Annotated in this window: 98 protein-coding genes and 1 tRNA gene (2 of these 99 running past the window's edge); 52 read left to right on the top strand and 47 right to left on the bottom strand. The window is 65.0% G+C overall.

The window, feature by feature from the left end; genetic code table 11:
• On the top strand, positions 1-1,719 hold the 3' portion of the coding sequence (locus tag V6Z91_RS03485) for an EAL domain-containing protein (RefSeq protein WP_338766715.1). It extends 729 nt beyond the left edge of the window; the window shows 1,719 of its 2,448 coding nt (coding positions 730-2,448); its start codon lies beyond the left edge, outside the window; it ends in the stop codon at positions 1,717-1,719.
• Positions 1,720-1,728: 9 nt separating this feature from the next.
• On the opposite strand, the gene V6Z91_RS03480 is transcribed toward V6Z91_RS03485, so the two are convergent.
• Positions 1,729-2,709, bottom strand: coding sequence for an endonuclease/exonuclease/phosphatase family protein (locus V6Z91_RS03480; RefSeq protein WP_338766713.1), 981 nt, complete (start codon positions 2,707-2,709; stop codon positions 1,729-1,731).
• Positions 2,710-2,746: 37 nt separating this feature from the next.
• Between V6Z91_RS03480 and ybaK the strand changes: the two genes are divergently transcribed.
• From ybaK to V6Z91_RS03445, 7 genes are all read left to right on the top strand, one after another.
• Positions 2,747-3,238, top strand: a complete 492-nt coding sequence (ybaK, locus tag V6Z91_RS03475) for a Cys-tRNA(Pro) deacylase (RefSeq protein WP_338766711.1) — start codon at positions 2,747-2,749, stop codon at positions 3,236-3,238.
• 68 nt (positions 3,239-3,306) lie between these two features.
• On the top strand, positions 3,307-3,936 hold the full coding sequence (plsY, locus tag V6Z91_RS03470) for a glycerol-3-phosphate 1-O-acyltransferase PlsY (protein WP_338766708.1): 630 nt from the start codon (positions 3,307-3,309) through the stop codon (positions 3,934-3,936).
• A gap of 72 nt (positions 3,937-4,008) precedes the next feature.
• Positions 4,009-4,662 carry a DsbA family oxidoreductase gene (locus V6Z91_RS03465; protein ID WP_338766706.1) on the top strand — a complete coding sequence of 218 codons (654 nt, stop codon included), beginning with the start codon at positions 4,009-4,011 and terminating at the stop codon, positions 4,660-4,662.
• 166 nt (positions 4,663-4,828) lie between these two features.
• Complete coding sequence (locus V6Z91_RS03460; protein WP_338766703.1) at positions 4,829-5,119, top strand: DUF427 domain-containing protein; 291 nt, start codon at positions 4,829-4,831, stop codon at positions 5,117-5,119.
• Between the two features lie 22 nt (positions 5,120-5,141).
• Complete coding sequence (locus V6Z91_RS03455; protein ID WP_338766701.1) at positions 5,142-6,368, top strand: metal-dependent hydrolase; 1,227 nt, start codon at positions 5,142-5,144, stop codon at positions 6,366-6,368.
• Positions 6,369-6,375: 7 nt separating this feature from the next.
• Positions 6,376-7,269 (top strand): ion transporter, encoded by an 894-nt coding sequence (locus tag V6Z91_RS03450; RefSeq protein ID WP_338766699.1) that lies wholly within the window; start codon positions 6,376-6,378, stop codon positions 7,267-7,269.
• Between the two features lie 121 nt (positions 7,270-7,390).
• Positions 7,391-7,576 carry a hypothetical protein gene (locus tag V6Z91_RS03445; RefSeq protein WP_338766696.1) on the top strand — a complete coding sequence of 62 codons (186 nt, stop codon included), beginning with the start codon at positions 7,391-7,393 and terminating at the stop codon, positions 7,574-7,576.
• Positions 7,577-7,603: 27 nt separating this feature from the next.
• Here V6Z91_RS03445 and tsaD read toward each other — a convergent pair whose 3' ends face one another.
• Positions 7,604-8,635 carry a tRNA (adenosine(37)-N6)-threonylcarbamoyltransferase complex transferase subunit TsaD gene (gene tsaD, locus V6Z91_RS03440; protein ID WP_338766694.1) on the bottom strand — a complete coding sequence of 344 codons (1,032 nt, stop codon included), beginning with the start codon at positions 8,633-8,635 and terminating at the stop codon, positions 7,604-7,606.
• A 444-nt stretch (positions 8,636-9,079) separates the two neighbouring features.
• Here tsaD and nirD point away from each other — a divergent pair, with 444 nt between their 5' ends.
• Positions 9,080-9,490: a nitrite reductase small subunit NirD gene (gene nirD / locus V6Z91_RS03435; RefSeq protein WP_338766692.1), complete on the top strand. Its 411-nt coding sequence runs from the start codon at positions 9,080-9,082 to the stop codon at positions 9,488-9,490.
• A gap of 2 nt (positions 9,491-9,492) precedes the next feature.
• Here the strand turns inward: nirD and V6Z91_RS03430 are convergent, their stop codons facing one another.
• On the bottom strand, positions 9,493-10,551 hold the full coding sequence (locus tag V6Z91_RS03430; RefSeq protein ID WP_338771708.1) for a 3-deoxy-7-phosphoheptulonate synthase: 1,059 nt from the start codon (positions 10,549-10,551) through the stop codon (positions 9,493-9,495).
• A 96-nt stretch (positions 10,552-10,647) separates the two neighbouring features.
• On the opposite strand from V6Z91_RS03430, the gene ybiB reads away from it, so the two are divergent.
• The 10 genes from ybiB (at position 10,648) to dcm (ending at position 22,384) form a co-directional block, all read left to right on the top strand.
• Positions 10,648-11,634 (top strand): DNA-binding protein YbiB, encoded by a 987-nt coding sequence (gene ybiB / locus V6Z91_RS03425; RefSeq protein ID WP_338766689.1) that lies wholly within the window; start codon positions 10,648-10,650, stop codon positions 11,632-11,634.
• Positions 11,635-11,669: 35 nt separating this feature from the next.
• Positions 11,670-12,878, top strand: coding sequence for an NAD(P)/FAD-dependent oxidoreductase (locus V6Z91_RS03420; protein WP_338766686.1), 1,209 nt, complete (start codon positions 11,670-11,672; stop codon positions 12,876-12,878).
• A gap of 147 nt (positions 12,879-13,025) precedes the next feature.
• Complete coding sequence (gene rpsU, locus V6Z91_RS03415) at positions 13,026-13,238, top strand: 30S ribosomal protein S21 (protein WP_005665410.1); 213 nt, start codon at positions 13,026-13,028, stop codon at positions 13,236-13,238.
• Between the two features lie 123 nt (positions 13,239-13,361).
• On the top strand, positions 13,362-13,811 hold the full coding sequence (locus V6Z91_RS03410) for a GatB/YqeY domain-containing protein (protein WP_338766683.1): 450 nt from the start codon (positions 13,362-13,364) through the stop codon (positions 13,809-13,811).
• 108 nt (positions 13,812-13,919) lie between these two features.
• Positions 13,920-15,716 carry a DNA primase gene (gene dnaG / locus V6Z91_RS03405; protein WP_338766680.1) on the top strand — a complete coding sequence of 599 codons (1,797 nt, stop codon included), beginning with the start codon at positions 13,920-13,922 and terminating at the stop codon, positions 15,714-15,716.
• A gap of 522 nt (positions 15,717-16,238) precedes the next feature.
• On the top strand, positions 16,239-18,500 hold the full coding sequence (gene rpoD / locus V6Z91_RS03400; protein WP_338766677.1) for an RNA polymerase sigma factor RpoD: 2,262 nt from the start codon (positions 16,239-16,241) through the stop codon (positions 18,498-18,500).
• 194 nt (positions 18,501-18,694) lie between these two features.
• Positions 18,695-18,773: transfer RNA gene (locus V6Z91_RS03395), tRNA-Ile, on the top strand.
• A gap of 197 nt (positions 18,774-18,970) precedes the next feature.
• Complete coding sequence (locus V6Z91_RS03390; protein WP_338766676.1) at positions 18,971-20,080, top strand: hypothetical protein; 1,110 nt, start codon at positions 18,971-18,973, stop codon at positions 20,078-20,080.
• Positions 20,080-21,024, top strand: a complete 945-nt coding sequence (locus V6Z91_RS03385; protein ID WP_338766675.1) for a hypothetical protein — start codon at positions 20,080-20,082, stop codon at positions 21,022-21,024. The genes V6Z91_RS03390 and V6Z91_RS03385 overlap by 1 nt, the downstream gene beginning before the upstream one ends.
• 34 nt (positions 21,025-21,058) lie before the next feature.
• Positions 21,059-22,384 carry a DNA (cytosine-5-)-methyltransferase gene (gene dcm / locus V6Z91_RS03380; RefSeq protein WP_338766673.1) on the top strand — a complete coding sequence of 442 codons (1,326 nt, stop codon included), beginning with the start codon at positions 21,059-21,061 and terminating at the stop codon, positions 22,382-22,384.
• A 441-nt stretch (positions 22,385-22,825) separates the two neighbouring features.
• On the opposite strand, the gene V6Z91_RS03375 is transcribed toward dcm, so the two are convergent.
• The gene (locus V6Z91_RS03375; protein WP_338766671.1) at positions 22,826-23,293 is read right to left on the bottom strand and encodes a transposase; all 468 of its coding nucleotides are present in this window, start codon (positions 23,291-23,293) and stop codon (positions 22,826-22,828) included.
• A 38-nt stretch (positions 23,294-23,331) separates the two neighbouring features.
• Here V6Z91_RS03375 and V6Z91_RS03370 point away from each other — a divergent pair, with 38 nt between their 5' ends.
• Positions 23,332-23,892 carry a DUF1287 domain-containing protein gene (locus tag V6Z91_RS03370; RefSeq protein ID WP_338766669.1) on the top strand — a complete coding sequence of 187 codons (561 nt, stop codon included), beginning with the start codon at positions 23,332-23,334 and terminating at the stop codon, positions 23,890-23,892.
• Here V6Z91_RS03370 and V6Z91_RS03365 read toward each other — a convergent pair.
• Positions 23,889-24,713, bottom strand: coding sequence for a helix-turn-helix transcriptional regulator (locus V6Z91_RS03365; RefSeq protein WP_338766667.1), 825 nt, complete (start codon positions 24,711-24,713; stop codon positions 23,889-23,891). The two genes, V6Z91_RS03370 and V6Z91_RS03365, sit on opposite strands and share 4 nt — an antisense overlap.
• Before the next feature lie 138 nt (positions 24,714-24,851).
• Between V6Z91_RS03365 and V6Z91_RS03360 the strand changes: the two genes are divergently transcribed.
• Complete coding sequence (locus V6Z91_RS03360) at positions 24,852-25,616, top strand: isocitrate lyase/phosphoenolpyruvate mutase family protein (protein ID WP_338766664.1); 765 nt, start codon at positions 24,852-24,854, stop codon at positions 25,614-25,616.
• 66 nt (positions 25,617-25,682) lie between these two features.
• Here V6Z91_RS03360 and V6Z91_RS03355 read toward each other — a convergent pair whose 3' ends face one another.
• Both V6Z91_RS03355 and V6Z91_RS03350 read right to left on the bottom strand, forming a co-directional pair.
• Positions 25,683-27,350, bottom strand: coding sequence for a cation acetate symporter (locus tag V6Z91_RS03355; RefSeq protein ID WP_338766661.1), 1,668 nt, complete (start codon positions 27,348-27,350; stop codon positions 25,683-25,685).
• Positions 27,350-27,703 (bottom strand): DUF485 domain-containing protein, encoded by a 354-nt coding sequence (locus V6Z91_RS03350; RefSeq protein ID WP_338766659.1) that lies wholly within the window; start codon positions 27,701-27,703, stop codon positions 27,350-27,352. The genes V6Z91_RS03355 and V6Z91_RS03350 overlap by 1 nt, the downstream gene beginning before the upstream one ends.
• 241 nt (positions 27,704-27,944) lie before the next feature.
• Between V6Z91_RS03350 and V6Z91_RS03345 the strand changes: the two genes are divergently transcribed.
• The 3 genes from V6Z91_RS03345 (at position 27,945) to guaD (ending at position 31,455) form a co-directional block, all read left to right on the top strand.
• Complete coding sequence (locus V6Z91_RS03345) at positions 27,945-29,174, top strand: TerD family protein (protein WP_338766657.1); 1,230 nt, start codon at positions 27,945-27,947, stop codon at positions 29,172-29,174.
• A gap of 19 nt (positions 29,175-29,193) precedes the next feature.
• The gene (locus V6Z91_RS03340; protein WP_338771706.1) at positions 29,194-29,688 is read left to right on the top strand and encodes a M23 family metallopeptidase; all 495 of its coding nucleotides are present in this window, start codon (positions 29,194-29,196) and stop codon (positions 29,686-29,688) included.
• 348 nt (positions 29,689-30,036) lie between these two features.
• Positions 30,037-31,455, top strand: coding sequence for a guanine deaminase (gene guaD, locus V6Z91_RS03335; protein WP_338766655.1), 1,419 nt, complete (start codon positions 30,037-30,039; stop codon positions 31,453-31,455).
• A gap of 234 nt (positions 31,456-31,689) precedes the next feature.
• Here the strand turns inward: guaD and V6Z91_RS03330 are convergent, their stop codons facing one another.
• Positions 31,690-32,097 carry a DUF1801 domain-containing protein gene (locus V6Z91_RS03330; RefSeq protein WP_338766653.1) on the bottom strand — a complete coding sequence of 136 codons (408 nt, stop codon included), beginning with the start codon at positions 32,095-32,097 and terminating at the stop codon, positions 31,690-31,692.
• Positions 32,098-32,518: 421 nt separating this feature from the next.
• On the opposite strand from V6Z91_RS03330, the gene V6Z91_RS03325 reads away from it, so the two are divergent.
• Together V6Z91_RS03325 and V6Z91_RS03320 are read left to right on the top strand one after the other, a co-directional pair.
• Positions 32,519-33,877 (top strand): nucleobase:cation symporter-2 family protein, encoded by a 1,359-nt coding sequence (locus V6Z91_RS03325; protein WP_338766651.1) that lies wholly within the window; start codon positions 32,519-32,521, stop codon positions 33,875-33,877.
• Positions 33,878-34,022: 145 nt separating this feature from the next.
• Positions 34,023-35,396 (top strand): 8-oxoguanine deaminase, encoded by a 1,374-nt coding sequence (locus V6Z91_RS03320; RefSeq protein ID WP_338766649.1) that lies wholly within the window; start codon positions 34,023-34,025, stop codon positions 35,394-35,396.
• Between the two features lie 102 nt (positions 35,397-35,498).
• Here the strand turns inward: V6Z91_RS03320 and V6Z91_RS03315 are convergent, their stop codons facing one another.
• Together V6Z91_RS03315 and V6Z91_RS03310 are read right to left on the bottom strand one after the other, a co-directional pair.
• Positions 35,499-36,203 (bottom strand): GntR family transcriptional regulator, encoded by a 705-nt coding sequence (locus tag V6Z91_RS03315; RefSeq protein WP_338766647.1) that lies wholly within the window; start codon positions 36,201-36,203, stop codon positions 35,499-35,501.
• A gap of 156 nt (positions 36,204-36,359) precedes the next feature.
• Positions 36,360-36,839 carry a DUF3016 domain-containing protein gene (locus V6Z91_RS03310; protein ID WP_338766644.1) on the bottom strand — a complete coding sequence of 160 codons (480 nt, stop codon included), beginning with the start codon at positions 36,837-36,839 and terminating at the stop codon, positions 36,360-36,362.
• Positions 36,840-37,184: 345 nt separating this feature from the next.
• On the opposite strand from V6Z91_RS03310, the gene V6Z91_RS03305 reads away from it, so the two are divergent.
• Positions 37,185-38,102 carry a LysR family transcriptional regulator gene (locus tag V6Z91_RS03305; RefSeq protein ID WP_338766641.1) on the top strand — a complete coding sequence of 306 codons (918 nt, stop codon included), beginning with the start codon at positions 37,185-37,187 and terminating at the stop codon, positions 38,100-38,102.
• 13 nt (positions 38,103-38,115) lie between these two features.
• Here V6Z91_RS03305 and V6Z91_RS03300 read toward each other — a convergent pair whose 3' ends face one another.
• A complete protein-coding gene (locus V6Z91_RS03300) occupies positions 38,116-38,499 on the bottom strand; it encodes a cytochrome c (protein WP_338766639.1) in 384 nt (127 codons plus the stop codon).
• A complete protein-coding gene (locus V6Z91_RS03295; RefSeq protein ID WP_338766637.1) occupies positions 38,496-40,115 on the bottom strand; it encodes a flavin monoamine oxidase family protein in 1,620 nt (539 codons plus the stop codon). Before V6Z91_RS03295 ends, V6Z91_RS03300 begins: the two co-directional genes overlap by 4 nt.
• A gap of 187 nt (positions 40,116-40,302) precedes the next feature.
• Between V6Z91_RS03295 and V6Z91_RS03290 the strand changes: the two genes are divergently transcribed.
• Positions 40,303-41,034, top strand: a complete 732-nt coding sequence (locus V6Z91_RS03290; protein ID WP_338766635.1) for a class I SAM-dependent methyltransferase — start codon at positions 40,303-40,305, stop codon at positions 41,032-41,034.
• Positions 41,035-41,095: 61 nt separating this feature from the next.
• Here V6Z91_RS03290 and V6Z91_RS03285 read toward each other — a convergent pair whose 3' ends face one another.
• On the bottom strand, positions 41,096-41,977 hold the full coding sequence (locus tag V6Z91_RS03285) for an NAD(P)-binding domain-containing protein (protein WP_338766632.1): 882 nt from the start codon (positions 41,975-41,977) through the stop codon (positions 41,096-41,098).
• Positions 41,978-42,088: 111 nt separating this feature from the next.
• Between V6Z91_RS03285 and V6Z91_RS03280 the strand changes: the two genes are divergently transcribed.
• A complete protein-coding gene (locus V6Z91_RS03280; RefSeq protein ID WP_338766629.1) occupies positions 42,089-42,460 on the top strand; it encodes a helix-turn-helix domain-containing protein in 372 nt (123 codons plus the stop codon).
• Here V6Z91_RS03280 and V6Z91_RS03275 read toward each other — a convergent pair.
• The gene (locus V6Z91_RS03275; RefSeq protein WP_338766627.1) at positions 42,420-42,794 is read right to left on the bottom strand and encodes a YbaN family protein; all 375 of its coding nucleotides are present in this window, start codon (positions 42,792-42,794) and stop codon (positions 42,420-42,422) included. The genes V6Z91_RS03280 and V6Z91_RS03275 overlap by 41 nt on opposite strands.
• 231 nt (positions 42,795-43,025) lie before the next feature.
• On the opposite strand from V6Z91_RS03275, the gene paoA reads away from it, so the two are divergent.
• The 5 genes from paoA (at position 43,026) to V6Z91_RS03250 (ending at position 49,592) form a co-directional block, all read left to right on the top strand.
• Entirely contained in the window at positions 43,026-43,679 is a 654-nt protein-coding gene (gene paoA, locus V6Z91_RS03270; protein WP_338766625.1) for an aldehyde dehydrogenase iron-sulfur subunit PaoA, read from the top strand.
• A gap of 1 nt (position 43,680) precedes the next feature.
• On the top strand, positions 43,681-44,634 hold the full coding sequence (locus V6Z91_RS03265) for a xanthine dehydrogenase family protein subunit M (RefSeq protein ID WP_338766623.1): 954 nt from the start codon (positions 43,681-43,683) through the stop codon (positions 44,632-44,634).
• A 4-nt stretch (positions 44,635-44,638) separates the two neighbouring features.
• A complete protein-coding gene (gene paoC, locus V6Z91_RS03260) occupies positions 44,639-46,837 on the top strand; it encodes an aldehyde oxidoreductase molybdenum-binding subunit PaoC (protein WP_338766621.1) in 2,199 nt (732 codons plus the stop codon).
• A gap of 555 nt (positions 46,838-47,392) precedes the next feature.
• Positions 47,393-48,982 carry an EAL domain-containing protein gene (locus V6Z91_RS03255; RefSeq protein ID WP_338766619.1) on the top strand — a complete coding sequence of 530 codons (1,590 nt, stop codon included), beginning with the start codon at positions 47,393-47,395 and terminating at the stop codon, positions 48,980-48,982.
• A 181-nt stretch (positions 48,983-49,163) separates the two neighbouring features.
• Positions 49,164-49,592, top strand: a complete 429-nt coding sequence (locus V6Z91_RS03250) for a DUF4019 domain-containing protein (RefSeq protein ID WP_338766617.1) — start codon at positions 49,164-49,166, stop codon at positions 49,590-49,592.
• A 142-nt stretch (positions 49,593-49,734) separates the two neighbouring features.
• Here V6Z91_RS03250 and V6Z91_RS03245 read toward each other — a convergent pair whose 3' ends face one another.
• Positions 49,735-50,664, bottom strand: a complete 930-nt coding sequence (locus V6Z91_RS03245; protein WP_338766615.1) for a cysteine synthase family protein — start codon at positions 50,662-50,664, stop codon at positions 49,735-49,737.
• Between the two features lie 192 nt (positions 50,665-50,856).
• Between V6Z91_RS03245 and lpxO the strand changes: the two genes are divergently transcribed.
• Positions 50,857-51,756 carry a lipid A hydroxylase LpxO gene (lpxO, locus tag V6Z91_RS03240; RefSeq protein WP_338766613.1) on the top strand — a complete coding sequence of 300 codons (900 nt, stop codon included), beginning with the start codon at positions 50,857-50,859 and terminating at the stop codon, positions 51,754-51,756.
• 95 nt (positions 51,757-51,851) lie between these two features.
• Here the strand turns inward: lpxO and V6Z91_RS03235 are convergent, their stop codons facing one another.
• The 6 genes from V6Z91_RS03235 to V6Z91_RS03210 form a co-directional block, all read right to left on the bottom strand.
• Positions 51,852-54,140 (bottom strand): xanthine dehydrogenase family protein molybdopterin-binding subunit, encoded by a 2,289-nt coding sequence (locus V6Z91_RS03235; RefSeq protein WP_338766611.1) that lies wholly within the window; start codon positions 54,138-54,140, stop codon positions 51,852-51,854.
• Positions 54,137-55,195 (bottom strand): xanthine dehydrogenase family protein subunit M, encoded by a 1,059-nt coding sequence (locus tag V6Z91_RS03230; protein ID WP_338766609.1) that lies wholly within the window; start codon positions 55,193-55,195, stop codon positions 54,137-54,139. The genes V6Z91_RS03235 and V6Z91_RS03230 overlap by 4 nt, the downstream gene beginning before the upstream one ends.
• Positions 55,192-55,719 (bottom strand): 2Fe-2S iron-sulfur cluster-binding protein, encoded by a 528-nt coding sequence (locus tag V6Z91_RS03225; RefSeq protein ID WP_338766607.1) that lies wholly within the window; start codon positions 55,717-55,719, stop codon positions 55,192-55,194. Before V6Z91_RS03225 ends, V6Z91_RS03230 begins: the two co-directional genes overlap by 4 nt.
• A gap of 342 nt (positions 55,720-56,061) precedes the next feature.
• Positions 56,062-56,757, bottom strand: a complete 696-nt coding sequence (locus V6Z91_RS03220) for a PEP-CTERM sorting domain-containing protein (protein ID WP_338766604.1) — start codon at positions 56,755-56,757, stop codon at positions 56,062-56,064.
• 182 nt (positions 56,758-56,939) lie between these two features.
• On the bottom strand, positions 56,940-57,119 hold the full coding sequence (locus V6Z91_RS03215) for an oxidoreductase-like domain-containing protein (RefSeq protein WP_338766602.1): 180 nt from the start codon (positions 57,117-57,119) through the stop codon (positions 56,940-56,942).
• Between the two features lie 20 nt (positions 57,120-57,139).
• Complete coding sequence (locus V6Z91_RS03210; RefSeq protein ID WP_338766600.1) at positions 57,140-60,214, bottom strand: two-component regulator propeller domain-containing protein; 3,075 nt, start codon at positions 60,212-60,214, stop codon at positions 57,140-57,142.
• A gap of 225 nt (positions 60,215-60,439) precedes the next feature.
• On the opposite strand from V6Z91_RS03210, the gene V6Z91_RS03205 reads away from it, so the two are divergent.
• Positions 60,440-61,921: a DEAD/DEAH box helicase gene (locus tag V6Z91_RS03205; RefSeq protein WP_338766598.1), complete on the top strand. Its 1,482-nt coding sequence runs from the start codon at positions 60,440-60,442 to the stop codon at positions 61,919-61,921.
• A gap of 68 nt (positions 61,922-61,989) precedes the next feature.
• On the opposite strand, the gene V6Z91_RS03200 is transcribed toward V6Z91_RS03205, so the two are convergent.
• The 11 genes from V6Z91_RS03200 to V6Z91_RS03150 form a co-directional block, all read right to left on the bottom strand.
• Complete coding sequence (locus tag V6Z91_RS03200; protein ID WP_338766595.1) at positions 61,990-63,897, bottom strand: hypothetical protein; 1,908 nt, start codon at positions 63,895-63,897, stop codon at positions 61,990-61,992.
• A 52-nt stretch (positions 63,898-63,949) separates the two neighbouring features.
• The gene (locus tag V6Z91_RS03195; RefSeq protein ID WP_338766593.1) at positions 63,950-65,869 is read right to left on the bottom strand and encodes a hypothetical protein; all 1,920 of its coding nucleotides are present in this window, start codon (positions 65,867-65,869) and stop codon (positions 63,950-63,952) included.
• Positions 65,866-66,216 (bottom strand): SMR family transporter, encoded by a 351-nt coding sequence (locus V6Z91_RS03190; protein ID WP_338766591.1) that lies wholly within the window; start codon positions 66,214-66,216, stop codon positions 65,866-65,868. The genes V6Z91_RS03195 and V6Z91_RS03190 overlap by 4 nt, the downstream gene beginning before the upstream one ends.
• Before the next feature lie 9 nt (positions 66,217-66,225).
• Positions 66,226-67,671 carry a UbiA family prenyltransferase gene (locus V6Z91_RS03185; RefSeq protein WP_338766590.1) on the bottom strand — a complete coding sequence of 482 codons (1,446 nt, stop codon included), beginning with the start codon at positions 67,669-67,671 and terminating at the stop codon, positions 66,226-66,228.
• Between the two features lie 77 nt (positions 67,672-67,748).
• Positions 67,749-70,868: a glycosyltransferase gene (locus tag V6Z91_RS03180; RefSeq protein WP_338766587.1), complete on the bottom strand. Its 3,120-nt coding sequence runs from the start codon at positions 70,866-70,868 to the stop codon at positions 67,749-67,751.
• Between the two features lie 5 nt (positions 70,869-70,873).
• The gene (locus V6Z91_RS03175) at positions 70,874-72,562 is read right to left on the bottom strand and encodes an FkbM family methyltransferase (protein WP_338766585.1); all 1,689 of its coding nucleotides are present in this window, start codon (positions 72,560-72,562) and stop codon (positions 70,874-70,876) included.
• A complete protein-coding gene (locus tag V6Z91_RS03170; protein WP_338766582.1) occupies positions 72,559-73,617 on the bottom strand; it encodes an FkbM family methyltransferase in 1,059 nt (352 codons plus the stop codon). The genes V6Z91_RS03175 and V6Z91_RS03170 overlap by 4 nt, the downstream gene beginning before the upstream one ends.
• Before the next feature lie 11 nt (positions 73,618-73,628).
• The gene (locus V6Z91_RS03165; protein ID WP_338766580.1) at positions 73,629-74,906 is read right to left on the bottom strand and encodes an ABC transporter ATP-binding protein; all 1,278 of its coding nucleotides are present in this window, start codon (positions 74,904-74,906) and stop codon (positions 73,629-73,631) included.
• A complete protein-coding gene (locus V6Z91_RS03160; RefSeq protein ID WP_338766578.1) occupies positions 74,903-75,703 on the bottom strand; it encodes an ABC transporter permease in 801 nt (266 codons plus the stop codon). The genes V6Z91_RS03165 and V6Z91_RS03160 overlap by 4 nt, the downstream gene beginning before the upstream one ends.
• 228 nt (positions 75,704-75,931) lie before the next feature.
• Entirely contained in the window at positions 75,932-76,660 is a 729-nt protein-coding gene (locus V6Z91_RS03155; RefSeq protein ID WP_338766575.1) for a Crp/Fnr family transcriptional regulator, read from the bottom strand.
• Between the two features lie 188 nt (positions 76,661-76,848).
• Positions 76,849-78,075 carry a tetratricopeptide repeat protein gene (locus V6Z91_RS03150; RefSeq protein WP_338766573.1) on the bottom strand — a complete coding sequence of 409 codons (1,227 nt, stop codon included), beginning with the start codon at positions 78,073-78,075 and terminating at the stop codon, positions 76,849-76,851.
• A 548-nt stretch (positions 78,076-78,623) separates the two neighbouring features.
• Between V6Z91_RS03150 and V6Z91_RS03145 the strand changes: the two genes are divergently transcribed.
• The 4 genes from V6Z91_RS03145 (at position 78,624) to V6Z91_RS03130 (ending at position 84,204) form a co-directional block, all read left to right on the top strand.
• The gene (locus V6Z91_RS03145) at positions 78,624-80,564 is read left to right on the top strand and encodes a type I secretion system permease/ATPase (RefSeq protein WP_338766570.1); all 1,941 of its coding nucleotides are present in this window, start codon (positions 78,624-78,626) and stop codon (positions 80,562-80,564) included.
• Positions 80,561-81,922 carry an HlyD family type I secretion periplasmic adaptor subunit gene (locus V6Z91_RS03140; protein ID WP_338766568.1) on the top strand — a complete coding sequence of 454 codons (1,362 nt, stop codon included), beginning with the start codon at positions 80,561-80,563 and terminating at the stop codon, positions 81,920-81,922. The genes V6Z91_RS03145 and V6Z91_RS03140 overlap by 4 nt, the downstream gene beginning before the upstream one ends.
• A 1-nt stretch (position 81,923) precedes the next feature.
• Positions 81,924-83,273, top strand: a complete 1,350-nt coding sequence (locus V6Z91_RS03135; protein WP_338766566.1) for a TolC family outer membrane protein — start codon at positions 81,924-81,926, stop codon at positions 83,271-83,273.
• A gap of 400 nt (positions 83,274-83,673) precedes the next feature.
• Positions 83,674-84,204 (top strand): hypothetical protein, encoded by a 531-nt coding sequence (locus tag V6Z91_RS03130; RefSeq protein WP_338766564.1) that lies wholly within the window; start codon positions 83,674-83,676, stop codon positions 84,202-84,204.
• A gap of 519 nt (positions 84,205-84,723) precedes the next feature.
• Here the strand turns inward: V6Z91_RS03130 and V6Z91_RS03125 are convergent.
• Both V6Z91_RS03125 and V6Z91_RS03120 read right to left on the bottom strand, forming a co-directional pair.
• The gene (locus V6Z91_RS03125) at positions 84,724-85,635 is read right to left on the bottom strand and encodes a sulfurtransferase (protein ID WP_338766561.1); all 912 of its coding nucleotides are present in this window, start codon (positions 85,633-85,635) and stop codon (positions 84,724-84,726) included.
• Positions 85,636-85,720: 85 nt separating this feature from the next.
• The gene (locus V6Z91_RS03120; protein WP_338766559.1) at positions 85,721-86,293 is read right to left on the bottom strand and encodes a PEP-CTERM sorting domain-containing protein; all 573 of its coding nucleotides are present in this window, start codon (positions 86,291-86,293) and stop codon (positions 85,721-85,723) included.
• 276 nt (positions 86,294-86,569) lie between these two features.
• Between V6Z91_RS03120 and gmd the strand changes: the two genes are divergently transcribed.
• A complete protein-coding gene (gene gmd / locus V6Z91_RS03115) occupies positions 86,570-87,625 on the top strand; it encodes a GDP-mannose 4,6-dehydratase (protein WP_338766557.1) in 1,056 nt (351 codons plus the stop codon).
• A gap of 47 nt (positions 87,626-87,672) precedes the next feature.
• Positions 87,673-91,221 (top strand): DNA polymerase III subunit alpha, encoded by a 3,549-nt coding sequence (gene dnaE, locus V6Z91_RS03110; protein ID WP_338766555.1) that lies wholly within the window; start codon positions 87,673-87,675, stop codon positions 91,219-91,221.
• Between the two features lie 134 nt (positions 91,222-91,355).
• Here dnaE and V6Z91_RS03105 read toward each other — a convergent pair whose 3' ends face one another.
• The 3 genes from V6Z91_RS03105 to V6Z91_RS03095 form a co-directional block, all read right to left on the bottom strand.
• Complete coding sequence (locus V6Z91_RS03105; protein WP_338766553.1) at positions 91,356-92,414, bottom strand: glycosyltransferase family 4 protein; 1,059 nt, start codon at positions 92,412-92,414, stop codon at positions 91,356-91,358.
• 162 nt (positions 92,415-92,576) lie between these two features.
• Complete coding sequence (locus tag V6Z91_RS03100; protein WP_338766552.1) at positions 92,577-92,807, bottom strand: DUF6139 family protein; 231 nt, start codon at positions 92,805-92,807, stop codon at positions 92,577-92,579.
• Positions 92,808-92,898: 91 nt separating this feature from the next.
• Positions 92,899-93,807 carry a glycosyltransferase family 2 protein gene (locus V6Z91_RS03095; RefSeq protein ID WP_338766549.1) on the bottom strand — a complete coding sequence of 303 codons (909 nt, stop codon included), beginning with the start codon at positions 93,805-93,807 and terminating at the stop codon, positions 92,899-92,901.
• A gap of 28 nt (positions 93,808-93,835) precedes the next feature.
• Between V6Z91_RS03095 and V6Z91_RS03090 the strand changes: the two genes are divergently transcribed.
• The 4 genes from V6Z91_RS03090 (at position 93,836) to V6Z91_RS03075 (ending at position 98,567) form a co-directional block, all read left to right on the top strand.
• A complete protein-coding gene (locus V6Z91_RS03090) occupies positions 93,836-95,110 on the top strand; it encodes an O-antigen ligase family protein (RefSeq protein ID WP_338766546.1) in 1,275 nt (424 codons plus the stop codon).
• Positions 95,103-96,173, top strand: a complete 1,071-nt coding sequence (waaF, locus tag V6Z91_RS03085) for a lipopolysaccharide heptosyltransferase II (RefSeq protein WP_338766543.1) — start codon at positions 95,103-95,105, stop codon at positions 96,171-96,173. Before V6Z91_RS03090 ends, waaF begins: the two co-directional genes overlap by 8 nt.
• An 18-nt stretch (positions 96,174-96,191) precedes the next feature.
• Positions 96,192-97,721, top strand: a complete 1,530-nt coding sequence (locus V6Z91_RS03080) for a sensor domain-containing diguanylate cyclase (protein WP_338766540.1) — start codon at positions 96,192-96,194, stop codon at positions 97,719-97,721.
• A gap of 312 nt (positions 97,722-98,033) precedes the next feature.
• Positions 98,034-98,567: an FxDxF family PEP-CTERM protein gene (locus V6Z91_RS03075; RefSeq protein WP_338766537.1), complete on the top strand. Its 534-nt coding sequence runs from the start codon at positions 98,034-98,036 to the stop codon at positions 98,565-98,567.
• Between the two features lie 81 nt (positions 98,568-98,648).
• Here V6Z91_RS03075 and rng read toward each other — a convergent pair whose 3' ends face one another.
• From rng to V6Z91_RS03030, 9 genes are all read right to left on the bottom strand, one after another.
• Complete coding sequence (gene rng / locus V6Z91_RS03070) at positions 98,649-100,112, bottom strand: ribonuclease G (RefSeq protein WP_338766534.1); 1,464 nt, start codon at positions 100,110-100,112, stop codon at positions 98,649-98,651.
• Positions 100,109-100,729, bottom strand: coding sequence for a Maf family protein (locus V6Z91_RS03065; RefSeq protein ID WP_338766531.1), 621 nt, complete (start codon positions 100,727-100,729; stop codon positions 100,109-100,111). Before V6Z91_RS03065 ends, rng begins: the two co-directional genes overlap by 4 nt.
• A 53-nt stretch (positions 100,730-100,782) precedes the next feature.
• Positions 100,783-101,253, bottom strand: coding sequence for a 23S rRNA (pseudouridine(1915)-N(3))-methyltransferase RlmH (gene rlmH / locus V6Z91_RS03060; RefSeq protein ID WP_338766529.1), 471 nt, complete (start codon positions 101,251-101,253; stop codon positions 100,783-100,785).
• Positions 101,254-101,266: 13 nt separating this feature from the next.
• Positions 101,267-101,974: a ribosome silencing factor gene (gene rsfS / locus V6Z91_RS03055; protein WP_338766527.1), complete on the bottom strand. Its 708-nt coding sequence runs from the start codon at positions 101,972-101,974 to the stop codon at positions 101,267-101,269.
• Positions 101,975-101,980: 6 nt separating this feature from the next.
• The gene (gene nadD, locus V6Z91_RS03050; RefSeq protein ID WP_338766525.1) at positions 101,981-102,637 is read right to left on the bottom strand and encodes a nicotinate (nicotinamide) nucleotide adenylyltransferase; all 657 of its coding nucleotides are present in this window, start codon (positions 102,635-102,637) and stop codon (positions 101,981-101,983) included.
• An 11-nt stretch (positions 102,638-102,648) separates the two neighbouring features.
• On the bottom strand, positions 102,649-103,557 hold the full coding sequence (gene hemF / locus V6Z91_RS03045; protein WP_338766522.1) for an oxygen-dependent coproporphyrinogen oxidase: 909 nt from the start codon (positions 103,555-103,557) through the stop codon (positions 102,649-102,651).
• Between the two features lie 44 nt (positions 103,558-103,601).
• Complete coding sequence (gene purD / locus V6Z91_RS03040) at positions 103,602-104,870, bottom strand: phosphoribosylamine--glycine ligase (protein WP_338766519.1); 1,269 nt, start codon at positions 104,868-104,870, stop codon at positions 103,602-103,604.
• A 155-nt stretch (positions 104,871-105,025) separates the two neighbouring features.
• Positions 105,026-105,751 (bottom strand): YebC/PmpR family DNA-binding transcriptional regulator, encoded by a 726-nt coding sequence (locus tag V6Z91_RS03035; protein WP_338766517.1) that lies wholly within the window; start codon positions 105,749-105,751, stop codon positions 105,026-105,028.
• Between the two features lie 94 nt (positions 105,752-105,845).
• Positions 105,846-106,679, bottom strand: a complete 834-nt coding sequence (locus tag V6Z91_RS03030; protein WP_338766515.1) for a DUF4214 domain-containing protein — start codon at positions 106,677-106,679, stop codon at positions 105,846-105,848.
• A gap of 154 nt (positions 106,680-106,833) precedes the next feature.
• On the opposite strand from V6Z91_RS03030, the gene V6Z91_RS03025 reads away from it, so the two are divergent.
• Genes V6Z91_RS03025 through V6Z91_RS03005 form a run of 5 tightly spaced genes read left to right on the top strand, consistent with a single transcriptional unit; the run spans position 106,834 to position 110,742 of the window.
• Complete coding sequence (locus tag V6Z91_RS03025) at positions 106,834-107,751, top strand: DMT family transporter (protein WP_338766513.1); 918 nt, start codon at positions 106,834-106,836, stop codon at positions 107,749-107,751.
• 1 nt (position 107,752) lies between these two features.
• Complete coding sequence (locus tag V6Z91_RS03020) at positions 107,753-108,154, top strand: methylglyoxal synthase (RefSeq protein ID WP_338766511.1); 402 nt, start codon at positions 107,753-107,755, stop codon at positions 108,152-108,154.
• Entirely contained in the window at positions 108,151-109,143 is a 993-nt protein-coding gene (locus V6Z91_RS03015; RefSeq protein ID WP_338766509.1) for a quinone oxidoreductase, read from the top strand. The genes V6Z91_RS03020 and V6Z91_RS03015 overlap by 4 nt, the downstream gene beginning before the upstream one ends.
• Position 109,144: 1 nt before the next feature.
• Positions 109,145-109,267 (top strand): hypothetical protein, encoded by a 123-nt coding sequence (locus V6Z91_RS03010; RefSeq protein WP_338766507.1) that lies wholly within the window; start codon positions 109,145-109,147, stop codon positions 109,265-109,267.
• Complete coding sequence (locus V6Z91_RS03005; RefSeq protein ID WP_338766505.1) at positions 109,264-110,742, top strand: S41 family peptidase; 1,479 nt, start codon at positions 109,264-109,266, stop codon at positions 110,740-110,742. Before V6Z91_RS03010 ends, V6Z91_RS03005 begins: the two co-directional genes overlap by 4 nt.
• A 132-nt stretch (positions 110,743-110,874) precedes the next feature.
• On the opposite strand, the gene V6Z91_RS03000 is transcribed toward V6Z91_RS03005, so the two are convergent.
• Positions 110,875-111,525, bottom strand: coding sequence for a DUF4136 domain-containing protein (locus V6Z91_RS03000; RefSeq protein WP_338766504.1), 651 nt, complete (start codon positions 111,523-111,525; stop codon positions 110,875-110,877).
• Positions 111,526-111,707: 182 nt separating this feature from the next.
• On the opposite strand from V6Z91_RS03000, the gene pepN reads away from it, so the two are divergent.
• Positions 111,708-113,279: the 5' portion of an aminopeptidase N gene (gene pepN / locus V6Z91_RS02995; protein ID WP_338766502.1), read on the top strand. Its footprint extends 1,062 nt past the window's final position; the window shows 1,572 of its 2,634 coding nt (coding positions 1-1,572); it begins with the start codon at positions 111,708-111,710; the stop codon falls past the right edge of the window.

Genomic DNA, 113,279 nt, shown 5'->3' with positions numbered 1-113,279 from the left:
ACGTCCGTCACGCTGAACCATGAGCACCTGTTCTACGTGGTGGTGCGCGACATCTCGGCGCGCAAGAACGCCGAGCGCACGCTGTACCTGGCGGCCCAGGTGTTCGAGAACAGCCGCGATGCAATCCTGCTGGCGGACAGCTCCCGCCACGTCATTTCGATCAACCGCGCCTATTCGGAAATCACCGGCTACGGCAGCGACGACATGCTGGGCAAGCCATTGTCGGTGTACCGCTCCGGCATCGAGGACGAAAGCTTCTTCCGCGAGGTGTGGGACCAGATCGAGGCCACCGACCACTGGCAGGGCGAGATCTGGTCGCGCCGCAAGAGCGGCGAACTGTTCCCCGCCTGGCTGGCATTGACGGCGATCCGCGACAGCAACGACGCCATCAGCAACTACATGGCGATCCTGTCCGACATCACGGAACGCAAGCGCTCGGAGGAGCACACGCGCCACCTGGCCGAGCACGATTTCCTGACCGACCTGCCGAACCGCGTGCTGTTGCTGGACCGGCTGTCGCTGGCGCTCTCGGCCGCGCGCCGCAAGGGCAGCATGCTGGCGATCCTGTTCCTGGACCTGGACCGCTTCAAGCAGGTCAACGACACGCTGGGCCACCAGGTGGGCGATCAGTTGCTCAAGGAAGTGGCCGCGCGGCTGCTGCGCTGTGTGCGCAAGGTCGATACCGTCAGCCGCCAGGGCGGCGACGAATTCGTCATCATCCTGGCCGATATCGGCGGCATCGACCACGCGGCCCATGTGGCGGCCACCATCCGCCAGGCCGTCGGCCAGCCGTACGTGATCGCCGACCATGAGTTGCACGTGTCCACCTCGATCGGCGTGTCGATTTTCCCCAGCGATGGCGACGACATCGACACGCTGGTCAAGAATGCCGATATCGCCATGTACCACGCCAAGCAGGGCGGCCGCAACAACTTCCAGTTCTTCAGCGCCGAGATGAACGAGCGCATCGTGGAGCGCGCATCGTTCGAGCAGGGCCTGCGCCGCGCGCTGGCCGAAGGGCAGTTCGAACTGGCGTTCGAACCGGAGCTGGACATCGCCACCGGCGCGCTGGTGGCGGCCGAGGCGCTGATCCGCTGGCGGCACCCGGAGCTGGGCCTGCTGTTGCCGGAACGCTTCATCGGCGTGGCGGAGGAGGCCGGCCTGATGGTTCCGATCGGCGACTGGGTGCTGCGCGAAGCGTGCCGCCAGGCGCGGCGCTGGCGCGACGCCGGCCACCCCATGGCGGTGGCGGTCAACCTGTCGCTCGCCCAGTTCGTGCAGCGCGACCTGGTCGACAACGTGCGCGCCGCGCTGGCGGAATCGGACCTGGAACCGCGCTGGCTGGAACTCGAATTGACCGAGGCAATCATCATGAAGGGCGGTGGTGCCACCGCCGCCACCCTCGATGGCCTGCGGGCGCTGGGCGTGCGGTTGTCGCTGGACGACTTCGGTACCGGCTGGTCGCGCCTGGGGCAGTTGAAGGATTACCCGATCGACAAGCTCAAGATCGCCCAGGCATTCCTGCTCGGCGGCAGCGATGAAACGGCGATCCGCACGATCATCGCCGTGGCGCGCAGCATGCGCATGACGGTGATCGCCGAAGGGGTGGAAACGGCCGGGCAGCTGGCCTTCCTGCGCGGCGAAGGCTGCGACATGTACCAGGGCCGGCAGGCCGAGGCGGCGGTACGCGACGGCGGCCTCGACCGCCTGCTGCACTGAGGCTGCCGATCAGAACAGGCGCATGCGCACCAGCACCTGCCCGTGGTCGGAAGCTTCCGGCCGCTCCAGCCGCAGGTGGTCGTTGAAATAACTCACGTCGATCACCTCGCCGATCGCGCGCGGCGAGTTGCGGTTGAATTCCTCCGACACGAGCACGTGGTCGATCGTCGAATAATGCCCCTCGTGGATGCTGGTGTAGCCCACGTGGCGCAGGTGGTCCTGGCGCAGCTGGATCTGGTTGCTGTCATACAGCCGACCGCGGCGTTCCTCGGTGATGCCGTTGGCGCCGTTCGCGATACTGCGGGTGCTGCCCGTGCCGAGCACGATCGTGGTGGTAACGGCGTCCGCCGTGTCGTTGAAGTCGCCGAGCACCACGCAGGGCCGGCGCGCCTCGCGCATCATCTTCGACAGCAGCACGCGCAGCGCCACGGCCTCGGTGCCGCGCCACACGAGCGAGCGCAGGCTCGCCATCGCGTAATGCAGGGGGTCCTCTCCGCTGTCGCCGGCGCGGTAATCGGGGCGGCGCGATTTCAGGTGCACCACCACCACGTCCACGATGCGTTCGCCGGGCAGCACCACCTTCACGTGCAGCGGCGCGCGGGCGAAACGGTCGGAATCGGGGTTGCCGGAATCGCAGGGCACGTCTTCGGGGAAGTGGGCGTAGACGGCCGGGGCACCGGCAAGCGGCAGCCGCGACACGATGGCGACGTTCGGCGTAAGGCGCGTGGCGCGCGGGTCGGGGTCGAAGCCGGCGTGCAGCGCTTCGCGGTACTTGCGCGTGCGCGACAGCACATCGCGCAATGCCGCCTGCGAGAAGATTTCCTGGAAGCCGATCACGTCGGCATCGAGTTGGTCGAGTTGCTGCGCAATCCAGTTCGCCTTGGCATCATAGGCCTCGGGCGTGAGGGGCTCGAGGTTGTCGTACAATTTCGCGCCGGGCGGGGCGAGGTTGCAGACGTTGAAGGTGGCAAAGCGAATTTCTTCCTGCATAATGAGAAACTCCTTTTCACAACGATCGTAACACGGCATGGCCAAGAAAGAGCACATTTCAGAGACCCCGGCCACCGCGCTGCTCAAGCGGCACAAGGTGCAGTTCACCGAACATCCATATGAATACGAGGAACATGGCGGCACGTCGGTTTCCTCGCGCGAACTGGGCGTCGACGAGCACCACGTGGTCAAGACCCTCGTGATGCAGGACGAAGCCGCCAAACCATTGATTGTGCTGATGCACGGGGATCGCAAGGTCTCCACGAAAAATTTGGCCCGCAACATCGGCTGCAAGTCGGTCGAGCCGTGCAAGCCCGAGGTGGCGCAGCGCCACTCGGGCTACATGGTGGGCGGCACCTCGCCGTTCGGCACGAAGAAGCCGATGCCGGTGTACGTGGAGGAATCGATCCTGGGCCTGGAAACGATTTATATCAATGGCGGCCGCCGCGGCTTCCTGGTCGGCATCGCGCCGCGCGTGCTGACCGACGTGCTGGGCGCCAGGCCTGTCAACTGCGCACTGGCCGACTGAGGGGCGCTTGCGGTATAGTCGGCGCCCGCTGAACCGAATGTCAAAATAAACTAGGAATACTTGGGGAAATGACTACCATCCTGCTGGCGATTGCCGCCTACCTGATCGGCTCGATTTCTTTTGCCGTTGTCGTGAGCAAGGCCTATGGCCTGTCGGACCCGCGCACCTACGGCTCAGGCAACCCGGGTGCCACCAACGTGCTGCGCAGCGGAAACAAGGGGGCCGCCGTCTGGACACTGATCGGCGATGCCTTCAAGGGCTGGCTGGCGGTCTGGCTGACGATCCATTTCCAGAAGCAGCTCGGCATCGGCGATGGCACCATCGCCATCGTGGCGCTGGCCGTCTTCGTCGGCCACCTGTGGCCGGTGTTTTTCCGCTTCGAGGGCGGCAAGGGCGTGGCCACCGCGGCGGGCGTGCTGCTGGCGCTGGACATCTGGCTCGGCCTGGCCACGCTGGCGACCTGGCTGATCGTTGCCTATGCGTTTCGCTACTCGTCGCTGGCGGCCCTGGTCGCCTCCGTGTTCGCGCCGTTCTACTATGGCCTGCTGTTCGGGGTGGAACCCCAGCTGTTCGCCGTGGTGGTGATGTGCGGCCTGCTCATATGGCGCCACGCCAGGAACATCGGCAACCTGATGGCCGGCAAGGAAAGCCGGATCGGCAGCAAGAGCAAGGCCGCTGCCGCGGCGAAGAAAAAGTAACTTGTAATTTCGACAGCGGCCCTCATCATCCCGCGACGGGCCGCCGCCGGCGGCCGCACTCGAAAGGCCGCCATGACCACACCCACCCAGCCGCTGCGCATCGATTTCGTTTCCGACGTTTCCTGCCCGTGGTGCGCCGTCGGGCTGAAGTCGCTGGAAACGGCGCTTGCGCGCATTCCCGAAGCCGACGTCGAATTCCACTTCCAGCCCTTTGAACTGAACCCGAACATGGGCAAGGAAGGGCAGGACATCACCGAACACATCACCGAAAAATACGGCAGCACGCCCGAACAGCAGGAACAATCGCGCGAGATGATCCGCCAGCGCGGCGCCGCGGTCGGCTTCACGTTCGCGATGGACAAGCGCAGTCGCATCTACAACACCTTCGACGCCCACCGCCTGCTGCACTGGGCCGAGGAAGAGGACCGCCAGCGGGAATTGAAGCACGCGCTGTTCGAAGCCTATTTCACGAACGGCGAAGACCCGAGCTCGCACGAAGTGCTGCTGCGCGCGGCCGAGAAAGCCGGCCTGGACCGCGAGGCCGCCCGGGACGTGCTGGAATCGGACCGGTATGCGGACGAAGTGCGCATGCTGGAGCAGTACTGGCAGCAGGCCGGGGTGCGCTCGGTGCCGGCCATCGTGGTCAACCAGCGCCACCTGATTTCCGGCGGCCAGCCGCCGGACGTATTCGAGGGCGCGTTGCGGCAGATCCTGGAAGGCAAGTAGCCGTCAAGCCACCTTTGCCGGCGCCTTTGCGGGTATTGCAAGGCATGCCTTTTGCGCTACACTGCCGCGTCACCAAACGGTGGCCGCTTGCCGCCTGCACGTGGGAAGCGGCGCCATGCAAACGACCGTAATATCCCAATCGGATTCAGACACCAGGAGAACAGCCATGCCGAAAGCCATCTGGAACGGCGCCGTGATCGCCGAGGCAGCCCCCGACGAGGTGGAGATCGTCGAACAGAACGTGTATTTTCCGCCGGAGCGCGTGAAACGCGAATACCTGAAGGACAGTAGCCACACCACGCTGTGCCCGTGGAAGGGCGTGGCCAGCTATTACGACGTGGAAGTGGATGGCCAGGTGAACCGCAACGCCGCCTGGTACTACCCGGCCGCCAAGGAAGCGGCCAAGTCGATCGAGGGCCGCATCGCCTTCTGGCATGGGGTCGAGGTCAGCCGCTGAGTGCCGATTGAGTGCTGATTGAGTGGATAACGTTACCCATACCTTCGTCGGCCTCGGCGTCGGCGAACTGGTCCAGCGTTCGCTGCCGGCCGAGCCCGACGCGGCGCGGCAGGGTACCCGCCACCGCCTGCTGCTGACGGCCTGCGCGGCGGCCAGCAACTTCCCCGACCTGGACCTGGTGCTGACGGACCTGCTGCCGGCGCCGCTGGGTTACCTGCTGCATCACCGCGGCCATACCCACACGCTGCTGTACGCGCTGCCGCAAGCCTTGCTGCTGCTGGCGGCCCTGTGGCTGCTGTGGCCGAATGCGCGCCGGCTGCTGAAGGAGAGCCGCCACGCCCGGCTCGGCCTGGGCCTGGCGATCGTGCTCGGTTTCCTGCTGCACATGTCGATGGATTTCCTGAATTCCTACGGCATCCACCCGCTCGCGCCCTTCGATCCGCGCTGGTTCTACGGCGACCTGGTGTTCATCGTCGAACCCGTGTTCTGGGTCGCCTTCGGCGTGCCGCTGGCGCTGGCGATTCCGCGGCCCTTCCTGCGCTGGCTGGCCGTGGCCGCGCTGGGCATCTTCCTCGCGTTCGTCACCTGGCGCGGTTACCTGGACCCGCTGTCGCTGGCCGGCCTGCTGGCCATCGGCGGCGTGATCGCGGCGCTGCGCATCACGCGCACGCAGAGCCGGCGCGCGCTGGCGCTGTCCGCGCTGGTGTGCGTGGGCTTCATCGCGGTGCAGGGAGGCGCGTCGTCGCTTGGCCGGGCGCGGGTCGAAGCGGCCTTGCACGCCATCGACCCGGCTTCGCGCGTGCTGGACGTGGCGATGACGGCATTCCCGGCCCAGCCGCTGTGCTGGTCCTTCGTGGCCGTCGAGGAAAACGCCACGCAGGGCAGCTACCGGCTGCGGCGCGGCTCGCTGAACCTGGCGCCGGGCGTGCTCGGGCAATGCCCGGCGGCGTTCCTCGATCCGGCGGACCGCGCCACGGCGTCCACCGGCGTCGGCCTGGCTTCCGAATGGCAGGGCAACCTCGCCACGCTGCGCACGCTGGCGAAGACCGATTGCCATGTGAACGCCTGGCTGCGCTTTGCGCGCATGCCGGCGGTCGATGCCGAGGTGGCCAGCGACCTGCGCTTCTCCGCCACCCCGCGCGGCAATTTCACGACGATGGACATTGCCGCGGCCAGCCGTGAACCCTGCGGCAATGTGCCGCGCTGGGCGTATCCGCGCGCCGACCTGCTGGGGCTCGCGCTACACTGAACGCCCCATGAACGTCCGTCCGTCCAAGGCTCCCGCGCCGCCCGAGCAATCGGCCGACCCGAACCAGCGCTTCGGCAAGCCCGAGGGCGGCTGGCGCGAGGAACTGTACGAAGTCATCTTCGAATCGCATACGCGCAAGGGGCAGATCTTCGACCTGGTGCTGATCGGTGCCATCGTGCTGTCGGTCGTCACGGTGGTGCTGACATCGATCGAGTCCGTCGCGAAGTCCTACGGCCACTGGCTGTTCATTTCGGAATGGATCTTCACCTTCCTGTTCACGGTCGAATACATCGGCCGGCTCCTGTGCGTGCGGCGGCCCGACCGTTATGCGCGCAGCTTTTTCGGCATCATCGACCTGATGTCGGTGGTGCCCAGCTATGTTTCGCTGTTCATTCCCGGCTCGCACGTGCTGCTGGATGTGCGGATCCTGCGGCTGCTGCGCATCTTCCGCATCCTGAAGCTGACGCAGTACATCCAGGAATATGGCATGCTGGGCAATGCGCTGCTGGCCAGCCGCCGCAAGATCCTGATCTTCCTGTCCGTCGTGTTCATGATCGTGTTCCTGCTGGGCACGGTAATGTACGTGGTCGAAGGGCCGCAGCACGGCTTCACGAGCATCCCGACCGCGGTGTACTGGGCCATCGCCACCGTGACCACGGTCGGCTTCGGCGACCTGGTGCCGAAGACGGATATCGGCCGCGCGATCGCCTCGTTCATGATGCTGCTGGGCTGGGGCATCCTGGCCGTGCCGACCGGGATCATCAGTTCGGAGATCACGCACCAGCGCGGCATGCGGGCGCTCACCGGGCGTGTCTGCACCCGTTGCCATGCGCCCGGTCATGAAGCCGGTGCGCGGTTCTGCAAGGCGTGCGGCGAAGCGCTGCCGCAGGAGATGCATTAAGGATACGCGGAAGCAGACTCGGCCATTGTCAATGCGACCACGACCGTTTCAAAATCGTGGCCATGGCACGCCAATTGCTGCTACATTGTCTCGTATAGACAAATCCCCACAGGAGTGCATCATGAGCGAATCGGTTTCCCCAGCCAAGCCCGCGCCACGAGAACGCGAGCACGAGCGCGAGTCATCCAAGCCGGCGCGCGCCGAGCGCATGGAGGATATGCGCAAGAAACACGCGAAAACCGGCGTCGTCGCGGCCGGCGGGCTGCTGGCCCTGGTGGGGTTGGCGGCAGTCCTGCTCGGCGCTTGAGCCGCCGTCCTGCCCACCATCCTCGTTTCAGATCACCCGTAATTCATCCAGCGGCCAGCGCGGGCGCACATTGAACGCATACTCGCGCCGGGCGGCGCCGGGATTGATCGACAGTCGCATGGCGCCGGCAAAGGCAATCATCGCGCCGTTATCGGTGCAGAACTCCAGCTCGGGGTAGTACACACGGAAACGCTTCTTCGCCGCCGCCGCGTTCAACGCGGCGCGCAGCTGGCTGTTCGCGCCCACGCCGCCGGCAATGACCAGGCGCTTCAGCCCGGTCTGCTTCAGGGCGGCCACGCACTTGGCCACCAGCACGTCCACGATCGCGTCCACGAAGCCGCGTGCGATGTTGGCCTTGTCCTGTTCGCACACATTGGCCGCGCCCTGGTTCTTCACCACGGTCAGCACGGCCGTCTTCAGCCCGGAAAAGCTGAAATTCAAGTCCTTCGAGTGCAGCATGGGCCGCGGCAGCTTGTACGCGGCCGGGTCGCCGAATTCGGCCAGCCGCGAAATGGCCGGGCCGCCCGGGTAACCCAGGCCCAGCAGCTTGGCCGACTTGTCGAAGGCTTCGCCGGCCGCATCGTCCAGCGTCTCGCCCAGCAGTTCATACTGGCCGACGCCATCGACGCGCATCAGCTGCGTATGGCCGCCGGACACCAGCAGGGCGACGAAGGGAAACTCGGGCGGGTCGGACGCCAGCAGCGGCGAGAGCAGGTGGCCTTCCAGGTGGTGGATGCCGAGCACGGGCTTGTCCAGCGCCAGCCCCAGGCTGCACGCGATCGACGAGCCGACCAGCAGCGCGCCGGCCAGGCCCGGGCCCTGCGTGTAGGCGATGGCATCGACGTCGGCCGCGGCAATGCCGGCTCCTTGCAGCGTCTGCTGGAGAAGCGGGATGGCGCGGCGGATATGGTCGCGCGAGGCCAGCTCCGGTACCACGCCGCCATATTCCTCGTGCATCGCCACCTGCGAGTGCAGCGCATGCGACAGCAGGCCGCGGCGCGTGTCATACAGGGCCAGGCCGGTTTCGTCACAGGAAGATTCGACGCCGAGAACGATCATGGTAAACAGCTGATATTGAAGGGCAATCCGCCATTGTAATGGAAAGCGGCAAGCGTTTCAGCCGGCCTTTGGCGGATGAGTCCGTGTCTCTCGGTGCCAGGCACCGAAGACACGGACTCAACAATGTTTGCAACGTAAGCGATTGATATTGAAGAGGTCAGCCATTGCGCAACACATGAGCTTGTGTCTCACGGTGCCTGGAGGGAGTGCAGCCTTGCATGGCTGCACCGTTCCGCCGGCGCAGAGCAGTGCTCTGCGAAACCCCTGCTCCACCACCAGGGGGACACGGCCTCGGCCGTAGTGGCACTTGCGCCACAGCGCGGGGCGCTCCCGCACCGCGGCAGTGCGGCCGCGTGCCGCGGCGGTGAGCTTTATTGTCCTGGCGATGGCATTGCTCTTGCTACTTCTCCCGTGTTGCGGCAAGAAGCCGTGGGAGGAGAGGCAATGCCCGAGCACTGGAAAATGGTTTGCAAGGTCAAGGATATTCCGCCGGGAGGCGCGCATCACGTGCCGCGCGGCCTGGCGTGGCAGGAGTTGCCCGGCGTGGCGGTGTTCCGCACCGTGGACGATCGCATCTTCGCATTGCTGGACAGTTGCCCGCACCAGGGCGGGCCGCTGTCGCCGGGCCTCGTGTCGGGCGAGCATGTGCAGTGCCCGCGGCATCAGTGGAATATCGCGCTGGAGACGGGCTGTGCCGTGGCGCCCGAGCAGGGATGCACGCGGCGCTATGCCGTCAAGGTAGAGGACGGCAAGGTCTACCTCGACCTGCTGGAGCTGAACGCGCCGGCCAGCCGCGCCGAAGCGGCGTTGGCCGGCACCTATGGCGTGGCGCCGCTGGTCGGCACGTATCTATAGCGTCAGGGGCGGCCGCGCAGTTCCGCGTCGGCCTGCTTGAGCATCTGCACCGTGGTATCCCAGTCGATGCACGCGTCCGTCACCGAGCAGCCGTACTTGAGCTCGGAGAGGTCGGCCGGGATCTTCTGGTTGCCGGCGCAGATGTTCGACTCGATCATCACGCCCACCAGCGAACGGTTGCCGTGGACGATCTGGTTGATCACGTCCGTCATCACCAGCGGTTGCAGCTCCGGCTTCTTGTAGCTGTTCGCGTGCGAGCAGTCCACCACGATATTGGTCGGCAGCTTGGCCTTGGCAAGCGCCTGTTCGGCGATCGTCACCGACACGGAATCGTAGTTCGGCCGGCCATCGCCGCCGCGCAGCACCACGTGGCCGTAGGCATTGCCGCGCGTGCGCACGACGGCCACATTGCCTTCGCCATTGATGCCCAGGAAGGCGTGCGGATTGGCGGCCGACAGGATCGCGTTGATGGCGATGCCGATATCGCCGTCGGTGCCATTCTTGAAGCCGACCGGCGTCGACAGGCCGGACGACATTTCGCGATGCGTCTGCGATTCCGTGGTGCGCGCGCCGATCGCCGTCCAGGCGATCAGGTCGCCCAGGTATTGCGGCGAGATTGGGTCCAGCGCCTCGGTCGCCGTCGGCAGGCCCAGTTCGCACACGTCCAGCAGAAACTGGCGCGCCTTTTCCATGCCGATGTCCACGCGGAACGAGTCATCCATGAACGGGTCGTTGATATAGCCCTTCCAGCCGGTGGTCGTACGCGGCTTCTCGAAATACACCCGCATCACGAGCAGCATCGTGTCCTTCACCTCTTCCTGCAGCGCCTTCAGGCGGCGCGCATAGTCCAGGCCGGCAACAGGATCGTGGATCGAGCACGGGCCGACCACGACGAACAGGCGCTTGTCCTTGCGGTCGAGGATATTGCGCAAGTCTTCGCGGCCCTTGGTGACGGTGGCGGACGCTTTCTCCGTCAGCGGCAGTTTCGCATGCAGTTCGGCCGGCGTGGGCATGGGCGCGAACGAGGTAACGTTGATGTTTTCGAGATCGGGGGCAATCATGGCTTCATTCATTTGGCTTCCCTGCGTAGGGCTCTGTCTGCTTCATCTTTCGATGGGTAGTCGATTAGTGTAGCCGAAATGCGGTAAGCTGTTTCCATGAGTATCGAAAACACAATCCCACCCGAATCGTCTCCATTCGCGGCCGCGCCGTTCATCAAGGAAATCGGCCGCGGCGTCAAAGGCGCCCGCAGCATGAGCCGCACCGACGCCTTCACCCTGTATCAAGCGATGCTGGACGGCCGCGTCTCCGACCTGGAACTGGGCGGCATCCTGCTGGCGATGCGCATCAAGGGCGAGTCCGTGGACGAGCTGGCCGGGTTCCTCGATGCGGCCGAAGCCTCGTTCGCGCCCTTGCAGGCGCCCGCCGGCCCCTACGCGCCCGTGCTGATTCCCACGTATAACGGCGCGCGCAAGATGGCCAATCTGACGGCCTTGCTCGCGCTGCTGCTGGCGCGCGAGGGCGTGCCCGTGCTGGTGCACGGCGTGCCGCACGACGTGGGCCGCGTCGCCACCGCCGAGGTGCTGGCCGAACTGGGCATTGGCGCCGCAGTCACCGCCGCGGACGCGGAGCGGGCGCTGGCTGATGGCCATGTCGGTTTCATCACCATCGACACGCTGGCGCCCAAGCTGGCCCATCAACTGTCGCTGCGGCGCATCCTCGGCGTGCGCAACTCCACGCACACGATCGTCAAGATCCTGCAACCGTTCGCCGGCCCTGCCTTGCGGCTCGTGTCGTACACGCACCCGGAATACCTGGAAACGCTGGGCGAATACTTCACCACGGCGGCCCCCCGTGCGCGCGGCGACGCCTTCCTGATGCGCGGCACCGAGGGGGAAACGGTGGCCAACGCCAACAAGGCGCAGAAGATCGACTGGTTCCACGACGGCGAGCGCACCGTGCTCGTGGAGCGCCAGATGATCGCCGAGGCCGAACCCGCGCTGCCCGAAGACAAGAGCGCCGCCGCCACCGCCGCCTGGATCCAGTCGGTGCTGCGCGGCGACGTGCCGGTCCCCGACCCGATCGCCCAGCAGGTCGGGCACATCGTCACCGTCGCCCGCGAACTGCGCACCCGCCACGGCTGAAGTACAATGCCCGGTTTGACTGGCAGGCGGATGCGATGGCGGAACGGTTTGACGTAGTGGTAATTGGCGCGGGCGCGGCCGGGATGATGTGCGCCGCGGCGGCCGGCCAGCGCGGCAGGCGTGTCGTGCTCGTCGACCATGCCGAAAAGCTGGCCGAGAAGATCCGCATCTCCGGCGGCGGGCGCTGCAATTTCACCAATATCAACGCCGGGCCAGCGAACTTCCTGTCCGAGAACCCGCATTTCGTGAAGAGCGCACTGTCGCGCTACACGCCGCAGGATTTCCTCGCGCTGGTGAAGAAATACCGCATCGCCTGGCATGAAAAGCACAAGGGCCAGCTGTTCTGCGACGATTCGGCCGAGCGCATCATCGACATGCTGAAGGCCGAATGCGACGCCGGCAACGTGCGCTGGCGCATGCCGACCAGCGTGCAAGGGGTGGCGAAGGAAGGGGAGCAATTCCATGTCCAGACGCAAGCAGGCACCTTCATCGCCGAGTCCGTCGTGATCGCCACCGGCGGCCTGTCGATCCCGAAGATCGGCGCCACCGATTTCGGCTACCGGATCGCGAAGCAGTTCGGCTTGGGCCTGATCGAGCCCCGCCCGGCGCTGGTGCCGCTCACCTTCGATGCCCAGCAATGGCAACCGTTCGTGCCGCTGGCCGGCGTGTCGCTGGAAGTCGATGTGGAGACCGGCACGCTGAAGGGCCGCAAGGCTACCGGCGCGCGCTTTCGCGAGGACCTGCTGTTCACGCACCGCGGCCTGTCCGGCCCGGCGATCCTGCAGATTTCCAGCTTCTGGCAACCCGGCACGCCGATCACCATCAACCTGCTGCCGGAGCTGGACGTGGCCGCCACGCTGATCGAAGGGAAGGGCACGATCAAGAAGCACCTGGGCAATGTGCTGGCGCAATGGCTGCCTGCCCGGCTGGCCGAAGGCCTGCTGCAGGCGCACGGTTTCCATGCCGATGCGCGGCTGGCGGACATGCCCGACGCCCAGTTGCGCCGGCTCGGCCAGGCCATCAACGGGTGGACCATCACGCCGAACGGCTCGGAAGGGTACCGCAAGGCCGAGGTCACGCGCGGCGGCGTCGACACGAAGGAACTGTCGCAGCAGACGATGATGGTCAACGGGGTGCCCGGCCTGTATTTCATTGGCGAAAGCGTCGACGTGACCGGGTGGCTGGGAGGCTACAACTTCCAGTGGGCCTGGGCTTCCGGGGTGGCCGCGGGGCTGGCAGTCTGATATCATTCGTGACCCGGCAGCGCTGTTGCGCGCCGGTTTCACTCTGTTCGGATGTTAGCGGGTAGGCACGAAGCCTCTTGTCTGTCTGGACAAATGCTGCTATTATCGCTGTCTTCCTAAAAACCCTCTAACGGTTTGAATTTTTACATGACCACTATCCGCCTTAAAGAAAACGAGCCGTTCGAAGTTGCCATGCGCCGCTTCAAGCGCACCATTGAAAAAACCGGCCTGCTGACCGAACTGCGCGCACGCGAGTTCTACGAAAAGCCGACCGCAGAGCGCAAGCGCAAGCTGGCCGCTGCCGTGAAGCGTCACTACAAGCGCATCCGCAGCCAGCAACTGCCGAAGAAGCTGTACTAATTCTCGCTGCACTGACCGGGCCGTCGACGGCGCATTCGCCTCCGGTCCGCGTGTCGCGTCCGCCCGCTCCGGCATCGTCCGCAGCGGGTTTTTCGTCTTTACCGCACCATTTTCGAGGACCCCATGAGCCTGAAAGCCCAGATTTCCGATGACATGAAAACCGCCATGCGCGCCAAGGAGGCCGGCAAGCTGGCCACGATCCGCCTGCTGCTGGCCGAGATCAAGCGCAAGGAAGTGGACGAGCAGATCGAGCTGAACGATACGCAGGTCGTGGCCGTTGTCGAGAAGATGATCAAGCAGCGCAAGGATTCGATCACGCAATTCGAAGCGGGCGGCCGGGCCGACCTGGCCGACATCGAGAAGGCCGAACTGGCCGTGCTGTCCGCCTACATGCCGGCCGGCCTGTCGGATGACGAGATCGCCGCCGAAGTGAAGGCCGCCGTGGCCGAGTCCGGTGCCGCCGGCCCGCAGGACATGGGCAAGGTCATGGCTATCCTGAAGCCGAAGCTGGCCGGCCGTGCCGACATGACCGTGGTATCCGGCCTCGTCAAGAAGGCCCTCACGGGCGCCTGATTGGTGCCTGAGCTTGCCTGCCGCCGCGCATTGAGGCCGATCAAATTCCAGCCCGGCGCGGCGTTATAGCCTGATCCGTAACAACATGGAAGAACCGCGGTTGCCACAGTGATTCCACAATCCTTCATCTCCGACTTGCTGAACCGCGTCGACATCGTGGACGTGGTGGGGCGCTACGTACAGCTGAAAAAGGGTGGCGCCAATTACCAGGGCCTGTGCCCGTTCCATAACGAAAAATCGCCGAGCTTCACCGTCAGCCCCACCAAGCAGTTCTATCACTGCTTCGGCTGCCAGGCGCACGGCACGGCGATCGGTTTCCTGATCGAATATTCCGGCATGGGCTTCGTCGATGCCGTGAAGGACCTGGCCCAGAGCGTGGGCATGGTGGTGCCGGAGCAGGACGACAAGATCCCGCCGGCCCAGCGCGCGCAGATGCAGGCGCAAAGCCTGGCGCTGTCCGACGCGATGACCCAGGCCGCCGACTTTTATAAAGCCCAGCTGCGCAAGGCGCCGGCCGCGATCGCCTACCTGAAGGGCCGCGGCCTGACGGGCGAGATTGCCGCCCGCTTCGCGCTCGGCTATGCGCCCGAGGGCTGGGACAACCTGCGCGCCGTGTTCCCGCAATACGATGCGCCCGTGCTGGCCGAAGCCGGCCTCGTCATCGACAAGGTCGACGAGGAAGGCCGCCACATCAAGCGCTACGACCGCTTCCGCGAACGCGTGATGTTCCCGATACGCAATACCAAAGGGCAGGTGATTGCCTTTGGCGGGCGAATCATGGAGCAGGGCGAGCCAAAGTACTTGAATTCTCCCGAAACGCCTTTATTTTCAAAGGGTTCGGAACTGTATGGCCTGTTCGAGGCACGCCAGGCGATTCGCGACGCGGGCTATGTGCTGGTGACCGAGGGCTATATGGATGTGGTGGCGCTGGCCCAGATGGGCTTTCCGCAGGCGGTGGCCACCTTGGGAACCGCCTGTACGCCGATCCACGTGCAAAAGCTGTTGCGCCAGACCGACAACGTGGTCTTCAGTTTCGACGGCGACCGGGCCGGCCGCAAGGCGGCCCGGCGCGCACTGGAAGCTTGCCTGCCGTACGCGGCCGACGACAAGACGATCAAGTTCCTGTTCTTGCCGTCCGAGCACGATCCCGACAGTTATATCCGGGAATACGGCGCGCCGGCCTTCGAGCAGCAGGTGCACGAGGCGATGCCGCTGTCGCAGTTCCTGTTGCGCGAAGCGCAGGGCGAGCACGACCTGGACGAGCCGGAAGGCCGTGCCCGCGTGCAGTTCGACGCGAAGCCGATGCTGCAGGCCATGGCGCCGTCCGCATTGCGGTTGCAGATCGTGCGCGGCCTGGCGGCGATGACGCAGAGCACGCCCGGCGAGATCGAGGCGCTGTTCGAGCTGTCCAAGCCGGTGGCGGCGAGCCGCAAGGCGCCGCCCAAGAGCAAACGGCAGGAGCCCGTGGGGCTGGAGCTGAAGATCATCCGCTGCCTCATCGCCTACCCGTCGCTGGCGCTGGAACTGGACGAAGCGGCTTTGGAAGCGTTCCGCCAGTTCGGGCCGGAGCAGAGCGAGCACCTGGTGCATCTGGTGCAGACCGCCCAGGGTTTTGGCGAAGGCGCCACGTTTGCCGCGCTGGCCCAGCAATTGAAGGAAGAGGGCTCCGGCTATGATGCGCTGATCAGTGAAATTGCCGCCGCCGACGAATGGGATATCGAGGCGGAGCGGCTCTGGCTGATCGCCACGGTGCGCCAGCTGAAGCAGGATGTACTGAAGGCGGAGTTGAACCAGCTGTTTTCCTCCGGCCTGCCGCCCGAGGAATTGGGCGTGCGCTATCGCGAGATTAACGAAAGGTTGCAAATGTTATCTCGCGAAGAACAGTCCGTGCTGGCGAACCGGTAATTGCCGCCGTTCGCGAAACGGGCCGGCCGCGCTGCGCCAGGGGCGCGCGTCTGGTATTCAAAAAGTGGCGTGCTATAATAAAACGCTAAGTATTTCAATACCTTGGCAAGGTTCTTCAGTTCAGAATTTGTGTTTGTTTTCAGTAGGTTGGGCTCATCGCCGGCGCGCAATAAAGTGTGAAAGCACGAGGCCGGAGGCGGGGCAAGACTTGGTTGGGACGGCGCGAGTTTCTTGTCGCGTATCTTGGCGCCGAACAGGCGAAACAGCCCGCTCCCTCACACCGTTCGCGCCCCTAGCCCCCACGCGTGGTCATACAGTAGAATTTCTGCCAAACATAGCCATTCGATAAGTTTCGTGCGCGAGTGGCCGCCGGCAGCGTCAGGACTGTCGCCGGGAATGAGCAAGGAAGTTTTGTAGCAGTGCCGGATGGAGGAGTCCCGCAGTGTTGGTTGCTGAAAGGGCTCCGGGGATTACGGCATCATCCTAACCCGTAAGCTAGTCGTTGTGACATCGAAAGCGCCTGTGCCAGCAAAGAAACCTGAAACCAAAGCGGCTGCAAAGCCCAGCAAAGTGACCGCCCGCGCAGCCAAGACGGCAGACAAAGCCGAGACGAGCGCGGATCCGCGCGCGCCCGCGGCGCCGCCGGCGGTGAGTCAGACTACCGATGCGGCAACCCTTGCCGCCATCGACACGTCCGGCTACGTGCTCCCGTCCGTCAAGGTACCGGGCCGCCGCGGTCGCAAGCCAAAGGAATTCCAGCCCGAGAACGACGAAGTCGCCGCGCTGAATGCCGTCGAGCGCGCCGAACTGAAGGCCGTGGACAAGGCGAAAGCCAAGGACCGCAAGGCCAAGGAAAAGGCGCTGCTGAAAGACGCGTTCTCGTCGGATACGGAAGCGACCGAGGAAGAGCTGGAGCGCCGCCGCCAGAAGCTGAAAACGCTGATCAAGTTCGGCAAGGAACGCGGCTTCCTCACCTATGCCGAGATCAACGACCACCTGCCGGACAATATCGTCGACCCGGAAGCGATCGAAGGCATCATCGGCACGTTCAACGACATGGGCATTGCCGTGTACGAGCACGCGCCCGATGCCGAAACGCTGCTGCTGTCCGATAACGTTGCAACGGTCACCAGCGACGACGAGGCGGAAGCCGCGGCCGAGGCCGCGCTGTCCACCGTCGACTCCGACTTCGGCCGCACGACCGACCCGGTGCGCATGTACATGCGCGAGATGGGTTCCGTCGAGCTGCTGACGCGCGAGGGTGAAATCGAGATCGCGAAACGCATCGAAGACGGCCTGAAGGACATGATCCAGGCCATCTCCGCCTGCCCGGTCACGATCGCCGAGATCATCGCCACCGCCGATCGCATCCGCAACGACGAGACCAAGATCGACGAGATCGTCGACGGCCTCGTCGACGAGGAAGAGGAAACGGCAGCAAGCGCACCGCCGCCCGTCACCCCGTCCGAGGACGACGAGGACGAGGAGGAAGAAGAGGAAGAGGAAGAGGAAGAAGAGGAAGAAGCAAGCCCGTCCGGCGCGGCGGCCGGCTATTCGGCCGAACAGCTCGAGGCGATGAAGAACAATGCCCTGGCCAAGTTCGACGAGATCGCCAACCAGTTCGACAAGATGCGCAAGGCCTTCGAGAAGGAAGGCTACAACTCGAAGTCCTACGTGAAGGCGCAGGATGCGATCTCGAACGAACTGCTGGGCATTCGCTTCACCGCCAAGGTCGTCGAAAAGCTGTGCGACACGCTGCGCGGCCAGGTCGACGAAGTGCGCCACATCGAGAAGCAGATCCTGGACGTGGCGGTGAACAAGTGCGGCATGCCGCGCGCCCACTTCATCAAGGTCTTCCCGGGCAATGAGACGAACCTGGAATGGGTCGACGGCGAAGTGGCCGCCGGCCACGCGTACAGCGCCATCCTGGGCCGTAACATTCCCACGATCAAGGAATTGCAGCAACGGCTGATCGACCTGCAAGCCCGCGTGGTGCTGCCGCTGCCGGACCTGCGCAACATCAACCGCCAGATGGCGGCCGGCGAAATGAAGGCGCGCAAGGCCAAGCGCGAGATGACGGAAGCGAACCTGCGTCTCGTGATCTCGATCGCCAAGAAGTACACGAACCGCGGCCTGCAATTCCTGGACCTGATCCAGGAAGGCAATATCGGCCTGATGAAGGCGGTGGACAAGTTCGAGTACCGCCGCGGCTACAAATTCTCCACGTACGCCACGTGGTGGATCCGCCAGGCCATCACCCGCTCGATCGCCGACCAGGCGCGCACGATCCGCATCCCGGTGCACATGATCGAAACGATCAACAAGATGAACCGGATCAGCCGCCAGATCTTGCAGGAAACAGGTGCCGAACCCGATCCGGCGACCCTGGCGATCAAGATGGAGATGCCGGAAGATAAGATCCGCAAGATCATGAAGATCGCCAAGGAACCGATTTCGATGGAGACGCCGATCGGCGACGACGACGATTCCCACCTGGGCGACTTCATCGAGGACAACAACACCCTCGCGCCATCGGATGCGGCCCTGCACGCCTCCATGCGCGGCGTGGTGAAGGACGTGCTCGATTCGCTGACCCCGCGCGAAGCGAAGGTGCTGCGCATGCGCTTCGGTATCGAAATGTCGACCGACCACACGCTGGAAGAGGTGGGCAAGCAGTTCGACGTGACGCGCGAACGCATCCGCCAGATCGAAGCGAAGGCGCTGCGCAAGCTGCGGCATCCGTCTCGGTCGGACAAGCTGAAGAGCTTCCTCGAGGGGAATTGACCCCGACTGTCCAGTCACCGGCGGCTTGCCGGTGACTGTTTTGTCATCAACAAAGTCTTGACGGGAGCCGGTGCAGGCCCTATTCTGCCGAGTTCGTTTTGTAGTCGTTTGCTCAACGAACCCGTGCCAGGGCAGGGTGCATCGGCTCCGGCACTTCCGCGCTACGCATTCGCAAGCGCGACCGTACTACCTCAGGGCCTCTAGCTCATGCCTGGTTAGAGCAGCGGACTCATAATCCGTTGGTGCCCGGTTCGACTCCGGGGAGGCCTACCAATATCATGCTCATGCGTGGCTAAATGGTAACATCAGAAGTGGCTTACTCAGCCTTTGCATTTTGCAATCAACCGCATCGTTTGGTCGTCAACGGTTGCCGGCATTTGATATCATGGCACGGGGTATCCTGCGATGAAAGAAGCCCGGTTGTCTACATGCCACTAGTATTACCCATCTAGCTCAATATAGGACGATAAATGTTCAAACCTCCAGAAATTAAGTATGCTCATGTTGATGAGCTAATGCTTGATCCAACAAATCCTCGGCTTGGCAGACGAGTAGCATCGGAAAAAACCAAGCAGGACGTCGTACTGGATCTGATGAAGGATTGGACACTTGAGGAGTTAGTTACTTCATTTGCTGAGAGTGGCTTTTGGCCACAAGAGGCTGTGATTGTTGTTAAGGAGGAGCTTTACGGCAAGTCAAGTTTGGTCGTAGTTGAGGGAAACCGACGACTCGCGGCTGTGAAGTTTATGCTCAGGGTTCTGCAGGGTGAATCTGCTCCTTCGAAAGTGCGCAGCGCGTTATCGGGTGAAGAGATTCCAGATGAATTCTTTCAAAACATTCCATATATCGAGGTTGGATCGCGTAAGGACGTCGCCGCGTATCTGGGATTTCGGCACGTAACCGGAATTAAAGAATGGAATCCTGCTGAGAAAGCTCAATATATCGCGAAGCTGATCGACGAGGACGGGATGTCCTATGAGGATGTTAGAAAGAAAATCGGCAGTAAGGCTCCGACTGTGCGGCAGCATTATATATCATACAGACTATTGCTCCAGATGGATAATGCTGAAGAGATAGACGTAAATCTCGTGGAGGAAAAATTCAGCGTGCTTTATCTAACTCTGCGTACCTCCGGCGCTAAAAAGTATTTGCACATAAACGCAATGGCTGAGCCTGGCGAAGCTGAGTATCCCGTTCCGGATGAACACCTTGATAATCTAGCTAATTTTGCGAAGTGGCTTTTCGGAACTAATAAACACCCTCCCCTCTTCACTGATTCCCGAAACGTTGACGATTTCGGAAAGATATTGGAAAGCGATGAGGCCGTTGCATATTTGGAGAGGACAGAAAATCCTCGCTTCGAGATGGCCTATAGAAAGTCCGGGCTGGGTGAAGATAATCTCATTGCGTATGTAAATCAAGCGGATGATAATGTTCAACTTTCATTGCAGGAAGCCCATCTTCATCGTAACTCGAAGCTCTTGCAAAAGGCGGTTCGCAGGTTGAAAGAAGATGTCCTGCAACTGGTCAGCATATTCCCTGAAATTAAAAGGGAGTTAAAAGCCGACCTGGAGGAGTAATGTTAGGTTTGCCTGAAGAAGGGATGTCCTATTCTGTATCAAAGCACAACGTTGATATTGGAATACTTTGTGATTGGATAGAAGCTAGCGTATTGTTCGATGATAATGAGTTGTCGAAAAGCGATGTAATTGATATTTTGGTGGAAAACGAGGTCTACGCATCCCAAGGATTTGCGTCGGAAGTGGTAGACATAGCCTGGGCTGTACTTCGTCAGCGGCTGATATTTCCAGGGGCGGATCTCCAATTCAAAATCACAGGTCACCGGATAACGAGAGTCAACGACTGGGAGACATTTCCTGCGTATGCGTTTTGCCTTATCTTATCCTGTTTGAGCTACTTGTATCCACAATCAGCTAGAGCACTGGGGTATGACTTCACTGGGCAAGGAAGTCTATTCGAAAGACTGGCTTTTGCTTCGCTGTCAAAATCGTTTCCGAACTGGACTGTTAAAAGAGTTGGTTGGGCGCCTGATAATCCATTGAAACTAAAGGAAGCCGTCGGTAGTATTCTTTCTGACTTAAATGAAGTAGCGAACGGTGATATTCACTTACATGTAACTGAGTATGCTAACGAGCTTGGACTGGATATCTTGGCGTTTTGCTCGTTCAGTGATAATCATGCGTCGTTTCCTGTGATAATGATGCAGTGCGCCAGCGGGAAGAATTGGGAGGAGAAACGACATACACCCGATTTTACAGTATGGCGTAAGATCGTGAACTTTAATTCGCAGCCATTGAAGGCGTTCGCAATTCCTTATGCATTCACGAATGCAGATGAATTCCGTGCAAAAGCGACAAAGGTGGATGGCCTGTTTATGGATCGTTATAGGTTGATAATACCAACTGCTGGGCGCGCTCTTCAAAATTTAGATAACGAGTTGCGTGACGATTTGTTGGCTTGGATTACTCCGCGTGTACGTGCCCTGCCGAGAGCAGATGTTTAGTAATTTTCCTCGGTGAAGTATAAAAGGCAATATAATGAGATATTGTGGAATTGGAAATGACCAAAAGGCTTTTGGAAAATTTAGATTTATTGATCTATTTGCCGGGCTTGGAGGATTTCACGTCGCCCTAAGCAGGCTTGGAGGAGTGTGTGTTTTAGCTTCAGAGTGGAAAACGCATTTAAGTGAATTGTACCATTATAATCATGGATTAAAGCCTTTCGGCGATGTGTCTAAGATTGATGTTAATTCAATCCCGACGCATGACGTATTGGCAGCTGGATTTCCATGTCAGCCTTTTTCAAAAGCCGGGGAGCAACTAGGGTTCTCTTGTACCAAGCAGGGGGCGCTTTTTTTTGACGTAGTAAAAATTTTAAGCATAAAAAAGCCGAAGTATTTTATCCTCGAAAATGTGCCGAATCTTTTGCATCATAATGAAGGAAAAACATGGAGGGAAATTCAGGAGCAACTGAATGGATTAGGCTACAATATTCTTGCTGAAAAACTATCGCCTCATCATTTCGGGATTCCTCAGACGCGTGAGCGTGTCTATATTGTGGGATCTACGCAATCACTTGAGTCGTTTCGCTGGCCTGAAGCGTGCCATGGCCCGACATCCATAGAATCTGTTCTAGACAAATTTCCGCTTGACGCTAAACCGTTGTCATCTCAAGTAATCGAATGTATCGACGTTTGGGACGAATTTATTAAGCTTCTCCCTAAAAACTGCGAATTACCATCTTTTCCCTTGTGGTCTATGGAATGGGGAGCTAGCTATCCCTTCGAGAATGAGACCCCGCACGCTAGAGTTTTATCGCTTGGAGAGAAAGGCCTACTAGGGTTCTGCGGGAGCCATGGTAGAGCTCTAGGTCGTTTGCGTGGCTTAGAGGCACGGTGGAATGCATTGCCAAGTCATGCCCGTACTGAACAACTGCAATTTCCAGAATGGAAAAAGAATTACATTCGACAAAACCGTCAATTTTACTCTAAGCATAAGGAGGTTATTGATGGTTGGAAAGCGAAGATTCTAAAATTTCCGTCGAGTCTTCAAAAGCTAGAGTGGAACGCAAAAGGTGGTGAGAAGAATATTTGGAGCTATGTCCTGCAGTTCAGGGCCTCGGGGCTTCGGGTTAAGAAAAGAAATAAAGCACCTGGCTTAGTAGCAATGACAGATACTCAGGTCCCAATTATTGGATGGGAGCGACGATATATGACGCCGAAAGAATGTGCTCGCCTTCAAAGCCTAGATGTTTTATCGAAATTGCCTGACAGCCCTATTAAGGCATTTGAGGCTCTGGGAAACGCCGTAAATGCTCAAGTAGTGGAACTAATCGCTAGCTCACTGATCTCGTGTGATGAGTAAAATGGCAGAATTTGCAAAAGACCTTAAAGATTTTTTCTCTACGTATAGTCCTCAGTCAAGCCTTCAGTCTAGAGTGGCGCAAGAGCCGAGTGGTCAAGAGATAAAGACTGTACCTTTTTCACAAATAGAAATCCGCGCGTCGCTCAGGAATCGGCACGAAGCCATGCATGAGGCCCGATGAAACTTCGCGACGCATCTGCTGGAAGAGCTTTCTTTTCCAAAGCGTCGAGTTTGCGTTAACGACTCTGTAAGGAACAGCTCGGCAGTGAGTACACTTGCGTCGTTGCGGAGAAGAAGAACGAACGTTGGGTCAGCGGCTGCCGCCACTGATGACACGCTCTGGCCCGCTGGCTTTGAGAAGTGTGCCGCCGATGGCGGTGAGTACCACTTTGCTATCGGTATTCGACGTAAGCGTCCAGCGACACCACCTTCCACCGCGATTCAATCCTCGGTAGAGTTGCCAAACGGCAGCAGCGAATCGATCCTGCTATTCGGGCAAGTTGGCAGTCGTTCCAGGGTATCGGCAAGCCAGCGGGCAGGATCAAGCCCGTTTAGCTTGGCAGTGGCCAACAAGCTCTGGATAGCCGCGGCGGGGCGGCCTGCGCGTGCCGTGCCGGCGAAAAGCCAGTTCTTCTTGCCGATTGCGATGGGAATGATGGCGTTTTCGATTGGATTATTCTCTATCGGCTGGATGCCGGAGTCGGCGTAGCGTTTCAGCGCGGCCCAGCGCTTCAGGGCATGGTCGATGCCTTGGCCGTGCCGCTGCCGGCAGCGACACCCCGTTTGGGTTGCTAGCAGCCAGGCGTGCAGCTCGGCAGGCACTGCGTGCTGCTGGCGTAGTTCGAAACGCTGTTCTGGCGTCAGTCCACCATGAAACATCCGCGCTTCCTTGAAACTGCGGAGTTGCATATCAGGCAAGCTACAATGGCCACCCCGAAGGAGACGCCATGCCCCGCCTGTTCACCCTGCTGCTCACCGCCACCCTCGCATTACAAGCCCACGCCGGCCCGGCCGAAGACCTCGTCCAAGCCGCCCGCGCCCAGATCGGCGTGACGCTCAGCTACGACCCCAGCTACCAGCGCATCGCCTACCCGAACGGCGACGTGCCTTTGGAGACCGGCGTATGCACGGACGTGATAATCCGCGCCTACCGCGCCATCGGCATCGACCTGCAACAGCGGGTACACGAGCAGATGCGGGCCGAGAAAAAAGCCACCGACCGCAATATCGACCACCGCCGCGTGCCGAACCTAGCCGCTTATTTCCGCCAGCACGGCACGGTGCTCCAGCCCAGCGACAAGCCGGCCAGTTATCTTCCCGGCGATGTCGTCACGTGGCGCCTGCAAGGCGGGTTGAACCACATCGGCATCGTATCCGATCAGGTATCGCGGAACGGCACGCCGCTGGTCGTCCACAACATCGGCCTGGGGGCGCAACTGGACGATATCCTGTTTGCCTTCCCGGTGACCGGGCACTTCCGCTACCTGCCAACCGCCAGGTCAAACTAGCAGCATCCCTTTGTCTGCAGGCCGCGGCAAAACGCCGCGGTGTCGTCATCGACCGGGAAACACGACTCGATGTGCAATTCGTCCAGCGTCACGTCGCGTGGCGTGCCGAACGTGGTGATGGTCGAGAAGAAGGCGAGCCGCACGCCGTCGCGCTTGAAGCACGTGGTGAGCACCGGCGCTGGAGCCGTGCCCAGCTCGCGATGGCGCCAGTGGGCCGGCACGCCGGGATAGGCGAGCACTTCCTCGAGCAGCGTGGCAGCCTTGGTGTCCGAACGGGATGCCGCCACCTCGTTGTGCAGGTGGCGCAGCAGCGGGCCGGCGATTTCCTCCCAGTTCTCCAGCGTGCCGCGCAAATCGTCGGGGTCGAAGAACTGGTGCAGCATGTTCACGTGCTTGCTGTCCCGTCCTCCGAGCACGAAGCGGTTGATGCGCATGGCCGCGTCGTTGGCCATCAGGATGTCCCAGTGCCGGTTCAACAGGAAAGCGGGGTAGGGCTCCTGCTGGGCGAGTATCGCTTCCACCGCGTAGCGCATTTGCGCCAGCCTGGGCGTATCGAGCCCGCTCTCGGGATACTTGGGCGCGAAACCGCCCGCGATGAACAAGGCATTGCGTTCGCGCAGCGGCACGCCGAGCGCTTCGGCGAGCCGCACGATCATCTCCCTGCTGGGTTGCGACTTGCCGTTCTCCACGTAGCTTAGGTGGCGCGCCGAGACGTCGGCCTGCAAGGCCAGCTCCAGCTGGCTCAGGCGTCGCACCAGGCGCCATTCGCGCAGCATCGCGCCTACGCCGGCGCCGTCGTACGAAACTTGTCCATTATCCATCCGGCAATCTTAACCAATTGACGAGTGGCGTTCCATAACCTCCGAGGTTATATCCATGCGCAATGCCCGGTCATTGATCGCGGCGCGCGGCAGGGTGATGATGGCGTCTCCCAACCCAGCGATGAAGGAGACCTGCACATGAACCAGCAACAAGAACGCGCCCGCCACTTCGCCTCCCTGCACCGCAAGGGCGACCCGCTGAAGCTCTATAACGCCTGGGATGCCGGCAGCGCCAAGGCGATTGCCGGCGCAGGCGCGAAAGCGATCGGCACCAGCAGCTGGGCCGTCGCCGCGGCGCATGGCTACGAGGATGGCGAAGCGATTCCCCTTGGGCTGGTCGAGCAGGTCGTCGGCCGCATTGCCCGATCGGTCGCCGTGCCCGTCACCGTCGATGTGGAGGGCGGCTACAGCGCCGATCCGCAAACTTGTGCCGGCAATGTGGCCCGCTTCGTCGAACACGGCATCACCGGCATCAATTTCGAGGACAGGGTAGTGGGCGGCAGCGGGCTGTATGGCATCGATGCGCAGTGCGAACGCATCGCGGCGATCCGCGACATGGCCAGCGCGCGCGGCATCGACTTGTTCATCAATGCCCGCACGGACCTGTTCTTCGACCCGGCGCTGCGCCCGGCCGACGGCCTGGACGAAGCGAAACAGCGTGCGGCGGCTTATGCCAACGCGGGCGCCGCCGGGTTCTTCGTTCCCGGCCTGGTCGACCTGGCCGTCATCGCCGAACTGGCGGAGGCGATCGAGTTGCCGCTGAACGTGATGATCTTGCCCGGCATGGCCGACAACCGCGCGCTGGCCGAGGCAGGCGTCGCACGCATCAGCTACGGTCCCGGCCCCTACCTACGGGCGATGGAGGCGACGCGCGAAGCGGCGCAGGTTGCCTTGGCCGCATGAATGGGTGAATAAATGAAAACGGCCCGGGCGCTCGCGCGCCCGGGCCGTCAAGCCCAGCTTGGTCGATCAGTGTGCCGACGCGGCGGCGGCACCGATACCGGTTTCCGAGCGCACTTCCTGCGCCTCGAAGCCGGCGCGGTCGATGGCGGCGCGCTTGCTCTTGTCCAGCAGCGACACGATGTAGATGCCCAGGAAGCCCGCGGTCATCGAGAACAGCGCCGGCGAGGTGTACGGGAAGATCGCCGCTTCGTTGTGGAACACGTCGACCCACACGGATTTCGACAGCACGGTCAGCGTGACGGCCGTGATCAGGCCGAGGAAGCCGCCGACGGTGGCGCCGCGCGTGGTGCACTTGCTCCACAGGACGGACATGAACAGCACCGGGAAGTTCGCCGAGGCGGCAATGGCAAAGGCCAGCGATACCATGAAGGCCACGTTCTGCTTCTCGAACACGATACCCAGCAGCACGGCGATCACGCCCAGCACCATCGTGGTGAGTTTCGACACGCGCAGCTCGCTGCCCGGCGCCGGCTTGCCCTTCTTGACCACGGTGGCGTACAGGTCGTGCGACACGGCCGAGGCGCCGGAGAGCGTCAGGCCGGCTACCACGGCCAGGATGGTCGCGAAGGCCACCGCCGAGATGAAGCCCAGGAAGATGTCGCCGCCCACGGCTTTCGCCAGGTGCACGGCCGCCATGTTGTCGCCGCCCAGCAGCTTGCCGGCGCCGTCCTTGAAGTCGGGGTTGGTACCGACCAGCACGATCGCGCCGAAGCCGATCACGAACACCAGCACGTAGAAGTAGCCGATCCAGGTGGTGGCCCACAGCACCGACTTGCGCGCTTCCTTGGCGCTCGGCACGGTGAAGAAGCGCATCAGGATGTGCGGCAGGCCGGCGGTGCCGAACATGAGCGCCATGCCGAACGAGATGCCGGAGATGGGGTCCTTGATGAAGCCGCCCGGGCCCATGATCGCGTCGCCCTTGGCGTGCACTTCCACGGCCTTGCCGAACAGCTGCGAGGGGCTGAAGTCATACATCGCCAGCACGGCGAACGCCATGTAGCTCGTCGCGCCCAGCAGCATCACGGCCTTGATGATCTGCACCCAGGTCGTGGCGGTCATGCCGCCGAACAGCACGTAGACCATCATCAGCACGCCCACCAGCACCACGGCGATCCAGTAGTCCAGGCCGAACAGCAGCTTGATCAGCTGGCCGGCACCGACCATCTGGGCGATCAGGTAGAACAGCACCACGACCAGCGTGCCGGAAGCGGCGAACATGCGCACCGGCTTTTGCGCGAAGCGGTAAGCGGCCACGTCGGCGAAGGTGAAGCGGCCCAGGTTGCGCAGGCGCTCGGCCATCAGGAACGTGAGTACCGGCCAGCCGACCAGGAAGCCGATCGCATAGATCAGGCCGTCGAAGCCGTTGATGAACACGGCGGCGGAAATGCCGAGGAACGAGGCGGCCGACATGAAGTCGCCCGCGATCGCCAGGCCGTTCTGGAAACCGGTGATGCCGCCGCCGGCCGTGTAGAAGTCCGAGGCCGAGCGGGTGCGCTTGGCGGCCCACTTGGTGATGAACAGCGTGAGCACCACGAACGCGGCGAACATCATGATCGCGGTCCAGTTGGTGGCTTGCTTGGTGGCTTCGCCCAGGTCGGGCGCCGCGAGGGCGCTGCCGGCCACGGCCAGGGAGGCCAGGGCGCCGGCGGCGGAAACGAGACGGAAGGTGTTCATCAACGCACCTCTTCGGTCTGGGCAGCGTTCGCGCTGGCGGTCTTGCCAGCGGCGGCGTTCTTGTGGATGGCTTCCGTCAGCGCGTCGAATTCACGGTTCGCGCGGCGCACGTAGATGCCCGTGACCGCCACGGTAAACAGGATCACGAACAGGCCGAGCGGCACGCCGCGCGACATGACTCCCTCGCCGATCTTGGCGGCCATGAATTCCTTGTCGAAGGCGTTCAGCGCGGTGAAGCCGTAGTACGCGATCATGACGGCCCAGGTGAGCTTCCAGCCGTAGCTCGAGCGGGTCTTCACCAGCTTGTGGTAATTCGGATCATTCTTGACCCGCTGAACAATGTCTTGTTCCATTTCTTGTCTCCAATCGTTTTAGTAATCGCCAGCTTTGCAACCAGCCACGATCGATCCTAAGTACCCTTGCTTACCGGTTGCTTACGGTTCAGAGAAACCATCTGAACGCAACTGTCTTTCTGCAATGCAGCAAATTTTCCGCGCAGAAATTTGGTATCGGTCGAGCCCGGCATTGCTGGCGGTTCGACCGCCGCATGCCTTACCATCATCGCTTCCTGCATTCATCACACGGAAGCGACCCATGAAAACCTTCATCCGCGGCCAGAAGGCCAAGCTGTCCGACCTCGGCCTGCACGGTGCATTCAACGTGGCGATCGACCTGCCCGGCAACGGCCTGTCGATCGACCTGGCGTGCTTCGGCGTCGATGCGGCCGGCAAGCTGTCCGACGACCGCTATATGGTCTTCTTCAACCAGCTCGCCAGTCCGGAAGGAGCGATCCGCGCCAGCTTGTCCGGCACGCGCGCCGAATTCCAGCTGAATCTCGACGCGCTGCCCGCGGCCATCGACAAGCTCGTGTTCACCGGCGCGATCGACGGCAACGGCACCATGCGCGGTCTCGGCAGCGGTTCGATGAAGCTGGGCGAGGCCGCCGTCTTCGCCTTGTCCGGCGCCGACTTCCAGGACGAGAAGGCCGTCATGCTGGGCGAGCTGTATCGCAAGGAGGGCCAGTGGCGCTTCGGAGCGATCGGGCAGGGTTTCAATGGCGGCCTGTCGGCCCTGCTGGCCCATTTCGGCGGTACCGAGGTCGCCGCACCCGCACCCGCACCCGCACCCGCACCCACTCCCGCGCCGGCACCCGCACCGAAGGTCTCGCTGTCGAAGGTGACGCTGGAAAAGCGCGGCGACAAGGTATCGCTCGCCAAGAACGCCGCCAGCCGCGGCTTCGGCCGCATTCGCGTCAACCTGAACTGGAACCGCCAGCCGGGCGGCGCGCAGCCCGCCCAGAAAGGCGGCTTGCTCGGTGGTCTGTTCGGCGGCGCGCCGAAGGCGAACGGCGTGGATCTCGACCTGGGTTGCCTGTACCAACTGGCCGATGGCACGCCCGGCGGCGTGCAGGCGCTGGGCGATTCGTGGGGCAGTTTCGACAGCCGGCCGTTCATCAAGCTCGATAGCGACGATCGCACCGGTACCCGTGCCGACGGCGAAAACCTGTACATCAACGGCGACCACTTCGACCAGATCCGCCGCATCCTCGTGTTCACCTTCATCTACCGGGGCGTGCCGAACTGGGCGGCCACCGATGGCGTGGTCACGATCGAGGTGCCGGGCAATGCGCCGGTCGAGGTGCGCCTCGATCATGGCGGCACGGGCGGCATGTGCGCCATCGCCTCGATCGAGAACCGCGACGGGCAGCTGCAGGTGACCAAGCTGGTCGACTATATCGCCGCCAGCGGCGGCATGAGCAACCACGAGGCGATGGACCGCAAGTATGGTTTCGGCCTGCGCTGGGCGCGGGGTTCGAAGGACTGACGTGCGCTGGTTGCTGCGTATACTCGTGGTGGCGGTAATCGCGCTGCTGGGCTACGAGTTCTTGGCGCCTTCCATCGAACGGGTCCTGTATCCGCTGCGCCTGGCCGCCATGCCCAAGCCGCTGGCGCTTCCGGTGCCGGTGGAGGGCGTGCCGGCGCGTGCGCTGCGCGATACCTGGCACGGTGCGCGCAGCGAGGGGCGCAGGCATGAAGGCATCGATATCTTCGCCGCGCGCGGTACTCCCGTGCTGTCGGCGACCGAAGGCATCGTCACGCAGGTGGGCACGAATCGTCTCGGCGGCATGGTGGTATGGGTATTGGGGCCGGGGCGCCAGCATCATTACTACGCGCACCTCGATCGCTACGCGGACGTGGAAGCGGGCATGCGCGTCGAGGCCGGCCGGGTGCTGGGCTACGTTGGCAATACCGGCAATGCGCAAGGCACGCCGCCACACCTGCACTACGGCGTGTACGAGATCGGCGGCGCGATCAATCCCTATCCGCTGCTGCGCTGACATGGCAAGGGCAGCGCAGGGAAGCGTGTTTTCCCGACCCCGCCAGCCCTTCGTGCTGATAATCATGATATTGGGAAACATATAAGACGGCTGGGTTCTGCCGGTACATTCTCTTCCCGCGGCTGCCGGTTCCGGCAACGCATCTCCTCACGCTGCGCACCGGCCGTCACGCCGGTTCCACAACAGTACGGACACACGGTACGACACGTGGCCGCCGCCATGGCCACGCGGCTGCGCCTCTCGCGCAACGCTTGAAGAGGGGCTGCAAGCCCCGGCAGGGGGGACTTCTGCATCAACCATAAAAAGGTGCGCAAAAGCACCATCACCCATCTCATGATTGGAGACTATATGAGCAAAGCACGTCTGTTATGCCTGACCGCGGCGATCGCCGCGGCCATGGCGACCACATTCCCGGCCCAGGCCAAGAAACAGCAGCAGCAACAGCAGCAGACCACTTATGGCACCGTGGCGTACCGCGCCTCGGTGCTGCATTTCACCGGCGATCCGGCCGTGACGCAGCAGCCATACGAATACTACGAGGATGGCGTGCTGCTGGTGGGCTCGGACGGCAAGGTGAAAACGGTGGGCCCGGCCAGCACGGTCCTGGCCGCGAACCAGAACGTCCAGGTAGTGGATTATCGCGGCCGCCTGATCGTGCCAGGCTTCATCGACAGCCACGTGCACTATCCGCAGACGGAGATGATCGGTTCCTTCGGCGAGCAATTGCTGGAGTGGCTGAACACCTACACCTTCCCCACCGAAAAACAGTTCGGCAACAAGGACTATGCGCGCGGCGTGGCCAGGACCTTCATCGGTGAACTGGTAAAGAACGGCACCACCACCGCGCTGGTGATGGGCACCGTGCACCCGGAATCGGTCGACGCGCTGTTCGAGGAAGCGGCCACGCGCAATATGCGCATCATCGCCGGCAAGGTCATGATGGACCGGAACGCGCCGGATTACCTGCTCGATACGCCGGAAACGTCGTATGCCGATTCGAAGGCCCTGATCCAGCGCTGGCACAAGCGCGGCCGCGCGCTGTACGCGGTCACGCCGCGCTTCGCGCCAACGTCCACGCCGGAGCAGCTGACGATGGCGGGCAAGCTGCTGCAGGAATACCCGGACGTGTACATGCACACCCACATCTCCGAGAACAAGAGCGAGATCGCCTGGGTGCAGGAACTGTTCCCCGCATCGGCTGGCTACCTGGACGTGTACAACAGCTTCGGCCTGTCGCGCAAGCGCTCGGTCTATGCGCACGGCGTGCACCTGCGCGAGGACGAATTCGCGTCGCTGGCCAGCACCGGCGCGGCCATCGCCTTCTGCCCGACCTCGAACCTGTTCCTGGGCAGCGGCCTGTTCGACCTGCAGCAGGCCGAAAAGCATGGCGTGAAAGTGGGCATGGGCACCGACGTGGGCGCGGGCACCAGCTTCTCCGCGCTGCGCACGATGGGCGAGGCCTACAAGGTGATCCAGCTGCACAAGGCGTTCACCGACACGCCGGCCGACAAGAAGCCGCTGACCGCATTGAAATCGTTCTACCTGTCCACGCTGGGCGCGGCCCGGGCGCTCGACCTGGAAGACAAGATCGGCAGCTTCAAGGCCGGCAACGAAGCCGACTTCGTGGTGCTGAATCCGAACGCCACCGAGCTCCTGAAGTTCCGCTCGGCGAAGGCGACCTCGCTGGAGGAAAAGTTGTTCGTGCTGCAGACGCTGGGTGACGACCGCGCGGTCGAGCGCACCTATATCATGGGCAAGCGGCAGTAATCGCGCGCGGGCAGTGCACGCGGGCGGCGTGCCGTCCGCGTGCCGGCCGGGGCGCTGGCTGCCGCTGGTTTGCGTGCCAGGCCGGGCGCCTCTTGCGTGCTAGTCCGCGTGCTTAGCCGCGTATTTATTGACGTGCTCATCGGCGTGCTTTATCGGCGTGCTTTATCGGCGTGCTTTATTGGCGTGCATATCGGCGTGCTTATTGGCGTGCTTATCCGGGTGTGCGCCGCGTACTCATGCGCCTGCCGGTTTGCGCGCCTTCTTGCCGGCGGCCGCATTGTGCACGATGGCGGCCCGGATCAGCGCCTGCAAGGCCGCGGCATCGATCGTCTCTCCCTCGTGGATGTCGATCGCGCGCCGCGTATTGCCCTCCAGGCTGGAATTGAACAGGCCGGCCGGATCGGGCAGGGCGGCCCCCTTGGCGAACGTCAGCTTCACGGCCTTCTTGTAGGTTTCGCCCGTGCACAGGATGCCGCCGTGCGACCAGACGGGCACATTCCATTTCCATTCCTCGACGACGCCCGGATCGGCCTGCCGGATGGCGGCGCGCACGCGCGCCAGCGTTTCGCCGCGCCAGTCGTTCAATTCCGCAATACGGGCGTCGATCAGGCTGCTGGGGGAGGTGGTAGCGGTATCGGTCATGTCTCGGGCTCCGTTGTTGTTTTTCAAGCAGTAATATACGCGGCCATGCGCCTGCGATCACGTCCCGGCGCGAGCCTTGGCTACGTGCAGCCAAGGGCGTGAGGTGCGCCTCCCGCGATACCGCCCATGCACGAAATTGTATACAAAATCTGTTGACAACTTTTTCGCGACTGGGCACCATGGCTTCCCATTAGAGCTGCCACAGAGCAGTGCCGAAGCATCCGCGGATGAGCCGTCGATGCGAAGCAGGCCCGATAAGAGGCTTGCTCGCGCGCCAACCGGTACCCGTACCCGGGCGCCGGCTGTGCCGAACCTCATCCCCGCATATGCCAGACCTCGACATACCCAGCAGGCGCAGATCTGCAAGCGAGGATGCCGAAGCACCGAACAGTAGTTCACACACAACATCTTGGAGACACAGATGAACAACCTGCTATACCAGGTCGACGACCGTCCGCCGCTGCTCACCACCACCTTGCTGGCTGCCCAGCACATGCTCGCCGCGCTGGGCGGCATCATCGCGGTTCCCCTGGTCATCGGCGCGGTCCTGAAACTGCCGGCCGACCAGATCGTCGCGCTCGTCAATGCCGCGTTGCTCGGCTCGGGCATCGTCACCATCATCCAGTGCAAGGGCGTGGGCCCGGTCGGCATCCGCCTGCCGTGCGTCATGGGCACCAGCTTCGCCTTCGTCGGCGCGGCCATCACCATCGGCTTCGAGCATGGCGTGCCCGGCATCCTCGGTTCTTCGTTGGCCGGCTCGGCGATCATGATCGTCGGCAGCTTCTTCATGCCGCAGATCCGCAAGCTGTTCCCGCACACCGTTACCGCCGTCGTCGTCACGATGATCGGCCTGTCGCTCGTGCCGGTCGCGATCGACTGGGCCGCGGGCGGCAAGGGCGCCGCCAACTACGCCGCCCCGATCAACCTGGGCATCGCGCTGTTCGTGCTGGTCACCGTGATTGGCCTGGTGCAGTTCGGCAAGGGCATCATTTCCGCGGCCGCCGTCGTGATCGGCATGGCCATCGGCTATGTGGTCTGCCTGGCGTTCGGCCTGGTGGACTTCACCTCCGTGCACAAGGCTGCCACGTTCGCGCTGCCGCAACCGCTGCAATACGGCATGACGTTCCCGATCAGCGGCATCCTGGCGATGGGCCTGGCCTATGTGGTCACGATCGTGGAAACCACCGGCACCTTCATGGCGCTCGGCACGGCCACCAACACGAAAGTGCGCGGCAAGCACCTGTGCCGCGGCGTGCTGTGCGACGGCCTCGGTTCGGCCTTCGTTTCCGTGCTGGGCAGCCCGGCCGTCTCCACCTTCGCACAGAACGTGGGCGTGATCTCGCTGACCGGCGTGGCCAGCCGCCACGTGGTGGCGCTGACCGGCGCGTTCCTGCTGCTGGCGGGCCTGTTCCCGGTGCTGGGCGCGGTCGTCGTCACGATCCCGCAACCCGTGCTCGGCGGTGCCGGCCTGATGATGTTCGCCATGATCCTGGCCGCCGGCGTGCAAATGCTGGCCAATGTGGAGCACAACAAGCGCAACGGCCTGATCATCGCCGTGTCGCTCGGTTGCGGCCTGGCCGTGAGCGCCCGCCCGGAACTGCTGGCGCAGATGCCGGCAATCGTGAAGGAAATCTTCGGTTCCGGCATCAGCACGGGCGCCATCATGGCCGTGGTGCTGAACCTGGTACTGCCGGGCCGTGAAGTGGAGGTGCATGACGACGAAACCGAACAGGAAGAGCCGCCACAGCCTCTGCTGGTAAAAAACGTTGGAGCGGCGTAATCTATCGTTACTGACGCTTCACGAAGCGCCGCGCGGTCTGCGAGAGGGCCGCGCGGTTTTTTTTAAGCGACATTGTTTCCGCAGTGCCACAGGGATGCGTCCCTGACATTGTTTCCGCAGTGTCATCAACAACGGAAACAATGAGATGAGCAAGACTCTGCTGATCAGGAATGCCCGCGTCGTGGTGACGATGGACGATGCGCGGCGCGAAATCGACAATGGCGCGGTGTACGTGCGCGACAACGTCATCGAGGCGGTCGGCCCCAGCGCCGAGCTGCCGCAAACGGCCGACGAAGTGATCGACGCGGCGGGCCAGGTCGTCATGCCCGGCCTCGTCAACACCCACCACCACATGTACCAGAGCCTGACGCGCGTGATCCCCGCGGCGCAGGACGGCGAACTGTTCAACTGGCTGACGAACCTGTACCCGATCTGGGCCAACCTCACCGGCGAGATGGTGCACGTGTCGACGCTGACGGCGATGTCGGAACTGATCCTGTCCGGCTGCACCACCAGCAGCGACCACCTGTACATCTACCCGAACGATTGCCGGCTCGACCAGAGCATCGAGGCTGCCCAGCGGATCGGCATGCGCTTCCACGCGGCACGCGGCGCCATGAGCGTGGGCCAGTCCAAGGGCGGCCTGCCGCCGGACGCGGTGGTGGAAGACGAGGCCGCGATCCTGAAGGATACGCGGCGCCTGATCGAGACTTTCCACGATGCCGGGCGCTACGCGATGCAACGCATCGTGGTGGCGCCATGCTCGCCATTCTCCGTCTCGCGCGAATTGATGAAGGAAGCGGCCGCGCTGGCGCGCAGCTACGGCGTGTCGCTGCACACGCACCTGGCAGAGAACGTCAACGATATCGCCTACAGTCGCGAGAAGTTCAACATGACGCCGGCACAGTATGCCGAGGATTGCGGCTGGGTGGGCCACGACGTGTGGCATGCCCACTGCGTGCAGCTCGATGACGACGGCGTCTACATGTTCGGCCGCACCGGCACGGGCGTGGCGCACTGCCCCTGCTCGAACATGCGGCTCGCTTCCGGCATCGCCCCCATCCGCAAGATGATCGACGCGGGCGTGCCCGTCGGCCTGGGCGTGGACGGCTGCGCGTCGAACGATGGCGCGCACATGCTGGGCGAGACGCGGCAGGCGATGCTGCTGCAGCGCGTGGGCTTCGGGCCGGATGCGATGACGGCGCGGCAGGCGCTCGAAATCGCCACGCTGGGCGGCGCGAAAGTGCTGAACCGCGACGATATCGGGGCATTGAAGCCGGGCATGGCGGCCGACATCGTCACGTTCCGGCTCGACCAGATCGGCTTCGCGGGGGCACAGCACGATCCGGTCGCCGCGCTGGTGTTCTGCACGCCGTCGAACGTCACGCACAGCATCATCAACGGCAGGGTGGTGGTGCGCGACGGGCAGTTGCAGACGGTCGACCTGCCGGTCGTGATCGAGCGGCACAATGCGCTGGCCGGCGAGCTGGCGCTGGCGACGGGAACGCGCAAGGTCTAGTTCCAGCGCATCCGATAACGCCAGAATTCACCCCAACGGCGACTCCCGGCTCTGCTTTTGGGGTGAAAACGCGGTCTCGAACCGCAACACCGCGCACCATGCTTACTTCAGCAGCGCCGACACCAGGTCCTTCTCGTGCTGGGTACCGCTATCGAAACGCAGCGCGGCTTCCACGTGGGTGAGGTGTTCGAGCATGACGCGGGCGGCCAGGTCCGCGTCGCCCGATCGCGCCGCCGCGATGAATTCGGCGTGTTCGTTGGCCGAGCAGGCGGCGTCGCGGTCGGACTGGTACAGCATCGTGATCAGCGAGCTGCGCGCGACCAGCTCGTGCAGCATCTCGCGAATGACCTCGTTGCCCACGATCTCGGCGAGCACCACGTGGAAGTCGCCCAGCAATTGCGAGCGCACCTTGTGGTCGCCTTCCAGGGAGCGGCGCTCCGCTTCCAGGTGCTTTTCCAGCTTGTGGTAGTCGGCCGGCGTGGCCTTGGCCACGAACTCGCGCGCCAGGGCCCCCTCGATGATGCGCCGCGCGGCGAAGATGTCGCGCGATTCCTTCTCGCTGGGCTGGCTGACGAACGCGCCCTTGTCGGGCACGATCTGGATCAGCTTGTCCTTGGACAGGATCAGCAGCGCGGCCCGGATCTTGGTGCGGCTGACGTGGTAGAGGCGCGACAATGCTTCCTCGCGCAATTTGGTGCCAGGGGGGAGCTTGCGCGCCGCGATGGCTGAGGCGATATCGTCGGCAATGTCGTTCGAGCTCGCGCCGCTGCTCTGCTTTTCTTCTGTGGCTGCGATGGACGCTGACATGGAAATGGAACAGTGAATGATCCGCAATCATACATGCGCAAGCATATATTGGCTATCTCGCAAGTGATCTGGTCATGTTCCTTCCAATTTGCTTGGCAGCGCCCCGTTCGTAAAGTCGGTGGTTCTCGGGAGAAACTGCCGAGGCCGGTTGCCGCCTCAGCGCTTTTTCCCCAGCAATTCCTTGCGGAACCAATCCTCCAGCATCTGCTTCTCGTGGCTGTACATCTCGTTGTCGTACCGGTTCGTACTCATCAGGTAGTTCGGGTCGGCCAGCTTCGCATCGCCGCTCTTGATTACCTTCCCGTCCTGCTCGATCGAATAGTGGAAATCCATGCGCGGCCAGTCGGCGCGACCTTTCAGCACCCGCACATCCTGGATCGCCACGCGGGGGAACTGGTCGCCGGCCAGGTCGATGTCGCGGAATTCCACGTTCAGCTGCTGCCCGGCCGGCAACTGCTCGGCCAGCCGCTGCAAGTGCTCCCGGAAATGAATCTCCATCGACTCGCGGTCGACCGCGAAGCGGGGCACATCCGTCATCTCTTCCGTATCCACGTAAGTCACCTTCGCGCCGGCACTGGCCATGCCCGAAGCTGCGAGCATCATGGCAACGCCTGCCATGCGTATCCAACTCTTCATGATAAATGTCCTTGATAGGTCGTGTTGTCGAATATACGCCCATTCCTGGCTGCTTCAACGGCGCTTAAGTACCTGATGTAACACGATGTGACAGCAGCCTCGCCCGACCCGGAACCGCCGGTGAAGACCGGTGACAGGCACCGGGTCTTTTGAAACATTTCCAGAGAATAGGTGCCTGTCACCGGTTCTGGGAACGTTGCTGCAATTCGGGGCCTGGCGCACCAGGCCGATATCCAGGCCGCACCGGTTTGACGCGGCAGGCGCGGCAATGGCCGGGTGGATAGGGGGAAAGTTGTTGGCATGAAAATCGCATAGCAATATGGGTCTTCATCGGCGGGGAGGAGCATGACACTGCAGCAATTGCGGGACTTCGTGGCCGTCATCGAGCATGGCGGGTTCAGGGCGGCGTCGCGAGCGCTCCGCGTGTCCCAGGCCGCGCTGACGAAAAGCGTGTCGAAGCTCGAAGTCGCGCATGGCGTGGAGCTGATGCTGCGCATGCAGTCGGGCATCGCGCTGACCGAGCCCGGCCGGCAATTGCTCAGCTATGCACGCGCGATCCTGCGCGACGTGGACGATGCCATGGCAATGCTCGACGCCAAGCGGCTCGCGGAACGCATGACGGTGGTGGTGGGGGCGAGCATCGACCCGGCGCTGACCCTGGTGCCGCGCGTCTCCGAGGATTTCAAGCGCCGCAACCAGCACGCCAATGTGCACATCCAATACGGCGCGCCGGGCGACCTGGTCGACATGCTGCGCGAAGGGCGCCTGAACGTCGTCGTGTCGGAACTGCCCAGCGGGCTGAACACGGGCAACCTGTGCGTGGAGCCGATCTACAAGGAAGCGCTGTTCATCGCCAGCCGGTCCGGCGCGGCCGATGACGTCGTCGATGCCGGTGCGCTGGCCGAGCGCCCCTGGCTCGTGCTGGGTGAAACGAACAGTGCCAAGCACCCGCAGGATGCCCTGCGCGAGGTGTTCGCCCGCTGGGGCTGGCGCCTGCCGAAGACCGTGTACTCGTCCAGCTCGCTGATCGCCGCGATCGATGAGGTCTCCAGCACCGACACCTTCTGCCTGCTGCCCGAACGCATCTTCAGCCACCCGATCGCGGCGCGGCGCATCCGCAAGACCTCGGTGGCGGGGCAGCCGGTCGCCGAACGGGAGGTGGCGATCATCACCAAGGGCTCGCGCCATGGCCAGGGAGGCGTGGCCGAGTTCGTGTCGATGACGAAGTCGCTGGCACGCATCAGGGACGTTGCCTTCGCCTGAGCGCGCCCGGGCTTCACGGCTGGCGCAGCTTGCGCACCATCTCGCCCGTCAGGGCCGGCGCGTCCGGCTTCGCGAACGTGCGCTGCACATAGGTCGCCACGGCGGCGATCTGTTCGTCGCTCATCATGCCGGCAAAGGCCGGCATGCCGCGGTGGCCGTTGGCCACGCGGTGGACGATGTATTCCGGGCTCTGCACCAAGGGATTGCCGGCCAGCTTCGGGTAGAAGCCGGCGCCGCGCGCGCCTTCACCCTTTGCCATGTGGCAACCTTGGCAGCTGGCTGCGTACAGCGCCTTGCCATCCTTCTGCGCGAAGGTGTAGCCGCTCGACATCTGCGGCACGTCGGCCGCCCAGGCAGCGGTCGAGAACAGGGCGGCGATCCAGAACGTCTTCTTCATGCTGCTCTCCCGTCTTGCGTGGTGGCCTTGATCTTCGCGTGCAGCCGCGTGATCGCATCGTGTGCCGACAGCACGGCGCCTTCCTGCCAGCCGCCGATGAACGAGGCGTGTTCGCCGGCCAGCACGAGGCGGTTGTCGATGGCGCACAGGTTGTCGTAGTGTTGGGCGCGGGTCTGTTCGGTCCACATGCCCAGGCAGCCGTTGATCCAGGGCACGCGGTGCCAGCCCACGGTCACGCCGTTGTCGAATTCCTTGTCGTATTGCGCGTGGAGCTGGCCGCCCTGGCGCACCACCTCGCGTAGCCGCTCTTCCGTCTCCATCGCGGAAAATTCAAAGGCATTCGGCCCGAACATGTAGGCGCCCAGCACCACGGCGGGGCCCGGCTTGTTGAATTCCGAGCTCGGGTAGCAGATCCGGTTGATGGGCTGGTCCGTGTACGAAATACCGCCAAAGATGCCTTCATCCTGCTCCCAGAAGCGGCGCTTGAATTGCAGGCCCGCCTTGAACGCGGCCGCATACGGCACGGCGCCGATCGCCGCCAGCATGTCCGGCCCGGCCGTCACTTCCACCTGGCTGAGGATCGACAGCGGAATCGTGCACACGCACCAGTCGGCCTTGACCTGGCGGACGCCCTGGCCGGGATGCCGGGCGTCCTCGACCGTGACGGTAACGCCGCGCGCATCCTGGTCGATCTTCGTCACCTTGGCGTGGAACTGCACGTGCTGCTTCACGTCGCGGTAGAGCGCCAGGGCGATCTGGTCCATGCCGTGCTTGGGCTGGAAGATGCTGGTCTGGAATTCGTATTCGTGAGCCACGGCCAGGCTCTGCCACAGGCTGGACCCGATCAGTTCATTGCGCGCCACGGGCGTCGAATACTGTGCCCTCGCCATCAGGCCGCCGCCCGGCGGCACGTCGAAGCCGCGCCGCTCGCTCGAGCGCAAGCCCTTGGCGTACAGCATGTCCTTGTTCAAGCCGCCGAACGAGGCCAGCGATTCGAGCAGCTTGTCCTTTTCCTCGGCCGTAATATCGCCATCGAGCCGGCCGGCATTGGTGGCCTTCGCCAGCAGCTCGGCCACGTGGCCGTTGTAGTCGGCCTGCACCGTGCGGTAGCGCTGCGGCTTGCCGCCGAAAGCGCTGGTGCTGTGCAGGTAGGCGTTGTAGTTGACCTGGATGAACGGTTCCAGCGGCACGTTGAAGCGCCGCGCGTAATCGAGCATGCCATGGTGGTGGTAGGGAATGCGCCACGGGCCGGGATTCACGTATTCGCCCTTGGCGAAGCGGCACACCTGCTCGGCGCCGCCCAGCTCGGTGTAGCGGTCGCCGCCGCGGATCGACCAGCTGCGTCCACCGGCCCGGCCGTTGTATTCGAGCACCGACACGCGGTAGCCGGCATTGCGCAGCTCGAAGGCCGCCGCCAGGCCGGCAATGCCGGCGCCCAGCACCAGCACATGCGTACCTTTCGGCGCGCCGTCGAGCCGCAGCGGCCCGTCGAACGTGGACGGCTGCGCAAAGCCCAGCGAGGCCATGCCGTGATACATCGCCGCGCCGCCCAGGGTCTTGCCCAGCATGGCCAGCATGTGGCGCCGGGTGACGCCCCCTCGAGAAATGTGCTGCATCGTGCTCCTTCCTTCGATGAACTCAACGGCTTCATCGTCGGGCACGGGCCTGGCGGCGTCGACCGCTTCCCGGTGTTTGTGATTCCATCGAGGAATCACCCGAGGAGCGCGGCGGCACGATGTTTATTCTCTAACGCACAACGTTTCCCTTAGAATACGCCCTCCCGCAACTTCCCCAGGGCAGGCCATGGCCACGCAAGGCGAATACGACTATTTCAAGAACATCGGCGCAGCCGGCTTGCAACACGCCACGCACAAGCCATGGTCGGACAGCCAGTGCGGCCTGTACCTGATGGAGCTGGGCGCCATGATGGGCCTGATGCCTGAAGGCGGCCGCCTGCTGGACATGGGGTGCGGCACCGGCTGGACCAGCGTGCTGTTCGCCAAGCGCGGCTATGACGTGGTGGGCACGGACCTGGTACCCGAGGCGATCGAGGCGGGCCGCCAGCTCAAGCGGGAGAATGGCTTGCGCAACCTGGACTTCGTCGTCGGCGATTATGAGTCGCTCGCGTTCCAGGAGGAATTCGACGTGGTCGTGTTCTTCGATTGCCTGCACCACGCCGTCGATGAAGTGGGAGCACTGCGCAGCGCCTACCGGGCATTGAAGCCCGGCGGCATCTGCATCACTTCCGAGCCGGGCCGCGGCCACGAACGCCGTTCGCGCGCGGTGATGGACGAATTCGGCGTCACGGAGCGCGACATGCACCCGGCCAAGATCATCCGCGGCGCGAAGCAGGTCGGCTTCCGGCAGTTCAGCGTGCACCCGCACGCCTCCTACCTGTACATTTCCCTGTACCGCCAGGAACAGCGCGGGCTGATCGGCAAGCTGCTGCGCATTCCCGGCATGCGCACGCTGGTCGGCATGGCCACGGTGCTGTTCTCGAAGCACCAGGCCGGGATCACCGTGCTGCGCAAGTAACGACCGGCCAGAAAAGCAAGAAACCCGGCGCGGCAGGATGAGCGCCGCGCCGGCGCCGCTCTCATGCCGCGTGGGCCGGCTCCCGCAGCACCTTGACCACCGCGGCAAACTCTTCCCGCGCATAGCCGGCCTGGGCCGCATTGCGCAGCAATTTGGCGACCAGCGCGGGCACTTCCGCATTCAGGCCGGCGGCGCGCACTGCTTCCTCGATCCGCCGCGTGGCGTCGACCGAGATCGACAGGGGGCTTTGCGTGATCGCGTAATCGTCAGTGGCGATCGCTTCGGCCTCGTGGCGCAGGAAGGCCGCGAACGAGGGCGCCATCGCTTGCGCGATATCGCCATAAGTGCGCACGTCCATTCCCGCGCGCTCGGCCAGCGCGGCCCCCTGGAAGAAGCCGGCGGCCGCGCCATAGATATAGGAGAGCGTTGCCAGGTCCATCGTCGCGGCGGCGTCCGCTTGCTCGCCCAGGTACACGATATTGCCGCCCAGGGCCGCGAGCACGTCGCGCACGCGGTCGTGGTCCGCCGCCGGGCCGGAGACGAGGATCGTCGTATCCGGCTGGCCCATCTGCTCCGGCGCGACCTGGATCGCGCCGGCCAAGTGCCCCGCATGCAGCGCCGCCACGGTTTCGGCGATGGCGCGCGCTTCCTGCGGGCTCGTCGTGGTCAGTTGCACCAGCACCTTGCCGGCCAAGGCCGTCGCCACGCCGTCCGCGTCGAGGATATCTCTTACCGCCGCATGGTCGTGCACGCAGATGACGATCACCTGCGCCGCCCGGACAGCGGCTGCAGGATTGCCTGCCACGATAGCGCCGGCGTCGGCCAGCGCCGTGCTCCTGCCCGCGGTGCGGTTCCACACTTGCACTTCCATGCCGGCCCGCAGCAACAGCTGCGCCAGCGTGGTGCCCATCTGGCCAAGGCCGAGAACGGCTACCTGTTTCATGGTGATCTCCTGGAAAGGTTGGAAGCGCCAGTATCGTGATGTACCATCTTGGTGGTCAAGTACGTACCAGATTGTCAGGTACTATCCAATTGGTAAGTTTTGGGAGGCATCATGGCGGCGGAAAAACCGTTCAATTGCGGGATCGGCCCCGCGTTCGAAGTCATCGGCGGCAAGTGGAAGGCGGTGATTCTCTACGAACTGCACGAGGGACCGGTGCGCACGGGGGAATTGCGGCGGCTGCTCGGCGGGATCACGGAAAAAATGCTGATCCAGCAGTTGCGCGAGATGGAGGCCGATGGACTCGTCACGCGCGTCGCCTATCCGGAAGTACCGCCGCGCGTCGAATATTCGTTGACGCCGGCCGGCAGCGAACTCAACAAGGCCTTGGGACCGATCGCGGACTGGGGCAGGAAGTACGCGGAAGGGCGCGGCGCGGCGGGTGTCAGCGCTTTGTCGGCACGAAGCGCAGCAGGAAAACGGTAACGCCCAGGCCGATCGCCACCAGCAGCGCCACCAGCATGGGCATGTGCGAGACGCGCGTCATCGAATATGCCATCGACCCCCACATGAACAGCAGGATGGCGATCTTGCCGCGCAGCGGCAGGCCGCGCCCGTCTTCCCAATCGCGCAGGTATTTGCCGAAGAGCGCATTGGTGCGCAGCCAGTTATGCGCCCTTACCGAGCTGCGTGCAAAGCAGGCCGAGGCCAGCAGCAGGAATGGCGTGGTGGGCAGCAGCGGCAGGAAGGCGCCGAGCACGGCAAGCACCACGGCGATGGCGCCGATCGCTTTGAGCAGGAACTTCATCGGTCGATTCATGTCGGCATCGTATCATTCGCGGCCAGCAAGGCCTGGCCAACGACAGCGCTGATCGACGCGTGCGCCGCTTGTGAAAGCTCTTTGTTTTGCGCGCCGGCCCGCATCCCAACCGTGTTTAGCCATTTCTCGTATTGCCATTAACATCACCGTCGGTTCCCGCCCGGATACGATCCGGCACGCATGCATCGAACCTTTCCGGCCTCCCACCCAAACGCCAAAGGATGCGAACTCATGGATGAAATCGACTCGACCCGGCGCGACCTGCTGATCGCCGGCGCGCTCACCGCCACGGCCGCGGCCGTGCCAACGGTGGCGGGGGCGCAAGCCACGCCCGCCGCCACCCCCGTTCCGCAAACGCCCGTTTCGTCGAAGGTCACGCTGAAGGTCAATGGCCAGCAGCACACGATCGCCGTCGACACGCGCACCACCTTGCTCGACCTGCTGCGCGAGCAGCTGCACCTGACCGGTACCAAGAAGGGCTGCGACCAGGGCCAGTGCGGCGCCTGCACGGTGATCGCCGACGGCCGCCGCATCAACTCCTGCCTCTCGCTCGCCGTGATGCACGAAAACTCGGAGATCACCACCATCGAAGGCCTCGGCACGCCCGAGAAGATGCACCCGATGCAGCAAGCCTTCGTCAAGCACGACGGCTACCAGTGCGGCTACTGTACCCCTGGCCAGATCTGTTCGGCTGTCGCCGTGCTCGATGAAATCAGGAAGGGCATTCCCAGCCACGTCACGGCCGACCTGACGAAGCGCCCGCCGCTCACCGAGCTGGAGATCCGCGAGCGCATGAGCGGCAATATTTGCCGCTGCGGCGCCTATTCGAACATCGTCGACGCGATCGTCGAGGGCGCCGGCACTGCCGGCGCGGGAGGTGCCTGATATGAAAGTCTTCACGTACGAGAAGGCGCGCACGCCCGCCGAAGCCGCCGCGGCGGCCGCGCGCGTGCCCGGCGCCCGCTTCATCGCTGGCGGCACCAACCTGCTGGACCTGATGAAGCTGGAGATCGAAACGCCGCCGCACCTGGTGGACGTGAACGGCCTGGGCCTCGACAAGATCGAGCCGACCCGTGAAGGCGGCCTGCGCGTGGGCGCACTGGTGCGCAATACGGACCTGGCCGCGGACGAGCGCGTGCGCCGGGACTACGCCGTGCTGTCGCGCGCGCTGCTGGCCGGCGCCTCGGCCCAGTTGCGCAACAAGGCCACCACGGCCGGCAATCTGCTGCAGCGCACGCGCTGCCCGTATTTCTACGACACGGCCCAACCGTGCAACAAGCGCAACCCGGGCAGCGGCTGCTCGGCCATCGGCGGCTTTACCCGCCACCACGCCATCGTCGGCACCAGCGAGGCCTGCATTGCCACGCACCCGAGCGACATGGCGGTGGCCATGGCGGCACTGGACGCCACCGTGGAAACCGTGCGGCCGAACGGCGCCACGCGCGTCATTCCCATCGCCGACTTCCACAAGCTGCCGGGCAATACGCCCCACATCGAACACGTGCTGAACCCCGGCGAGCTGATTACTTCGGTAACGCTACCGAGGCCAGTGGGCGGCCGCCAGCTGTACCACAAGGTGCGCGACCGTGCGTCCTACGCGTTCGCGCTGGTGTCCGTGGCGGCCATCGTGCAGCCGGACGGCACGGGGCGCGTCGCCGTCGGCGGCATAGCGCACAAGCCCTGGCGCGTGCCGGCGGCGGACCAGCAAATGCCACGCGGCGGCCGCGCCGTGGCCGAGCAGCTGCTGGCCGGCGCCAAGCCCCAGCACGACAATGCCTTCAAGGTGCCCCTCGTCCAGCGCACGATCGACGCGGTGCTGGCGGAAGCGAAGAAAGGATGAAGCGATGAAGTTCACCACTCCCGCCACCACCAATCCGATCGACCAGCTGAAGGTGGTCGGCAAGCCGACCGACCGTATCGACGGCCCCTATAAAACCACCGGCACCGCGCGCTATGCCTACGAGCGCCACGACGTGGCGCCAAACGCCGCCTACGGCTACGTGGTCGGCGCGACCATTGCCAAGGGCCGTATCACTTCGCTCGACGTGGCTGCCGCGCGGCGCGCGCCCGGCGTGCTCGCCGTCGTCACGCACGAGAATGCGGGCAAGCTGGAAAAAGGCGACTACAACACGGCCAGGCTGCTGGCCGGGCCCCTCGTCGACCACTACCACCAGGCCGTGGCGCTGGTGGTGGCCGAAACGTTCGAGCAGGCGCGCGCCGCCGCCGGCCTGGTGAAGGTGGAATACTCGCCGATCAAGGGCGAATACGACCTGGCCAAGGCAAAGGACTCGGCCAAGGTGCCGAAGAAGGAAGAAGACCCGGAAACGAAGGCCGGCAATTTCCAGTCCGCCTTCGACAGCGCGCCGGTGAAGTTCGACGCCACCTACACCACGCCGGACCAGACGCACGCGATGATGGAGCCCCATGCCTCGGTGGCCGCCTGGGAAGGCGACAAGCTCACCATCTGGACATCGAACCAGATGATCGACTGGGGCAAGGGCGACATGGCGAAAACGCTCGGCATCCCGAAGGAGAAGGTGCGGCTGGTGTCGCCCTACATCGGCGGCGGCTTCGGCGGCAAGCTGTTCCTGCGCGCCGAGGCCGTGCTGGCGGCGCTGGGCGCGAAGCAGGCCGGCCGGCCCGTGAAGGTGGCACTGCAGCGCGCGCTGATGATCAACAACACTACGCACCGCCCGGCGACGATCCAGCGCATCCGCATCGGCGCCACGCGCGAGGGTCGCATCACGGCGATCGCCCATGAAAGCTGGTCCGGCGACCTGCCGGACGGCAAGCCGGAAACGGCCGTGCAGCAAACCCGCCTGCTGTACGCCGGCGCCAACCGCCTGACGCGCCTGAACCTCGCCGTACTCGATCTGCCGGAAGGCAATGCGATGCGCGCGCCCGGCGAGGCGCCCGGCATGATGGCGCTCGAGATCGCCGTCGACGAGCTGGCCGAGAAACTGAAGATGGACCCGGTCACCTTCCGCATCGTGAACGACACCACGGTCGATCCGGAAAAGCGCACGCGCAAGTTCTCGCAGCGGCGCTTCGTCGAGTGCCTGCGCACCGGCGCGGAAAAATTCGGCTGGAACAAGCGCAACCCGCAGCCGGCCCAGGTGAGGGAAGGGCGCTGGCTGGTCGGCATGGGCGTCGCCTCCGCCTTCCGCAACAACCTCGTGCAGAAGTCCGCCGCGCGCGTGCGGCTCGACGGCAAGGGCGTCGTCACCGTGGAAACCGACATGACCGATATCGGCACGGGCAGCTACACGATCATCGCGCAGACGGCGGCCGAGATGATGGGCGTGTCGCTCGACCAGGTGGTGGTGAAGCTGGGCGATTCCGATTATCCCGTGTCGGCCGGCTCGGGCGGCCAGTGGGGCGGCAACAGCTCCACCGCCGGCGTGTACGCCGCTTGCGTGAAGCTGCGCGAAGCGGTGGCGAAGAAGCTGGGCCTGGCGGCAAACGCCGATTTCGTGGACGGCACGGTGCGCGCGGGCGGCAAGTCGCTGCCGCTGCGCGAGGCGGCGGCCGGCGGCGAACTGGTGGCCGAGGACAAGATGGAGTACGGCGACCTGGACAAGAAGTACCAGCAATCCACGTTCGGCGCCCACTTCGTGGAGGTGGCGGTCGATGCCTACACGGGCGAAGTGCGCATCCGGCGCATGCTGGCCGTGTGCGCGGCCGGCCGCATCCTGAACCCGAAGACGGCCCGCAGCCAGGTGATCGGCGCGATGACGATGGGCGCCGGCGCCGCGCTGATGGAGGAACTGGCCGTCGACAAGCGCATCGGCTTCTTCGTCAACCATGACCTGGCCACCTACGAGGTGCCGGTACATGCGGACATCCCGCACCAGGAAGTGATCTTCCTCGACGAGACCGACCCGATGTCCTCGCCGATGAAGGCCAAGGGCGTGGGCGAGCTGGGCATCTGCGGCGTGGCCGGCGCCATCGCGAACGCGATCTACAACGCCACCGGCGTGCGCGTGCGGGAGTATCCGATCACGCTCGATAAGCTGATCGGGAAGATGCCGCAGGTGGCGTGAGATAGCTGCGGCGTCGCGCCGGCCGGCTGCCGGCGCACTGGCGTAATGCAAGTCGAACCCCGGATGGCGCTTCGGTGCCAACCGGGGTTTTTTCGTTTGGCAATGGGATGGAGGCCGCTCCCGAAACGCCATCGATGGGCCGAAGTGGAAGTGTCGACAAGTTACGACATCGAGAGAGGCGTCGATAGCGACATGGTACCTGTCGAAAGTGTCCGCCGGCATGGGTAAGCCCACCGGCCGATATCGGCAAGATCACCCGGCCCCGGACGCAGACCTGCGTTGGACGACATAGTGCCGATACTGCATCGACCGCAATATATCCCGACGGTACAATGCGCGGCCGTGATAGCTGCGGGGTTCCAGCCCGGCGCGCATTGCATATGCAGCGCGGGACACCCTGGCGGCTATCGTAGCGGCTGCGCGCGAGCGCCTGGAACCACGCGCTCGGCGCCGCGGAGGCGCCCTTTGCGCCGAATGCATGCGATGTGTTGCCCAGCTTTCTCGGCGTCCTTCTGTGAAGCCGGGGCTGCCATTGCGTTCCATACCTGACCAGGCATGAAAAGAAAATATATTGTCGCGCTGGCCGCCATGGCTGTATCGGCAGCCCTCATCGCTCCTGTCATACTGGCCTTGCGGGAAGCAGACCGGCAAGGCTTTCAGGCGGAAGCCGCGCTCGCGCTATGGCACGCGCGCGATATCCTCCACCGCACGGACGAAACGACGCACCAGGTCGCGGATGGCATCGCGGCGCTGGCGAAGTTCCACGCCGAAGTCCCGTGTTCGCCGGAGAGCATCGGTCGCATGCGTGAAATCGACCTCCAGTCAGGCTATATCCAGGCAATCGGGTACGTCAGCGGCAACCGGTTCGAGTGCTCGTCTGTCAGCGGATACGACGACGGCTTCGATATCGGTCCGGTCGAGTTCCAGACCAGCACCGGCCTGAAGGTGCGGCGCAATGTCGTCTTCCCTATCGTGCCGCGCCAGCATTTCATTGTCCTGGAACAGCACGGTTTCGCAGTCGTCCTGCATCGTGACCTGGCGATCGACAGCTTCACCACGCAAGCCGACGTCACGCTGGCGATCATCGTACTGGCCCCCCGCGGTGTGCCGGCGCCCCGCGAGGTCCTGGTCGTGCAAGGCCGTGCCGACACGCGCTGGATCGACCGGCTCGGACCACGCATGGAAGCGACTTTTTTCGATGCCGACCGCGTCGTAGCCGTCGCCAGGTCGACGCGCTATCAGACCGCAGCGGTGGCGGCGATTCCCGCCGCACGACTACGCGCGCGCTCCAGGGAGATTGCCTGGCGTCTCGTCCCCGCCGGCGCGGGCATGGGCCTCGCGCTCGCGTTCGTCATCGGGTTGCTCGCACGCCGCCGGCTGGCCATGCCGGCAGCCATACGGGCCGGCCTGCGGCGCCAGCAGTTTTATGTGGTCTATCAACCGATAGTCGACTTGCATACGGGGCAATGGGTTGGTGCCGAAGCGCTGGTGCGATGGCACCGGCCGGGTTCCGGCGTCGTCAGCCCGGATGGGTTCATCCCGGCTGCGGAACAGGCCGGGCTGATCGTCTCCATCACTGACAAGGTACTGGAACTGGTCTGCCGCGAGACCGGCGACTTCCTGCGCAGCCGTTCCGGCTTCCACGTTGCGATCAACATCTCGGCAGCGGACGTGCACAGGGGAGACCTCGCCGGGCGCCTGCGTGCCGCGACGCTGGCTGCGGGTATCGCACCGGACAGCCTGATGATCGAGGTGACGGAACGCGGCCTGCTGGACAAGGAGATCGCCGGCAAGGTTCTGTCACTGCTGCGCACCGAGGGGTTCCCGATCGCGATCGACGACTTCGGCACCGGCTACTCCAGCCTGTCCTATCTGGAATCGCTCGCGCTGGACTACCTGAAGATCGACCGTGCGTTCATCGAAGCGATCGGGACCGGGGCAGCGACGAGCCAGGTCGTGCAGCACATCATACGCATGGCCAGCGGCCTGGGACTGAAAATGATCGCCGAAGGAGTCGAGAATACGGCACAGCGCGACTTCCTGCGCAGCCAGGGCGTGCAGTTCGCACAGGGATGGCTGTTCGGCAAGCCGATGCCTTTCTCCGACTTCATGGGACACATGCGCGCCAGACCAGATGCGCGGTAATCGGGGCGGACCAGCAACGTCCCGTCGGTCCCGGCGAGGAGGCACGGCCGGGCGCCCCGTCCTCGATCATCCGTCGAGACGTCGTCAGTCCTCTTCATCCGCGCGGCTAAAATTCATGGCAACATCCTGAGCGGCGCTCGCATCTGCCCGCGCCAGCCGCTACCACCGTGAAAGGATGCCCATGAAGCTGCTCGTTGCCTCCCTGCTGTTCACCGCCGCCACCTTCGCCCACGCGCAAACCGCCGAAACAGCCCAGAACCAGCAAGCCATCGACGAAGCCAAGGCGGCCGCCGACAAATGGCTGGCCCTGGTCGATGCGGGTCACTACAAGGCTTCCTGGGAGCAAGCCGCAGCGCCGCTGCGCAGCGCCATCAGCCTGGCGCAATGGGAGCAGGGTGGCCGCGCGGCGCGCATGCCGGTCGGCGCGTTGCAGGAGCGCACGCTGGCGTCGTCCACCTACACCACCACGCTGCCCGGCGCGCCACAGGGCCGGTACGTGGTGTTGCGATATACGACACGCTTCGCCGATCGTGCGAATGCCGTGGAAACGGTGACGCCGATGCTGGAGGCCGACGGCACGTGGCGGGTATCCGGTTACTTCATCCAATGATAGTGTCGCGGCGCGTGGCCAAGCACCTGCGCCCATGATCGGCCGCGCGCAAAACCGGTGACGCAAAACCGGTGACAGGCACCGGCTGGCTGGAAATATTGCAAAAAACCTGGTGCCTGTCACCGGGTGTTCGTGATGGCCGTCAGAAGTACTTGGAGAGGTAGTTCACGCCCGAATCCGGGAAAATCGTCACCACCCGTCCCGACAGTTTGGGCAGCAGTTGCGCGATGCCGGCGGCCACGCAGCCGGATGAGCCGCCGGCGAGGATGCCTTCCTCGCGTGCCAGCCGGTGGCAGTAGTCGACGGCCACGTCGTCCGGGACCTGGATCACGTCGTCCACCACGGCCGCGTCGAAGGCGCCGGATGGGCGGCGCTTGCCGACGCCTTCGATGACCGTGCCGAATTCTCCCTCGGCGGCCGCGCCGGTGACCGCCGAGCGGTACGAGGAATGCAGCGGTTCGACGCCGATCACGGCGATGCGCGGGTTGTGCTCCTTCAGGAAGCGGGCGATCCCGGAAATCGTGCCGCCCGAGCCGATGCCGCAGACGAAGACGTCGATCTTGCCGTCGAGCTGGAACCACAGTTCCGGCGCCGTGTCGGTGTAGTGGGCTTGCCGGTTCAGCGCCGAGCGGTACTGGTCGAGGTGAAAGGCGCCGTGCTCGGTGGCGATCTTCTCGGCCATGCTCAAGTAGCTGTGCTCGTGGGATTCGGTCACATCGGACAAGCACATGTGCACTTCGGCGCCATAGGCTTCGATGCGCCGGATCTTTTCCTGGCTGGTGCGGTCGGGCAGGGTCACTTCGCAGCGCAGGCCGCGCACCGCGGCCGCCATCGCCAGCGCGGCGCCGGTATTGCCGGAGGAGCTTTCCACCACGTGCTCCACGCCGCAGGGCAGGTGGCGCAACATGTGGCGCACCATCCGGTCCTTGATGCTGCCGCCGGGGTTCATGAATTCGAGCTTGGCCACAACGTCGTGGCCGGGGAACAGGCGCTGCAGCCGCACCACGGGCGTGTTGCCGATGGCATCGAGGACCGAGCCATGCACCTGCGACGTGCGTTCAGAAACCGACATGGTTGCACCTTGCAATGTTTTCCCAGTGGAAATTTTAGCAGGGATGCCGCGTGCGCAGCGCGCGCTTGCGCGCAAACCGCATAAGTTTGCGTAAATTCCGCATAAGGCCGCGATAACGGGGCCGCGGCCGCCAACCCGGCCGGGAAACCTGCGTTAAAATGGCCGGTTTCGGCAATACTCGAGGTAAGCGCAATGAAATGGGCCCTGGTCGGTTTTTACATCCTGTCCGTGCTGCACATCCACTTCCGTGGCAAGGTGCGGCTGCCGTTCGGCCGCCAGCTGTTCGACCACTCGTCGTTCATGGCGCCGATCAACATCTTCATGCACTTCTTCTCGCGCGTGCCTTCCACGCCCTACCTGCCGGTCGCGGACTTCAAGGAACTGACGCCGCTCCAGGAAAACTGGCAGGTCATCCGCGCAGAAGCTGAAAATCTCATTCGCCTGCAGAAGATCAAGGCATCGGAAAAGAACGATGACGCCGGCTTCAATTCCTTCTTCAAGGCGGGCTGGAAGCGCTTCTACCTGAAGTGGTACAACGCCAGCCACCCGTCCGCGGCCGAGCTGTGCCCGAAGACGCACGCGCTGCTGCAGGGCATCCCTTCCGTGAAGGCGGCCATGTTCGCCGAGCTGCCGCCGGGCGGCAAGCTGAACCCGCACCGCGACCCGTTCGCCGGCTCGCTGCGCTACCACCTGGGGCTGGCCACGCCGAACGACGACCGCTGCTTCATCGACGTGGACGGCGTGCGCCACAGCTGGCGCGACGGCGAAGGCGTGATGTTCGACGAAACTTATATCCACTGGGCGATCAACGGTAGCGAGAGCGACCGCATCATCCTGTTCTGCGACGTGGAACGCCCGATGCGCTACCGCTGGGCGCAGGCCGTGAACCGCTTCCTGGGCCGCACGATGATGACGGCCGCCGCCTCGCCGAACGAGACGGGTGATCAGGTGGGGCTGGTGTCCAAGCTGTTCCGCGTGTCGTACTACGCCGGCATCTACCGCCGCCGCTTCAAGGCATGGAACAAGACCGTGTACAAGATTACCAAGGTGGCGTTGATTATTGGGCTGGCTGCGCTGATCTACTACATCTGACCGACCGGCAAAGTTTCCTCAAAAATGGGGACGTACCCCATTTTTGAGGAAATGTTTCTCAAAAAATGGGGTACGTCCCCATTTTTCTTGCAACATCAAGGTGCTCCGCCCAGCACCTTGTCCGGCGTCATCGGCGTGCTGCGCAGCCGCTTGCCGGTGGCGTGCCAGATGGCGTTGCTGACGGCGGCGGCCACGCCCACGAGGCCGATCTCTCCCACGCCCTTGGCACCGAGCCGGCTGACGATCCGGTCGTCTTCCTCCACGAAGATCACGTCCATCGCGTGGATGTCGGCATTCACGGGCACGTGGTATTCCGAATAGTTGTGGTTCATGAAGCGGCCCAGCCGGTGGTCGGCGTACGATTCCTCGTGCAGCGCCTGGCTGATGCCCCACACGATGCCGCCCACCACCTGGCTCGTCGCCGTCTTCGTGTTCATGATGCGGCCGGCGGCCACGGCGCTCGTCACGCGCGTCACGCGCACCGTGCCGGTCTGTTCATCCACGCGCACCTCCACGAACACGGCCGAGTGCACCAGCTTGCGGTACTTGCGCTGCTTGAGCATGTTCGGCAGCATCAGGTACTTTTCTTCCAGCCGCACCAGGCCGCTGTCGTTCAGGATCGCCGTCAGTGGCAGTGCCGCCCCGCTGCGCCGCTTGTGCCGCAGCATGCCGCCCACAAACTCCACGTCCTTGAACTTCGCATCCGCGAACGGCGATGCGCGCAGCTTCTGGGCGTGCTTGAACAGCGTCTTCTGCAATTTCTCGCACACGCCGGCCACGGCCGAACCCACCGTCGTCACGTGCGACGAACCGCCTTCGATCGGCGCCACGGGCAGCGTGGAATCGCCCAGCTGGAACGTCACGTCTTCCAGCGGCAGGCCCAGCGCCTCGGCGGCGATCGTGGCCATCACGGTATAGGTACCGGTGCCGATGTCGGTGGCCGCGCTGGACACCACCAGCTTGCCGTCCGCATGCAGCACGGCGCTGGCGCGGGCGAACATCTGCATCGCATCCCACACGCCGGTGGCCATGCCCCAGCCGACGAGCTCCGTGCCTTCGCGCATCGAGCGCGGCTCCAGCGGACGTTCGGCCCAGCCGAAGCGCTGCGCCCCCAGTTCGTAGCAGGCGCGCAGCTCCTTGCTGGAGTAGGGCTTGTCCTCGACCGGCGAGCGTTCCGCGTAGTTCTTCAGGCGCAGCGCCAGCGGGTCCATCTTCAGCGCGTACGCGAGTTCGTCCATCGCCACCTCGAGCGCATGCACGCCGTGGGCGGCGCCGGGCGCGCGCATGTCGATCGGCGTGTACTGGTCGAGCTTCACGAGCTTGTAGTCGAGCTTGATGTTGTCGCAGGTGTAGAGGTAGCCCGACCAGTTCACGACCACCTCCACGTAGTCCTCGATCGGCGACGTCTCCGCGATCGCCTGGTGCCAGATCGCCCGCAGCGTGCCGTCGCGCTCGGCGGCCAGCTTCACGCGCTGCACGGTCTCGGGCCGGTGCCCGAAGGTGAACATCTGCTGGCGGGTGAGCACCACGCGCACGGAGCGCTTCAGGTGCAGGGCCGCCATCACCGCGAGCGTGAGCTGGTATTGCGGGCGCAGGCCGGAACCGAAGGCCCCGCCCACGTAGGTGTTGCGTACCGTGACCTTGTTCTTGGCCAGGCCGAAGACGTGCGACACGTACCAGCGGCTGTTCTGCGAGCTCTGGGTCTTGTCGTGGATCGTGAGGTGACCGTCCGGATCGCGGATCACGGTGGAGGCGAACAGTTCCATCGGATTGTGGTGTTCCACGCCGCTGTAGAACTCCGCGTCGATCTTTACCGGCGCCGCCGCGAAAGCACTGTCGGTATCGCCTTTCTCGCTTGGGGGCGGCTCGAAGCCGGCCTTCAGGGGCTTGGGCTTGTAGGCGCGCTCCAGGTTGGCCGAGAGCTTGGTGTCGTGCGGTTCGGGCGCGATGTCGAACCTGACCAGCGAAGCGGCATACCGGGCCGCCTCGAAGGTTTCCGCCACTACAAGCGCCAGCGGCTGGCCGCTGTACATCACATGCTCGTCGTACAGCGGGCGGAATGGCGAACCCGCCGGCGCCGTCATGTCCTTGTAGGCGATGTCGAAGGCGCGGACCTTCGGGCGGTTCAGGTGCGTCAGCACTTCGACCACGCCCGGCACCGCCAGCGCGGCACGCGTGTCGATCGATCGGATCGTGCCCTTGGCCGCCGGGGAACTCACGACGACGCCGTAGGCCAGGTCCGGCGCGGCGTGTTCGGCCGCGTATTTCGCCTGGCCCGTCACCTTGGCCCGGCCATCCACGCGCGATACCGGCGTGCCGGTGCGCACCGGGCCGGTGCCGCGATCCGCCGTGGGCGCCCGCAAAGCTTCGATCAGATCCGTCATTCGCGTTCTCCCTGCCTCGTTCCTTGATTGGTCACGGTCCCCTGGCTGGCCACGTGCAGCGCGCGCACGATGGCGTTGTGCGCCAGCGGAATCTTGAAGTCGTTGGCGCCACGGCCCACGGCGCCCTGCAGCAGTGCGTCGGCGACGCCGGCGAAGACCGCGTCATCCGGCCGTGCGCCTTCCAGCAGGCGCTCCGCCTCGGGCAGGCGCCACGGTTTATGGGCCACGCCGCCCAGTGCGATGCGCGCCGCCGTGATGGTGCCGTCGGCGCCGATGTCCAGCGCGGCAGCCACCGAGACGAGGGCGAAGGCGTAGGACAGGCGTTCGCGCAGCTTCAGGTAGGCCGAGTGCCGCGCGAAGCGGGCCGCGTCCGGCAGCTCGATGCCGGTGATCAGTTCATCGGGCGCCAGCGTGGTATCGACGTCCGGCCGGTCGCCGGGCAGCCGGTGGAATTCGGCGAACGGGATGGCGCGCCTGCCGCGCACCGATTGCACGTGCACCACCGCTTCCAGCGCGGCCAGCGCCACGCACATGTCGGAAGGGTGGGTGGCGATGCACTGTTCGCTCGCACCCAGGATCGCGTGCTGGCGCGTGATGCCACCGTTGGCGGCGCAGCCGCTGCCGGGCGCGCGCTTGTTGCAGGGCGTGGCCACGTCGTAGAAATACCAGCAGCGCGTGCGCTGCAGCAGGTTGCCGCCATTGCTGGCCATATTGCGCAGCTGCGGCGAGGCGCCGGCCAGGATCGCGGCCGACAGCAGGGGATAGCGCTGTTCCACCAGCGGATGCCATGCGGTGTCGGCATTGCGGGCAGTCGCGCCCAGCAGCAGGCCGCCACCCGGCGTTTCCTCGATGCCGTCCAGCGGCAGGCGGTTGATGTCGACCAGGTGCGGAGCGAGCGTCACGCCTTCCTTCATCAGGTCGAGCAGGTTGGTGCCGCCGGCCACCATGCGGATCTCGTTTTGGTTGGCGGTGGCGCCGCCGGCATCGGCATTGGCGGCGATCGCCCGCAGCGCGGCGTCGACGGTCGCGGGGCGGTCGTAGGCGAACGGGTTCATGCGGGCACCGTTCCGGTGATGACCGGCCCTTCGGCGTTCTCGCTGTCGGCCGGAATGCCGGCCACTTGCGATACGGCGCGCAGGATCTGCGGATAGGCGCCGCAGCGGCAGATGTTCCCGCTCATGAGTTCGCGCACCTCCGCCGAACATTTGGCGCGGTTCTCGTTGATCAGGCCCACGGCGGAACAGATCTGGCCGGGCGTGCAGTAGCCGCACTGGAACGCGTCGTGCTCGATGAACGCCTGCTGCAGCGGGTGCAGCGTGTCGCCCTGCGCCAGCCCTTCGATGGTCGTCACCTCGCGGCCGTCGTTCATCACGGCCAGGGTCAGGCAGGAATTGATGCGCCGCCCGTCCACAAGCACCGTGCAGGCCCCGCACTGGCCGTGATCGCAACCCTTTTTCGTGCCGGTCAATCCCATGCGCTCGCGCAGCAGGTCGAGCAGGGTGACCCAGGCTTCAATATCCATCGTGTGCTGTTGCCCGTTGACGGTGATCGTCAGCGGGCAGCGCGCGGGAGCTCCCATGGCGTGGCCCTTTCCAGTGTGTTCATGACAAACGCCACGTTAGCGTGCACAGCCGAAGGCGTGCGTGCGCGCACACACACAGATGCTCGGGAAAGGGAAAAGGTGCTGTCAGGATCGGCAGCGCGAAGAAAGGCGCTGTTCTCGACGAACAGGGCCAAAGAAAAAGCCCATGGCAGATGCCATGGGCCGAGTGTCAAACAAGTGTTCTTGATTGTTATTCCTGCGCGCCGGCGCTGCCGGTGCGGTGAAATCTGTTGTTAATACTAATCAACTCTTTGCCAAATTTCAAGCGGGAAACTACGAATACAGATCAGAAATGTGTAGTTTGCGCAACAGTGCCGCTCAGGCGCGCTTGCCGCGCCGGCGCCAGGCGACCGCGCCCAGCACGGCGAAGCCGGCCAGCGTCATCGGCAAGGCGTGCGGCTCCGGCACCGGCAGCAGCGTCGGCGTGCTGGTCGAGATATCGCGGCCGAAGAACACGAGGTTCGAGAAGCCCGGTACCTGCCCGCCATTGTTCAGCCACTCGATGCTCCAGGTGCCCGAGAGCGTCTGGCCGGCGGCCACGTCCTGGTTATCGAACAGGAAGGCGGTACTGGCATTCGCGGCGTGGATCGCCACGGTCAGGTCGAGCGTGGCGTTCAGCGTGCTGCTGGTGTTCGTGATCGTCCAGGTACCGCTGGTGGCGCTCGTCTTGTCGAACGAAAAATCGAACAGCGTCGACGCATCCGCCAGCGTGCCGGACTTTTCAACCGTGCCGAGCACGCCCCACGCGCTGGTATCGGCCTTGCCGAACTCGCTCGAGAAGCCGGCCGTATTGCCGCCGTATTGCATCGGGTTGACGGTGGAGAAGGCGATCATGCCGGCGTCGGCGTTTTCCAGCGTGACGTCGTCGGCGCTGGCGGCGCCGATCGATGGGCCGCTGTTCTGTTGCGCGGTGTTTCCGGAATTGCCTTTACCGTTGTTGTTCTTGGCCTGCGCGCCGGCGCCCATGGCCAGTGCCGCGCAGAGCAGCACTTTCGTCATCGTCGAGGTGTTCATGAAATCCTGTTTGGTCGGTCTGCCGGGGGCTGAGGCAGCGTATGAAGTAGGCAACTTTTAGGCCATCATTCCCAGTTTACCTGTGGCCACAAAGAATTTCAACAAAGAATTTAGTATTTCGCAATGCCAAGTTCAATAAAACATGGCATGCGACGCGACGTGGGAAACGTTCGAGCGCCGCTTCAGCGCTTTTCTCCCGGGTGGCGCGCCAGCCAGGCCGACAATTGTTTCTCGTAGCGCTCCAGGGCGCCGTTGTACAGGTCATGGATACACACGGCGCAACCGCTGCCGCAGCAGTCGCCCGGCTCCGGCGGCCTGGGTGGAACAGGGCGCGGATCGGCTGGCTGGACAGGCATTGTCATGACGGAGCTTGGCGTGCAGCTCAGGCCACTGCCTCCCCCTGCGCCATCAGCGTGCCGTTCTTGCCGCGCACCTTGGCGCGCAGCAGCGCCTCGTCGGCGCGCCGCACCAGTTCCTGCGGGCCTTCCGATTGCGGCCGCATCGCCGCCACACCGATGCTCACGGTCAGCACGCCGAACGGCGAATCCTCGTGCGGCAGCGCCAGCGCGGCCACCTCGGCAACGATCGCCTGCGCGCCCTGCTGGGCCACCGCCGCGTCGCCGGCGGCCCACAGCACGGCGAATTCCTCGCCGCCGTAGCGTGCCACCACGTCGGTGGTGCGGCGGCCATGGCGGCCCAGCACGCCGGCCACGGCGCGCAACGCCGCGTCGCCGGCCGCATGGCCGTGGCGTTCGTTGTATTGCTTGAACCAGTCGAGGTCCACCATGGCCAGCGCCAGCACCTGGCCGGTGCGGGCGGCGCGGCGCCATTCGGCGTCGAGCTTGGCGTCGAAGCCGCGGCGGTTCGCCACGCCCGTCAGCCCGTCGGTGGTCGATTGCGCCGCCAGCTTCAGGTGCGATTCCTCCAGCGCGGCGGTGCGCGAGCGCACCAGGTCTTCCAGCGCGCGGTTGGCGCGCTTCAGGCGCCGCATGCGCCAGTGCCAGACGCCCCACAGCAGCACCAGCACCAGGGCGGCGGCCAGCGCGCGGAACCACAGCGTTTCCCAGAACGGCGGCGTGATCGTCACCGTCAGGGTCACCGGTTCCTCGTTCCACTGGCCGCGGTGGTTCGATGCCTTTACCCGGAACACATAGCGGCCCGGGTCGAGGTTGGTATAGGTGGCGGCGCGGCGCGTGGCATCGGTCTCGACCCACTCGCGGTCGAACCCTTCCAGCCGGTATGCATAGCGATTCAGCGCCGGCTCCGTGTAATGCAGCGCCGCGAACTCGATCGAGAAGGCAGGCGTGCCGGAGAGCGTGAGCGCGCGCGGCGCCGTCACCGTGCCTTCCAGCGTCACGCCCGCATGGGGGCCCGGCTCGGCCAATGAACGGTTGTAGACCTTGATGTCGGTGATCGCCACCTGCGGCGACACCGACTGGCTGCGCACTTCGCGCGGCGCGACGGCCGTCAGCCCGTGCACGCCACCGAAGTACAGGACGCCGTCCGGCCCCGGCGCGGAAGAGTTGACGGTAAAGCCGTCGGTCATGCCGTCCGCCGCCGTGTACAGCGTCGCCTTCGCCGTGGCGGGGTCCACGCGGAACAGGCCGACGATCGTGCTGACCCACAGCTGGTCGTCCAGGTCGCTCCGGATCGACAGGATTTTCGCGCCCTTGGTCGCCTCCGTGTACGACCGGAACGTGATCGCCGCGCCGTTCTGCACCACCTGCTGCAAGCCCTTGGCGGTACCGATCCAGATGCGGCCGAGGGAATCCTCGTGCACGGACGAGACATTGTCGTCGGCCAGGCTGTCGGCGCGCGCCGGGTCGTGGGTGAAGTGGCGGAACTTGCCCGTCTTCGGGTCGAGCAGGTCAAGGCCGCCGCCATTCCATTCGGACCCCATCCAGACGCGGCCACCGCGGTCTTCCAGCACCGACGAGGTGCCGTTGACGGCGCGGCTGTCGGGATCGGCGGCATCGTTCTGGAAGATGCGGTGTTTGCCGGTGGCCGGTTCATACCGGATCAGGCTGTTGCCGGTGGCCAGCCACAGGATGCCGTCGCGGCCCGGCGCGATGGCGTTGATGTAGTCGCTGGCCGGGTTGCCGAAGTGGATCGTCCTGAACGGCCCGGCCGGATCGTCCAGCCGGTTCAGCCCATTGGGAGTACCTGCCCACAGCGGGCCTTCGGCACCCTGGTACAGGCTGTAGACGATGTTCTGCGACAGCGAGCCGGGCCGGCTCGGATCGGAGGTGTAGCGCCGTACCACCTTGTTGGCGGCCGGGTCGAACAGGCTGATGCCCACATTGCCGCCGAGCCAGAGCTTGCCGTCCGGCGCGCGCGCCACGGCCAGCACGGCATTGCTGGTCGAAATATTACTGGTATCGAAATGCTGCGGCACGTAGCGGGTAAAACCGCTGCTGTTCAGGTTGACGAGGCTGATGCCGTCCGTGAACGTGGCGATCCACAGCATGCCGCTGCGGTCCTGCAGCATCGCGCGCGTGCTGTCGCCCGGCAGCGAATACGGATCGTTCGGCGTGTGCCGGTATTGGGTGAACGCGGCGGCCGGCGCGTTCCAGCGCAGCAGCCCGGCCGAGAGGGTGGTGGCCCACAGCGTGCCGCTGCGGTCGATGTAGAAGCTCGTCACGCGGCTGTTCGGCGCGGGAATTTGCCGGCGCGTATCCCAGCCGCGCTTGCCGTCCCAGCGCAGCACGCCGCTCTCGGTGCCGATCCACAGGGCGCCGTCGCCATCGAACTGCAGCGCGCGCACGATGTTCGTGCGCGGATCGGTCTGCCCGGCCGGATCGACCTGGTGGTGCGCGAACTCCGTGCCGCCGGGCGGCAGGTAATCGAGCCCACCCGGCCACGTGGCGGCCCACAGGCCGCCCTTCGCATCGAGGGCGATCGCGTTCACGTCATTGCTGGCCAGGCTGCCGGGCCGCTGTGGATCGTGCTGGTGGACGGTGAACCTGCCGGTGGCGGGATCGAAGTGCTGCAGGCCGCCCCAGCTGGCCAGCCACATGCCATCCTTGCCGTCGGAGATGATCTGCTTGATGATGCCGCGGTTCTTCGGCCCCTGCGGCGCGACATACACCGTGAAGTCGTTGGTGGCGGCGTTGTACAGGGCGAGCCCATTCTGCGTGCCGGCCCAGATGCGGCCCTGGCGGTCTTCGTACAGCGTGGAAACGCGGTCGTGCGGCAGGCTCTTCGGGTCGTTGCTCCGGCTCTGGTAGCGTACCGCCTGGTAACCGTTATAGCGGTACAGGCCGTTGACATGGGTGCCGATCCACATGAAGCCCTGGCGGTCCTGCAGCAGCGACAGCATCGAGGGCTCGTCGTTGCCCAGGGGGCCCAGCTTCTTGAAGCGCAGGGTCGGCGGCGCCGCCGTTTCCGCGCGGGCGACCGGGGTGACCGAGGCCAGCAGCAGGGCGGCGGCCAGGAAGGCCGACATGAAGGCGGTCATTGCCCGCGGCGGGCGGGCCAGAAAGAGTGTATAAGCTCGCATGCGCCGATTATGCCAGTATCGCACTTCCTTTTATGCAATAAAAAAGGCTTCCACACGGCTATTTTGTGCGTATCCGGCTCGAAACAGGTATTATTCGACGTTGGCCGTCCGGCCTCGGCAGCGCGGCCCTTGGCTTGCTGCATCAGTATTTTTCGGAAAACACGGTCACCCGACCACTCATTTATGTCTGACATCGAAACAACCGCCCAGCCTGTGGCGCCCGCCCAGGTGCGTTTCTCCGACTTTGGCCTTTCTCCCGACATCCAGCGCGCCCTGACGGAACAGGGCTATGAACATCCGACGCCGATCCAGGCGCAGGCCATTCCCGTGGTGTTGCAGGGGCGCGACGTGATGGGCGCGGCCCAGACCGGCACGGGCAAGACCGCCGGCTTTTCGCTGCCGATCATCCAGCTGCTGCTGGCCCATGCGAACACGAGCATGAGCCCGGCGCGCCATCCGGTGCGCGCACTGGTGTTGACGCCGACCCGCGAACTGGCCGTGCAGGTGGCGGAAAACGTGGCCAATTATTGCAAGCACACACCGCTGCGCTCGACCGTGGTGTATGGCGGCGTCGACATCAAGCCGCAGGCGCAGATCATGCGCGGCGGCGTCGAGATCGTGATCGCCACGCCCGGCCGCCTGCTGGACCACGTGGAGCAGAAGAGCATTAGCCTGTCGCAGGTGCAGATGCTGGTGATGGACGAAGCGGACCGCATGCTCGACATGGGCTTCCTGCCGGACCTGCAGCGTATCATCAACCTGTTGCCCAAGCAGCGCCAGAACCTGATGTTCTCGGCCACGTTCTCGCCGGAAATCAAGAAGCTGGCCAACAGCTTCCTGAACAATCCGGTCACCATCGAGGTCGCGCGCAGCAACGCCACGGCCGACAAGGTCACCCAGGTGGTCTACAAGGTGGGCGAGGAGCACAAGCGCGACGCCGTCGCCCACATCCTGCGCCAGCGCGAAGCGAAGCAGGTGATCGTGTTCTCGAACACCAAGATCGGCGCCTCGCGCCTCGCCCGCGGCCTGGAACAGGAAGGCATGAAGGCTTCCGCCATCCACGGCGACAAGACGCAGCAGGAACGCATGGCGGCGCTGGAAGCGTTCAAGCGCGGCGAGGTCGACGTGCTGGTGGCCACCGACGTGGCCGCGCGCGGGCTCGACATCTCCGACCTGCCGTGCGTGATCAACTACGACCTGCCGTACAACGCCGAGGACTACGTGCACCGCATCGGCCGCACCGGCCGTGCCGGCGCCTCGGGCGATGCGATCTCGATCTATTCCGACAAGGACGAGCGCCTGCTGGCCGACATCGAAAAGCTGATCAAGCAAACGATCAAGCGCGGCGAGCTGGAAGGCTTCCGCCCGGCCTCGCGGGCCGGCGGCGAAGAGCGCCACGGCGAGCGCCGCCATGCGCGCCGCGGCGAGGGGGAACGCACTTTCGGCAATGGTGGCAATGGCGGCAGCACTGGCCGCCCCGCCCCCGGCGCCGACCGTGGCCCGCGCCCCTCCGGCCCGCGCCGCGACAAGATCGACCCGTGGTTCCTGAAACCCTACGAGCCGACGCGCGGCAGTGCGAGCACGACTTCGGCGCAGGCAGCGCCGTCGTCATCGAAACCGAAGCCGAAGCTGGCTGCCCTGCTGGGCGGCCTGCGCAAGGAATAGGCGCGGTGGTGGACCGGTGGTGGACAGAAAAAAAGCGGGCATTGCCCGCTTTTTTTATTGGCTGTGCGCTACTGCACGACCACGTTCTGCAGGAACAGCGCGATGCGCCGCTGGTCCGGCGCGCCCGGGGGAGGCGTGATGGGCTTGTGTTCCAGTTCGACGACGATCGGCCCTGGGGCCGGCGGCACGTCGAAGGGCAGCGCCTTGCCGTCCAGTTTTACCCAGCCGTAGTCGTGCCCGTTCACCGACACGCGGGTCGTGTGCCCGGCGGGTTCGTGGTAGAAGCCCGTGATGAAGATGCGTCGTGGCTGCATGCGCGCCGGAATCGGCAGGCGCATGTACGACACCGGCGCCGAGCTCCACGTGCCGGTCCATTGCTGGTCGCCGAACTGCGGCGGGCTCCAGCCGTCGCCCAGCACGCCGCCCGGCCCGAACTGTTCCGCGTCGAAGCGCACCGGGAAGTAGCCCGGAGCCGCCACGCAACGCACGTCCCCGTTGATGTAGCGCCAGTGCTGCGTCGTCTCGGTGAAGGAATTGTCCAGCGCCAGCAGGTGGCCTTTGCCGCACAGGCGCTCGTCCACGTGCTGGTTGCTCAGGTGGTACATGGTCTTCAGCGGAAGGTTGCCCTCGCTGTGCCGCAGGATATCGTCCGTGCCGGCGGCCACCTCGCCGCGCAGCGCGCGTTCGTAGAAGATTTCCGGGTCAGGGTTGTACCATGCAGGCGCGTGCCGCATGGCCCATAGCGCCAGCGGCGAGAAGGCCGTGTAGGGATAGCTCAACATGTGTCCCATCGCCAGCGCTTGCACCAGCAGCACGGCCACGGTGGGGCCCGCGCCGATGCCGCCCCGCTCGCGCAGCTGCCAGAGCAGCACGAACAGCAGCGGCATCGCGGCCCAGAACGCATAGCGCATCACGCCGGCCGCGCCGGAGTTCCAGTTCGTCACCACCAGTGCCGGCAGCGTCATGCCCAGGATGACCAGCACGACGCAGGCCAGCAGGATGCGGCTGCGCGCCGCGCCGCGCTGGAATGCCAGCCACAGCATCAGCACCGCCACCGCCGGAATGGCCAGGAACATGCCCTGGTTCAGGTCCAGGAAGACGGAGTGCAGCCGTTCCCAGGTGCCCAGTTCCGGCACCGTGTAGCCCACCGCGATAATGCTCGGCACGCCGAAGGCGTGCAGGTTGAACAGCGGGTTTGCCGCGAACAGCAGCGCGCCCGCCGCCAGACCGCCCACGACGGGCGCATGCCACACGCGCTCCCAGCCCTCGGCGGTGCGCATGCCGGGGCGCCAGTGCTTGCACAGCACGATCACGGGAATCAGCCCCAGCGCCAGCACCACGCTCGGGTTCTGCGTGGCCGCCAGGCCGACCAGCACGCCGCCGGCCAGCGGTGCCGAACTGCCGCACAGCAGCAGGCCGGCCAGCAGGGCCGAGGCGGTCACCGATTCCGGGCTGCTCCAGTTCGCGTAGGCGAGGCCGCCGCACAGCAGGTACAGCGCCAGGCCGCCCAGCGCATGCAGGCCATTGCCGAAGAAGCGGCGCAGGGCCAGGCCTAGCACGAGCAGCAGGGCCGCGTTGACGAACTGGTAGCACTTCATCGGCGGGGCGCCGACGGCGTCCAGCAGCTTGTAGGGAATGACGGCCAGCGCCGAATAGGCGAAGAAATGGATGGCCTGCACATTTCCGCCATTGTCCAGGTGGAAGCCGGCGCGCGGCACCTTGTCGCCGCGCGCGATACCTTTCTGGAGGTCGACGAACGCGTAATCGAGCTCGGGGGCGACGCGAATGGCCTCGGCGATGTCGGCGGCGCGGATATCCGGCGTACCATGGTTGGCGAGCGCGACGGTCATCAGCGAATACTCGGCGATGTCGCCGCTTAACTGGTAGCGCACGCCGCAGGCGCCCAGGAACAGCACGGCCGCCAGCAGGCATGCGTAGGCGCGCGCGCTTTCCAGCGGCAGGCGCAGCGATTTCAAAACTAAGGTAACCAGATGGCCTCCATGTAGTGCCCCGCGAGGAGCATATTCGTCAAGACAGGCGCACCTTGCGCAGGAAGAAGCTCAGCTGGCGACTGTCGCTTGCATCCGGGCGGCGGGGCGCTTCGTGGTCGAGCAGGATTTCCAGCGTGGCGCCCTGCGGTACGCCGGCCAGGGGGATGACCGGCGTGGCAGCCAGGTCGAACCAGCCCAGCTCCTTGCCGTTTACGGTCACGCGGGTGCGCCGGTTGCCGTCGAAATACTGGCCGGCGAGCGTCAGCGCCGTTGGCCGGTGGCCATCCGCCAGCGCCACCTCGATGCGCGATTTGGCGCCATCGGACCAGGCGCCAGTCCAGTTGCCGCCGCCCCGCTCGAGCCGGCTCCAGCCGCTGGCCAGCCGCAGCGATTCGCCGCCGGCGGGCGACTCGAGCAGCAGCGTGTTCAGGTCGGCGGACTTGCACTGCACGGCGCCGTTGATATAGCGCCAGCCCAGGTAGCTGTCCGACGTGTTGTTGCCGGGCGACAGCTGGCCGCCGGGGCCGCACAGCGCCGCGGCCACGCCCGTGTTCGCCGCGTTGTACAGCGTCTTGACCGGTTCTACTCCCGCCGCGTATTGGTACACGTGCATCGGATCGATGTAGTCGTCCTTGTGCTCGGCGCGTTCGGCGAAGATTTCAGGTTCCGGATTCACCAGGCCTGGGGCCAGGGCAAACACGGCGCGCTGCAGCGGGCTGAACGCGGTGTAGTGGTAGCTCAGCGCATGCACCATGCACAGCGCTTGCAACGCCGCCAGCAGCGTCACCTGCGGCGTGGGCCAGGCGACCTGCAGCCGCACGAGGAAGGCGAACAGCAAGGGCATCGCGCACCAGAAGCCGTAGCGCATCACGCCGGTGGCGCCGGAATTCCAGTTGTTGATCGAGAGCGCCGGCACGGCCAGGCACAGCACGAAGAGTGCGCTGGCGCCCAGCAGCAGGGCACGGCGCGGCCGCTCCGCGCGGTCACCCGTGAACAGGCCTGCGACCAGCACCGCCGCCAGCGCGGGCACGGCGATCAGCATGCCCTGGTTCAGGTCGAGGAAGAACGAGTGCAGCCGCGTCAGGCCGATCAGCGCGGGCGTTGTGAATTTCTTGGCGATGATGTTCGGTACGCCGAACGCCCACAGGTTGAACAGCGGCGCCAGCGCGAACACGGCCAGGCCGGCGCCGATGGCCAGCACGACGCGCCATTGCAGCGCCGGGGCGAGCGCCGCGCGCAGGCCCGCGCCGCGCCGGTAATGCAGGCAGCACAGCAGCAGCGGTGCGAAGCCGAAGAAGAACACGGTCGTGGGATTCTGCAGCGTGGCCACGCCGGCCAGCAGCGCGCCGCGCAGCGGTGCGCCGCTCGTGAAGTACAGCAGGCCGGCCAGCAGCGCGGCGGCGGTCACGCATTCCGGGCTGCTCCAGTTCCAGTACAGCGCGCCGCCACAGACGAAGAACAGGGCCACGCCGGCAAGCATGCGCGGCAGCGTGCCGAACGCGCGGTACAGGGCCGCCCCGAGCACCAGCACGAATGCCAGGTTCAGCAGCTGGTAGCACTTCAAAGGCGACAGGCCGGTCCATTGCAGCAGCTTGAACGGCACGGTCGCCATCAGCGGATAGCCGAAGAAGTGCACCGCATACACGGCGTTGCCGCGGCCGCGCACGTAGGCGGCATACAAATCCGCGTTCGGATCGCGCAGACCGGGTTCCAGCAGCGCATACGGCGCCGCCATTTCCGGCAGCATGCGCTGCGCCTGTTCGAGGTCGGACAGGCGCAGATCCGGCGTGCCGTGGTTGGCGAATGCCAGCGTGGTGAGGATGTATTCGTTGGCATCGCCGTAATGCTGCGGCCGGAACAGCGCCGGCAGCAAGGCCAGCAGGACGGCGAGCAGCAGCAGGGCGCGGCCGGCGCCCTGCCGGCTGGCCACGGAGGTAACGTTCAGGACGGCGCTCATCGGGCGATCAGGAAGGCACCGGCGGCCAGCAGCACGAAGCCCAGCAACTTCGCCATGCCCAGCGATTCCTGCCAGACGAGGTAGCCGGCCAGTGCCACGACGGCCGTGGTGACGGCCGTCATCAGCGGATAGGCCAGCGACATCTGCAGGCGCTGCAGCGCCATCGAATAGAACACGAAGCCCAGTGCGTAGCTGCCGCATGCCGCGCCCAGCCACAGCAGGCGCGCCAGCGTCCAGCCGGCGTTCGCGACGGTGCTTTGCTTGATCAGGAACGTGGCGGCCGCGCTGGCGAAGGCGGCCGCCACGCAGAATGCGTAACCGGCCGCGTGAGAAGTCATGGAACCCATTGGCTATCCTTACCAGCTGGCCACGCCGGCGATCGCGGCGCACAGGCCGATCACGAGCAGGCTGACCTTGTCCTTGCTGACGTACAGCACGGGATCTTCGTTAACGAGGCCGCGGTATGCCAGCAGCCACAGGCGGCCGAGCCAGAACACGAGCAGCGGTACGATACCCATCAGCAGGTAGGGCTGTGGATACATCTTCAGCACCGCTTCGGAATTGAAGTAGAGCATGAAGATCAGCACGGATAGGAAGCCGCAGGCCACGCCCATCGTGCCGACCGGCACCTTGTCGGCGGTGGTATAGCCGCGCCCGCTGGTCTTTTCCTTGCCCTGGCGGTGCAGGTTGAACAGCTCGCTGTAGCGCTTGAGCAGGGCGAGACTGAGGAAGATGAAGAACGAGAACGCCAGCAGCCAGAACGAGGGTGTGATGTGCGTTGCGGCACTGCCACCCAGGATGCGCAGCGTGTACAGCAGCGACAGCGTGACGATGTCGATCATCAGCAGCCGCTTCAGGTACAGCGAGTAGCACACGGTGGTGACGAAATACACCGACAGTGTGAGCAGCAGCAGCGGGTCGAAGTACGCGCACAGGCCGATCGCGGCCAGCGCGAGCAGCGGGCTGGTCATCAGGGCCAGCGGCAGCGGCAGCAGACCGGCGGCGATGGGGCGGTTGCGCTTGGTCGGATGGCGGCGGTCATCCCCCGCGTCGAGCGCGTCGTTGAGCAGGTAGGCGCTGGAAGCGCACAGCGAAAACGCGACGAAGGCCACCAGCGACTGGACGAACGTGTCGGCCGCCAGGGCGTGGCCGGTCAGCATCGGCACGAACACGAGCATGTTCTTCAGCCACTGGCGCGGCCGCATGCCCTTGAGCAGGTAGCGCGCCGCGCCCGGGCGATGGCCGCCCAGCTGGCTCGTGCTGCGCCCGTCCGGCAGGCGGAACGGTTTGTGCGTGACCGAATAGGCGCCGTGGCTGCCGTGCCAGACTGGAATGTCGACGCGCGAATTGCCCACGTAATCGTAGTTGCGGTCGCCATATAGGCCGTTCAGGTGCGCCGCCTTGTGCTTGCCGGTCAGGTTCACCTTGTCGTCCGTGGCCGCCACGTGGTCGAACAGTTGCAGGTGCTCCGCGATCTGCTCGGCGAAGCGCCGTTGCGAACCGGTGGCCAGCACCACCTTGCGGCCCAGCGCGCGCTGGGCGGCGATTTCCTTGAGCAATTGGTCGTCGTAGGGCAGGCTCGCCGGGTCCAGCTGCACGGCAGCGGCCAGCCGTGCCTTGAACGCGGCCTTGCCGCCGAGCAGCCAGAACGGCAGGCGCCAGGCCTGCCAGAAATTCTGCTTGAGGAACAGCAGTAACGCTTCCCAGAGCAGGTCGGAATAGATCAGTGTGCCGTCCAGGTCGATGACCAGGGGGCGCAGGCGGGAGTCGCTGCCCCGGGACAGAGTGTCGGTCGAATGCATGTTGGAATCAGGTCAGCGCTGCGAATGCGGCCGGATGAGATTGCAGAATGATAACACGTTTATGATAAGTGTTTGTTTCAAAAAGTTACGCTACGGTAAGGACGCGTGCCATCCAGCGTATCCTTCAGTTGTCGCGCGCTGTCGCGCCACGTCAGCCACGGCATGTCTTGCGAGTGCGGCGCGGTGCCGGCAGCCGACAGCTCGAGCCAGCGTGCGACGGCCTCGGCCAGCACGGTACCCGTTTCTCCATCGAAGTAATAGGCATGGTCGCCGGCCACTTCGCGGAACACGGGAAGCGCGCGCGCGATGATCGGGATCTGGTGCTGGGCCGCCTCGATCAGCGGCAGGCCGAAGCCCTCGCCTTCAGAAGGCGCCAGCAGGCAGGCGGCTGACTGGTAGAGCTTTTGCAGCAGCTCGTCCGAGGCGCCCTGCAGCCAGAACAGCCGCTTGCCCAGTTCGGGATGGTTCTCGAGACGCTCGGCCAGGTCGTCGACCATCCACCCCTTCTTGCCCACGATGACCAGGTTGACTTCCTGGCCGTCGCGCCACAGCAGGTCGAAGGCGTCGACGACCTGGCGGTGGCCCTTGCGGGGTTCCAGCGTGCCGACCATCAGGAAACCCGGCCGCGTCGACAGCGTGGCCAGCAGCGTTTCCGCGTCCGCTGGCAGGCCGGCGGTGGGCGCGCTCGCCTCGATGTCCGCGCCCAGATGGAAGTAGCCCAGTTGCAACGGGGCCACACGGATCGGCGGATGCTTCTCGTACCAGTCCGCCAGCTCGTCGGCCACGGCCCGCGAGATCGCCACGATGCCGTCCGACACGGTGCCGATCGTGTCGAGCCAGTCGGCGAACACCTTGTCGGAGCCGAACGGGAAGAAGGCCGGCTTGAGCACGGGCAGCAGGTCGTAGACGACGAAATGCACGTGCACGCCGCGGTTGCGGTAGCTCTGCAGCAGGGCGCGGTTCGTGTGTACCCCGTGCATCATCAAGTCCAGGCCGAGGAAGATGTCGCCCGCATGCAGCTCGATCGGCGCATCGTCCAGCCCGTGCACGGGCGTGACGAGGCCGCGCTGCAGCCAGGCCCGCGCGTAACGGTACGGTTGCCGGTTGCCAGGGCTGTATACCGGTTCCACGATGAAGCCGGCAGGCGGCTCGGCCAGCAGGGCGTGCAGGATGCTGCGCACCACGCGCTGGATGCCCGTGCGCAGGTCGGTCTGCACCATGGCCGACACGTCCACCAGCAACTGGCGCGGGCCGCGGGCCGGCTGGTTCGCCGCCAGCGCCCGTGCGCAGCGCAGCAGGTCGTCCTCCGGTGGCTCGGTGGGCGGCATCAGTTCCTGCAGCGCCCGCACCTGGCGGCGGTAGTGCAGCAGCGGATTGTCTTGCGCAATGCGCTCCAGCGTGGCGTGGTATTGCGCGCCCACCTGGGCCGGGGCGTGGTGCGTGGCGATGTAAGCGGCCGCCAGCTCGCCCAGGTGCGCGCGCCGGGCCGGGTTGCGGTACAGGTCGAGCAGTGCCGCTTCCAGGTCCGCCGTGGCGAACTGGTCTTCCAGCTTGATGAGCACGTCGGCAGGCAGCTCGGCCATTGCGCCATGCGCGTTGATGACCGTGGGCAAGCCGTGCAGCATGCAGTCCAGCACGGCGGCCGAGGTTTCGCCGCGCGTGTTGTTGCGCAGCTGGACGGCGGCATCGCATGCCATCAGGTAAGTCTGGTACTCCTCCTGCGACACGAAGCCCGTGACGACGATACGGCCTTCCGTATGGCGGGCGCTCAGCTTGGCGTTCAGTTCGCGCGCGTAGGCATCCGCGCTCAGTTCGCCGACGAAGACCAGGCGGGCATGCGCCTCCGCCATCAGCGGCGAGGCCAGCCAGGCATCGACGAGGCGATGGTTCAGCTTGGTCGGGCCCAGCAGGCCGAACGAACAGACGAGGAAATCTTCCGGCTTCAGTCCCAGCCGGTCGCGGGCCGCCTGGCGCAAGGCGGCGCGGTCGCCGCCCGGATGGCCGCGCAGCAGCGGCAGCGTGTGCCAGTTGGCGGCCGCGTCGGGCCCGTACCACTGCCGCGCCAGCTGGGCGGGGAATGCCGAGTGCACGATGACGCCGGTGGCGGCATCGAGAACCGGTTTGTTGCACGGGTATTTCCACACTACCGCAGTGCCTTCGCGTTCCAGGTCGAACAGCGCACCGAAGCCGTGCGAGCGGAACAGCCCGTCGCGCAGCGCATTGGGCAGGTAGCCGATATCTTCCATGCGGTGCAGGATGTTGCCGAGATAGAAGTCGTGCAGCACCACGACGCCGGGATGCCGCTCCAGCAGCGCGAACATGTGCTGGTGCATCGGCGAGTTGCCGAAATGGTAGAGGCGGTGCGCATACTCGTCCGCATGCTCCTCGAACCAGGCCACGCTGCGCACGGCCAGGTTTTCCTGCACCCACGGCGCATTCAGTTCCGGTTGCTCCAGCACCACGTCCACGTCGTAGTAACGGGCCAGCTCGGGCAACAGTTCGGCGCTGTAGTCGGCGATGCCGGATTTTTCCGGTGGCAGCGGGGAAATATAGGCCAGGCGCGGCTTGTGCGCCGGCGGCGGCGCGGCGGCCGCGGTAGCGCGCGCGGCGGCCGCGCTTTCCAGCAGCGGCCACAGGTCGGCGGGTGCCGCCATGGCGACCGTCCGGTCCGGCAACAGCGCAGCCAGCTGGGCGCGGTCCTGCTCCGTGTCGGCCAGCAGCAGGTCGGCCTGCGCCAGCGGCGCCAGCAGGGCTACGCCACGTTGCGCGGCGGCCTTCACGGCGGCCACGTCGCCTACGCGGACGACGCTGGTCCAACGCACGAGCGCGGGGTCCGCGCCCTGCGCCAGGTGGCGCGCGGGTTCGGTCCGGAAATCGGCCGCCAGCACCAGGTCCGGCGCGCGGGTCGCGAAGGCGCCGGCGCGCAAGGCGTCGGCAGCCTTCTCGAGCCAGTGCCGGCCGGTGCCCGGCTCGCCGTCCGGCGCGGCGACCTCGAACACGAAGAATTTTTCTTCGGGAACGAAGGGCAGGAACGCCTGGCGCAGGGCGGCGATATCGTGCTGGAAATGGCCGTTCGCGGCCAGCCAGACGTCGTGCCCGGCGGCCTGTTCGGCCAGCTGCAGGGCGAAGCCGCGCGCGGCGGCACATTGCTCTGGCGTGCCGTGCTGGCACGCCTGCAAGTCGATGATGATGCGCATGGGGTTCAGGACTCCGGGGGACGGGGGCGCTTGGACAGGTCGGCGAAGGCGCGGCGGGCCGAGACGGGCAGGTCGCGCAGGTTCGGCTCGACCGTTCCCTCGCGGGCTTCCTGCGGCACTTCCGGCGGGCGGCGCTTGAGCCGCGCCACGGTGTCGACGACCCGTTCGTTCAGCGTGGGGAAGCGCGCCAGCATGGGAATGACGCGGCGGCGCAGTTTTTCGTTGGCGACCAGGCGCGTGACGGTGTCGCGCACATGGGCCGAGGTGCGCCAGCGCACCCACTGCTTGAACTCGCCCGCGTTGACGGCGCGCAGCGGTTCGGTGATCTTCCACGAGGTGCTCGCCAGCACCGCATCGAGCCGGTGCTGCACCTCGCGCGTGCGCTGGTTGGCCGCTGCCAGTTCACGTTCCAGCAGCTCGGCATACGCGCTCGTTTCACCCAGCTGCCGCTGCGATGTCGCGTATTTTTCCTCGCCGTCCAGCAGGGCACGGTCGAGCTGGACGATGCGCTCGCGCGCGGTCGCGAGCTTGGTCGTGCCGTCGCGCGTGAGGCCATCGAGCTCGGCGATCCGCGCATGCGCCGCTGAGAGTTCGCCCCGGCCATCCTGCACCATGCGATCGAGCTCGGTGATGCGCGCGCGTGCCGCCGCAAGTTCGGCCCGGCCATCCTGCACCATGTAATCGAGCTCGGTGATGCGCCCGTGCGCCGCCGCGAGTTCGGCCCGGCCATCCTGCACCGTGCGATCGAGCTCGGCGATGCGCGCGTGCGCCGCCGCGAGTTCGGCCTGGCCGTCGCGTGCGATGCGATCGAGCTCGGTGATGCGCTCGTGCGCGGCCAGCACGTCGGCGTGCTTGGACCGCGTGTCGCGCTGCGCCGCCTCGAGCGCGGCCACGGCATGCGCGTGCGCCGCGTTGGCCGCTTCCCATGCGGCCACGGCATTCGCATGCGCCTCGCCCGCCGCGGCCGCCGCGGCGCGCGCTGCCGCGGCCTGCTCCCGTTCGTACACCAGGTGATGCGACAGGTAATCGTCGAACACGTTCGGCTGCACCGTCAGCGCCGCCAGCAGCTCGGCATGTTCCTCGGCCACGTAGTAGCGGTTCAGGCCGTCGAACCAGGCGAAGCGGTAGCCGTTCTCCACGACCAGCGGTTCCCATTTCTCGTGGTTCGTCACGCGGCTGTTCGGCAGCGTGGCCTCGACCACCAGCACCCATGGCCGGTGGCGGCGCAGGTCGAAACCGCGCAGCACTTCGGCCTCGAAGCCTTCGACGTCGATCTTCAGGAAGTGCACGTCGCCACGCACGTGTTCGTCCCAGACCGCGTCGAGCGTGCGCACGGGAACCGTCATTTCCACGACATCGAAGCCTTCGGCGCGGTGCGCCGCGGCCACGCCGGCATCGGGCGACGCCCAGCCGTTCACGGCGGGCACGTCGTACAGTGTCAGCTCGCCCTCGGCGCTGCCGGCGGCGATCGCCAGGTTGATGTCGCGCGGGCGCTGTTCCTCGAAGCGCCGGTGGAACGAGGGCAGCGGCTCGATATTGATGCCGGACCAGCCGGCGTCATAGAACGCCCGGGTGACGGAATGCTCGACCGGGTCGTTGGCGCCCACGTCCACGTAGAAGCCGCCCTGGATGTGGCCGAGCGCGCGCCACAGCAGCACGTCCTCGCCATTCTGTGCATAGGTGATGAAGGTCATTGCGCTGCCCCCGGCGCAGGTGCGTCGAAGGGCGCGGCCAGTGCCGCGCCGGTGGCGACGTCGTGGCGGCGCGCCAGGTGTTCGGCATACGACGGCTTGTCGTAGACCAGCAGCGCGACGAGGGCCTGGGCCAGCAGGTCGCGGGGCGCCAGCGTGCCGCCGGTGCGGAAGAACACCGCGTCGCCCCAGCCGAGCCGGTCGCGCGAGGCGCCTTGCGCCGCGCCGTGGTACGGGTAGCGGCACAGCGAGCTGAAATCCATGAACGTGAAACCGGCCGCGCGCAGCAGCGCCTCGATGTCGGAGAACAATGCCTGGCCGGCATAGATCGGCATGAACGACACTTCGCAGTGCACGACGTTGGTGCGGGCCAGCACCTCGCGCGCATGTTCCAGCGCGGGCAGCTCGAAGCCCTGGATGTCCAGCTTCAGGAAGTCGACCGTGCCGTCATCCTTCAGCACGTCGTCGAGCCGGCTCGTGGCCACCTCGAAGGTGCGCACGGTTTCCAGGTGGCTCAGGTCGACCAGTTCCCCCGTCAGCGGGCGGTTCAGCGGCAGCAGCGAGGACGTGGCGTCGTCGTTGTTGATGTGGAAGGTGTGCGTACCGCCGTCGCCGATGAAGGTCGGGTACAGCCGCAGGCTGCCGTCCGGCTGGCGCGCGAGGCTGGCGGCGATCTTGTCTTCCTGCGGTTCGAAACCCGTCACGCGGCACGGCAGCCCCGCCGCCTGCAACGGCGCATAGACGTGCTGCTCGCCTTCCAGTTCCTGCGCGCCGATGTCGACGATCGACAGGGGCTGGCCGAGCAGCGGCACACCGGCCGCGGCCATGGCCTGGCGCAGCGCGGCATGCCGGGCGCGGCCGGCCTGGATCTTCAGGTATTCGGGCGAGGCCATGATCGCCTCGACCAGCTCGCTGCTGGCCGTGCCGGCGCCCAGCCGCGCAACCCAGTGGGCGAGGCCGGGGGCATCCGGCTCGCGGCCAAGGAAGCCGCGGTACATGCCGCGCACCAGTTCGGTGTGCGGATCGGTCGGTGCGGTGGTGAAACTCAGTTCGGACATAGGAGATAGGGTTAGCGTTGGCTGAGCCGGAGTTGCGGCGCCAGGTTGACGAGACCGCTCCAGACGGGCGAATCCGGGTTCTGCAGCACGGCGAAGCTGGTCACTTCATGCAGGTAGTTGAGCACCTGGCGGAACGAGCCTTCGCCATAGCCGCCGTCGCCCAAGCCGACCGTGATCGTATATTCATCCGGGAACAGGGACAGCGGCATCGTGAACTGCGCCGTCAGGATGCTCCCGGCGGCAACCGGGCCAGGTGCCTGGCGCATGCAATAGCTGTTCGTCTCGTACAGCACGGCGCCGAAACGGTTGCGTATCTTGAAGCCCACGTGGGGATCGTCGGCCGCCTGGTGCATCAGGTAATCGATCTGCAGCGTGGCGTGCTGGTCGGCCAGCAGCGCGTTGCGCTCGTTGCCCCGCTCGTCGAGCAGGCGCACGCCCACGCAATCGGCCAGCGGGGTGGTGATGCTGCCCGCCTTGCCGCCGAGCGCCGTCATGTCGGCCGGCACCGGGGCCGGCTGCCCGGTCTGCACCGTGATCTGGTCGGGTGCCTGGTCGAGCCGGCCGAGCAGTTCTGCCTGGTACAGGTCCAGCGCATCGGCCGGCGCGCCGTCGAAGGCCACGCGGCCGTTGCGCAGGAAGATGCAGCGGTCGCAGATATTGAGCACCGTGCCGGCGCTGTGCGACACGAACAGCAGCGTGGTGCCGGCCTTGATGAAACTCTCGATGCGGGCGAAGCACTTTTGCTGGAAGAACACGTCGCCCACGGCCAGTGCTTCGTCGACGATCAGGATGTCGGGCCGCACGCAGGTGGCCACGGCGAAGGCCAGGCGCATCTGCATGCCGCTGGAATAGACGCGCACCGGCTGGTCGATGTATTCGCCGATGTCGGCGAACGCGAGGATCTCGGGCAGCAGGGCACGCACTTCGTCGAGGCCCAGCCCCAGCAGTTGCCCGGCGATCAGCACATTGTCGCGGCCCGTGAAGTCGGGCTGGAAGCCCAGGCCCAGTTCCAGCAGCGCCGCCACGCGGCCATGCACGTGCACGGCACCCGCGCTCGGCTGGGTGGTACCGGTGATCAGCTTCAGCAGCGTGCTCTTGCCGGCGCCGTTGATGCCGATGAGGCCCACGGCTTCGCCGGGCGCGATCGAGAAGTCGATGTCCTGCAACACCCAGTGCAGCCGGTGGCGCGGGCCGAGGAAGGGCAGCACCCACTCGGCCAGGCGCGACCAGCGCGCCGGATATTGCCGGTAAGCCTTGCCCAGTTGCTGGACGGTGATGCTGCCGGTCATAATTCATCCACCATTTCACCGGCGCGGCGCCGGAACGTGTGCAAGCCCAGCACGCACAGCACCAGGGCGGCGATCGTGGCGGGCAGCAGCGATGCCCAGTCCGGCGCGCGCGCGTCGACGAGGATCGTCTGGTAGGCGCCGACCACGGCCGCCATCGGATTCCACACCAGCAGCTCGCGGATCGGGTCCGGCAGGATGGACGTGGGATAGACCACCGGCGTGAACCAGAACCAGAATTGCAGCAGGATGGAGAACAGCTGGCCCACGTCGCGGAAGAATACGTTGAGGAGGCCGACCAGCAGGCCCAGGCCGACCGCGAGCAACACCTGCACCAGCAGCACGGGCAGGATCGCGGCGAACACGAGCCCCGGGAATGTGCCGGAGATGACGAGGAAGGCCGTGAACAGGCCGAAGATGATGGCGAAGTTCAATAGGGCGGACAGCACCACGATGACGGGCAGGCAGATGCGCGGGAAGCTGATTTTCTTGATCAGGCCCGCATTGTCGATGAACATCGTTTGCGCGCGCGACAGGATTTCCGCGAACAGGCCCCAGGTGAGGATGCCGGCGCACAGGTAGATGCTGTAGGCGAAGGTCGACGTGTTGCCGGGCAGCTTGGTGTGCATGACCTCGGCAAAGATGACCGTGTAGACCACGATCATCGCCAGCGGCTGGAGCAGCGTCCACGCCGCGCCGAGCACCGCATTGCCATACTTTGCCTGGAATTCCCGCCGCACGCTGCCGGCGATGAAGCCGCGATACGACCACGCCGCGCGCGCCAGGGCGAACGCCTTCATGCGGCGCCCGCGCGCGCGCCGGCCGGCACGGCAGGGAGGATTGTGATCGATCTGTTCATCTGCGCTCTGGCGGCTAGCCTGTTTAAACGAGCGCAAAATTATACTACAACAACTTGCCCGAAGACTAAGAGCGCCTAACAAAACCCGCAGGGCAAGGCGAGGCGTCGAAGACAGTACACCTGTACGGCGAGACGCTGCAACGCAGCCATGGGGGTTTTGTTAGGCGCTCTAGGAACTGTGTACCAGGCGGCGCAGCGCCTCGGGATCGCGGATCACGAGGCGGTGCTGCTCCTTTTCGATGATGCCCTGCTGGGCCAGCGCCAGCAGCGCGCGCGTGACCGTTTCGCGGCTCGTGTTGATCATGTTGGCGATGTCCTGGTGGGTGGGCAGGTTTTCCACCACCGGCAGGCCCTGCGCATCGCGCCGCACCATCAGCGACAGATAGGTGAAGATGCGCCTGGTCGTGTTGTTAATGCTGAGCAGGGCGCGCAATTCCGAATCGCGCTGGATCTTCTGCGCCAGGTGCTGCAGCATCTGGCGCGCCACCGAGGGCGAGTGCGAAAACAGGTGCAGCGCCGTCGGCGCCGGGAGGAAGCCTACCAGCACCGGCGTCATCGCCACCACGGAAGCGGAGCGGGGAGCATTGTTGATCAGCGCGATTTCGCCGAAGAAGTCGCCGGGCGCCAGCGCGCGCAGGCCGATTGCGCGCCCATCCTCGGCAATGTCGATCACCTGCAGCTGCCCGGTCAGCAGGAACAACAGGCCATCGCCGCCACCGTCCTTGTGCCATATCACGTCGCGCTTGGCGTACGCGCGCACGCGCAGGTCGGCCTTGACCCGCTGCATTTCCTCTTCCGTCAGGTTGGCCAGCAAGGGGATATTGCGCAGGTGGATCTTCAGCTCGCCCTTGCCACGCGCTGGAACGGGGATCTCGGCTGAGGGACTGGTGGCTGTCATCGTAGCCTCTCGGGAGCTTTTCATGAAAATTCTACAATGGCACGCACTTGGGGGAGCGCTGATTTATTCATGGCGGCGATCAATCGGTGCTTCCCTGGCGGACCAGTGCCGCCGGCCGGAAGCCGGCACGGGTGGTGGCGATGTCCGGCCGGATCATGCACCGCGCACGCGGCCGACATTGTAACGGATCAGGGCGCGGCCCATTGCCAGCTCAGCTGGGCCTGCCCGCTGATATAGCGGAACAGGGCGATGTTCTCGTCGTTGCGGATCTTGCGCAGGTCCAGCACCACCTTGTGGCTGCGGTTGATCGCATACGACAGCGAGGCACGCAGGGTCTGGGTGCGCTGGTCGCGCACCTGGTCGATCAGGTCGGGCGCATACGCCGAGCTGCCGCGCCATTGCTGACGGGTGTAGGCCAGTTCCCCGGTCAGACCTGCCGGCAGCGGGCGCCGCCACAGCAGGGTGGCCAGATTGCCGTGCCGGTCGCCGCCCGGCCGGGGGCCGGCCGCGCGGTCGTTGTGCAAGCCCAGGCTCGCGCTGGCGTAATGGCCGCCGTCGCGGTACACCAGCTGGCCGCGCCATTCGAACGTGGTGCCGTCGAAATCGGCCAGGGTGAGGTAGTCGGCGCGCGTCACCCCGGCCAGGGTGGTGAACTGCCACGTTGCCGGCAGCGGCAGGGGGACGCCGAGCTGCGCCTGCAGCTGCCCCAGGCGCTGGTAGCCGTGGCCGCCGAGCGTGACGAAGCCGCCCTGCACGCTGGCGCGCATGGTCCAGCGGCCGCGCCGCCACGGCGTTTCGGCGCCGAGGAACAGGGCGGTGCTGTCGTAGTCGCGCATGCGGTCGTGACGGCGGCTCTGCAGCTGGACATAGCCCAGCGTGCCGTTCGGCGTGAGGTCGCGCATGGTGTCGACCGAGAGCGCGGTGTACTGGTCGTGCCGGGGCAGGAATTCCGACGACAGCGCCGACTGCAGCGACGCTTCGCTGCCGTCGCCGACGTCGTACAGCGGATTGCTGGTGCCCTGGTTGACATTCTGGTCGATGCCGCGGCCGATCTGCACGGCCGTGTAGCTGCGCGGCCGCCAGCGGGTGCAGCCGCGCGAGCGCGCCTCGCCGATCAGCTGCAGGATGCCGGGCGGCGGGTCGAAGCGCCGAAGGATGGCGGCAAACAGCCGTTCCGCCTCGTCGGCCCTGCCCAGCTCGCACTGCACCAGCGCCAGGTCGAGCCATGCGCCGGCGTGCAGCGGGTCCAGTGCCACCACGGTGCGCAGCGTATCGCTGGCGTCGGTATTGCGGCCTTCGGCGATCGCGCGCAGGGCATCGCGGTACATGGCGTCGACCGTGCCGCCCCCGCCCTGGGCGGCCACGGGCCCGGCCAGGATGCAGCACAAGGCCGATGCTGCCAATCCGGCTTTCATGCGACGGGTCCCAACCGGGTGGGGGACGGAGTACGCATAGTCAGGTCCAAGGTATGCAAAATGACGGTCTTCCCTCGCAACAAGCGTTCGCCCAGCGGCAGTAGTGCGCCGGCGCCGGCCATCGATTGCCGGGAGGCTCGCGTGCCATGTGCCCGACCCGGTGCCGCCACGGCAGTATATATGCTGCGGAACGGGAACCCCCAATCCCGGCCTCGACCGGCCCGCGGCGGTCCATCGATGGCGCCGGCGCCGGCCGCGGCATTGTAAAGTTCACGTTCAGGGGCAGGCCGATAGCTCATCGGCTTCGTCGGCCTGGCTGCGGCTTTCGGTTGCATGCCAGCACTGTGGCGTATCGGCAGCACCGGTGAGTCCGCCGAGCCCCGATCGGTTGCGCCACGGCACCTTACTGCGCCGATTTGTGATTTTCGTCACAGATCTGAGGCTGTTTCGGTCATAATACCGTCTGCCCGCTCCCGGGCGCTCAGCGTTTGCCGGTCGCGGCGAGCGCCGCTTCCGCTGCACAGCGGCAACCCGTGCATGGCGCATCGATGAAAAACCAATTCTTCAAGCCGAAAAACGAGATCGAACAGGTCTTGCATACGCTCAAGCGGGCGTTCCTGACCGTGGGCATGTTCAGCGCCATCAGCAACCTGCTGATGCTGGCGCCATCGATCTACATGCTGCAGGTGTACGACCGCGTGCTCAGCAGCCGCAACGAATACACGCTGTTGATGCTGACCCTGCTGATGCTGGGTGCCTACGTTGTCATTTCGCTGCTGGAACTGATGCGCAGTTTCGTGCTGATCCGCGTCGGCGCGAAATTCGACCTGGAGCTGAACCGCCGCGTGTACACGGCGGCTTTCGAGCAGAACCTGAAGCGCTCGGGCGTGCCGGCCGGGCAGGCATTGACGGACTTGACCAATATCCGCCAGTTCCTGACCGGTAACGCGCTGTTCGCCTTCTTCGACGCGCCCTGGTTCCCCATCTACCTGCTGGTGATCTTCTTCTTCGAACCGTCGCTGGGCTTCTTCGCGCTGGCCGGCACGGTGATCCTCGTGGCGCTGGCCTTCCTCAACGAGCGCGTCACGCGCCAGCCGCTGGCCGAGGCGAACACGCTGGCCATCGCTTCCAGCGGCATCGCCACGAACAACCTGCGCAATGCCGAGGTGATCGAATCGATGGGCATGCTGCCCAACCTGATGGGCCGCTGGTTCAAGCTGCATGGCAAGTTCCTGCGCACCCAGGCCGATGCCAGCGAAAAGGCCGGCAAGGTGCAGGCAATGACCAAGTTCGTGCAGTTGACGCAGCAGTCGCTGGTGCTGGGCTTTGGCGCCCTGCTGGTGCTGGAGAACAAGATGACGCCAGGGATGATGATCGCGGCCTCGATCCTCGTGGGTCGCGCGCTGAGCCCCGTGCAGCAGGTGATCGGCGTGTGGAAGAGCTGGAGCAGCACCCGCAGCGCCTACGACCGCCTGTGCGAGCTGCTGGCCAACAATCCGCAGCGCTCGGTGGGCATGGAATTGCCCCAGCCGACCGGCAACCTCACGGTCGAGCAGGTCACGGCCGCGCCGCCGGGCGCCACCGTGGCCGTGCTGCGCGGCGTGTCGTTCGGCATTGTCGCCGGCGACGTGCTGGGCATCGTGGGGCCGAGCGGTTCCGGCAAGTCCACCCTGGCGCGCCTGCTGGTCGGCGTGTGGCCGGCCGCCATGGGCAAGGTGCGCCTCGACGGGGCGGACATCTACCAGTGGAACAAGGCCGAGCTGGGCCCGCACCTGGGCTACCTGCCCCAGGATATCGAATTGTTTGCCGGCACGGTCAGCGAAAATATCGCCCGTTTCGGTGAAGTGGACGCGGAAAAAGTGGTGCTGGCGGCCAAGCGCGCCGGTGTGCACGACATGATCCTGCACCTGCCGAAGGGCTACGACACGATGCTGGGCGACGGTGGCGCCGGCCTTTCCGGCGGCCAGAAGCAGCGCCTCGGCCTGGCGCGCGCGATGTACGGCGACCCCGCCGTAATCGTGCTGGATGAACCGAACTCCAACCTGGACGACGTGGGCGAACAGGCGCTGCTGGCCGCCGTCAACGACCTGCGCCAGCGCGGCAAGACCATCGTGCTGATCACGCACCGCACCAGCGCGATCGGCATCACCAACAAGCTGCTGCTGTTGCGCGACGGCGCGGCGGAAATGTTCGGCCCCACCAGCCAGGTGTTGCAGGCCCTGCAGCAGAAACAGCAGCAGCAGATCCAGCAAGCCCAGGCCGCCAAGGCGCAGGCGGCACAGGCGGCGCAGGCCCAGGCGGCACAGGCCCAGGCACGGACCGCACAGGCCGCCCAGGCACAGGCGCAAGGCGCGCCATCGGCACAGCCGGCACAGGCCCAGTCCGCGCCGTCGGCACAGCCGGCCCAGCAGGGCGGGGCCACGGCACCGGCTGCGGGTGCCGTCCCGGTCGAAGCAGGCCCGGCAACATCGGAACAGGGTAAGGCATGAAAGCGATCACCACCAAGAAGAATGCGGCAACCGAAGTCATCGCGCATGACGTCGAACCGCTGACCGTCCACACCGACCCGACCGCATACAGCCGGTTCGGCTGGCTCGTCGTCCTGCTGGGCGTGGGCGGCTTCCTGCTGTGGGCACTGCTGGCGCCGCTGGACAAGGGCGTGCCCATGGTCGGCAGCGTGGTCGCCGAGGGCAACCGCAAGGCCATCCAGCACCTTACCGGGGGCACCATCCGGCGCATCCTCGTGCAGGAAGGTTCCGTGGTCAAGGCCGGGCAGCCGGTGGTCGAAATGGATAGCGTGCAGGCCACCTCGCAGCTGGAAACGGCGCGCGCCCAGTACATTGCCGCGCGCACGACCGAGGCCCGCCTGCTGGCCGAACGCGACGGGCTCAAGTCCGTCGACTTCCCGGCGGAGCTGGAAGGCATGAAGAACGACCCCCGCGTGGTGGAAAGCATGGCGCTGCAGCGCCAGCTGTTCACCTCGCGCCAGCTGGCATTGCAAAGCGAACTGTCGGCCTACGAAGAGAACATCGCCGGCCTGAAGCTGCAATCGGCCGGGGTGGAGCAGTCGCGCGAGAGCAAGAAGGAGCAACTGGCGATCCTGAAGGAGCAGCTGGGCGGCCTGCGCGACCTGGCCAAGGAAGGGTTCGTGGCCCGCAACCGGTTGCTGGACGTGGAGCGCACGTATGCGCAGGTCAGCGGTGCGATTTCCGAAGATATCGGCAACATTGGCCGCGCCAAGCGCCAGATCATGGAGCTGACGCTGCGCCGCACGCAGCGCATACAGGATTACCAGAAGGAAGTCCGCACCCAGCTCGCCGAAGTGCAGAAGGAAGCGGAAGCGCTGGCCAGCCGCATGGATGCGCTGCAATACGACGTGAACAACACGATCGTGCGCTCGCCCGCCGATGGCGTCGTCGTCGGCCTGGCAGTGTTCACCCACGGCGGCGTGGTCGGGCCGGGCGCGCACCTGATGGACGTGGTGCCCAGCGATGCCGCCCTGATCGTGGAAGGCCAGCTGGCGGTCAACCTGATCGACCGCGTGCACCCGGGCCTGCCGGTCGAGCTGATCTTCTCGGCATTCAATGTCAACAAGACGCCGCATATTCCCGGCCTGGTCACGACCGTCGCGGCCGACCGGACCGTCGACGAAAAGACGGGTAACGCGTACTACAGCGTGAAAGCGAAGGTGACGCCCGAGGGCCAGCGCCTGATCGCCCAGAAAAAGCTCGACATCGTGCCCGGCATGCCCGTGGAACTCTTCGTGAAGACCGGCGAACGGTCGATGATGAGCTACCTGCTCAAGCCGCTGATCGACCGCGCCAACACCTCGCTTTCGGAGGAGTGACGTGCAGACGATCCGACGACTGTTCGATCGCCGCGTGCTGGCGGCCAGCGTGATCGCGGCAGGCTTCGCCGCCGGCCAGGATGCGGGGGCGCTGACGCTGATGCAGGCCTACCAGGCGGCATTGCAGAGCGACCCCCAATATCGCACCGCGCTGGCCGAGAATGCCCAGGGCGTGGAATATCGCAATCTCGGCCGCGCCGGCTTGCTGCCGCAGGTCTCGGCCAGCTACAGCCGCAGCAAGAACTGGGCGGACCTGATCCAGCACCAGCGCGGCGTGGAACTCCCCAGCGAGCCGCGCTACATCTCGGGCACCGTCGCCCTCCAGCTTCGCCAGCCCCTGTTCAATATGGATGCCTGGGCGCGCTGGAAGCAGGGCCAGGCCCAGAGCAATGCGTCGGCGGCCACCTTCAGCGTGCGCGCCCAGGAGCTGGTGCTGCGCGTGGTACAGGCTTACACCGATGCGCTGTTCGCCACCGAGCAGTTGCGCCTCGCCACGGCGCAGCGCGATGCGCTCGCCGAGCAGCGCAAGGTCAACGACCGGCTGTTCGAAAAAGGCGAGGGCACCCGCACCGACATGCTGGAAACCCAGGCCCGCCTCGACGCGGCCGAGGCGGCCGTGCTGGAAGCGGAAGACAACCTGGCCACGGCGCGCGCCACGCTGGCCGGCATCGTCGGGCAGGAGCCCGGCGAGCTCGACATGCTGGCGCCGAACTTTCGCATCGTGCCGCTGGGCGAAGGAGGATTCGACACCTGGAAGAGCGTGGCGCTGGCCAACAACCCGGCGCTGCTGACGCGCACCTTCAACGTCGAGGTCGCGCACCAGGAAGTGAACAAGGCGAAGGCCGGCCACGCGCCGCGCCTGGACGTGGTGGCCACGCTCAACAAGGCGAATGCCGAGACGCTGAACACGTACACGCAGGAATCGACGTCGCGCGTGCTGGGAGTGCAGTTGACGGTGCCGCTGTACCAGGGCGGTTACGTAAACGCCAGCACGCGCCAGGCGGTGGCTGGGGAAGAGCGCGCCAAGTCCGAGCTCGACGCCGAGCGCGACCGCATCCTCGTCGAATTACGCAAGCAGTACAGTGCCGTCGTCAGCGGCGTCACGCGCATTCGGGCGCTGGAGAAAGCGGTCGAGTCGGGCAAGCTGCTGATGACGGCGACCGAGCAGAGCATCAAGGGCGGCGTGCGCATCAATCTCGACTTGCTCAATGCCCGTCAACAGCTGTTTGCCAGCGAACGCGACCTGGCCCAGGCCCGCTACAACTACCTGCTGGCGCTCTTGCGGCTGCGCGCCGCCGCCGGCATGCTGGGGCCGGACGACGTGCGCGAGATCGCGCTGTATTTCCGCTGAGGCGAGGTTCGCGGACCCGCACGGCTTCGGGACCGAAGTTCAATATCGTCATCGGTTCAGGCGCAGCAGCGCAACGTCGGTCTCGTCGTTGCGGACGCACATCCGCGCCGCCACGCGCCGCTTGCGCGGCCCAACGCACCCCGCCAGGACCAGGATATTCGGGCCGCACTGGCATAGTTGTAGGCCCTTGCGAACAGCTTCTGCCAATTCTATCACCCGAACAATCACAGTAAAGGACTGGGGGTTTCGGAAAGGACAGACAGTGACAATCCGGAGGTGTACGTGCAATTGAAGAAATCCGATTGACTCATTACCTGGATTGGCGCGACGGAGTCAGATTCCCTGCCGAGGCTGGTTGAAATTTCGAAATTTCAGTGTGGGTTCATGAGGTGATGAAACGATGAAAAATAGGATATTTCTTTGTATTTCAGTACTGCTCTCTATGCCAGGGGGAGTCACAGCCGATTCATTGCCGGATCCGAAAGAATGTAAAACCTTAGGAAAAAACCTATTGCTCAAACTGTCGGCAAAAAGCGATGCTGAGGGTTCAAAGTCGCCCATTCATTTAACGGTGACGATCAAGAATATTGGAGAGGATAACGTCTCCTTGGTTCCCTATATGGGTCTGGAGCATTACTGGCTAAGATTTGAAGTGCGCGATGCATCAGGGGAGAAGATGACATGGATCGGTCCCGACATTAACCTGCGGTCCACAAGCAAACGTGTGGTGCTATACCCGGGCTATTTTTGGGGCGTGACTATCCGTAACATTGAAGATCACTATAACATTTCTCGGCCTGGACAGTATTCTATCCGCGCAATCTATGGCATAACATGGGATGGGTCATGCCCAATGGGGAAACACCTTTCTAACGTAGTTACGGTCGAAAGAAGGGCTAACGGAAAACCGTTAACGCTTGTCAAAGAGTAGAAACCACCTTTTGCACTCCATGCGGCTTCCGTTGACGAAACCCTCGATGAAGGGGTATGCCCGGCCGCTTCGCGGAAGGTGAACGCCTCCACGAACTAAGAGCGCCTAACAAAACCCGCAGGGCAAGGCGCGGCGTCGAAGACAGTACACCTGTACGGCGAGACGCTGCAACGCAGCCATGGGGGTTTTGTTAGGCGCTCTAAGCGCTGCGTGATGCAAGACGGGGATGCGTTCGGCGCAGGTGACTATGGCGTCCGCATCGAGCCCCCAAACTACGGCGATCTGCCCACCCTCGTAGTGCTCAACAATGCCTTCGCAGCCCAAGCAGTGTTCCCTGGAGATTCTGCCCTGCAGGGCAGAATCGTTACGCAGGCGCGGAGCATGCTCCGCGAAACCCCTGCTCCACCGGCTGCCCTCGCCGGGCTTGACTCCAGGGTTACCCCTTCGGGTGTAGAGATGCTCCCATCCACAAGCAGATGAGGCTTCACTGAATGAAGCTTGGATTGAACGACGCTACCGTCAGGCCGTCGTCTTGTCGTGGCAATGCGGGCACGAAACCCCATACACATATTCCGGCGCCAGTTGCTGGCGCGGGGTGACGACGGCGCGGCAGGCGAAGCATTGCACCGTTTCGGTCGGCTCCAGCTTCGGGTTGAGGGCCGTGCGGTAGTCGAACACGAAGCAATCGCCCGTGTAGTGCGCGCCGCCCACTTCCTCGAAGTATTTCAAGATGCCGCCCTCGAGCTGGTACACATTGTCGTAGCCGATGTTCTGCATGTGGATCGCCGCCTTTTCGCAGCGGATGCCGCCGGTGCAGAACGTCACCACGGTCTTGCCTTCGAAATCGGCCTTGTGCTCTTCGATCACCTGCGGGAATTCGGTGAACTTCTTGATGCGGTAGTCGACCGTGTTGTCGAACGTGCCCACGTCCACTTCGAAGTCGTTGCGCGTGTCCACCATCACCACCGGCTTGCCGTCGTCGTCATGCCCCTGGTCCAGCCAGCGCTTCAGGGTCTTCGCTTCCACGAACGGGGCGCGGCCCAGTTCGGGCTTGATCAGCGGCATGCGCATCGTGATGATCTCGGCCTTGATCTTGACCAGCATGCGCTTGTGCGACTGCTCGGCCGACAGGCTTTCCTTCACTTCCAGGTCGGCCAGGCGCGCGTCGGCGCGCACCCAGGCAAGGAACTCGTCGATGTTTTCCCGGGTGCCGGAGAGGAACATATTGATGCCCTCGGGTGTCAGCAGGATCGTGCCCTTCAGGCCGAGGCGCTGCGTGATGTCCTGGTACTGCGGACGCAGGACGTCGAGATTGTCCAGCGTGATGAACTTGTAGGCGGCGATGTTGACGAAGGGGCCGGTGGCCTGCGCCGCCGGATGTGCCGGAACGGCGCCGGCCGGGGCGGGGGCGCCGGGAGTGCTAGCTTGCATAACGGATCAGAAAGGAAGTGCGGAACAGCCGACATTATAAGCGTATCGGCTGGCATTTCCCCCGTGCCGCCGCTGCTCTTCCGATCTATGCAACAGCGGCCGCGCCGCGGCGCCGCAGGCGCGGCGCGAGCATCGCGGCCAGGCCGATGCCGGCCAGCAGCAGCGAGGATGGTTCCGGCACGGCCTGGCGCTCTTCCTGCAACGACCAGTGCGCGTAAGTCACGCCGGCCCCCTTGGCGGCATTGCCGACCACGATATACGGAATGATCGGGTCGACATAGCGCGTGGAGGTGTTCGTGAAGCCCACGCCGTGGACGCCCAGGAAGCTGAAGTCGTAGGCCGTCACGACCAGGCAGCTGAGCGGGTTCGAGCAGCCGTTCGTCCGGCCCGGCGATGTGTCATACACCCCCTGGAACACGAGCCTGTCGAGGGCATCGGCGGCGGCATAGCTGTCGTCGAAATTGAAAAATCCCAGGTTGCCGGTGGTCGGGCGCGCATCCGAGAACGACACGTCATAAGTATGCCCGTCGAATTCCACGCCCTGCGCACCCATCAGGATGCCGTTCGTGACGACGAGGATCGGTCCCGCGTGGGCCGCGGTTTGCATGCCCAGCAGCAAGCCGCCGGCAAGGAGGATATTCTTGAAGATGTTTCGCACGAGAGGCTCCTGGTCATGGGGTGTCGGAGCTCGTGTAAGCAAGCATGATGCCAGCAAGATAATCTTGAGGAAAATCAATGATATGGTTGAGTCGGCGCAAACAGGCTCCGCGAAACTGTAAGATTTTCCGACAGTTAAGTTCAGTTGTGAACAGTGCATGGTCGTTACGTGTCGAAAGCGCCATTTCCGGCTTCGCGATCGCGGCAGTTCGAATGGCCGCCACGCTGATATCTCCGCTATAATTTCCGGTTTTCCTATCACATTGTCTGCTTGCCCATGAATAACACGAAACGCGTCCTGGTCACGGGCATTTCCGGTCAGGACGGTGCTTACCTGGCACAGCTGCTGCTCGAAAAAGGTTACGAGGTCACGGGCACGTTCCGCCGCACCAGCTCGGTCAACTTCTGGCGCATCGAAGAACTGGGCATCCAGAACCACTCGAACCTGAAGCTGGTCGAGCACGACCTGACCGACCTGTCGTCGTCGATCCGCCTGCTGCAGAACGGCCAGTTCCACGAGATCTACAACCTGGCGGCGCAAAGCTTCGTGGGCGTGTCGTTCGAGCAACCGGTCACCACGGCCGAGATCACCGGCATCGGCGCCGTCAACCTGCTCGAGGCGATCCGCATCGTCGACCCGAAGATCCGCTTCTACCAGGCATCGACCTCGGAAATGTTCGGCAAGGTGCAGGCGATCCCGCAGAAGGAAGACACGCCGTTCTACCCGCGCAGCCCGTATGGCGTGGCCAAGCTGTATGCGCACTGGATGACGGTGAACTACCGCGAGTCGTACGGCATCTTCGGTTCCTCGGGCATCCTGTTCAACCACGAGTCGCCGCTGCGCGGCCGCGAGTTCGTCACGCGCAAGATCACCGACTCGGTGGCCAAGATCAAGCTGGGCAAGCTCGAGGTGCTGGAACTGGGCAACCTGGACGCCAAGCGCGACTGGGGCTTCGCCAAGGAATACGTGGAAGGCATGTGGCGCATCCTGCAGGCCGACCGGCCGGACACCTATGTGCTGGCCACCAACCGCACCGAGACCGTGCGCGATTTCGTGACGATGGCCTTCAAGGCGGCCGGCATCGCGATTCGCTGGCATGGCAGCGGCGAGAATGAAACGGGCCACGAAGTGGGGAACGACGGGCAGGCCGGCAAGGTGCTGGTACGCATCAGCCCGAAATACTACCGCCCGGCCGAGGTGGACCTGTTGATCGGCGACCCGGCCAAGGCGAAGAAGGAACTGGGCTGGGAACCGAAGACCACGCTGGAAGAGCTGTGCCAGATGATGGTCGAGGCCGACCTGCGCCGCAATACCGCCGGCTTCTCGTTCTGATCCCCCTGTAGAATAGCGCGTTCCGCCGTCCCCATTTCGTGAGCTTCATGAGTACCACCACCCTCGAACAGCCTGTCATCCAGCCCGACGAACCCGCAGCGCCGCCGGGCCCGGATTTCGTCCACCTGCGGGTGCACTCGGAGTATTCGATCGTCGACGGCCTGGTGCGCATCGACGACCTGGTGAAGGCCGCGGCGAAGGACCGGCAGGGCGCGCTCGCCGTCACCGACCTGTCGAACCTGTTCGGCATGGTCAAGTTCTACAAGGCCGCCCGCGGCAAGGGCGTCAAGCCCGTGATCGGCTGCGACGTGTGGATCACCAACGATGACAACCGCGACAAGCCATCGCGCCTGCTGCTGCTGGCAAAGAACCGCGTGGGCTACCTGCAGCTGTGCGAACTGCTGTCGCAGGCATGGCTGACGAACCAGTACAAGGGCCGCGCCGAGCTGCGCACCGAATGGTTGCAGGCGCTGAAGGACCAGTCGTATGACGTGCTGCCCGGCGAGAGCGGCGCCAACGGGCTGATCGCCTTGTCGGGCGCGCAGTTCGGCGATATCGGTTGCGCGATCGACAACGGCAACCTGGAGCTCGCCGAGCAGCATGCGCGCAAGTGGTCGGCCATCTTCCCCGGCCATTTCTACATCGAGATCCAGCGCGCCGGCCAGCCCAACCAGGAAGCCCAGGTGCGCCAGTCGGTGGCCCTGGCGGCCAGGCTGCGCCTGCCCGTGGTGGCCACCCACCCGGTGCAGTTCATGTCCGAGTCCGAGTTCATCGCGCACGAAGCCCGCATCTGTATCGCCGAAGGCGAAATGATCGCCAACGCCAGGCGCGTGAAGCGCTTCAACGAGCAGATGCGCTTCATGACGCAGGAAGAGATGGCGATCCTGTTCGAGGACCTGCCGGCCGCGTTGCAGAATTCCGTGGAAATCGCCAGGCGCTGCAACGTCACGCTCACGCTGGGCAAGCCGCAGCTTCCGAATTTCCCCACGCCGGGCATGACGATCGACGAATTCCTCGTCGCCGAAACGAAGAAGGGCCTGGAGGAGCGGCTGCTGCAGCTGTTCCCGAACCCGGAGGAACGCGAGAAGCAGCGCCCCCGCTACGAAGAGCGGCTCGAGTTCGAGAACAACACCATCATCAAGATGAAGTTCCCGGGCTACTTCCTGATCGTGGCGGAGTTCATCCAGTGGGGCAAGAACAACGGCGTGCCGATCGGCCCGGGCCGGGGTTCCGGCGCCGGCTCGCTGGTGGCCTATGCGCTGAAGATCACCGACCTCGACCCGCTGAAATACAACCTGCTGTTCGAGCGCTTCCTGAATCCGGAACGGGTTTCGATGCCCGACTTCGACATCGACTTTTGCCAGGAAAAGCGCGAACTGGTGATCCAGCACGTGAAGGACCTGTACGGCCGCGAGGCCGTGTCGCAGATCGCAACGTTCGGCACGATGGCGGCCAAGGGCGCGATCCGCGACGTGGGCCGCGTGCTGGACTTCGGCTATAACTTCTGCGACGGCATCTCCAAGCTGATCCCGTTCAAGCCCGGCAAGCCGGTGACGATCGCCGAGGCGATCGAGGAAGAACCGCTGCTCAAGGAGCGCCTCGAGAACGAGGAGGAAGTGCGCCAGCTGCTGGACCTGGCCCAGCAGGTCGAGGGCATCACCCGCGGCATCGGCATGCACGCCGGCGGCGTGCTGATCGCCCCGGGCAAGCTGACCGACTTCTGCCCGCTGTACACGCAGTCCGGCGACTCGGGCGTGGTGTCGCAGTACGACAAGGACGACGTGGAAGCCGTGGGCCTGGTGAAGTTCGACTTCCTGGGCCTGACGACGCTGACGATCCTCGACCGCGCGGTGAACTACATCCGCGAGCTGGACCCGGCCGACAAGGACTTCGACCTGGCCAACGTGCCGCTGGACGACCGCGCCTCGTATGACCTGCTGACCAAGGCGAAGACCGTCGCCGTGTTCCAGCTGGAATCGCGCGGCATGCAGGGCATGCTCAAGGATGCGCGCCCCGACCGCTTCGAGGACATCATCGCGCTGGTGGCGCTGTATCGCCCGGGCCCGATGGACCTGATTCCCGACTTCTGCAAGCGCAAGCACGGCGAAAAGTTCGAGTATCCGGACCCGCGCACGGAGGGCATCCTGTCCGAGACCTATGGCATCATGGTCTACCAGGAGCAGGTGATGCAGATGGCGCAGATCATCGGCGGCTACTCGCTGGGCGGGGCCGACATGCTGCGCCGCGCGATGGGCAAGAAGAAGGCCGAAGAGATGGCCGAGCACCGCGAGATCTTCCGCAAGGGTGCCGGCGAACGCGGCCTGACGGTGGAAAAGGCCGACGAGATCTTCGACCTGATGGAGAAGTTCGCGGGCTACGGCTTCAACAAGTCGCACGCCGCCGCCTACGCGCTGCTGTCGTACCACACCGCCTACCTGAAGCAGCACCACACGGCCGCGTTCATGGCGGCCAACATGTCGCTGACCATGGACGACACCGAGAAGGTGAAGATCCTGGTCGAGGATGCGATCGAGGTCTGCGGCCTGACCATCCTGCCGCCGGACATCAACCTGTCGGCCTACCGCTTCCGGCCGGACGGCCAGCCGCGCTCCGTGACCGGCAAGAAAGTCACCGCGATCCGCTACGGCCTGGGCGGCGTGAAGGGCGCCGGCCAGAACGCGATCGAGGCGATCATCGCCGCGCGGGAAGCGGACGGCCCGTTCACCAGCCTGTTCGACTTCTGCAAGCGGGTCGACAAGAAGCAGATCAACCGCCGCACCATCGAGGCGCTGATCCGCGCCGGCGCCTTCGACTCGTTTGGCGTCGATCGTTCCGTGCTGTTCGCCTCGGTGGGCTTCGCCATGGAATGCGCCGAGCAGGAGCTGCGCGCCGCCAACCAGGTGAGCCTGTTCGGCGGCGACGACAGCGATCTCGTGGCGCCGCCCGAATACGTGCAGGCCACGCCGTGGACCGACCGCCAGAAGCTGGCCGAGGAAAAGATCGCGCTGGGCTACTACCTGTCCGGCCACATGTTCGACTCGTACGCGGCCGAGGCGCGGCGCTTCGCCCGCACCAAGCTCTCCGAGCTGGAGCCCTCGCGCGACGCGCGCATGATGTGCGGCGTCATCACCGGCATCCGCACGCAGATGACGCAGCGCGGCAAGATCCTGATCGTCTCGCTGGACGACAAGAGTGCCGTCGTGGAGGTGACCGTGTACAACGAGATCTTCGAGGCGAACAAGAAGGCGTTCAAGGAAGACGAATTCCTGTGCGTGACGGGCAAGGTGTCGGAAGACCGCTTCACCGGCGGCCTGCGTATCTCGGCCGAGAAGGTGTACGACATCGTGTCGGCCCGCCTGCAGTTCGGCCGCCAGATGGGCTGGCTGCTGCCGTCAAGCGTGCCGCCCGCCAAGCTGCGCGAAGTGCTCGCGCCGCACCGCGACGACTACGGCCTGCCGGTCCAGATGCGCATCCGGCCGCAAGGCATCGACTGCACCTTGCAGCTGGGGGATGACTGGCGGGTGGCGCCTTCGGACGAGCTCAAGCTGGCGCTGGAGCTGGCGCTGGGGGCGAAAGAGGTGGCGGTGGAGTACTGACCGGGTTTCAGGACAACCGGTGTCGCACACTTTTTTCTGGATAATGCCCAGAAAAAAATGTTCGACACCGAGTGCCCTGGCGCTGCGGACGCTGGAAGCATCGGTGTCTGACACTATTTCCCCAGGAAATAGTGTCAGACACCGGTTTTCCCATGAGGCAGCTCCCTCGGCGCCCTTACCGCGGCCACCAGGTTGCGCACGAACGCCTTCATGTCGAACCGGTCATCGAACGCATGCAAGGCCCGGCCGGCCATCTGCTCCATGTACGGCGCATCCTCCAGCAGCCGCACGATCGCCGCGCGCATCGCCGTCGCGTCGCCCTGCGGCACCAGCAGCGCCTCGTTGCCGTCGCTGACGTAGTCCTCCACCGTCAGCGTGCGCGTGATCACGGTGGCCTTGTTGAAGGCCATCGCCTGCAGCAGTACCATCTGGCCGGCGGAGATGTCGGCCACGCCGAGCGGCACCACCACGAAACGCGCGTTCTTCAGCTGCTCGACATAGTCGCCGTCGTAGCAGTTGCGCAGCACCGTCACGTTGGGCGGGATCGTGAGCCCGGCCAGCGGCTTGTCGTTGTCGCACACCACGTGCAGCCGGATCGGCAAGCCGGCTACGGCCTCGAACAACGTGCCGTAGTCGCGGCCGGAGCGGCCGGCCGTCAGGATGTAGGGCGAGTTCGATGCTTCGGGCAATTCCTCGCGGCCGTAGATGTGCGTGCCGTGCGGCATGTAGAACACTTCGGTGCGGCCGTTCGCGAACAGTTCCCTGTAGCGCTCGCGTTCCTTCTTCGAATGGCAGATCACCTTGGCGACGAACGACATCACGAAGCGGAAGTACATCAGCCGCAGCCGGTTCAGCAGCGGGTGCTGGCGCGGCGTGAGGATAAAGCCCAGCAGCACGATCTGCGTGCGGCGCGAGAACAGGGCGCGCAAGGGCGCGAAGATCAGTACCTCGATATCCGAACCCAGGACCACGGCCTCGGGATGGGTGCGGCTCGTGACTAGCGAGCGGATGCCGGCGCGCAGCGCGAACCAGGCCAGTTTCGGCCAGCCGACGAACAGCAGTTTCAGGCGGGAGTGGTAGCGGAAGCGTACGTCGTCGGCGAACAGCCGATAATCGACGCCCAGTTCCTTCAGGCCGAGGGCGAACGGCGAACGGGTGCCGTCCTTCGTATAGGTGGGGAAGAAATGGATCACGGCAGGCCCTGTCGCGGTATGTAAGGGGAGTTACCAATTTATTAATTGTAACCCCTTGTAACCCTCTTGCGAACGCCGCCGCCAGCGACATCGGGCCTGCTGTTGCGCCAGCACAGCGCAACGGCATCCGGCAGGCGCCGGATGCCACGGATGCTACATATCCTACATATCCTTCAGGCCGGTGATCGCGTAGCCCTTGGTGCCGATCTGCTCGGGCAGGTGTTCGATGTGGAACTCGGGCAGGGTGTCGGCATCATCGTCGACTTCCAGCGCCTTGGCCTCCGGTTCCCAGTCGGTATTGATTGCCTCCTGCGGGATCGGTTTTCCTTCCGGCACGGCCAGATAGGAATAAATGCCATCGTGTTCGGGTCGTCGGTAAATATCCAGGCGCATCGCGGTTCCTCCTTGGTGGTTTGCTCAGTCGCCAGCTTGGCAGTACCCGCATGCAATATCAGTTCGGTACCGCACATGCCGCCGTTGCCGGTCAGATTGTACTCCGCACCTGCCCATCGCCCGTTTCGGAAGGCAGAGCGGCGGAAGGCGGGGCGGCAACCGGCGCCGCGCCGGCCGTCCTGGCCATTTCGCGCAAGCCCGTTTTTGCCTGCGTAGTGCCGTCCGCGGCGCGCTGCAGCACCACCTTGCGGTTGGACGTCGCATGGTCGCGCAAGTTCTCGTGGTGCCACAGGTGGTAGACCTCCGTGGCGAAGGCCCCATCCTTGCGCAGCACGCCGGCGTTGTACAGGCGTACCACCAGGTCGGAATCCTCGTGGCCCCAACCTGTAAAGCTTTCGTCGAAGCCGTTTACCCGATCCAGGTCGCTGCGCCACACGGCCAGGTTGCAGCTCTTGATGCGACGCCACGTGAATTTGCGCCGCTCGCGGCCGACGTCCGGCAGCACCAGCACAGTTTGCAGGAACTTGTTGAAATGACCACCCAGGCGCAGCCGCAGCCGCTCGAGGGCGCCCAGCTTGTGCAGGTTGATGCGCGCATCGAGCAGCCTGCGCGTATACTGCTCCGACATCAGCACGCGGCTGCCGGAAACGATGAAGCCGGGACGTGCCAGCTTGCGGTGCTGCGATACGAAGTGCGGCGGGGGGATGCAGTCGCCGTCCAGGAACACGATATAGTCGCCGCTGGCCGCGAGCGTGCCCAGGTTGCGTACCCGCGCGGCGCGAAAGCCTTCGTCCGACTGCCAGACGTGCCGCAATGGCACGGGCGAGCGGCGGCGCAGCGCTTCCACGCATTCCCGCGTGTTGTTCGACGAGCCGTCATCAGCGATAATGATTTCAAAATGCGGGTCATCCTGTGCAAAGCAGGCTTCGATCACGGCCGTCAGCGCGTCCGGGCGGTTGTAGGTTGTAACAATGACAGAAATTTTCGACGCTGGTTGCATGTAGTCGGCGCGCCCCACAAGAACATTGATGAATAAAACTATTGCCAGGGGCGCCGATGCAAGCGCCGATTCCGCCGTTTCCGCCGTTACCACTATTATCATCCACTGCCTGGTCTTCCTCCTGCCCTTTCTGACCCTGATCGCCAATGCCGGTGTGGGCCTGTGCAGTTTCGGCTTCCTGCTGGCGGCGATCTGGTCCCACCGGCGTGGGCTGCCGGCGTTCCGGCGACATCTTAACGATATCCGTGGCGTTTTGACAGCTTTTGGCGCTGCGTGTGTGTTTGCCGGCCTGTCAGCGCTGTTGTATGACGATATCCACCTGCGGCAGTTCGAAAAACCCGTGCGCATGCTGCTTGCCGTTTCGGCATGCATTGCCGTGCTCGTCTACCGGCCCAGCCGCAAGGCCTTGTGGTGGGGATTGATCGGCGGCGCCGTCGTCGGGGCCTGCGTGGCGGGCTACCAGCGCTGGGGCCTGGGCATCGAGCGGCCCGGCGGGTCCATCAATGCCATCACGTTCGGCGACATCGTGCTGGTCATGGGGCTGATGTGCCTGGCCGCGGTGCTCGATTTCCGCGGGCGGCAACGCATCTGGCCTGCGCTCGGCGTCATCGCCGGCCTCATCGGTATGGTGGCCACGGGCACGCGCGGCGGCTGGGTGGCGATCGTGCTTGCGGCCCTGCTGTTCCTGAAATATGGTCATTTCTTGCGCGGCAAGTTCGCGAAAGCCAGCGCCTCGCTGGTGGCGCTGCTGATGGCCGGCGCCTTTTTCGTGCCGCAGACCGGCATGAGCGAGCGCATGGAGCAGGGCGTAAACGACGTGCAGACCTATTTCAACGGTGGCAGCGCATTCACCAATGTCGGCGTGCGGCTGGAACTGTGGAAGGGCGCCGTGATGCTGGCCGAGCGCCATCCATGGACGCCGAGCGGCCAGGAACGGATCAAGGCCGAGCTCGCCCAACTGGTCGACGCCGGCGTCTTGCAGCCCTTCGTGCTCGAAGCCGAGCATTTCCACAACGATGCGCTGCAGGCCCTCGTGTACGGCGGCGTGGTGGGCCTGCTGTGCTGGTTCGCCACGCTGCTGCTGCCGTTCCTGTTCTTCCTGCGCATGCTGCGCTCGCACGAATCGGCTCCGGCGGGGCTCGTGGCGGCGGCGCTGGCGGGCTTGCTGCTTGTGCTGAGTTACTTCAGCTTCGGGCTGACCGAGGTGATTTTCTATTCCGTGCGCAGCACGATGTTCTATGTGTTGATGCTGTTCGTGCTGATGGGGCTGTGCCTCGCCGCGAAGGAGGGCAGTCATGGCTGACGCCGCCAACGTTTCCCCTGGCGTTCCCAGGATCCTGGTCATTTCCCCGAACTGGATCGGCGATGCCGTGATGGCGCAGCCGCTGCTGCAGCGGCTGCGGGCCATGCACCCCGACCGGCCGATCGACGTGCTGGCACCGCCGGCCGTGGCGCCCGTGTGGCGCCAGATGCGCGAAGTGACCGAGGTGTTGCAGACGCCGTTTCGCCACGGCCCGTTGCAGCTGCGCGAGCGCTGGCGCTATGCCCGGCTGTTGAAACGGCGCGGCTATGCCGAAGCCTATGTGCTGCCGAATACGCTCAAATATGCGCTGATCCCCTGGCTGGCCGGCATCCGCCGCCGCGTCGGCTACAAGGGCGAAAGCCGTTATGGCCTGATCAATGTGATGCACCACGACGACGTGACGCCGCGCCCGATGGTGCCGTTCTACGCGGCGCTGGCCAACGCGCCCGGAGCCCCGCTGGTGCCCGCGCCCCGCCCCGCCTTGCAAGTGACGCCGGACCAGGTGGCCGCCGCCTGCGCGAAGGCCGGCCTGGCGGCCGAGCGGCCGCTGATCGTGTTCGCCCCTGGCGCCGAGTTCGGCTCGGCCAAGCGCTGGCCCCCCGGCCATTTCGCCGCGCTGGCGCAGGTCATTGTCGCGAGCCGCCCCGGCGTGCAGGTTGCGCTGTTGGGTTCGCCGAAGGACCGTGCCGTGTGCGACGAGATCCTCGCCGCCCTCGCGGGCACGCCGGCCGCCCCGGCCGTGCTGAACATCGCCGGCCAGACCAGCCTGGCCGAGGCGGTGGCACTGATCGGCCACGCCCAGGCCGTGGTCAGCAACGATTCCGGCCTGCTGCACGTGGCCTCGAGCCTGGACCGTCCCGTGGTCGCCATCTACGGCCCCACCGACCCGGACCACGCGCCGCCGTTCTCGACCGTGGCGGCGGCGCTGTCGCTGCGCCTGGACTGCTCGCCGTGCCGGCAGCGCGAATGCCCGCTGGGGCACCACGATTGCATGCGCAAGCTCGATGCCGGCACCGTCTGGCAGACCCTGCACCCGATGCTCCCCGCCGCCGTTCCGGCCTGATCCGGTGTCGGGGTGGCGATGAAGCGGCTGCCGATCACCTTCTGGACCACGCTGTTCGTCACGCTGGTGTGCGTGGCGCTGGTGGCGCTGGATTTCCAGCGCAGCTGGCTGGCGCGCAAGGCGCTGCTGGACCAGACCACGCGCAACGCCACCAACCTCGCCAGCGCCATGGCCGGCCATGCCGACGATACGCTGCGCGCCGCCGACACCAGCCTGGCCGACCTGGAAGAGCGCATCGAGGTCGACGGCACCGGCACGCCCCAGTTGCGGCGGCTGCACGGGTTAATGGCCACCCACGTACGCGCGCTGCCCCAGCTGAATGGCCTGTTCTTCTACGACGCGGCAGGGCGCTGGATCGTCAACTCCTTCGGCGCGGCGCCGCCCGGCGCCAATAACGCCGACCGCGAATACTTCATCTGGCACCGCGAGCACCGGCAAGCAGGCCCGCGCATCGGCAAGCCCTTCGCCAGCCGCACCACGGGCAAGTGGGTCATCCCACTGTCGCGCCGCGTCGACAAGCCCGACGGCAGCTTCGCCGGCGTGGTACTGGCCACGGTCGACATCGAGTACTTTCGCCAGTTCTATGCCGGTTTCGACATCGGCGGCAAGGGTGCGGTGGCGCTACTGACGAACGAGGGCACGATGCTGGTGCGGCGGCCCTACCGGCAAGACAGGATCGGCAGCAGCATCGCCCACACGCCGCTGTTCCGCGCCTATAGCCGCGTGGCCACGACCGGCACCGGAATGTTCCGCTCCACGCAGGATGGCGAGCTGCGCCTGAACAGCTACCGCCCGCTGCGCACCTATCCGCTGTTCGTGACGGCTGCGCTGTCGACCGAGGAGGTACTGGCGCACTGGTGGCGCGACACGCTGATGCGGACCGCGGGCGTGCTGATGCTGGCCGGCATGCTGGCCCTGTTCGGCTGGCGGCTGGTGCGGCAGATGCATCGGCGCCTGCAGGCGGAGCAGGAATTGCGCGAAGCGCGCGACGCGCTGGCCAGCCTGAACGCCACGCTGGAAAAACTGGCGCTGCAGGATGGCTTGACGGGCCTGGCGAACCGCCGCCAGTTCGACGTCTCGCTCGGCAACGAGTTCAGCCGCGCAACGCGGCACGGCGCGTCGCTGGGGCTGGCAATGATCGACGTCGACCACTTCAAGGCCTACAACGACCACTACGGCCACAGCGCCGGCGACGATTGCCTGCGCGCGGTGGCCCGCGCGATCCGCGAGCACACGCCGAAGCGGGCCGGCGACCTGGCCGCCCGTTACGGCGGCGAGGAACTGGCGGTGCTGCTGCCGAATACCGACGTGGCAGGCACGGAGGCGGTGGCTGAACGGATGCGTGCGGCGGTGGCCGCCCTGCGCCTGCCCCATGCGGGCAGCGCGCTGGGCATCGTCACCATCAGCGCGGGCGTGGCGGCGCAGGTACCGCGCCGCGGTATCGACGAAGCGGGCGCGCTTGTCGAACGGGCCGACCGGGCCCTGTATCGCGCCAAGGCGGCGGGACGCGACCGGGTGATGCGCCCGGTGGACTTGCCACCAGGATAAGGCGGTAACAGGGCTGTAAGCGCCTGCCACAGCGCGCGTACGGCCGGCGTAGGCCGTCGCCAAACGGCGACGTTGCTCGTACTGCGCGTCGTGCTGTAGGCGTATTCCTACGAGCGCTTACACGGCTCCCCGTTTTGCTCCACATGAGCTTGATTATTAAAGTCTTTTCGCCGCGGTGCGGCGTTGTCGCCGTGTTAATTGCAAGTATCGTAAGAATGCAAGAATCGCATCAGCAAACTTTCCCGGTGCGTGCTCCTTTGTTAACTTGTCCGTGCTTTTGGCGAGCCCATCCATTTCAATCAAGGAGCAAGAATGACGAACATGAAGAACATCGCGGCCTCTCTGGCCCTGGCATGCGCTGCAATGACCGCGCAAGCCGCGGACATCAGCCTGCCGGACGGCAGCATCGATGTCATCGATGGCGCAGGCGCGTTCAGCCGCCTGATTACCGGCAACCATTCGGGCGATACCTTCACCGACACGTACGCGTTCGACGTGACCGGTGTTTCTTCCTTGACGGCTAACCTGTACTCGAACGCTGGCAATGCCAACGTGGGCCTGGACATCACCGGGTTCTCGCTGTATTCGGGCGACGGCACGCTGGTGAGCGCCGGCACGCAAGTTTCCACCGGCAAGTTCGACCAGTGGAGCCTGGACCTGTCCAACGTGGCGGGCGGTACCGGCTACTACGTGGCCGTGACGGGCAGCGTGGTATCGCGCGCCGCCGGCAGCTACTCGGGCGACCTGGCGATTTCGCCGGTACCGGAACCGGCCACCTACGGCATGCTGCTGGGCGGCATGGCGCTGGTGGGCGTGGTGGCACGCCGCCGCGCGCAGCAGAAATAAGCAGGCAGCAGTAAGAGACAGCAATAAGAGACAGCCCGCGCGCCATTCCCCCCACTTGGCCGCCGAGAGCGGCGCGCGGGGCTACATCAGGATCACGTCGTACTGTTCCTGGTGATACGAATTCTCGACCTGCAGCGAGATCTTCTTGCCGATGAAGTCGCCCAGCATTGCCAGGTGCTGCGATTCTTCTTCGAGGAACAGGTCCACCACTTCCTGCGAGGCGAGGATGCGGAATTCGCGCGGGTTGAACTGCTTCGCTTCGCGCAGCAGTTCGCGCAGGATTTCATAGCAGATCGTGCGCGAAGTTTTGACTTGCCCTTTGCCGCCGCAGGCGGGGCAGGGCTCGCACAGGATGTGCGCCAGCGATTCGCGGGTGCGCTTTCTCGTCATCTCCACCAGGCCCAGCGCCGAGAAGCCGGAGACCGATACCTTGGTGCGGTCCCTGGCCAGTGCCTTTTTCAATTCGGCCAGCACGGCGTTGCGGTGCTCGGCGTTTTCCATGTCGATGAAATCGAGGATGATGATGCCGCCCAGGTTGCGCAGGCGCAGCTGGCGCGCGATCGCGTGCGCCGCCTCCAGGTTCGTCTTGAAGATCGTGTCGGCGAAATTGCGCCCGCCCACGAAGCCGCCCGTGTTGACGTCGATCGTCGTCATCGCCTCGGTCTGGTCGACGATCAGGTAGCCGCCCGACTTCAGGTCCACGCGGCGGCCCAGCGCGCGCTGGATTTCCTCTTCCACGCCATACAGGTCGAACAGGGGCCGCTCGCCCGTGTAGTGGTGCAGCCGGGGCAGCACGCTGGGCGTGTAGGTCTTGCCGAATTCCGTGAGGTTCAGGAAGTTCTCGCGCGAGTCCACCTGGATGGTGGCCGTTTCGTCGTGCACGAAGTCGCGCAGCACGCGCTGCGCCAGCGACAGGTCCTGGTGCAGCAGGGAGGTGGGCGGCCGCGTGCGCGCGCCGTGCGTGATCGCGCCCCAGGTCTTGCGCAGGTAGTCGATGTCGGCCGCCAGGTCGGCGTCGCTGGCATCCTCGGCCTGCGTGCGCACGATGTAGCCGCCTTTCTCTTCCTTCGGCAAGAGGCTCTGCATGCGCGCGCGCAGCGCCTCCCGCTCGCTTTCCTTCTCGATCTTCTGCGAGATGCCGATGTGGGAATCCTGCGGCAGGTAGACCAGCATGCGGCCGGCGATCGAGATCTGCGTCGACAGGCGGGCGCCCTTGGTGCCGATCGGGTCCTTGATCACCTGCACGGTCAGCACCTGGCCGTCGAACAGCAGCTTTTCGATCGGCGTGGGCGCCGCATTGCTGCCGTCGTGCGGGCGCGCTTCCCAGATGTCGGCCACGTGCAGGAAGGCGGCGCGCTCCAGGCCGATGTCGATGAAGGCCGATTGCATGCCAGGCAGCACACGCACCACCTTGCCGGAATAGACGTTGCCGGCCAGGCCGCGCGTGAGCGTGCGCTCGATGTGCAGTTCCTGCACGGCGCCCTGCAGCACCAGGGCCACGCGCGTTTCCTGCGGTGTGATGTTGATGAGGATGTCCTCGTTCATGGCAGCCTCAGGCCGGCGCGGCGCAGCAGGTCAGCCGTCTCGAACAGCGGCAGGCCCATGATGCCCGAATGGCTGCCTTCGATATGCTCGATGAACATGGCCGCCAGCCCCTGGATGCCGTAGCCGCCGGCCTTGTCATAGGGCTCCGTGGTGGCGCAGTAGGCGGCGATGTCGGCGGGCCGCAGCTGGGCGAAGCGCACCTGCGAGACTTGCGTGAAGCTGTCGGCGAACTCGTGAGTTCGCACCGCCACCGTGGTCAGCACCTGGTGGGTGCGGCCGGAAAGCTTGTTCAGCATCGCTTCGGCCTCGGCCTTGCCGGCCGGCTTGCCGAGAATGGCGCCGTCGATCGCCACCGTGGTGTCGGCCGTCAGCACCGGACGCGGCCTCAGGTGGCGGCGGCGCGACAGGTCGAACGCGAAGTCGGCCTTCTCGTTCGCCACGCGGCGCACGTAGACCTCGGCCGGTTCGTCCGGCAGCACTTCTTCCGTTACGTCGGCGCCGCGCGGTCCGTCGCTGCGCAGCAGCAGCAGTTCGAAATCGACGCCGATCTGGCGCAGCAGTTCGCGGCGCCGCGGGCTTTTCGAGGCCAGGTAGATTTTTCGTTCGACCGGTTTCATCTTGTTGTTGTGTTGTTCAAGCGCCCCGGCCACCAATCAGGAATAAGCCGGGACTACACCCGATGATAAGGGTGGTTTTGTGTGATTGTCCACGCACGGTAGAGCTGCTCGGCCAGCATCACGCGCACGATCCCGTGCGGCAGCGTCATGCTGGAAATCCGGATCAGCCCCTCCGCCTTCGCCTTCAGGCCGGGATCGAGCCCGTCGGCACCGCCGATCAGGAAGGCCGTGTCGCGGCCATCCTGCTGCCACAGCTCGAGCTGCTGCGACAGGCCCACGCTCGTGAGATCCTTGCCGCGTTCGTCGAGCGCGATAATGCGCACCGACTTCGGCAGCGCTCCCTCGATGCGCTCGCGCTCGAGCGCCATCGCGGTGGCCGCGGTCTTGCTGCCGGAGCGCTCGACGGGCTTGATTTCCTTGAGCACGATGCGCAGCTCGGGCGGCATCCGCTTCACGTATTCGGTGAAGCCGGTTTCGATCCAGGCGGGCATCTTGTGCCCGACGGCAGCGATGATCAGCTGCATGCGGTACCCGTGCTTACTCTTCGGCGGCCGGCTTGCGGATGCGCTTGATCACGGTCTTGGCGGGCGCCTTCGGTTCCTTCGCCTTGGCTTCCTTGGCTGCCTTGGCCGATGCCACGGCCGTCTTGGAGGCGGCGACCTTCACCTTCTTGCCTTCCGGCGCCTCGACTGCCGGAGCCGCTTTCTTCGCCGCGGCCTTCTTCGCCACGGCGCCCGCGGCGGCGGCCGCCTTCACGGTACCGGGCTTGCGGGCCGGCGCCTTCTTCTCGATCACCGGTTCGGCTTCCTTGACCGCCTTCGAGGCCGCCAGGTGGCCGGCCTTCTTCTTCGGCGCTGCCTCGGCGGCTTCGGCTACCTTGCCTTCGGCCGACGACTTGCGCTTTGCGGCGCCCAGCTTCACGGGCTTCTCGCCCCAGATTTCTTCCAGGCGGTAGTAGGCGCGGATCGGCTGCTGCATGATGTGCACGATCATGTCACCCAGGTCGACAAGCACCCATTCGCCGGTGTCTTCGCCTTCGATGCCGACCACGTCGCCGCCGGCTTCCTTCACCTTGTCGCGCACGGAGGCGGCCAGGGCACGGGTCTGGCGGTTCGACGTGCCGGACGCGATGGCGATACGGTCGAACAGGCTCGTGAGGCCCGTGGTGTCGAACAGGACGATGTCCTGGCCCTTCACGTCTTCCAGGGCGTCGACGACGAGGGCTTGCAGTTTTTTAATATCCATTCAGTTTTACTTCTTATAAAGATTATGTTGTTCAATATAGTCTAGCACCCGCGCGGGAATCGGCGAGCCGCTATCGTGCTGGAAGTTGCCAGCCGCCAGTGCTTCCCGGATCTGCGTGGACGAGATGTCCACCGCCAGGTCCGGCGCGATGCAAGTGTTCCCGGCTGGCCGGCTGCACAGCCGTTGCGCCGGCACGAGGCGCGCGCCGAACTCGGCCGCCACCTCGACCGGGATGTCCGGCCCGTCGAGCCGGAAGCCGGGGCGGGCTGCCACGCACAGGTGGGCCAGCGCGAACAGGTCGCGCCACGCATGCCAGGTGTGCAGCCGCTGCAGCTGGTCGGCACCCATCAGGAAGCACAGGGCCGTTTCGGGGCCGAGTTCGCCGCGCAGCGCGCGCAGCGTCTCGACCGTGTAGGTCGGCCGGCCCCGGTCGATCTCCTGCCGGTCGATCACCACCCGGCAGGGTTCATCCGCGAATGCCAGCGTGGCCATGTCCGCGCGCTGCTGCGGCGTGGCCACCAGGGTGCTCTTTTGCCACGGCACGGTGGGAATCACGCGCAGCTCGGCAGCGCCCAGCAGCCGCACGAAGGTGGCGCCGAGCGCCACGTGGCCGTTGTGGATGGGATCGAAGCTGCCGCCCAGCAGCAAGACGCAGCGAGTCACGATGCAGCCGGTCACACCAGCCAGTCGCGGTGCGGCAGGAAGTCGGTATACAGCGCCGCCTCCGGCGTGCCGTCCGCCGGGTGCCAGTCGTAGCGCCATTTCACCACCGGCGGCATCGACATCAGGATCGCCTCGGTGCGCCCGCCCGACTGCAGGCCGAACAGCGTGCCGCGGTCGAACACGAGGTTGAATTCCACATACCGGCCGCGCCGGTAAGCCTGGAAGTCGCGTTCCCGTTCGCCATAGGGCGTGTCCTTGCGGTTTTCCAGGATCGGCAGGTAGGCTTTCACGAAACCGTCGCCCACGCTCTTCATCATCGCGAAGCTGGTGTCGAAATCGCGCTCGTTGAAGTCGTCGAAGAAGATGCCGCCGACGCCGCGCGCTTCCTGGCGGTGCTTCAGGTAGAAATACTCGTCGCACCACTTCTTGAAGCGCGGGTGCAGGTCTTCGCCGAACGGCGCGAGCATGTCGCGGCAGCTGCGGTGGAAGTGCCGCACGTCGGCCTCGTTGGCGTAGTAGGGCGTCAGGTCCATTCCGCCGCCGAACCACCACACCGGCGTGCCGTCCCCGGTCGTCGTCGAGAAGAAACGCACGTTCATGTGCACCGTCGGCGCATACGGATTGCGCGGGTGGAGCACCAGCGAGACGCCCATCGCTTCCCACGCACGCCCGCCGATGCCGGGGCGGTGCGCCGCGGCCGAAGGCGGCAGCTTCGCGCCGGTCACATGCGAGAAGTTGCAGCCGCCCCGTTCCAGCACATTGCCTTCCTCGACGAGGCGCGAGATGCCGCCGCCGCCTTCCGGGCGCTCCCAGGCGTCGCGCAGGAACGGCTTGCCGTCGGCCGCCTCGAGGGCGGCGACGATGCGTTCTTGCAGGTCGATCAGGTAGGCTTTGACGGCGGCGGGGTTGGGGGTGGTCATGGATTTCGTTGTAGGGTGTCGATATCTGTAGTCAAGCAATCGGGTCAGTGCTTCAACCCGCGCCAGCCGATATCGCGCCGGTACTGCATGCCATCGAACCGGATCTTCTCGACCGTTTCGTAAGCCTGCTTCTGCGCCAGCTTCACGGAGTCGCCCAGCCCCACCACGCACAGCACGCGGCCGCCCGAGGTGACCAACCGGCCGTCTTCCTCGGTCGTGCCGGCATGGAAGGTGACCGCTTCCGGCGTCTCGGCCGGAATGCCTTCGATGATGTTGCCTTTCACCGGGTTGTCCGGATAGCCGGCCGCGGCCAGCACCACGCCCACGGCGGTGCGGCGGTCCCATTCCAGGCCCACGGCGTCCAGCGTGCCGTTCACCGCGTGTTCCATCACGCCGACCAGGTCGGTCTTCAGGCGCGCCATGATCGGCTGGGTTTCCGGGTCGCCCATGCGGCAGTTGAATTCCAGCGTCTTCGGGTTGCCGGCCGCGTCGATCATCAGGCCCGCGTACAGGAAGCCGGAGAATGGGATGCCATCCTTCGACATGCCCGCGATGGTCGGGTTGATGATTTCGCGCATCACGCGCGCATGCATTGCCGGCGTCACGATCGGCGCGGGCGAATAGGCGCCCATGCCGCCCGTGTTCGGGCCCTGGTCGTTGTCCAGCAGGCGCTTGTGGTCCTGGCTGGTGGCTAGCGGCAGCACGTTCTTGCCGTCGCACATGACGATGAACGATGCTTCCTCGCCGGCCAGGAATTTCTCGATGACGATGCGGGCGCCCGCGTCGCCGAAGCGGTTGTCCGACAGCATGTGCTCGACGGCCTGGTGCGCTTCTTCCAGGCTCATCGCCACTACCACGCCCTTGCCGGCGGCCAGGCCGTCGGCCTTGATCACGATCGGCGCGCCCTTGGCGTCGATGTAGGCGTGCGCCTTGGCCGCGTCGCTGAACGTTTCGTACTCGGCGGTGGGAATGCCGTGGCGCTTCATGAACGCCTTGGCGAAGTCCTTCGACGATTCCAGCTGCGCCGCTTCCTTCGTGGGGCCGAAGACCTTCAGGCCGCGCGCGCGGAACAGGTTGACGATGCCGCCGGCCAGCGGCGTTTCCGGGCCCACCACGGTCAGCGCGATGTGTTCCCTCGTCACGAATTCAGCCAGCGTGTTCAAGTCCGTGATCGGCAGGTTCTGCAGGCGCGGGTCGCGGGCCGTGCCGCCGTTGCCGGGCGCGACGTAGACGATCTGCACCCGTTCCGATTGCGCCAATTTCCAAGCCAGCGCGTGCTCGCGGCCGCCGGAGCCGACTACCAGAATTTTCATAGGGATCTTCGGTTGGTTTTTTGGGAAGCTGTTTCCGCATGCGCCACTGCACGGGCGAGGACGCATGCGGAAAGAACCTCGCAGACTGAAACAGCGGCCCGCGGGCCGCTGCTGCATCGTTTTACTGCATCGCCGGCCGTTGCCGGCGCCATCCGTCACTCTTCGATGACGGCGTTGGTATAGACCTCCTGGGTATCGTCCAGGTTTTCCAGCGCATCGAGCAGTTTCTGCATCTTCACCGCATCTTCGCCGGTGAATACCGTCTCGGTCGATGGCTTCATCACGATCTCGGCCACTTCGGCCTTGAAGCCGGCCTTTTCCAGCGCATCCTTGACGGTGGCGAAATCGTTCGGCGCGCACAGCACTTCGAAGCCGCCTTCTTCGTCGGCGATCACGTCTTCGGCACCCGCTTCGAGGGCGGCGTCCATCAGTGTCGCTTCATCGGTGCCGGGCGCGAACAGGAACTGGCCGCAATGCTTGAACAGGAAGGACACGGAGTTTTCCGTGCCCATGTTGCCGCCGAATTTGCTGAATGCGTGGCGCACTTCGGCCACGGTACGCACGCGGTTGTCGGTCATGCAGTCGACGATGACCGCCGCGCCGCCGATGCCGTAGCCTTCGTAACGGACTTCCTCGTAATTGGTGCCTTCGTCGCCGCCGGTGCCGCGCGTGATCGCGCGTTGCACGTTGTCCTTCGGCATATTGGCGTCCGCCGCCTTGTCGATCGCCAGGCGCAGGCGCGGATTGGCATTGACGTCGCCGCCGCCCATGCGCGCGGCGACCGTGATTTCCTTGATCAGGCGCGTCCAGATCTTACCGCGTTTCGCGTCCGTTGCAGCCTTTTTGTGCTTGATATTGGCCCATTTGCTGTGTCCAGCCATGTTCGGTCTTCCTTAGACGGTATGCAATCGAGGGCGGTATTCTAGCATACCGCCCCCCTGCCGATTGCGCCGCCCGGGCCGCGGAAAAGGCTCGTCAGCCGAGGTACAGCGTGTACTCGATGCCGTTCTGGATCTCGCCGATCACGCCCGCGATGTTTTCGGGGCTCTGGGCGAATTCGTTCAGCACCTCGGCGCGCGACGCGCCGCTGTTCAGCGCATTCATCCAGAAGTCGAACCCGCCCTGGTCGTAGGGACGGTCGAGGATGTTGTTGTACAGGCTCGTGAGGAAGTCGTTGTTCGACGTGTTCGCCCCGTACTTGTTGATGAACTCCTGGCTCGCCATGAACTGGCCGGCGATGTACAGGTTGTCGTAGCCGCGGTCGGATGCCGAGATCCAGAAGCCGAGCCCGCCCGCGTCGGGATTGCGGTCGAACGCTGCCTCGTACAGGCGATACATGTCGCCGGCATTGTCGCCCTTGGCGATGTCGAAGGCGACCGACTTGTCGGCGAATTGCAGGCGCTCGACCATGGAGACCGTGTCGGTCACCCCGACCGACGTGACACCGACGGGCTTGCTATTGCTGACCTGCACGCTGTAGCTGGCGCGCTGGCCCGCGTAGATTGCCGTGTCGAGGCCGCCGCCGCCGTTGATGAGATTCGTGCCGCTGCCGCCGACCAGGTAGTCGGCGCCCGAGCCGCCTTGCAGCGAATCGTTGCCGTCTCCGCCGTCGAGCCAGTCGCCGAAGAAGTCTTCCCGGAAACCGGTGACGGAGTTGCTGTCCAGGTACTCCTTGCTGTCCAGCGCGTCGTTGCCGGCGCCGCCGATCAGCGTGTCGTTGCCGCCGTAGCCGTAGAAGACGTTGTTTTCAGCGCCGCCTTCGAACCTGTCGTTGATATGCGTGCCGCCCAGGAATGATGAGTCTGCCATGATAATTTCCTTGTTGGATAACAAAATTGCATTATCCAGACTACAATGAAATTGCAGAGTTGTCGATGGCAAGTTGCTGTCGTGCGGCCCTTGCGCGGCCGGCATGGATGGAGTATGGCGGACAGCGGCGGCGGATTGCCCGTACAATGTTCCGATGGACAAAACAATAACGACCCCATCCGCGTCCTACCTGGGCGGGCTGGCGCTGGCCGTCGGCGGTGCCGTGCTGTTTTCCGCCAAGGCCGTCATCGCCAAGCTGCTGTACCGCTACCAGCTCGACGCCGTCACGCTGATCGCCTTCCGCATGCTGTTCTCGCTGCCGGTGTTCGCCGCCGTGGCGCTGTGGAAGATGCGTGGCGCCGTGCCGCTGTCGCTTGGCGACCGCTGGCGCATCGTCGGCCTGGGGCTGGTTGGCTATTACCTGTCCAGCTTCCTCGATTTCCTCGGCCTGCAATACATCACCGTGGGCCTGGAGCGGCTGATCCTGTTCCTCACACCGACCTTCGTGCTGCTGATCTCGGCCACCTGGCTGCGCCAGCACATCGGCCGCATGCAGTGGCTGGCGCTGGCCGTGTCGTATGGCGGCATCGTGCTCGTGTTCGTGCACGACCTCCAGGGCGGCGGCTCGAACGTGCTGCTCGGTTCCTCGCTGGTGCTGGGCTCGGCGGCCGCCTATGCCGCCTACCTGCTGCTGTCGGGCGAAATGGTGAAACGCCTCGGCGCGCTGCGGCTGGTGGCGTACGCGATGTGCGTTTCCAGCGCGGCGTGCATCGGCCAGTATTTCCTGCTGCGCCCGGCCGCCGGCCTGGTCCAGCCGCTGGAGGTCTATGGCCTGTCGCTGATGAACGGCCTGCTATGCACGGTGGCGCCGGTATTCATGACGATGACCGCGGTGCAGCGCATCGGCGCCGGCGCGGCCTCGCAGGCCGGCATGATCGGCCCCGTTTCCACGCTGTTCCTCGGCGCCGTGATCCTGGCCGAACCCGTCACCAGCTGGCAGCTGGCGGGCACCGCCCTGGTACTGGCCGGCATCTACCTGCTTTCCCACGCTAAACCCAAGAACGGAAATTGACATGACCGCTCCACGCATCGCCCTGATCGCCCACGACAAGAAGAAAGACGACATGATCGCCCTGGCCGGCGAGTACGTGGATTTCCTGCGCCGCTGCGCGCTCACCGCCACGGGCACGACAGGCGGGCGGCTCGTCAACGAATTGGGGCTGACGGTGGACCGCAAGCATTCCGGCCCGCTGGGCGGCGACCTGCAGATCGGCGCGCTGCTGGTCGAGGACGGCATCGACGCGGTGATCTTCCTGCGCGATCCGATGACGCCACAGCCGCACGAGCCGGACATCAACGCGCTGGTACGCGCCTGCGACGTGCACAACGTGGCCTGTGCCACCAACGTGGCGACGGCGCACCTGGTGCTGTCGCAATTGCAGGCGGCCGGTGCCGCCGACGGGGAGGGAGCATGAGCAAGCCAATGACGGGCAAGGCGATCCGCATGAGCAGGACCGGCGGGCCGGAAGTGATGGAATACGTCGACGTCGAGGTGGGGCCGCCGGGGCCGGGCGAAGCCACCGTGAAGCACGGGGCGATCGGCGTGAACTTCATCGACGTGTACTTTCGCACCGGCCTGTACCCGCAGCCGTTGCCGAACGGGCTGGGCATGGAAGGCGCGGGCACCGTGGAAGCGGTGGGCGAGGGCGTCACGCACGTGAAGGTGGGCGACCGCGTGGCCTATGCCGGCCGGCCGAACGGTGCCTACGCGCAGGTGCGCAACATGCCGGCCAGCCTGCTGGTGGCGCTGCCCGACCATATCGCCTTCGACACGGCGGCAGCCATGATGCTGCAAGGGATGACGGTGCAATACCTGCTGCACCGTACCGCGCACCTGAAGCCGGGCGACACGATCCTGTGGCATGCGGCGGCGGGCGGCGTGGGGCTGATCGCCTGCCAGTGGGCGAAGGTGCTGGGCGTGAACCTGATCGGCACCGTGGGCTCGGAAGAAAAGGCGGCGCTGGCGATCGAGCACGGCGCCGCGCACGTGATCAACTACAAGCGCGACAATTTCGTGGACAAGGTGCGCGAGCTCACGAACGGCGAGGGCGTGTCCGTCGTCTACGATTCGATCGGGCAGGACACGTTCTTCGGCTCGCTCGATTGCCTGGCCCCGCTGGGCCTGATGGTCAGCTTCGGCAACGCCTCCGGCCCCGTGCCGGCGTTCGCGCCGTCCGAACTGCAATCGCGCGGCTCGCTGTTCCTCACGCGCCCCACGATGATGCACTACACGGCCAAGCGCGAAGACCTGGAAGCGACGGCCCGCTCGCTGTTCGGCGTGGTCGCCAGCGGCGAAGTGAAAATCGCCATCAACCAGCGCTACCACCTGCCGGACGTGGCCCAGGCCCACGCCGACCTGGAGTCGCGCAAGACCACCGGTTCCTCGATCCTGATCCCGCGCTGAGATGAGCAATCCACCCGACGACAACGACGGCAATCCGAAATTCGGCTGGCTGCTCATCGCGCTGCTGCTGGCGCTGGTGCTGGTGGTGTTGATCACCTTCGCCAGCGAAGCCCTGTTCACATGAGGCGCCTGATTGCCGCCACGGCGCTGGCCGCCACCTGCGCCGCGGCCACGGCGCAGGTTCCGCCCGCCACCCCCGCCGGCTGGCAAGCCGCCGCAACCCGCGACATCGTGGCCGCCTACGACATCACGCTGGCCAACCATGCGGGAGTGCTCGATCCGCACAATCCGGGCTTCAGCGCCAGCCTGAAGGCGGCGCGCGACCATGGCCTGGCGCTGGCTGCCAGGGTGACCGATGCGCACGGCTACGTGGCCGCGGTGCAGGGCTTCACCGCGCGCATCCAGGACGGCCATGCGGGCATGCGCTTCAAGATGGACGGCAGCGCCCTGGCGCCGCATCGGTGGCCCGGCTTCGTGGCCGCGTGGCGCGGCGACCTGTATGTCCATTCCGCCGAGGAGGGCGCCGCGCGGCAGGGCGAACGGATCGTCTCCTGCGACGGCAAGAGCGCCCGGCAGCTGATGCTGGAGAACGTGTTCGCGTTCCAGGGCCGGCCGGCCGAAGCGGGGCAGTGGTGGAGCCTGGCGCCTTGGCTGTTCCTGGACGCGCATAACCCGTTCGTGGCACGTCCGGCCAGCTGCGTGTTCGAGCTGGCCGGGCAGCGCATCGAACGCAAGCTGGACTGGCGGCCGATGACGGCGCAGGCGCGCGCCTGGCAGGAGAACAACCTGGCACCGGATACGCTGCCGGTGGGCCTGACTGAACCGCGCCCCAGGCTGTTCTGGATGGCGATGCCCACGTTCCATCCCTCGGACGCGGAACGGGCCACCTACCACGCCGTGTACAAGCAGGTGGAAACGGAGCGCGCGCGCTTCCTGGCCGCGGACGCGGTCGTGATCGACCTGCGCAACAACGGCGGCGGCAATTCGGTCTGGAGCGGCAATTTCGCGGCGGCGCTGTGGGGTGGCGACCGGGTGATGCGCCGCGCCCAGGCGCGCAGCGCGAACGAGCGCGTGTGGTACCGCGCCACGCCGGACAATATCGCCCACTTCAGGATGATCGCCGATACCTTCGCGGCCAAGAAGGAAACGGCGATCGCCGGGTGGGCGGCGCAGCGTGAGGAGGGCATGCGCGCGGCGCTGGCAGCGGGCAAGCCGTACTACATCGACAACGAGGATGCGCCGCCGCCGGTGCCTGACCCGGCAGCGGACCGGCCGGGCGACCCGCCGGCCTTCACCCGGCCCGTGTACGTGATCGTGCCCGGCAATTGCGCCAGCGCCTGCCTCGATGCGGTGGATGTGTTCAAGCTGTTCCCGAACACGAAGCTGATCGGCGCCCCCAGCTCGGCCGATTCGACATATATGGAAGTGCGCTCGCACGACTTGCCGGGCGGCTTGGCCCGCGTGATCGTGCCGGTCAAGCTGTACGTGAACCGGCCGCGCGGCAATGGCCAGTTCTACGAGGCCGATATCGCCGTGACAGCCTTGCAGTGGACGACGGCCGAGTTCCTCTCCGTCGTCGAGCGCGACTTAGCCAGATAAAAAATTGCCGGCAAAATGGGGACAGACCCCATTTTCCCGGCAATATTTCCTCGAAAATGGGGTCTGTCCCCATTTTTGAGGCAACATTTGCGCGAGATATCGCTCGATCTCTGCCGGTAATGCAACCCGGCCTTACTGCAGCTCCAGCTCCACCCGTTTCTGCTTGCCATTCTCCCCTGGGAACCCGGTAAACGCGCTCTGCACGAGCAGCGGCATCACGGAAGGCGTCGACTGCCGGCTGCTGGTGTTCTGCACCGTCACGTCATAGAGCTTCTTGCCCGCCGTGTCGGCGATGGTCACGTTCAGCTTGCGCTCGTAGTTGTGCCGGATCACTTCGCGGTATTCCACGGGACCGTACATCCACGGATCGTAGTACGGGCGGAATGCCCAGTAGCGGTAGCGGTAGCGGTGCGGGTAGAAGCCGCGGTAGGGCCAACCGCCGTAGGGCCCCCAGTACGGGCCGCTGGCCCAGAACGGGTCGTAGGCTTGCAGCACCCGCGTGGGCCGGTCGATCGTCGAGAACGCCATGTCGACGCGCAGCTTCGCCTGCTCGGCAGCGCCCGCCTGCGCAAAGCCCAGCTTGGACAATTCATTGGCCACCAGGCCCTGGTAGCTGCGGTATTCCAGCGTGTCCTCGCTCGGCGCCGGCGTGTCGAACACATAAGTCTTTTCCTGCAGTTCCGCCGGCCACTGGTGGAATACCGTGACGTCGCTGCGGATGGTGGTTGCGCACCCGCCGAGCAGCAGGCTGCCTGCAAGGACAAGGAGGCCTAAGGATTTCATGATCTACTCCCAGAAAAAGGTATTTCCCCACGTTCAGTGTATGACTGCTCCGCTTGCGTCACTCAATTATTACAGATTGTTACGGGCGTTCGGAAAGCGGAAACTTTCAGCGCGCTATCGGGCATCGGTGAGGCTTGGTGTTGGTAAAATAACCTTTTGTCCGCAACGAAGGTGAAGGCCCCATGAGAACCGACAGCCCGCAGACGATTTACCGCAAGGATTACACCCCGCCCAGCTACCTTGTCGAAACGGTGGAACTGGGTTTCGATCTCGACCCCGCCCGCACGATCGTCGCCAACCGGATCACGCTCCGCCACAATCCCGACAGCAAGAGCCGCGACATCGTCTTGCACGGCGAAGAAATCGAGCTGGTGGCGCTGCGGCTGAACGGTACCGAACTGAACCCGGGCCAGTACATACTGGGGACGAACACGCTCACTATCAAGAAGGCGCCGCTGAACGCGGTTCTCGAGATCGAGACGACGTGCGTGCCGGAACAGAACACCACATTGTCGGGCCTGTACGTCTCCAACGGCAGTTTCTACACGCAGTGCGAGGCCGAGGGTTTCCGCCGCATCACTTACTTCCCGGACCGGCCGGACGTGATGGCCGTCTTCACCGTGATGCTGCGCGCCGACAAGGAAAAATATCCGGTGCTGCTGTCGAACGGCAACCTGGTCGAGCAGGGCGACCTGGATGACGGCCGGCATTACGCTAAATGGGAAGATCCGTTCAAGAAGCCTTCCTACCTGTTCGCGCTGGTGGCCGCCAGGCTGGTCTGCCAGGAGGAAACGTTCAGGCTGGCGGACGGCCGCGACGCATTGCTGCAGGTGTGGGTGGAAGAGGGCAACCTCGACAAGACAGACTATGCGATGCAGTCGCTGAAGAACTCGATCCGCTGGGACGAGGAGCGCTGGGGCCTGGAGCTGGACCTGGACCGCTTCATGATCGTCGCCGTGGGCGACTTCAACATGGGCGCCATGGAAAACAAGGGCCTGAACATCTTCAACACCAAGTTCGTGCTGGCCAACCCGGCCACCGCCACGGATGTCGACTACGCCGGCATCGAGGCGGTCGTCGGCCACGAATACTTCCACAACTGGACCGGCAACCGGGTCACGTGCCGCGACTGGTTCCAGCTGTCGCTGAAGGAAGGCTTGACCGTGTTCCGCGACCAGGAATTCTCGGCCGACATGATCGGCACTGCCAGCGGCCGCGCCGTGACGCGCATCGAGCAGGTGCGCACGCTGCGCCAGGCCCAGTATCCGGAAGATGCCGGCCCGATGGCCCATCCGGTGCGCCCGGACTCTTTCGTGGAGATCAACAATTTTTATACGGTGACCGTCTACGAGAAGGGTGCCGAGGTCGTGCGCATGTACCAGACCCTGCTGGGCCGCGAGGGCTTCCGCAAGGGCATGGACCTGTACTTCCAGCGCCACGATGGCCAGGCCGTCACGTGCGACGATTTCCGCGCCGCGATGGCCTCGGCCAACGATCGCGACCTGGCGCAGTTCGAGCGCTGGTACAGCCAGGCCGGCACGCCGGTTGTGACGGCGCGCGGCGAATACGATGCCGGCGCGCAGCGCTATGTGCTGACCTTGTCGCAGCACTGTCCCCCCACGCCCGGCCAGCCGGAAAAGCTGCCGTTCCATATCCCGGTCGCCGTCGGCCTCTTGGCCGCCAGCGGCGCCGACCTGCCGCTCAACCCGAACGGCGACACCACGGTGGTGCTGGAACTGACCGAAGCGGAGCAG

The sequence above is a fragment of the Massilia sp. METH4 genome, from assembly GCF_037094685.1.
Classification (GTDB): Bacteria; Pseudomonadota; Gammaproteobacteria; order Burkholderiales; family Burkholderiaceae_D; genus Rugamonas.
The sequence above is the reverse complement of the archived record's forward strand: the minus strand, read 5'-3'. Positions and strand labels throughout refer to the sequence as shown.

What these genes read in the sequence shown, in the direction of transcription:
- V6Z91_RS03480 (WP_338766713.1), bottom strand. Translation starts at nt 2,709, where the DNA reads ATGCAGGAAGAAATTCGCTTTGCCACCTTCAACGTCTGCAACCTCGCC.
- ybaK (WP_338766711.1), top strand. Translation starts at nt 2,747, where the DNA reads ATGGCCAAGAAAGAGCACATTTCAGAGACCCCGGCCACCGCGCTGCTC.
- plsY (WP_338766708.1), top strand. Translation starts at nt 3,307, where the DNA reads ATGACTACCATCCTGCTGGCGATTGCCGCCTACCTGATCGGCTCGATT.
- V6Z91_RS03465 (WP_338766706.1), top strand. Translation starts at nt 4,009, where the DNA reads ATGACCACACCCACCCAGCCGCTGCGCATCGATTTCGTTTCCGACGTT.
- V6Z91_RS03460 (WP_338766703.1), top strand. Translation starts at nt 4,829, where the DNA reads ATGCCGAAAGCCATCTGGAACGGCGCCGTGATCGCCGAGGCAGCCCCC.
- V6Z91_RS03450 (WP_338766699.1), top strand. Translation starts at nt 6,376, where the DNA reads ATGAACGTCCGTCCGTCCAAGGCTCCCGCGCCGCCCGAGCAATCGGCC.
- V6Z91_RS03445 (WP_338766696.1), top strand. Translation starts at nt 7,391, where the DNA reads ATGAGCGAATCGGTTTCCCCAGCCAAGCCCGCGCCACGAGAACGCGAG.
- tsaD (WP_338766694.1), bottom strand. Translation starts at nt 8,635, where the DNA reads ATGATCGTTCTCGGCGTCGAATCTTCCTGTGACGAAACCGGCCTGGCC.
- nirD (WP_338766692.1), top strand. Translation starts at nt 9,080, where the DNA reads ATGCCCGAGCACTGGAAAATGGTTTGCAAGGTCAAGGATATTCCGCCG.
- V6Z91_RS03430 (WP_338771708.1), bottom strand. Translation starts at nt 10,551, where the DNA reads ATGATTGCCCCCGATCTCGAAAACATCAACGTTACCTCGTTCGCGCCC.
- ybiB (WP_338766689.1), top strand. Translation starts at nt 10,648, where the DNA reads ATGAGTATCGAAAACACAATCCCACCCGAATCGTCTCCATTCGCGGCC.
- V6Z91_RS03420 (WP_338766686.1), top strand. Translation starts at nt 11,670, where the DNA reads ATGGCGGAACGGTTTGACGTAGTGGTAATTGGCGCGGGCGCGGCCGGG.
- rpsU (WP_005665410.1), top strand. Translation starts at nt 13,026, where the DNA reads ATGACCACTATCCGCCTTAAAGAAAACGAGCCGTTCGAAGTTGCCATG.
- V6Z91_RS03410 (WP_338766683.1), top strand. Translation starts at nt 13,362, where the DNA reads ATGAGCCTGAAAGCCCAGATTTCCGATGACATGAAAACCGCCATGCGC.
- V6Z91_RS03390 (WP_338766676.1), top strand. Translation starts at nt 18,971, where the DNA reads ATGTTCAAACCTCCAGAAATTAAGTATGCTCATGTTGATGAGCTAATG.
- V6Z91_RS03385 (WP_338766675.1), top strand. Translation starts at nt 20,080, where the DNA reads ATGTTAGGTTTGCCTGAAGAAGGGATGTCCTATTCTGTATCAAAGCAC.
- dcm (WP_338766673.1), top strand. Translation starts at nt 21,059, where the DNA reads ATGAGATATTGTGGAATTGGAAATGACCAAAAGGCTTTTGGAAAATTT.
- V6Z91_RS03375 (WP_338766671.1), bottom strand. Translation starts at nt 23,293, where the DNA reads ATGCAACTCCGCAGTTTCAAGGAAGCGCGGATGTTTCATGGTGGACTG.
- V6Z91_RS03370 (WP_338766669.1), top strand. Translation starts at nt 23,332, where the DNA reads ATGCCCCGCCTGTTCACCCTGCTGCTCACCGCCACCCTCGCATTACAA.
- V6Z91_RS03365 (WP_338766667.1), bottom strand. Translation starts at nt 24,713, where the DNA reads ATGGATAATGGACAAGTTTCGTACGACGGCGCCGGCGTAGGCGCGATG.
- V6Z91_RS03360 (WP_338766664.1), top strand. Translation starts at nt 24,852, where the DNA reads ATGAACCAGCAACAAGAACGCGCCCGCCACTTCGCCTCCCTGCACCGC.
- V6Z91_RS03355 (WP_338766661.1), bottom strand. Translation starts at nt 27,350, where the DNA reads ATGAACACCTTCCGTCTCGTTTCCGCCGCCGGCGCCCTGGCCTCCCTG.
- V6Z91_RS03350 (WP_338766659.1), bottom strand. Translation starts at nt 27,703, where the DNA reads ATGGAACAAGACATTGTTCAGCGGGTCAAGAATGATCCGAATTACCAC.
- V6Z91_RS03345 (WP_338766657.1), top strand. Translation starts at nt 27,945, where the DNA reads ATGAAAACCTTCATCCGCGGCCAGAAGGCCAAGCTGTCCGACCTCGGC.
- guaD (WP_338766655.1), top strand. Translation starts at nt 30,037, where the DNA reads ATGAGCAAAGCACGTCTGTTATGCCTGACCGCGGCGATCGCCGCGGCC.
- V6Z91_RS03330 (WP_338766653.1), bottom strand. Translation starts at nt 32,097, where the DNA reads ATGACCGATACCGCTACCACCTCCCCCAGCAGCCTGATCGACGCCCGT.
- V6Z91_RS03325 (WP_338766651.1), top strand. Translation starts at nt 32,519, where the DNA reads ATGAACAACCTGCTATACCAGGTCGACGACCGTCCGCCGCTGCTCACC.
- V6Z91_RS03320 (WP_338766649.1), top strand. Translation starts at nt 34,023, where the DNA reads ATGAGCAAGACTCTGCTGATCAGGAATGCCCGCGTCGTGGTGACGATG.
- V6Z91_RS03315 (WP_338766647.1), bottom strand. Translation starts at nt 36,203, where the DNA reads ATGTCAGCGTCCATCGCAGCCACAGAAGAAAAGCAGAGCAGCGGCGCG.
- V6Z91_RS03310 (WP_338766644.1), bottom strand. Translation starts at nt 36,839, where the DNA reads ATGAAGAGTTGGATACGCATGGCAGGCGTTGCCATGATGCTCGCAGCT.
- V6Z91_RS03305 (WP_338766641.1), top strand. Translation starts at nt 37,185, where the DNA reads ATGACACTGCAGCAATTGCGGGACTTCGTGGCCGTCATCGAGCATGGC.
- V6Z91_RS03300 (WP_338766639.1), bottom strand. Translation starts at nt 38,499, where the DNA reads ATGAAGAAGACGTTCTGGATCGCCGCCCTGTTCTCGACCGCTGCCTGG.
- V6Z91_RS03295 (WP_338766637.1), bottom strand. Translation starts at nt 40,115, where the DNA reads ATGCAGCACATTTCTCGAGGGGGCGTCACCCGGCGCCACATGCTGGCC.
- V6Z91_RS03290 (WP_338766635.1), top strand. Translation starts at nt 40,303, where the DNA reads ATGGCCACGCAAGGCGAATACGACTATTTCAAGAACATCGGCGCAGCC.
- V6Z91_RS03285 (WP_338766632.1), bottom strand. Translation starts at nt 41,977, where the DNA reads ATGAAACAGGTAGCCGTTCTCGGCCTTGGCCAGATGGGCACCACGCTG.
- V6Z91_RS03280 (WP_338766629.1), top strand. Translation starts at nt 42,089, where the DNA reads ATGGCGGCGGAAAAACCGTTCAATTGCGGGATCGGCCCCGCGTTCGAA.
- V6Z91_RS03275 (WP_338766627.1), bottom strand. Translation starts at nt 42,794, where the DNA reads ATGAATCGACCGATGAAGTTCCTGCTCAAAGCGATCGGCGCCATCGCC.
- paoA (WP_338766625.1), top strand. Translation starts at nt 43,026, where the DNA reads ATGGATGAAATCGACTCGACCCGGCGCGACCTGCTGATCGCCGGCGCG.
- V6Z91_RS03265 (WP_338766623.1), top strand. Translation starts at nt 43,681, where the DNA reads ATGAAAGTCTTCACGTACGAGAAGGCGCGCACGCCCGCCGAAGCCGCC.
- paoC (WP_338766621.1), top strand. Translation starts at nt 44,639, where the DNA reads ATGAAGTTCACCACTCCCGCCACCACCAATCCGATCGACCAGCTGAAG.
- V6Z91_RS03255 (WP_338766619.1), top strand. Translation starts at nt 47,393, where the DNA reads ATGAAAAGAAAATATATTGTCGCGCTGGCCGCCATGGCTGTATCGGCA.
- V6Z91_RS03250 (WP_338766617.1), top strand. Translation starts at nt 49,164, where the DNA reads ATGAAGCTGCTCGTTGCCTCCCTGCTGTTCACCGCCGCCACCTTCGCC.
- V6Z91_RS03245 (WP_338766615.1), bottom strand. Translation starts at nt 50,664, where the DNA reads ATGTCGGTTTCTGAACGCACGTCGCAGGTGCATGGCTCGGTCCTCGAT.
- lpxO (WP_338766613.1), top strand. Translation starts at nt 50,857, where the DNA reads ATGAAATGGGCCCTGGTCGGTTTTTACATCCTGTCCGTGCTGCACATC.
- V6Z91_RS03235 (WP_338766611.1), bottom strand. Translation starts at nt 54,140, where the DNA reads ATGACGGATCTGATCGAAGCTTTGCGGGCGCCCACGGCGGATCGCGGC.
- V6Z91_RS03230 (WP_338766609.1), bottom strand. Translation starts at nt 55,195, where the DNA reads ATGAACCCGTTCGCCTACGACCGCCCCGCGACCGTCGACGCCGCGCTG.
- V6Z91_RS03225 (WP_338766607.1), bottom strand. Translation starts at nt 55,719, where the DNA reads ATGGGAGCTCCCGCGCGCTGCCCGCTGACGATCACCGTCAACGGGCAA.
- V6Z91_RS03220 (WP_338766604.1), bottom strand. Translation starts at nt 56,757, where the DNA reads ATGAACACCTCGACGATGACGAAAGTGCTGCTCTGCGCGGCACTGGCC.
- V6Z91_RS03215 (WP_338766602.1), bottom strand. Translation starts at nt 57,119, where the DNA reads ATGACAATGCCTGTCCAGCCAGCCGATCCGCGCCCTGTTCCACCCAGG.
- V6Z91_RS03210 (WP_338766600.1), bottom strand. Translation starts at nt 60,214, where the DNA reads ATGACCGCCTTCATGTCGGCCTTCCTGGCCGCCGCCCTGCTGCTGGCC.
- V6Z91_RS03205 (WP_338766598.1), top strand. Translation starts at nt 60,440, where the DNA reads ATGTCTGACATCGAAACAACCGCCCAGCCTGTGGCGCCCGCCCAGGTG.
- V6Z91_RS03195 (WP_338766593.1), bottom strand. Translation starts at nt 65,869, where the DNA reads ATGAGCGCCGTCCTGAACGTTACCTCCGTGGCCAGCCGGCAGGGCGCC.
- V6Z91_RS03190 (WP_338766591.1), bottom strand. Translation starts at nt 66,216, where the DNA reads ATGGGTTCCATGACTTCTCACGCGGCCGGTTACGCATTCTGCGTGGCG.
- V6Z91_RS03185 (WP_338766590.1), bottom strand. Translation starts at nt 67,671, where the DNA reads ATGCATTCGACCGACACTCTGTCCCGGGGCAGCGACTCCCGCCTGCGC.
- V6Z91_RS03180 (WP_338766587.1), bottom strand. Translation starts at nt 70,868, where the DNA reads ATGCGCATCATCATCGACTTGCAGGCGTGCCAGCACGGCACGCCAGAG.
- V6Z91_RS03175 (WP_338766585.1), bottom strand. Translation starts at nt 72,562, where the DNA reads ATGACCTTCATCACCTATGCACAGAATGGCGAGGACGTGCTGCTGTGG.
- V6Z91_RS03170 (WP_338766582.1), bottom strand. Translation starts at nt 73,617, where the DNA reads ATGTCCGAACTGAGTTTCACCACCGCACCGACCGATCCGCACACCGAA.
- V6Z91_RS03165 (WP_338766580.1), bottom strand. Translation starts at nt 74,906, where the DNA reads ATGACCGGCAGCATCACCGTCCAGCAACTGGGCAAGGCTTACCGGCAA.
- V6Z91_RS03160 (WP_338766578.1), bottom strand. Translation starts at nt 75,703, where the DNA reads ATGAAGGCGTTCGCCCTGGCGCGCGCGGCGTGGTCGTATCGCGGCTTC.
- V6Z91_RS03155 (WP_338766575.1), bottom strand. Translation starts at nt 76,660, where the DNA reads ATGACAGCCACCAGTCCCTCAGCCGAGATCCCCGTTCCAGCGCGTGGC.
- V6Z91_RS03150 (WP_338766573.1), bottom strand. Translation starts at nt 78,075, where the DNA reads ATGAAAGCCGGATTGGCAGCATCGGCCTTGTGCTGCATCCTGGCCGGG.
- V6Z91_RS03145 (WP_338766570.1), top strand. Translation starts at nt 78,624, where the DNA reads ATGAAAAACCAATTCTTCAAGCCGAAAAACGAGATCGAACAGGTCTTG.
- V6Z91_RS03140 (WP_338766568.1), top strand. Translation starts at nt 80,561, where the DNA reads ATGAAAGCGATCACCACCAAGAAGAATGCGGCAACCGAAGTCATCGCG.
- V6Z91_RS03130 (WP_338766564.1), top strand. Translation starts at nt 83,674, where the DNA reads ATGAAAAATAGGATATTTCTTTGTATTTCAGTACTGCTCTCTATGCCA.
- V6Z91_RS03125 (WP_338766561.1), bottom strand. Translation starts at nt 85,635, where the DNA reads ATGCAAGCTAGCACTCCCGGCGCCCCCGCCCCGGCCGGCGCCGTTCCG.
- gmd (WP_338766557.1), top strand. Translation starts at nt 86,570, where the DNA reads ATGAATAACACGAAACGCGTCCTGGTCACGGGCATTTCCGGTCAGGAC.
- dnaE (WP_338766555.1), top strand. Translation starts at nt 87,673, where the DNA reads ATGAGTACCACCACCCTCGAACAGCCTGTCATCCAGCCCGACGAACCC.
- V6Z91_RS03100 (WP_338766552.1), bottom strand. Translation starts at nt 92,807, where the DNA reads ATGCGCCTGGATATTTACCGACGACCCGAACACGATGGCATTTATTCC.
- V6Z91_RS03095 (WP_338766549.1), bottom strand. Translation starts at nt 93,807, where the DNA reads ATGCAACCAGCGTCGAAAATTTCTGTCATTGTTACAACCTACAACCGC.
- V6Z91_RS03090 (WP_338766546.1), top strand. Translation starts at nt 93,836, where the DNA reads ATGAATAAAACTATTGCCAGGGGCGCCGATGCAAGCGCCGATTCCGCC.
- waaF (WP_338766543.1), top strand. Translation starts at nt 95,103, where the DNA reads ATGGCTGACGCCGCCAACGTTTCCCCTGGCGTTCCCAGGATCCTGGTC.
- V6Z91_RS03080 (WP_338766540.1), top strand. Translation starts at nt 96,192, where the DNA reads ATGAAGCGGCTGCCGATCACCTTCTGGACCACGCTGTTCGTCACGCTG.
- V6Z91_RS03075 (WP_338766537.1), top strand. Translation starts at nt 98,034, where the DNA reads ATGACGAACATGAAGAACATCGCGGCCTCTCTGGCCCTGGCATGCGCT.
- rng (WP_338766534.1), bottom strand. Translation starts at nt 100,112, where the DNA reads ATGAACGAGGACATCCTCATCAACATCACACCGCAGGAAACGCGCGTG.
- V6Z91_RS03065 (WP_338766531.1), bottom strand. Translation starts at nt 100,729, where the DNA reads ATGAAACCGGTCGAACGAAAAATCTACCTGGCCTCGAAAAGCCCGCGG.
- rlmH (WP_338766529.1), bottom strand. Translation starts at nt 101,253, where the DNA reads ATGCAGCTGATCATCGCTGCCGTCGGGCACAAGATGCCCGCCTGGATC.
- rsfS (WP_338766527.1), bottom strand. Translation starts at nt 101,974, where the DNA reads ATGGATATTAAAAAACTGCAAGCCCTCGTCGTCGACGCCCTGGAAGAC.
- hemF (WP_338766522.1), bottom strand. Translation starts at nt 103,557, where the DNA reads ATGACCACCCCCAACCCCGCCGCCGTCAAAGCCTACCTGATCGACCTG.
- purD (WP_338766519.1), bottom strand. Translation starts at nt 104,870, where the DNA reads ATGAAAATTCTGGTAGTCGGCTCCGGCGGCCGCGAGCACGCGCTGGCT.
- V6Z91_RS03035 (WP_338766517.1), bottom strand. Translation starts at nt 105,751, where the DNA reads ATGGCTGGACACAGCAAATGGGCCAATATCAAGCACAAAAAGGCTGCA.
- V6Z91_RS03030 (WP_338766515.1), bottom strand. Translation starts at nt 106,679, where the DNA reads ATGGCAGACTCATCATTCCTGGGCGGCACGCATATCAACGACAGGTTC.
- V6Z91_RS03025 (WP_338766513.1), top strand. Translation starts at nt 106,834, where the DNA reads ATGGACAAAACAATAACGACCCCATCCGCGTCCTACCTGGGCGGGCTG.
- V6Z91_RS03020 (WP_338766511.1), top strand. Translation starts at nt 107,753, where the DNA reads ATGACCGCTCCACGCATCGCCCTGATCGCCCACGACAAGAAGAAAGAC.
- V6Z91_RS03015 (WP_338766509.1), top strand. Translation starts at nt 108,151, where the DNA reads ATGAGCAAGCCAATGACGGGCAAGGCGATCCGCATGAGCAGGACCGGC.
- V6Z91_RS03010 (WP_338766507.1), top strand. Translation starts at nt 109,145, where the DNA reads ATGAGCAATCCACCCGACGACAACGACGGCAATCCGAAATTCGGCTGG.
- V6Z91_RS03005 (WP_338766505.1), top strand. Translation starts at nt 109,264, where the DNA reads ATGAGGCGCCTGATTGCCGCCACGGCGCTGGCCGCCACCTGCGCCGCG.
- V6Z91_RS03000 (WP_338766504.1), bottom strand. Translation starts at nt 111,525, where the DNA reads ATGAAATCCTTAGGCCTCCTTGTCCTTGCAGGCAGCCTGCTGCTCGGC.